Annotated in this window: 98 protein-coding genes and 2 pseudogenes; 60 read left to right on the top strand and 40 right to left on the bottom strand. The window is 55.0% G+C overall.

Annotation, left to right across the window (positions count from 1 at the left end):
• Positions 1 to 203 precede the first annotated feature (203 nt).
• Entirely contained in the window at positions 204 to 503 is a 300-nt protein-coding gene (locus ACR0LL_RS17885) for an MBL fold metallo-hydrolase (RefSeq protein ID WP_170417797.1), read from the bottom strand.
• Positions 504 to 587: 84 nt separating this feature from the next.
• On the opposite strand from ACR0LL_RS17885, the gene ACR0LL_RS17880 reads away from it, so the two are divergent.
• Complete coding sequence (locus tag ACR0LL_RS17880; protein WP_170417800.1) at positions 588 to 1,499, top strand: homocysteine S-methyltransferase family protein; 912 nt, start codon at positions 588 to 590, stop codon at positions 1,497 to 1,499.
• 464 nt (positions 1,500 to 1,963) lie between these two features.
• Here ACR0LL_RS17880 and ACR0LL_RS17875 read toward each other — a convergent pair whose 3' ends face one another.
• From ACR0LL_RS17875 to ACR0LL_RS17840, 8 genes are read right to left on the bottom strand one after another with little or no spacing between them, the layout of a single operon-like run.
• Entirely contained in the window at positions 1,964 to 2,791 is an 828-nt protein-coding gene (locus tag ACR0LL_RS17875; RefSeq protein WP_170417803.1) for a citryl-CoA lyase, read from the bottom strand.
• Positions 2,788 to 3,984: a CaiB/BaiF CoA transferase family protein gene (locus ACR0LL_RS17870; RefSeq protein ID WP_170417806.1), complete on the bottom strand. Its 1,197-nt coding sequence runs from the start codon at positions 3,982 to 3,984 to the stop codon at positions 2,788 to 2,790. Before ACR0LL_RS17870 ends, ACR0LL_RS17875 begins: the two co-directional genes overlap by 4 nt.
• Positions 3,984 to 5,429, bottom strand: coding sequence for an aldehyde dehydrogenase family protein (locus ACR0LL_RS17865; protein ID WP_170417809.1), 1,446 nt, complete (start codon positions 5,427 to 5,429; stop codon positions 3,984 to 3,986). Before ACR0LL_RS17865 ends, ACR0LL_RS17870 begins: the two co-directional genes overlap by 1 nt.
• Positions 5,426 to 6,121 (bottom strand): hypothetical protein, encoded by a 696-nt coding sequence (locus ACR0LL_RS17860; RefSeq protein ID WP_170417812.1) that lies wholly within the window; start codon positions 6,119 to 6,121, stop codon positions 5,426 to 5,428. Before ACR0LL_RS17860 ends, ACR0LL_RS17865 begins: the two co-directional genes overlap by 4 nt.
• Positions 6,118 to 7,128 carry an agmatinase family protein gene (locus ACR0LL_RS17855; RefSeq protein ID WP_170417815.1) on the bottom strand — a complete coding sequence of 337 codons (1,011 nt, stop codon included), beginning with the start codon at positions 7,126 to 7,128 and terminating at the stop codon, positions 6,118 to 6,120. The genes ACR0LL_RS17860 and ACR0LL_RS17855 overlap by 4 nt, the downstream gene beginning before the upstream one ends.
• Positions 7,125 to 8,000 (bottom strand): arginase family protein, encoded by an 876-nt coding sequence (locus ACR0LL_RS17850; RefSeq protein WP_170417818.1) that lies wholly within the window; start codon positions 7,998 to 8,000, stop codon positions 7,125 to 7,127. Before ACR0LL_RS17850 ends, ACR0LL_RS17855 begins: the two co-directional genes overlap by 4 nt.
• Positions 8,000 to 8,674, bottom strand: a complete 675-nt coding sequence (locus tag ACR0LL_RS17845; protein WP_170417821.1) for a hypothetical protein — start codon at positions 8,672 to 8,674, stop codon at positions 8,000 to 8,002. The genes ACR0LL_RS17850 and ACR0LL_RS17845 overlap by 1 nt, the downstream gene beginning before the upstream one ends.
• Positions 8,667 to 9,344, bottom strand: a complete 678-nt coding sequence (locus ACR0LL_RS17840; RefSeq protein WP_170474326.1) for an arginase family protein — start codon at positions 9,342 to 9,344, stop codon at positions 8,667 to 8,669. Before ACR0LL_RS17840 ends, ACR0LL_RS17845 begins: the two co-directional genes overlap by 8 nt.
• Before the next feature lie 178 nt (positions 9,345 to 9,522).
• Between ACR0LL_RS17840 and ACR0LL_RS17835 the strand changes: the two genes are divergently transcribed.
• Positions 9,523 to 10,230, top strand: a complete 708-nt coding sequence (locus tag ACR0LL_RS17835; protein WP_170417827.1) for an IclR family transcriptional regulator — start codon at positions 9,523 to 9,525, stop codon at positions 10,228 to 10,230.
• An 8-nt stretch (positions 10,231 to 10,238) separates the two neighbouring features.
• Here the strand turns inward: ACR0LL_RS17835 and ACR0LL_RS17830 are convergent, their stop codons facing one another.
• The 4 genes from ACR0LL_RS17830 to ACR0LL_RS17815 are packed head-to-tail and all read right to left on the bottom strand — an operon-like array spanning position 10,239 to position 14,159.
• Positions 10,239 to 11,042 (bottom strand): ABC transporter permease, encoded by an 804-nt coding sequence (locus tag ACR0LL_RS17830; RefSeq protein WP_170417829.1) that lies wholly within the window; start codon positions 11,040 to 11,042, stop codon positions 10,239 to 10,241.
• Positions 11,043 to 11,052: 10 nt separating this feature from the next.
• Positions 11,053 to 11,955 (bottom strand): ABC transporter permease, encoded by a 903-nt coding sequence (locus ACR0LL_RS17825; RefSeq protein ID WP_170417832.1) that lies wholly within the window; start codon positions 11,953 to 11,955, stop codon positions 11,053 to 11,055.
• Positions 11,952 to 13,040, bottom strand: a complete 1,089-nt coding sequence (locus ACR0LL_RS17820) for an ABC transporter ATP-binding protein (RefSeq protein ID WP_170417835.1) — start codon at positions 13,038 to 13,040, stop codon at positions 11,952 to 11,954. The genes ACR0LL_RS17825 and ACR0LL_RS17820 overlap by 4 nt, the downstream gene beginning before the upstream one ends.
• A gap of 60 nt (positions 13,041 to 13,100) precedes the next feature.
• Entirely contained in the window at positions 13,101 to 14,159 is a 1,059-nt protein-coding gene (locus ACR0LL_RS17815; RefSeq protein WP_170417838.1) for an ABC transporter substrate-binding protein, read from the bottom strand.
• Positions 14,160 to 14,679: 520 nt separating this feature from the next.
• Here ACR0LL_RS17815 and ACR0LL_RS17810 point away from each other — a divergent pair.
• Positions 14,680 to 15,312 (top strand): tyrosine-type recombinase/integrase, encoded by a 633-nt coding sequence (locus ACR0LL_RS17810; protein WP_093037018.1) that lies wholly within the window; start codon positions 14,680 to 14,682, stop codon positions 15,310 to 15,312.
• A gap of 122 nt (positions 15,313 to 15,434) precedes the next feature.
• Here the strand turns inward: ACR0LL_RS17810 and ACR0LL_RS17805 are convergent, their stop codons facing one another.
• From ACR0LL_RS17805 to repA, 5 genes are all read right to left on the bottom strand, one after another.
• Positions 15,435 to 17,096, bottom strand: coding sequence for a caspase family protein (locus ACR0LL_RS17805; RefSeq protein WP_170417841.1), 1,662 nt, complete (start codon positions 17,094 to 17,096; stop codon positions 15,435 to 15,437).
• Positions 17,097 to 17,425: 329 nt separating this feature from the next.
• Positions 17,426 to 18,535 (bottom strand): Fic family protein, encoded by a 1,110-nt coding sequence (locus tag ACR0LL_RS17800; protein ID WP_170417844.1) that lies wholly within the window; start codon positions 18,533 to 18,535, stop codon positions 17,426 to 17,428.
• Between the two features lie 154 nt (positions 18,536 to 18,689).
• Entirely contained in the window at positions 18,690 to 19,745 is a 1,056-nt protein-coding gene (locus ACR0LL_RS17795) for a helix-turn-helix domain-containing protein (RefSeq protein WP_170417847.1), read from the bottom strand.
• A gap of 177 nt (positions 19,746 to 19,922) precedes the next feature.
• The gene (gene repB / locus ACR0LL_RS17790; protein ID WP_170417850.1) at positions 19,923 to 20,891 is read right to left on the bottom strand and encodes a plasmid partitioning protein RepB; all 969 of its coding nucleotides are present in this window, start codon (positions 20,889 to 20,891) and stop codon (positions 19,923 to 19,925) included.
• The gene (gene repA / locus ACR0LL_RS17785) at positions 20,891 to 22,075 is read right to left on the bottom strand and encodes a plasmid partitioning protein RepA (RefSeq protein ID WP_170417853.1); all 1,185 of its coding nucleotides are present in this window, start codon (positions 22,073 to 22,075) and stop codon (positions 20,891 to 20,893) included. The genes repB and repA overlap by 1 nt, the downstream gene beginning before the upstream one ends.
• Positions 22,076 to 22,911: 836 nt before the next feature.
• Here repA and ACR0LL_RS17780 point away from each other — a divergent pair.
• Both ACR0LL_RS17780 and ACR0LL_RS17775 read left to right on the top strand, forming a co-directional pair.
• Positions 22,912 to 23,169 carry a type II toxin-antitoxin system ParD family antitoxin gene (locus tag ACR0LL_RS17780; protein WP_170417856.1) on the top strand — a complete coding sequence of 86 codons (258 nt, stop codon included), beginning with the start codon at positions 22,912 to 22,914 and terminating at the stop codon, positions 23,167 to 23,169.
• Positions 23,166 to 23,510 (top strand): type II toxin-antitoxin system RelE/ParE family toxin, encoded by a 345-nt coding sequence (locus tag ACR0LL_RS17775; protein WP_170417859.1) that lies wholly within the window; start codon positions 23,166 to 23,168, stop codon positions 23,508 to 23,510. The genes ACR0LL_RS17780 and ACR0LL_RS17775 overlap by 4 nt, the downstream gene beginning before the upstream one ends.
• Before the next feature lie 54 nt (positions 23,511 to 23,564).
• Here ACR0LL_RS17775 and ACR0LL_RS17770 read toward each other — a convergent pair whose 3' ends face one another.
• On the bottom strand, positions 23,565 to 24,620 hold the full coding sequence (locus ACR0LL_RS17770; protein WP_170417862.1) for a tyrosine-type recombinase/integrase: 1,056 nt from the start codon (positions 24,618 to 24,620) through the stop codon (positions 23,565 to 23,567).
• A 184-nt stretch (positions 24,621 to 24,804) separates the two neighbouring features.
• Complete coding sequence (locus tag ACR0LL_RS17765; RefSeq protein ID WP_170624856.1) at positions 24,805 to 26,139, bottom strand: tetratricopeptide repeat protein; 1,335 nt, start codon at positions 26,137 to 26,139, stop codon at positions 24,805 to 24,807.
• Between the two features lie 99 nt (positions 26,140 to 26,238).
• On the opposite strand from ACR0LL_RS17765, the gene ACR0LL_RS17760 reads away from it, so the two are divergent.
• From ACR0LL_RS17760 to ACR0LL_RS17750, 3 genes are read left to right on the top strand one after another with little or no spacing between them, the layout of a single operon-like run.
• Positions 26,239 to 26,457: a hypothetical protein gene (locus tag ACR0LL_RS17760; RefSeq protein WP_170624857.1), complete on the top strand. Its 219-nt coding sequence runs from the start codon at positions 26,239 to 26,241 to the stop codon at positions 26,455 to 26,457.
• Positions 26,458 to 26,482: 25 nt separating this feature from the next.
• Positions 26,483 to 27,949 (top strand): guanitoxin biosynthesis MBL fold metallo-hydrolase GntH, encoded by a 1,467-nt coding sequence (gene gntH, locus ACR0LL_RS17755; protein ID WP_480588556.1) that lies wholly within the window; start codon positions 26,483 to 26,485, stop codon positions 27,947 to 27,949.
• Positions 27,950 to 27,961: 12 nt separating this feature from the next.
• Complete coding sequence (locus tag ACR0LL_RS17750) at positions 27,962 to 28,942, top strand: CobW family GTP-binding protein (RefSeq protein WP_170624858.1); 981 nt, start codon at positions 27,962 to 27,964, stop codon at positions 28,940 to 28,942.
• Between the two features lie 347 nt (positions 28,943 to 29,289).
• On the opposite strand, the gene ACR0LL_RS17745 is transcribed toward ACR0LL_RS17750, so the two are convergent.
• Complete coding sequence (locus ACR0LL_RS17745; RefSeq protein ID WP_170624859.1) at positions 29,290 to 30,528, bottom strand: tetratricopeptide repeat protein; 1,239 nt, start codon at positions 30,526 to 30,528, stop codon at positions 29,290 to 29,292.
• Between the two features lie 224 nt (positions 30,529 to 30,752).
• Here ACR0LL_RS17745 and ACR0LL_RS17740 point away from each other — a divergent pair, with 224 nt between their 5' ends.
• The 4 genes from ACR0LL_RS17740 (at position 30,753) to ACR0LL_RS17725 (ending at position 34,329) form a co-directional block, all read left to right on the top strand.
• Positions 30,753 to 31,010 carry a hypothetical protein gene (locus ACR0LL_RS17740; RefSeq protein ID WP_480588554.1) on the top strand — a complete coding sequence of 86 codons (258 nt, stop codon included), beginning with the start codon at positions 30,753 to 30,755 and terminating at the stop codon, positions 31,008 to 31,010.
• Positions 31,011 to 31,043: 33 nt separating this feature from the next.
• Positions 31,044 to 32,672, top strand: coding sequence for a sulfatase-like hydrolase/transferase (locus tag ACR0LL_RS17735; protein ID WP_480588552.1), 1,629 nt, complete (start codon positions 31,044 to 31,046; stop codon positions 32,670 to 32,672).
• A gap of 67 nt (positions 32,673 to 32,739) precedes the next feature.
• Positions 32,740 to 33,486, top strand: coding sequence for a hypothetical protein (locus ACR0LL_RS17730; protein ID WP_170624862.1), 747 nt, complete (start codon positions 32,740 to 32,742; stop codon positions 33,484 to 33,486).
• A 198-nt stretch (positions 33,487 to 33,684) separates the two neighbouring features.
• The gene (locus ACR0LL_RS17725; RefSeq protein ID WP_170624863.1) at positions 33,685 to 34,329 is read left to right on the top strand and encodes a hypothetical protein; all 645 of its coding nucleotides are present in this window, start codon (positions 33,685 to 33,687) and stop codon (positions 34,327 to 34,329) included.
• A gap of 45 nt (positions 34,330 to 34,374) precedes the next feature.
• Here ACR0LL_RS17725 and ACR0LL_RS17720 read toward each other — a convergent pair whose 3' ends face one another.
• Positions 34,375 to 35,580: an adenylate/guanylate cyclase domain-containing protein gene (locus tag ACR0LL_RS17720; RefSeq protein WP_170624864.1), complete on the bottom strand. Its 1,206-nt coding sequence runs from the start codon at positions 35,578 to 35,580 to the stop codon at positions 34,375 to 34,377.
• Between the two features lie 81 nt (positions 35,581 to 35,661).
• Positions 35,662 to 36,690 (bottom strand): LacI family DNA-binding transcriptional regulator, encoded by a 1,029-nt coding sequence (locus ACR0LL_RS17715; RefSeq protein WP_170624865.1) that lies wholly within the window; start codon positions 36,688 to 36,690, stop codon positions 35,662 to 35,664.
• A gap of 112 nt (positions 36,691 to 36,802) precedes the next feature.
• On the opposite strand from ACR0LL_RS17715, the gene ACR0LL_RS17710 reads away from it, so the two are divergent.
• The 11 genes from ACR0LL_RS17710 to ACR0LL_RS17660 all read left to right on the top strand — a co-directional run bounded on the left by ACR0LL_RS17710 (position 36,803) and on the right by ACR0LL_RS17660 (position 49,921).
• Entirely contained in the window at positions 36,803 to 38,314 is a 1,512-nt protein-coding gene (locus ACR0LL_RS17710) for a tripartite tricarboxylate transporter permease (protein ID WP_170624866.1), read from the top strand.
• Positions 38,311 to 38,766, top strand: a complete 456-nt coding sequence (locus ACR0LL_RS17705; RefSeq protein WP_170624867.1) for a tripartite tricarboxylate transporter TctB family protein — start codon at positions 38,311 to 38,313, stop codon at positions 38,764 to 38,766. The genes ACR0LL_RS17710 and ACR0LL_RS17705 overlap by 4 nt, the downstream gene beginning before the upstream one ends.
• Positions 38,767 to 38,810: 44 nt before the next feature.
• Positions 38,811 to 39,770: a tripartite tricarboxylate transporter substrate binding protein gene (locus ACR0LL_RS17700; RefSeq protein WP_170624868.1), complete on the top strand. Its 960-nt coding sequence runs from the start codon at positions 38,811 to 38,813 to the stop codon at positions 39,768 to 39,770.
• Positions 39,771 to 39,825: 55 nt separating this feature from the next.
• Positions 39,826 to 41,247 carry an acylating sulfoacetaldehyde dehydrogenase gene (gene sauS, locus ACR0LL_RS17695; protein WP_170624869.1) on the top strand — a complete coding sequence of 474 codons (1,422 nt, stop codon included), beginning with the start codon at positions 39,826 to 39,828 and terminating at the stop codon, positions 41,245 to 41,247.
• Positions 41,244 to 42,755, top strand: coding sequence for an AMP-binding protein (locus ACR0LL_RS17690; protein ID WP_480588550.1), 1,512 nt, complete (start codon positions 41,244 to 41,246; stop codon positions 42,753 to 42,755). The genes sauS and ACR0LL_RS17690 overlap by 4 nt, the downstream gene beginning before the upstream one ends.
• Before the next feature lie 198 nt (positions 42,756 to 42,953).
• Positions 42,954 to 44,042, top strand: a complete 1,089-nt coding sequence (locus ACR0LL_RS17685; RefSeq protein ID WP_170624871.1) for a P-loop NTPase family protein — start codon at positions 42,954 to 42,956, stop codon at positions 44,040 to 44,042.
• Positions 44,039 to 45,637, top strand: coding sequence for an ABC transporter ATP-binding protein (locus tag ACR0LL_RS17680; protein ID WP_170624872.1), 1,599 nt, complete (start codon positions 44,039 to 44,041; stop codon positions 45,635 to 45,637). Before ACR0LL_RS17685 ends, ACR0LL_RS17680 begins: the two co-directional genes overlap by 4 nt.
• Positions 45,628 to 47,187, top strand: coding sequence for a sensor histidine kinase (locus ACR0LL_RS17675; protein ID WP_170624873.1), 1,560 nt, complete (start codon positions 45,628 to 45,630; stop codon positions 47,185 to 47,187). Before ACR0LL_RS17680 ends, ACR0LL_RS17675 begins: the two co-directional genes overlap by 10 nt.
• Positions 47,184 to 47,852, top strand: coding sequence for a response regulator transcription factor (locus ACR0LL_RS17670; protein WP_170624874.1), 669 nt, complete (start codon positions 47,184 to 47,186; stop codon positions 47,850 to 47,852). The genes ACR0LL_RS17675 and ACR0LL_RS17670 overlap by 4 nt, the downstream gene beginning before the upstream one ends.
• A gap of 312 nt (positions 47,853 to 48,164) precedes the next feature.
• On the top strand, positions 48,165 to 48,713 hold the full coding sequence (locus ACR0LL_RS17665) for a cupin domain-containing protein (RefSeq protein ID WP_170624875.1): 549 nt from the start codon (positions 48,165 to 48,167) through the stop codon (positions 48,711 to 48,713).
• Between the two features lie 23 nt (positions 48,714 to 48,736).
• Positions 48,737 to 49,921 carry a mandelate racemase/muconate lactonizing enzyme family protein gene (locus ACR0LL_RS17660; protein ID WP_170624876.1) on the top strand — a complete coding sequence of 395 codons (1,185 nt, stop codon included), beginning with the start codon at positions 48,737 to 48,739 and terminating at the stop codon, positions 49,919 to 49,921.
• 85 nt (positions 49,922 to 50,006) lie between these two features.
• Here the strand turns inward: ACR0LL_RS17660 and ACR0LL_RS17655 are convergent, their stop codons facing one another.
• On the bottom strand, positions 50,007 to 50,534 hold the full coding sequence (locus tag ACR0LL_RS17655) for a MarR family winged helix-turn-helix transcriptional regulator (RefSeq protein ID WP_480588548.1): 528 nt from the start codon (positions 50,532 to 50,534) through the stop codon (positions 50,007 to 50,009).
• A gap of 121 nt (positions 50,535 to 50,655) precedes the next feature.
• Between ACR0LL_RS17655 and ACR0LL_RS17650 the strand changes: the two genes are divergently transcribed.
• The 6 genes from ACR0LL_RS17650 (at position 50,656) to ACR0LL_RS17625 (ending at position 58,232) form a co-directional block, all read left to right on the top strand.
• Positions 50,656 to 51,915, top strand: a complete 1,260-nt coding sequence (locus tag ACR0LL_RS17650) for a ferric reductase-like transmembrane domain-containing protein (RefSeq protein WP_170624878.1) — start codon at positions 50,656 to 50,658, stop codon at positions 51,913 to 51,915.
• A 26-nt stretch (positions 51,916 to 51,941) separates the two neighbouring features.
• Positions 51,942 to 52,433, top strand: a complete 492-nt coding sequence (locus tag ACR0LL_RS17645) for an enoyl-CoA hydratase (RefSeq protein ID WP_170624879.1) — start codon at positions 51,942 to 51,944, stop codon at positions 52,431 to 52,433.
• 400 nt (positions 52,434 to 52,833) lie between these two features.
• Positions 52,834 to 53,820 carry an efflux RND transporter periplasmic adaptor subunit gene (locus ACR0LL_RS17640; protein ID WP_480588546.1) on the top strand — a complete coding sequence of 329 codons (987 nt, stop codon included), beginning with the start codon at positions 52,834 to 52,836 and terminating at the stop codon, positions 53,818 to 53,820.
• Positions 53,817 to 56,936, top strand: coding sequence for an efflux RND transporter permease subunit (locus tag ACR0LL_RS17635; RefSeq protein WP_170624881.1), 3,120 nt, complete (start codon positions 53,817 to 53,819; stop codon positions 56,934 to 56,936). The genes ACR0LL_RS17640 and ACR0LL_RS17635 overlap by 4 nt, the downstream gene beginning before the upstream one ends.
• A gap of 23 nt (positions 56,937 to 56,959) precedes the next feature.
• Positions 56,960 to 57,295, top strand: a complete 336-nt coding sequence (locus ACR0LL_RS17630) for a potassium channel family protein (RefSeq protein ID WP_170624882.1) — start codon at positions 56,960 to 56,962, stop codon at positions 57,293 to 57,295.
• Positions 57,296 to 57,428: 133 nt separating this feature from the next.
• On the top strand, positions 57,429 to 58,232 hold the full coding sequence (locus tag ACR0LL_RS17625) for a bestrophin-like domain (RefSeq protein ID WP_170624883.1): 804 nt from the start codon (positions 57,429 to 57,431) through the stop codon (positions 58,230 to 58,232).
• A 200-nt stretch (positions 58,233 to 58,432) separates the two neighbouring features.
• On the opposite strand, the gene ACR0LL_RS17620 is transcribed toward ACR0LL_RS17625, so the two are convergent.
• A complete protein-coding gene (locus ACR0LL_RS17620; RefSeq protein ID WP_480588544.1) occupies positions 58,433 to 59,767 on the bottom strand; it encodes a tetratricopeptide repeat protein in 1,335 nt (444 codons plus the stop codon).
• Between the two features lie 410 nt (positions 59,768 to 60,177).
• Here ACR0LL_RS17620 and ACR0LL_RS17615 point away from each other — a divergent pair, with 410 nt between their 5' ends.
• The 7 genes from ACR0LL_RS17615 (at position 60,178) to ACR0LL_RS17585 (ending at position 68,169) form a co-directional block, all read left to right on the top strand.
• Positions 60,178 to 61,845: a sulfatase-like hydrolase/transferase gene (locus ACR0LL_RS17615; RefSeq protein WP_170624885.1), complete on the top strand. Its 1,668-nt coding sequence runs from the start codon at positions 60,178 to 60,180 to the stop codon at positions 61,843 to 61,845.
• 68 nt (positions 61,846 to 61,913) lie between these two features.
• Positions 61,914 to 62,645, top strand: coding sequence for a hypothetical protein (locus tag ACR0LL_RS17610; protein ID WP_170624886.1), 732 nt, complete (start codon positions 61,914 to 61,916; stop codon positions 62,643 to 62,645).
• Between the two features lie 112 nt (positions 62,646 to 62,757).
• Positions 62,758 to 63,867 (top strand): HlyD family secretion protein, encoded by a 1,110-nt coding sequence (locus ACR0LL_RS17605; RefSeq protein ID WP_170624887.1) that lies wholly within the window; start codon positions 62,758 to 62,760, stop codon positions 63,865 to 63,867.
• 120 nt (positions 63,868 to 63,987) lie between these two features.
• Positions 63,988 to 64,836: a formylglycine-generating enzyme family protein gene (locus ACR0LL_RS17600; RefSeq protein WP_170624888.1), complete on the top strand. Its 849-nt coding sequence runs from the start codon at positions 63,988 to 63,990 to the stop codon at positions 64,834 to 64,836.
• A 110-nt stretch (positions 64,837 to 64,946) separates the two neighbouring features.
• On the top strand, positions 64,947 to 65,711 hold the full coding sequence (locus tag ACR0LL_RS17595; protein ID WP_480588542.1) for a lipid-binding SYLF domain-containing protein: 765 nt from the start codon (positions 64,947 to 64,949) through the stop codon (positions 65,709 to 65,711).
• A gap of 59 nt (positions 65,712 to 65,770) precedes the next feature.
• Positions 65,771 to 66,967 carry a DUF3300 domain-containing protein gene (locus ACR0LL_RS17590; RefSeq protein ID WP_170624890.1) on the top strand — a complete coding sequence of 399 codons (1,197 nt, stop codon included), beginning with the start codon at positions 65,771 to 65,773 and terminating at the stop codon, positions 66,965 to 66,967.
• Positions 66,968 to 67,017: 50 nt separating this feature from the next.
• The gene (locus ACR0LL_RS17585) at positions 67,018 to 68,169 is read left to right on the top strand and encodes a BamA/TamA family outer membrane protein (protein ID WP_170624891.1); all 1,152 of its coding nucleotides are present in this window, start codon (positions 67,018 to 67,020) and stop codon (positions 68,167 to 68,169) included.
• A 341-nt stretch (positions 68,170 to 68,510) separates the two neighbouring features.
• Here the strand turns inward: ACR0LL_RS17585 and ACR0LL_RS17580 are convergent, their stop codons facing one another.
• The 3 genes from ACR0LL_RS17580 to ACR0LL_RS17570 form a co-directional block, all read right to left on the bottom strand.
• Complete coding sequence (locus ACR0LL_RS17580) at positions 68,511 to 69,464, bottom strand: helix-turn-helix transcriptional regulator (protein ID WP_152460691.1); 954 nt, start codon at positions 69,462 to 69,464, stop codon at positions 68,511 to 68,513.
• Positions 69,465 to 69,651: 187 nt separating this feature from the next.
• On the bottom strand, positions 69,652 to 70,941 hold the full coding sequence (locus tag ACR0LL_RS17575; protein ID WP_152460690.1) for a helix-turn-helix domain-containing protein: 1,290 nt from the start codon (positions 70,939 to 70,941) through the stop codon (positions 69,652 to 69,654).
• Between the two features lie 367 nt (positions 70,942 to 71,308).
• Positions 71,309 to 72,031, bottom strand: coding sequence for a hypothetical protein (locus ACR0LL_RS17570; RefSeq protein WP_170602107.1), 723 nt, complete (start codon positions 72,029 to 72,031; stop codon positions 71,309 to 71,311).
• Between the two features lie 155 nt (positions 72,032 to 72,186).
• Here ACR0LL_RS17570 and ACR0LL_RS17565 point away from each other — a divergent pair, with 155 nt between their 5' ends.
• From ACR0LL_RS17565 to ACR0LL_RS17475, 19 genes are all read left to right on the top strand, one after another.
• The gene (locus ACR0LL_RS17565) at positions 72,187 to 72,543 is read left to right on the top strand and encodes a hypothetical protein (protein WP_142638830.1); all 357 of its coding nucleotides are present in this window, start codon (positions 72,187 to 72,189) and stop codon (positions 72,541 to 72,543) included.
• A 48-nt stretch (positions 72,544 to 72,591) separates the two neighbouring features.
• Complete coding sequence (locus ACR0LL_RS17560) at positions 72,592 to 73,005, top strand: thermonuclease family protein (RefSeq protein WP_170602109.1); 414 nt, start codon at positions 72,592 to 72,594, stop codon at positions 73,003 to 73,005.
• 474 nt (positions 73,006 to 73,479) lie between these two features.
• On the top strand, positions 73,480 to 74,103 hold the full coding sequence (locus tag ACR0LL_RS17555) for a hypothetical protein (protein ID WP_152460688.1): 624 nt from the start codon (positions 73,480 to 73,482) through the stop codon (positions 74,101 to 74,103).
• Positions 74,100 to 74,525 (top strand): TSCPD domain-containing protein, encoded by a 426-nt coding sequence (locus ACR0LL_RS17550; RefSeq protein WP_152460687.1) that lies wholly within the window; start codon positions 74,100 to 74,102, stop codon positions 74,523 to 74,525. Before ACR0LL_RS17555 ends, ACR0LL_RS17550 begins: the two co-directional genes overlap by 4 nt.
• A complete protein-coding gene (locus ACR0LL_RS17545; protein ID WP_152460686.1) occupies positions 74,522 to 75,166 on the top strand; it encodes a lytic transglycosylase domain-containing protein in 645 nt (214 codons plus the stop codon). The genes ACR0LL_RS17550 and ACR0LL_RS17545 overlap by 4 nt, the downstream gene beginning before the upstream one ends.
• Positions 75,163 to 75,444, top strand: coding sequence for an HAD family hydrolase (locus ACR0LL_RS17540; protein WP_152460685.1), 282 nt, complete (start codon positions 75,163 to 75,165; stop codon positions 75,442 to 75,444). The genes ACR0LL_RS17545 and ACR0LL_RS17540 overlap by 4 nt, the downstream gene beginning before the upstream one ends.
• A gap of 3 nt (positions 75,445 to 75,447) precedes the next feature.
• On the top strand, positions 75,448 to 75,726 hold the full coding sequence (locus tag ACR0LL_RS17535; protein WP_152460684.1) for a VirB3 family type IV secretion system protein: 279 nt from the start codon (positions 75,448 to 75,450) through the stop codon (positions 75,724 to 75,726).
• Positions 75,719 to 78,085 carry a VirB4 family type IV secretion/conjugal transfer ATPase gene (locus tag ACR0LL_RS17530; RefSeq protein ID WP_170634634.1) on the top strand — a complete coding sequence of 789 codons (2,367 nt, stop codon included), beginning with the start codon at positions 75,719 to 75,721 and terminating at the stop codon, positions 78,083 to 78,085. The genes ACR0LL_RS17535 and ACR0LL_RS17530 overlap by 8 nt, the downstream gene beginning before the upstream one ends.
• Positions 78,082 to 78,219: a hypothetical protein gene (locus ACR0LL_RS17525; protein WP_170425207.1), complete on the top strand. Its 138-nt coding sequence runs from the start codon at positions 78,082 to 78,084 to the stop codon at positions 78,217 to 78,219. Before ACR0LL_RS17530 ends, ACR0LL_RS17525 begins: the two co-directional genes overlap by 4 nt.
• Positions 78,219 to 78,965 carry a type IV secretion system protein gene (locus ACR0LL_RS17520; protein ID WP_152460682.1) on the top strand — a complete coding sequence of 249 codons (747 nt, stop codon included), beginning with the start codon at positions 78,219 to 78,221 and terminating at the stop codon, positions 78,963 to 78,965. Before ACR0LL_RS17525 ends, ACR0LL_RS17520 begins: the two co-directional genes overlap by 1 nt.
• The gene (locus ACR0LL_RS17515; protein WP_152460681.1) at positions 78,962 to 79,462 is read left to right on the top strand and encodes a hypothetical protein; all 501 of its coding nucleotides are present in this window, start codon (positions 78,962 to 78,964) and stop codon (positions 79,460 to 79,462) included. Before ACR0LL_RS17520 ends, ACR0LL_RS17515 begins: the two co-directional genes overlap by 4 nt.
• Entirely contained in the window at positions 79,459 to 80,514 is a 1,056-nt protein-coding gene (locus tag ACR0LL_RS17510) for a TrbL/VirB6 family protein (RefSeq protein ID WP_152460680.1), read from the top strand. Before ACR0LL_RS17515 ends, ACR0LL_RS17510 begins: the two co-directional genes overlap by 4 nt.
• A gap of 17 nt (positions 80,515 to 80,531) precedes the next feature.
• Positions 80,532 to 81,176, top strand: a complete 645-nt coding sequence (locus tag ACR0LL_RS17505) for a VirB8 family type IV secretion system protein (protein WP_152460679.1) — start codon at positions 80,532 to 80,534, stop codon at positions 81,174 to 81,176.
• On the top strand, positions 81,176 to 81,991 hold the full coding sequence (locus ACR0LL_RS17500; protein ID WP_152460678.1) for a TrbG/VirB9 family P-type conjugative transfer protein: 816 nt from the start codon (positions 81,176 to 81,178) through the stop codon (positions 81,989 to 81,991). The genes ACR0LL_RS17505 and ACR0LL_RS17500 overlap by 1 nt, the downstream gene beginning before the upstream one ends.
• Positions 81,991 to 82,671: a hypothetical protein gene (locus tag ACR0LL_RS17495; RefSeq protein ID WP_152460677.1), complete on the top strand. Its 681-nt coding sequence runs from the start codon at positions 81,991 to 81,993 to the stop codon at positions 82,669 to 82,671. The genes ACR0LL_RS17500 and ACR0LL_RS17495 overlap by 1 nt, the downstream gene beginning before the upstream one ends.
• Positions 82,672 to 82,682: 11 nt before the next feature.
• Positions 82,683 to 83,516, top strand: a complete 834-nt coding sequence (locus ACR0LL_RS17490; RefSeq protein WP_170575215.1) for a TraB/TrbI/VirB10 family type IV secretion system protein — start codon at positions 82,683 to 82,685, stop codon at positions 83,514 to 83,516.
• 205 nt (positions 83,517 to 83,721) lie between these two features.
• A complete protein-coding gene (locus ACR0LL_RS17485; RefSeq protein WP_152460675.1) occupies positions 83,722 to 84,735 on the top strand; it encodes an ATPase, T2SS/T4P/T4SS family in 1,014 nt (337 codons plus the stop codon).
• 12 nt (positions 84,736 to 84,747) lie between these two features.
• Entirely contained in the window at positions 84,748 to 84,906 is a 159-nt protein-coding gene (locus tag ACR0LL_RS17480) for a DUF4177 domain-containing protein (RefSeq protein ID WP_152460674.1), read from the top strand.
• Positions 84,899 to 86,791: a type IV secretory system conjugative DNA transfer family protein gene (locus ACR0LL_RS17475; RefSeq protein ID WP_170474331.1), complete on the top strand. Its 1,893-nt coding sequence runs from the start codon at positions 84,899 to 84,901 to the stop codon at positions 86,789 to 86,791. The genes ACR0LL_RS17480 and ACR0LL_RS17475 overlap by 8 nt, the downstream gene beginning before the upstream one ends.
• Before the next feature lie 124 nt (positions 86,792 to 86,915).
• Here the strand turns inward: ACR0LL_RS17475 and ACR0LL_RS17470 are convergent, their stop codons facing one another.
• Positions 86,916 to 87,716 carry a glutathione S-transferase family protein gene (locus ACR0LL_RS17470; protein WP_480588539.1) on the bottom strand — a complete coding sequence of 267 codons (801 nt, stop codon included), beginning with the start codon at positions 87,714 to 87,716 and terminating at the stop codon, positions 86,916 to 86,918.
• Positions 87,717 to 87,720: 4 nt separating this feature from the next.
• Positions 87,721 to 88,164 carry a cupin domain-containing protein gene (locus ACR0LL_RS17465; RefSeq protein WP_480588537.1) on the bottom strand — a complete coding sequence of 148 codons (444 nt, stop codon included), beginning with the start codon at positions 88,162 to 88,164 and terminating at the stop codon, positions 87,721 to 87,723.
• A gap of 112 nt (positions 88,165 to 88,276) precedes the next feature.
• On the opposite strand from ACR0LL_RS17465, the gene ACR0LL_RS17460 reads away from it, so the two are divergent.
• On the top strand, positions 88,277 to 89,209 hold the full coding sequence (locus ACR0LL_RS17460; protein ID WP_480588535.1) for a LysR family transcriptional regulator: 933 nt from the start codon (positions 88,277 to 88,279) through the stop codon (positions 89,207 to 89,209).
• A 286-nt stretch (positions 89,210 to 89,495) separates the two neighbouring features.
• Here ACR0LL_RS17460 and ACR0LL_RS17455 read toward each other — a convergent pair whose 3' ends face one another.
• The 10 genes from ACR0LL_RS17455 to ACR0LL_RS17410 all read right to left on the bottom strand — a co-directional run bounded on the left by ACR0LL_RS17455 (position 89,496) and on the right by ACR0LL_RS17410 (position 98,766).
• A complete protein-coding gene (locus ACR0LL_RS17455; protein ID WP_170417776.1) occupies positions 89,496 to 90,533 on the bottom strand; it encodes a hypothetical protein in 1,038 nt (345 codons plus the stop codon).
• An 87-nt stretch (positions 90,534 to 90,620) separates the two neighbouring features.
• Positions 90,621 to 92,456, bottom strand: a complete 1,836-nt coding sequence (locus ACR0LL_RS17450) for a relaxase/mobilization nuclease domain-containing protein (protein WP_480588533.1) — start codon at positions 92,454 to 92,456, stop codon at positions 90,621 to 90,623.
• On the bottom strand, positions 92,453 to 92,872 hold the full coding sequence (locus ACR0LL_RS17445) for a hypothetical protein (protein ID WP_170417782.1): 420 nt from the start codon (positions 92,870 to 92,872) through the stop codon (positions 92,453 to 92,455). The genes ACR0LL_RS17450 and ACR0LL_RS17445 overlap by 4 nt, the downstream gene beginning before the upstream one ends.
• A 472-nt stretch (positions 92,873 to 93,344) precedes the next feature.
• Positions 93,345 to 93,545, bottom strand: a complete 201-nt coding sequence (locus ACR0LL_RS17440) for a hypothetical protein (RefSeq protein ID WP_170417785.1) — start codon at positions 93,543 to 93,545, stop codon at positions 93,345 to 93,347.
• A 683-nt stretch (positions 93,546 to 94,228) separates the two neighbouring features.
• Positions 94,229 to 94,771, bottom strand: a complete 543-nt coding sequence (locus tag ACR0LL_RS17435; protein ID WP_170417788.1) for a hypothetical protein — start codon at positions 94,769 to 94,771, stop codon at positions 94,229 to 94,231.
• Between the two features lie 22 nt (positions 94,772 to 94,793).
• The gene (locus ACR0LL_RS17430; protein WP_152460667.1) at positions 94,794 to 95,084 is read right to left on the bottom strand and encodes an addiction module antidote protein; all 291 of its coding nucleotides are present in this window, start codon (positions 95,082 to 95,084) and stop codon (positions 94,794 to 94,796) included.
• Between the two features lie 5 nt (positions 95,085 to 95,089).
• Positions 95,090 to 95,383 carry a type II toxin-antitoxin system RelE/ParE family toxin gene (locus tag ACR0LL_RS17425; protein ID WP_170417791.1) on the bottom strand — a complete coding sequence of 98 codons (294 nt, stop codon included), beginning with the start codon at positions 95,381 to 95,383 and terminating at the stop codon, positions 95,090 to 95,092.
• Between the two features lie 115 nt (positions 95,384 to 95,498).
• Positions 95,499 to 97,364 (bottom strand): ParB/RepB/Spo0J family partition protein, encoded by a 1,866-nt coding sequence (locus ACR0LL_RS17420; protein WP_480588532.1) that lies wholly within the window; start codon positions 97,362 to 97,364, stop codon positions 95,499 to 95,501.
• Positions 97,365 to 97,582: 218 nt separating this feature from the next.
• A complete protein-coding gene (locus ACR0LL_RS17415) occupies positions 97,583 to 97,987 on the bottom strand; it encodes a DUF3768 domain-containing protein (protein ID WP_152460664.1) in 405 nt (134 codons plus the stop codon).
• Between the two features lie 527 nt (positions 97,988 to 98,514).
• Complete coding sequence (locus ACR0LL_RS17410; RefSeq protein WP_170418006.1) at positions 98,515 to 98,766, bottom strand: WGR domain-containing protein; 252 nt, start codon at positions 98,764 to 98,766, stop codon at positions 98,515 to 98,517.
• 251 nt (positions 98,767 to 99,017) lie between these two features.
• Here ACR0LL_RS17410 and ACR0LL_RS17405 point away from each other — a divergent pair, with 251 nt between their 5' ends.
• The 4 genes and pseudogenes from ACR0LL_RS17405 to ACR0LL_RS17390 all read left to right on the top strand — a co-directional run.
• Entirely contained in the window at positions 99,018 to 99,410 is a 393-nt protein-coding gene (locus ACR0LL_RS17405; protein WP_152460663.1) for a GFA family protein, read from the top strand.
• 102 nt (positions 99,411 to 99,512) lie between these two features.
• Positions 99,513 to 99,815, top strand: a complete 303-nt coding sequence (locus ACR0LL_RS17400) for an SH3 domain-containing protein (protein WP_152460662.1) — start codon at positions 99,513 to 99,515, stop codon at positions 99,813 to 99,815.
• A gap of 155 nt (positions 99,816 to 99,970) precedes the next feature.
• Positions 99,971 to 100,111, top strand: a pseudogene (locus ACR0LL_RS17395) (DUF6429 family protein); the annotation flags it as partial.
• A gap of 115 nt (positions 100,112 to 100,226) precedes the next feature.
• Positions 100,227 to 100,617: pseudogene (locus ACR0LL_RS17390) on the top strand (hypothetical protein); the annotation flags it as partial.

The raw sequence follows: 100,617 nt of genomic DNA, 5'->3' as shown, positions 1-100,617 counted from the left end.
CTGTCACTCATAACTGCTTCAGGCTTTCACAAAATGGTGAAGAGAGAAAGCTTGTGAAACAAGAATTCAAGGGAATGTGACATAGCCCAATGGGTTCGAGATTTAGTTTCGCCGATCATTGCCTGTAAGCTGCGCGGCGCGTCGAACTTTCACGTCAGCCGCCATCCCACAACAGACCCGCGCACATCAAAATACAACCTGGGCTAGTCCTCCCAGCGAAACGCGTCGTTGTCCGCCTTCACCCGACCAATAGACGGCAAAGCGAAGTGGTTTCCCAGCACAATACATCCCGTTTCCGAGGCGCTTTCCAACAGTTTCCGACGGGATGTCACGGCCATCTCAGCATCGGAATCAAACATAAAATGCCACTCGGGATGCCAGCACTGGGCGGTTGTATGGATTGCATCACCTGTAATCAGAGCGCGCCGGTCGCCACTGGTGATTTCGACCGAGACATGACCTGGTGTTTGGCCTGGCGTGGGGATCAGAGTGACGGAATACACCCTGTCGCAGTCCTAAGGTTCACAGGAGGCCCGAGACAAAGTAGGTTTCTTGTGCAGAGGTAACGGCAATAGGCGTGGATCAGAATGGCGCGACAGCTCCCACTCGAAGGTAACAAGCCCTTTCTGGTTTACGCCGGCACTGGCACCGACCTGATTTTCAATCATGGAATTGAGCTTCCCGGTTTCGCGTCGTTTCCATTGCTGGAAGAACCTGGCACCAGGGTGATACTGGCCGGTCAAATGCAGGCTCTTGTCGATCTGGCCCGTGAAATGAATGTCGGATGCATCCTTGATGCGCCCACATGGATGGCGAACGCCGACCGGGCAGCGCCCTTGGGGTACGATGCAGAGCGGCTCGCCGAAGTAAACAAAGATGCGGTCAGTCTAATGGAAGACGTGCGCCAAGCTGCCGCTCGCGATGATGTACTGGTGTCGGCCTGCATCGGCCCGCGCCATGATCCTTACGCCGACATCCCGCCGGTACCCGTCGAAGATGCACGTCAATACCACGCCGCTCAAATGCACAGCCTGAAAGACACAAGCCTCGATCTGGTCACCGCTTATACATTCAACCGCCCAAGCGAGGCAGCGGGATGCATCCTCGCCGCCCGGGACGCTGAACTGCCGATCATCATGTCTCTGGTTGTTGAGACAGACGGGTGCCTGGCAGACGGGACCAAACTTGTGGACGGAATTGACCAGATCGACGCAGCAACCGACTCGGCGGCGCTGTTTTTTATGGTCAACTGCGCTCACCCTACCCATTTCGCCGGAGCGCTTGGCAACCACCCCCGGCTGAGAGGCCTTGTGGCGAACGCTTCGAGTTGCTCGCATGCGGAACTTGACGAAGCAGATGAGCTGGACGAAGGCGATCCAGCTGAACTTGGTAAACAGATTGCCGCGATTGCGAGGCAGAATCCGTCGATCCAAGTATTTGGAGGATGCTGCGGTACCGACATGCGCCATCTGAAATCGATGATCAGCGAACTAGCATAGCCAACTTGGTTCAATCTGAGCGATAACGCTGAGATCTAAGGTGATCCCGTAATTTCTTTCCACAACTTGTTAGGAGATCGGCCCATTCCTGCCGTTGACCGAGGGCGCGCATCGCTGCGGTGCGGCCCACCAGACCGGACTTTAGCTGCGACTGCGAAATCCAGCGATCGACAAACTCACGCATCGCGGACCAAGTGTGAATTCGCCGCGCTTGTCGCGATGGCAGCTCGGTGCGCTTCGCTGACGTCAGAACAAGCGTGAAAATGTATCGATTCTCGCCTGGATTGAAATACCTTCAAAGACAACACCAAAGAAGTGAATCTTTGTTCAGACTAACATGTTGGGTCTGCTTCTAGGGGGGGATGCCCAATGACCGAGACCGGCAAAACAGTCCACACGCCAGTGGCGCTTCAATGCCAAGTTCGGTGTGAATTTAGGCGTTCGCACCATCAATGGTCATCGGGTTAGCGCTCCGATTTGACACCAATATATTCCGGCAGATAACGCGGCGGCATTGGCCCCTTGTTCCGCCCGCCCTGTTGAATCTGTTCCCAGCCATGAGACAAGACGCCAACCGAGCGGGAAAGACAGAACAATCCCCGGGAAAGCGGTGCCGGGAACCCCAATTCGCAAAAGATAACAGCCGTGGCCCCATCGATATTCATCGCGATATCGGCACCGCGCTTACGTCCGATTTCCGTCTGTATAGCTTCACCGATATCGGCAAATCGCCCTTCTACAGTGCCTGACATCGCGGCCTCGCGTACCAACGCCATCAATCGCGGTGCGCGGGGATCGACGGGCTTGTGGAAACGGTGGCCAAAACCCGAGACGATCTTGCCATTTTCCTCACACCAGGCGGCGATACCGTCGCGGACGGCAACTTCCTGTTCAGCGCCGTCATCCATCCGTTTGGCGACGTCGAAATAAAGCTCGGCGCATTGTTCACCGGCGCCGCCATGCACGTCACCCAACATGTTGACCCCGGTGGCCATGACGTTGTTGAGCCCCAGCCCACAGGTCGCGGCCATACGCGCTGCGGCTATCGATGGCGCCTGCGGACCATGATCCACGCCCGCCACCAGCGCGCATTCAAAAAGCGCCGCCTGTTCTGGCGTGGGCAAATTGCCGCGCACCATGAGCCAGATCATCTGAGCAAAGCTGACGTTTCCGATCAGGTCCTGGATCGGGTGGCCGCGAAAGGCGATCCGCCCCGGAGCCATGTCGATAATTTCGGTGCGCCACCAGTGGCAAATGGCATCGGCGTCATTGCGTCCTGCGGGGTCCGTCATATCGCGCCATCCTTTGCCAGTTTTTCAATGTCTTCCGGTGAAAGACCTAACTCGCTCCAGATTTGAGAGTTGTGCTGCCCCAATGTGGGCGGTGGTGCATCGACGGTGGGCGCGCTGCCGTCCAATTTGATCCCGGTCGTGGCAACCTGAATGTCGCGTCCGACGCCGGGGACGTTTTCAAACTGGTCGAGGAAACCGCGGTCTGCAACCTGCGGCATTTCCAATACTTCCGGCACTGTCAAAACCGCTCCTGATGGCACACCAATGCTATTGAGTTCCTTGGCCCAGTCGCGCGGTGACCGGGTCTTCAACACGGTCTCCAGCTCAGTTTTCAGAGCCAGCCTATTGCGTTTGCGATCCTCGCGCGTGGCATATTCAGGCCGCTCGCGCAGCGCGGCCAATCCCAGGTGGTCCGTCAGTAGCTCCCATTGCTGGTCTTTGTTTGCGGCAATGTTGATCAACCCGCCCTTCGCTTCAAACGCACCGGAAGGCGCCGAAGTGGGGTTTTCATTGCCATTGGCAGTCGGATTGACGCCGGCGATCAGATAGTTCGACACCACCCAGCCCATTGTCGCCAGCACCGATTCCAGCATCGACACATCAATAAAGGTGCCGCGCGGATTGGCGTTCAGAGCAGATGAAATCGCAAAGGCTGCGGTGATGCCCCCCACAGTGTCTGCCACCGGATATCCAACGCGCAGCGGCGCGCTGTCGCTATCCCCGGTGATCGACATCACACCCGAGGTTCCCTGTATGATCTGGTCATAAGCCGGGCGGCGTATCCACGGGCCCTCTTGGCCAAAGCCGGAGATAGCACAATAGATGAGGGTCGGATTGGCCTCTTTCAGGGTCTGGTAGCCCACGCCGAGGCGCGTCATGACGCCGGGCCGGAAGTTTTCAACCACGACATCTGCAGTTTCGACCAGTTTCAGAAAAATCTCTCGACCCCGTGGGTTCTTGAGGTTGACCGTGACCGATTTCTTGCCCGCGTTCTGGGCGAGAAAGGACACGCCCATGTTGACTTTGTTCAGCTCTGGGTCGGCCCCCAGTTGGCGGGCGAGATCGCCCCGACCGACGGCTTCGACCTTGATAACCTCGCCGCCCAGATGCGCCAGATGATGACAACAGAACGGACCGGCAAGGACATTGGTCAGATCAAGAACACGAATGCCCTTCAAAGGTGTCTGCGACATTATCCGCGCCCCGCGTGTACAACCTTGGCCGCCGTGAAAAACTCGCGGCAATAGCTGCCTTTTTCCGGTGCACCATAAGAGGATCCCTTTCGGCCCGTAAAGGGTGCGTGGAAATCCATGCCGGCGGTGGGCAGATTGACTTGTATCATGCCTGCTTCGGCGTTCTGCGAGAAGTGATCGATTTTGGCGGGATCCCGCGTGACAATTCCTGCGGACAATCCAAATTCGCAGTCGTTGGACGTGGCCAGGGCGGCGTCGTAATCCGGCACGCGTAACACGGCGGCGATGGGCCCAAAGATTTCGTCTCGTGCCACGGCTGCGTCGGGTGACACATCCGTAAACAACGCAGGCGCAAAGTAATGGCCGGTTGTTTTGGATTTGACCTCGCCACCACCTGCGGCAAGCGTTGCACCGTCATCCACAGCCTGAGACACGTATCGTTTGTCGATGGCGAGCTGCGCTTCACTGGCGACCGGACCAATCTGGGTTTCCGGAGCGCGCGCATCACCGATCCGAAGGTCTTTCATTGCCGCGCAAAGACGGTCAACAAATGCGTCGTGAATGCCCTCGGTCACAATCAGGCGGGAAGACGCTGTGCAGCGTTGTCCGGTTGAGAAAAAGCTGCCCTGAACGGCGCAGTGCACCGCCAGATCCAGATCGGCGTCATCCAGCACGATCAAGGGGTTCTTCCCCCCCATCTCCAGCTGCATTTTCGCTCCTCGCGCAAACAGCGCCGCCCCCATATGGCGACCGACGGGTGTGGAACCGGTGAATGTGACCCCGGACACCTTGGGGTGCGTAACGATTGCCTCCCCAACCTCACGGCCTTTTCCCATCACAAGGTTGAACACCCCCTCAGGCACGCCCGCACGGGCAATAATATCGGACAACATCCATGCCGATCCGGGCACCAGTTCGGCAGGTTTGAACACAACCGTATTGCCATAGGCCAGAGCGGGTGCGATTTTCCATGCGGGGATCGCCAGTGGGAAATTCCAGGGCGTGATTACGCCCACAACGCCGATTGGCTCGCGTACAACATTTAGCGACACACCTTCGCGCAGAGATTGGTAGGTGTCGCCGGTCGCACGATACGCCTCAGCCGCGAAATATTTGAACAAATGCCCGGCGCGATGCGCTTCGGCCTTGGCTTCGGGCAAGGTTTTGCCCTCTTCGCGGGCCAGCATATCGCCCAGCTCGTCTACACGGGCGAGGATTTCCGACCCGATCCGGTCGAGCGCTTCGAACCGGACCAGAGGCGATGTCTTGCGCCAATTCGGCAGGGCCGCGGCCGCGGCCTCGATTGCGTCAACCGTTTGATCGGCGCTTGCCCGGGCATACTCGCCGATCGTGTCGTTCAGGTCGGACGGGTTGACATTGGGGGCCGCGTCGCTGCTAGCAACCCATGATCCGGCGATAAAGTTGGCAAAGGGGTTTGCAGTCATAGCGCTTCCTCAAGAACTGGTCGCCACCCGATATCTTCATGCCGGTGGTCCACAGTATTCACGTAAAAATAGGTCGGGCCATGATAGCCCCTGCACACCCGCCCATCGGCCCGTCTGGCAACCGGTTCGGCGGTCCAGCTGACCGCGCCGAACCAGTTCCACAAACGGTTATGAGGCGAGGTCAGATGATCCGGGCAAAGCGGTGCTGTACTATTGGCCGGGTCCGGTTGCGGAGCGTTCAACGCCCCGCTGCCCCCCACCAGCGCATCCCATTCATTGGGGCGCGTCGCCCCCTGAAAAGGGTCACTACAGGGCGTATCCCCCCCCGTAAGCAACCGGCAGCGAAACAGGCGTCCATCAATCGACAGCTCTGTGCCATGGACATACCCCGCATCATCCAGATCCTGCCAGCTGACGCGGCTCATAAGCATCCGGTCGGCGACCATCAATCTTCTTCCACCGTCCTCAAATAGATGCCAGTTCAGGCGCAGGTTCGGGTCTTTGGGACTGTCGGTGAGCGCCCAGTTGTCCCAATTCGGGTCGCGTTCAAATTCCGGTAGGTTCCCGGGTTGCAGGCCCTCGTAAGGGCAAAGCGCTGACAGGTCTGTGATCCAGGGCCGTGTCGCGGGCGCAAGTGTTTTTCCTGCATGGGAAAACCCACCCAGCTGCTCTGTTCCTTTGTAGTCCATCATTGCTCTGTCACCGCCCCGGTCACAGGTTGTGTGCGGAAGCGACGCAGGATCCGGAACAACATTTCTGCAGCCAGAAATTCGGTACGCTCCGACGGATCAAGAGGAGGGGACACCTCAACAATATCCAGTCCACCCAACGGGGCCTCGGCCAGCCCATCCAGCAGATCGTAATACTGACGCGGTGTAATACCGCTATGAACGATTGAGCCGGTGCCGGGGAGGTAGCCAGCGTCCATCGCATCGATGTCGATTGACAGATACAGTTCGTCACATCCCTTCATGGCATGCTCCAACGCCTGACGAATTGCCTCTGCCGTCCCCAATTTATGTACGTCGCCAGCCGAAAACACCCGACCGCCCTGCTCTTCGATCAAGGCGAGTTCACCGCTGTCGACCCAACCGGTGATCCCGACCCAAACCATATTGGACACGTCGACATTGGGCAGTTCGGAAATCCGACGGGCATTGGTTGCGTGGTTATGGCTGCCCCACGCGCCAAGCCGGTCAGAGAAATCCAGATGACCGTCGATCTGGATATACCCAAAACGTGCATTTGGTGCGCGTTTGGCCAACCCACGGGAATAGCCAAGGCAGGCCGGGAAGCTATTATAGTGATCACCGCCCAGTGCCAGAGGGATCGCCCCTCCAACGCTCAGCGCCTCGGTCATTGCGGCAATGGCCTCGGTGGTTGCGTCTACATCCTCAGGGGTGATCACTGCATCCCCGCAATCCACGAGCCAGTCGCTGGCCGTTGCGCTTCTTTGGCCCGTATCTGGATCAAAACTGACCCCCTGCGGTCGCATGGATTGCAATACCGTCGTTGCCTTACGCAGCGCCTCGGGACCAAACCTGGTTCCGAGCCGGCTTGAATGTGTCCAATCGCTGGGCATACCCACCACACCGATTTGGCCCGGACGGACGTCGGCGGCATCGAGCAGAGGCCCATCAAACAGCCGATACCCCGGTTGTGCCAGAGGCGGGAGAAATGTCGTTATCGCTGCAGTCATGTCAGTACTTTTTCCTTGGAAGTTTGGCGGCGCGGAAAATCAATCCCAAAGCCGAGGCGCGCATAGATAAACGCCAGAAGAGCCGTGACCATCAGGCGTTGGCCAACCTTCACGACACCCATTCCGGGACGGTTCGGATTCAGACCGGTCAACATAATGGCGCTGACCTCGTGCCGTCCCAAAAGCTCAAGCCATTGCACCACCGTCGCAAGATCGCAGCCCCCCAAACGGGGCCGATCACAAAGCGCACTGAGCGATGTTTCAAACACCGAGAGATCAAACCGAACAAACAACGGCTTTGATGGATCCCGCCACTCTGAAAACGCGGCACGCTGCGCGGCAGTATCTCTATTTACCGGCGTGGTCGTTCCGTTCGGCAAGGGCGCAATATGAAAATCGCGCGCATCGGCTGGTGTACCGCCAAGCTGCACTGTCTGACAATGAGGGAGCGCGCTCCGCGCCGTCTCGGACATGCGATCTGATCCGCCCAAAAAGATTGCACAGGCGCCATTGTCGCTGATCTGACGCATGGCCGCCTTCAAGGCCGCGTGGATCGCATCTTCGGACCCCGGTGCAATATCTCCGAGATCACAAAGCCGCTCGTGCAGGCCATCGGTACTGATATCCTGACGCGCATCGATATCTACGGGGTGACTGAATTGTGGATTTGCGTGCCAACCGAAATAGACCGAGGTTTCGCGTAATGCACGCGGCGCCAGAGATTGCCCTGCATGAGGTGCGTTTGTATCTTCAAACGGGATGCCCAGTACGGCCAGATCTCCAGACCGGACGTCGCCGATTGCTTTGGTCTGAGAGCGCATGAACGACAGATGCCCTGCCATGCGCGGCAACGGGGCCGAACGTAGAGGCATCAGCCTGCTCCTTTCTCAAGACGAGCTGTGACCGCTTGCAGGATCGCCAGTGCAGCGCGGGTTTCAGCCTTGCCACGGTTGTCCAGTTCCGGGGCAAGCCCAAAAACCGCAGCCGCGATGGTATCGCCCGGGGTGGCGTCAATTTGCGCGATCATTTGTGCTGGTGACATTCCCGTCAGGCGATGCGGGTGCGATACCCATTTGCCCGCAAGCTCTTGTAAATCCACAGACAGGATGACCGGTTGGGTGCGGGGCAAATGGCTCACTGCGCCGCCATTGACCCCAATGATGGGAACATCCGCACCTGTGACCTGTCTTGCGGCGACGTCAAGCGCTTCCAAACCGCTGGAATCGCCGCCTACCAACACCATGCGGGCACCGGTTTCAAGAACCGATTCACATTGCGAGGCAACTGCGAGAAAATGCTTGTCAGGTTCTAGCGGAAAGACGTTCACGTCCCCAAGGTCAATTGCATTCGCGGGTGTTACTGTGGGGCAGGACGCATACCGAAGCTGGCGCGCGAGATAGCGTTGCCCTGCCGATGGCCGGGCGAGATTGTCACAAAAATAGCCTGCAATCGCGACCTGACCGGGCACGAGATCTTCCAGATCGCCAATGGATGCGCCCAGAAAACTGGGGATCGCGTCAAACTGTATTTGCGCCGCTTCACTCATTGTGCAACGCCGCGTTCAGGGTTTCGATCGCCGCCAGTTCCGACATTCCCCTGGTGTCGCGCGCAGGCGCAAGGCCGGTGATCACAATCGCCTGCCATTTACAGGACATGGCACCAATGACGGAAACCAGCGTTTCAGGTTTCATCCCGCCGGGATTTAGGCCGACGCTGCCAGCTGCATGCCCCAGATCAATGACCGATATGTCGATCCACAAGACAGCGCGCTCGGGCGTGTCAGAATAGTCGCCGTGCCCTTCATCCAACTGCCGCGCGGTGCGCCAATCCATCTTGCGCTGGCTGATCAGATCCCAGACACCAGCAGGTTGATCGCCGTTCAATCCCACCCAGATCGTGTTGGCTGTTCGCGTCGCGATATCACGCCGGGCCAACGGCATGGCCGCGACAACTGGCAGATCAGGCAAGGCCCCCAGCACACCCGAGGCGACATCAGACGCGCCACCCAAGACAACGGGTACAACACCGTGATCCACCATTTGCGTCACAAGTTGTTCCAACGCGGCAGGCCAATCCCCTGACAGGTCCAGATTGCCAAGATCCCGACCATCTACAGGCAGTCCGATCCCAAGTTGGGCAGTCATTTTGCGCAGCGCATCGGGTGCCAGAGAGGTGCCGGATCGGGGCCCGGTGTTAACTTCGCTCGGAACGCCCATAACCCCAACACAATCAGCCTTACATTGCGAATGAATGCCAAAAGGAAGGTCCGCATAACCAGCTGTTATCATTTGTTTCCGCGCGCTATTCATTGCCAGACGCCTTCGTTATTTGCGATTTCCAATTGCGCTCAAACCGGCTATAAAAAGCGACGGATTTGCGTCGAAAGGTCTGCCTATGCCCGACAAGCCCCGATCCCCTGACGCCAATGGTGGTGTCGAAGCGGTAGAGCGCGCATTGCGTGTGCTGGACATCTTTGAGCCGGGCGATGCAGGCCTCTCTTTGAAGGAGGTTGCGGACCGCAGCGGGGTCAACAAGGCGACAATTCTGCGTCTGAGCGTGTCGCTTGAAAAGTTTGGTCATATTACGCGAGACGCCGAGGGTCTGTTTCACCTCGGGCCGTCTTTGTGGCGTCTTGGATCCGTGTTTCGCCAAAACCTGCGGATGGGGCCAATTGTGCGACCGGTGCTTGCGAATTTGGTGAATGCGACCGGCGAAAGTGCGTCGTTTTATGTGCAACGCGGCAACTCTGGCGTGTGCCTCTACCGGGTCAATTCGCCAAGGCTTGCGCGGGATCACGTTCAGGAGGGCGAGATCATTCCGCTGAGCATGGGCTCTTCGGGTCAGGTGCTGGATGCTTATTCCATCCGGCAGGGAAAACAGGCGGCCAGCATCCGAAAGGCCGGGTATTATCTCAGCCTTGGTGAACGCGATCCTGACGTCGCCGGACTGTCGGTTCCTGTTCTTGGGTTCGAAGATGAATTGCTGGGCGCGATCAGCTTGTCCGGCCTGCGCGTCCGCTTCAATGACACAGCCGTCGAAAAGTATCGCGCGGCGGTCCTTGATGCCGCCCGCCAGATTCGGGTGGAGTTTGGCGAAAAATAAGACCCGCATCATTGTGCCTTGTCTTTCCGACGCCCGATCATCTGCACACCGATAAGCGCCGTGATGGACACGACAATCAGACAGGTCGAGATCGCCGCGATTGTCGGATCAAGCTGATCACGCAGTGAATTGAACATGCGCCGGGTGATTGTGGCGTTTTCCCCGCCCGAGACCAGCATCGAGATCACAACCTCGTCCAGCGACGTGATAAATGCCAGAAAAGCCCCTGTCTGGATCGAGAATTTCACCTGCGGTACGGTGATTGTCCACAATGCGTATGCACGGGACGCCCCTAAGCTGCGCGCTGCAAGCTCCTGATCGAAATCATAATTCTGCAATCCCGACATCACCGTCACGATCACGAATGGCAGCGCCAGCGCAGTATGGGCGATCACGATCCCGGTCAGTGTGTAATTGAGCCCCAGCTTGGCATAGAGGCTGAACACTCCAACAGCGATCAGGATCACTGGCACGACAATCGGCATGATCACAAGGATTTGAGCCGCGCTCCTGATACGAGGCGCAGAGCAATGCAGACCATAGGCACAAAGTGAGCCCAGGGGCGTCGCGATTGCCGTGGTCAGCGCCGCCGCGATCAGCGAGGTCTTTGTTGCGCTCATCCATTCCGGCGACGTGACATAGGCCACGTACCAGCGAAACGAGAGCGATGTCGGCGGGAATTCCAGATAGGATGCCCCCGAAAACGACATCGGGATAACGATCAGCGTGGGCAGGATGAGAAAGAACAGCACAGCAATGCCGACCACTGTCAGCCACAGGCCGTCGATTTTACGTTGTCCGACTTGTTCCATTTTCAGATCCTCAGCGCATAAACAGTTTGTCGAGCCCGAAGACACGGTTCATCAGCCAGATCATCGCCAGCGCCAGCAACAGCAGGACCACGCCCAGGGCTGATGCGGCCCCCCAGTTCGAATAGACTGTGATGGTGCTTTCGATACGCTGCGCCAGCATCTGAACCCGGCCACCGCCCAGCAAAGCCGGTGTGACAAAGAACCCAAGCGACAGGATGAAAACCAGCACGATGCCGGCAAAAAGGCCCGGCAGGGACATTGGGAAAAATACCCGCCAAAAGGCCCCGCGCGGGCTGGAACCAAGGCCCACGGCGGCTCGGACCAGGTCGCCGTCAATATTGCGCATAGTGGCGTAGAGCGGCAGAACCAAAAAAGGCAGCATGATATGCACCATGCCAATGATGGAGCCGGTCAGATTGTGCGCCAGTTGCAGCGGTTCTTCGATAATGCCAAGTGACATCAGCGACGAATTGATGATCCCATTGCGCTGCAAAAGCACCAGCCACGCATAGGTCCGCACCAGAACCGAGGTCCAGAAGGGGACCAGCACAAACACCATCAGAATGGCCGCTGTTTTGTTCGGCATCTTTGTCAGCCAGTAGCACAGCGGGTAGCCGAGAAGGACGCAAATCACCGTCACGGCAATGCTGATCTGAAACGTGACGACAAAGGTTCGCCGATAGAGAGCACTACTAAAGATGCGCGTGTAATTTTCCGTGCTCAGTTCGCCTGCCGCATTGAAAAACGACAGCGAAGACAGCCAGAAAATCGGCAGGAAGACGACGATCAAGATCGTCAAAACCGCAGGCATCGAAAGCCCAAGAAACGTCAGTTTTTCGCGGCGTTCTTCGGATTTGAGCGTGCTGGCATTCTGAAGAGTCCCAGCACCTTCATACGTCTCGGCGATACTCATGCCACATGTTCCGGTACGATGATCGTATCTTCGGGATGCAGGGCAAGGCCGATTTGCTCTCCCTTCGACGGCAACCCGGTTTGGCCCGCGCGATTGGCAGGCACACGCACATTGATCTGACCAGCGCTGTCGTGCTGAACGATCACTAGAACGCTGTCGCCCTGATAAATGATGTCATGCACTTGGCCGGACAGGTCATTGGCGGCGTCTGGCACCGCGCCTGCTGTGACTTCCAGCAACTCGGGCCGGATGATCAGACGATGGCCTCCGCTGCCCAGCGCAATAGGCGTATTGGATTTCAGAACGCGCTCGCCAAGCTGCGCCGTGTCATTCGCTACACTAACCGGCAGGGAAATGGATTCCCCGATAAAATCCGCCACAAAGAAACTATGCGGCTGGCGATAGAGCCGCTCAGGCGTCGCGATCTGTTCGATCCGCCCATGATTGACCACTGCAATCCGGTCCGACATCGTCAGGGCTTCGCGCTGGTCATGGGTCACGTAAACGACAGTTGCATCCAGCTTTTCATGCAGCGCCTTCAATTCGATTTGCATATGTTCGCGCAACTTCTTGTCGAGCGCTGACAACGGCTCATCCATCAGAATGATCTGCGGCTCAAAAACCATGGCGCGGGCAAGGGCCACGCGCTGTCTTTGTCCCCCGGATAATTGCGTGATGCGCCGGTCGCCATAACCGCCCAGCTGCACGGTCTCCAGCGCGCGCTCGGCGCGGGCCTTCTGATCGCTTTTGGACACCCCGCGAATTTTCAACGGATAAGCCACGTTTTCTGCGACCGTCATGAACGGAAACAACGCATAGCTTTGGAACACCATGCCAAGGCCGCGCTTGTGGGGCGGCGTTGCAATCATTTCCTGTTCGCCAAACCGGATCGACCCGCCATCAGGACGCACAAATCCGGCCAGCGCCATCAAAAGCGTCGTCTTGCCGGAGCCTGATGGCCCCAGCAATGTCAGGAACTCGCCCGCGGCGATGTTCAAAGACACGTCATTCAGCGCTTTGACCGATCCGTAGGCCTTGCACAGGTTGGATATATCGATGGGAAGGGAGTGGGCTGCAGGTGACATGGGGGCTCCTAACCTGACAAAAATGGGCGCAGCACAAGATGTGCCGCGCCCAGATATTTTTTACTGTTGGATCAGCGTGTCAAACTCTTCGGTCAACTCGCCCAGCTGGCCGATGTAAAAGTTCGGATCGACCAGAAGCTGCTTGCCATAGTTGTCGGGATGTGTGTTGACCTTCACTGCCATCTCATCCGAGATTATCCCGGTGCCGAAGGCACCCGAATTCACCGGACCCAACGGCATGGTCACCGCCAGCCTCGCCTGTGCTTCGGCGCTCAGCAATTCGTTGATAAGGCGCATCGCGTTGTCTTTATTCGGAGCCCCCTTGGGAACCAACAAGCAGTCCACGTCCATCGTGCCGCCATCAAAGGCATAGGCCACATCAATGCCCGACGCGATCACGCTTTCTACGCGGTTATGGCCCATATGGATCACGTCCACTTCGCCGTCACGCAGCAACTGCGCCGATTGCGACCCGCCGCGATACCAAACGGTAACTTCGGGGGCAATCTCACCCAGCTTGTCCCATGCGCGCGCCTTGCCCTCATTCGTGGCCAACGTGTCATAGATCTCGGCCATCGGCACACCATCCGCCATGAGCGCGGCTTCGAGGTTATAGTTCACCTTGCCGTGCATACCGCGCTTGCCGGGGAAGTTTTCCAGATCCCAGAACTCTGCCCAATTGGACGGGCCATTGTCGCCAAATGCATCCTTGCGATAGGCAATCACCTTGGTGAAGTTGATGAAGCCGATGTAATTGTCATGGATCAGCTCTTTCGGAATGCCTGTGGTGTCAACAATCGAATAGTCGATCGGCTCAAGGCTGCCTTCCCGGCTCAGGGTTTCACACGAAGGCAAATCCTGTTCTGTAACGTCCCATGCAACGGCACCCGCCGTGATCTGCGCGCGCACGTCCTGAATGCCGTTTGTCGTATCTTCCTTGACAGTGATATTCAGCGCACCAGCGGCAGGTTCCAGCATGGCTGAGCGCAAGGCATCCTGAAACGAGCCTCCCCAGGACGCAAACACGACCTCTCCCTCGGCAAAGGCAGGCGAAGCAATGGCCAGGCCACCTGCCACTAGCGCCGTGGTGAGCTTCAGTTTTTGGTTATCTTTCATCATGTCAGGCTCCTCCCGAACTGTTGGTTGGTTTGTGGCTTCGCGACATGCGCGGCTCCACATAATCATTCGCAATCGTTTCATCTAGCAAAACGTCATTTCAGTTTTACTAGAGCTGATGTTGGAATTGGTCAAGGATTCTTTTGCCCCGTAGGATTCACACTCCCGTTTCCTGAGCATCAGAGCCTGGAAAATCTCGCAATTCGCGCATTGGTGCAGCATTCATCTGGGTTCGATCTTGCACATATGGCGTCTGAAGCGATCTTCGTCTGACCCGAAGTTAACTGCCACCGATTGAAGCATTTGGTGGAACGTGCGGACCGCAAACTCTCACTCGCTTTGCGTTGATCCGCGAATTTGAGTGGCAGCTTCTTGACAGTATGCGCCAATTGATCCTGACGACAGAATTGGTCAATTTGGGCTCAGCCCCGACCTCGGATGCGACGCAGCATCCCGTGATATGGAGGCATCGTCAACGTCAGGTTGTCGTTGTGGGAGGGCATGGCGGATCGGAGGATCAGTCATGGAAACACCAAACTTACCGGCCATTCGTGCGCTTCGCCCGGCTTGGAACAAAGGGCGCATCGTTGGGCAAAAACGGCCACTGAAACCAAAACACGTCTGGGCAATCCGTGTTCGACTTGAACTCGCCGAGAACCATCGGGACCTGGCGCTGTTCAATATGGCAATCGACAGCAAACTGCGTGGCTGCGATCTCGTGAAGATGAAAGTCGTCGACGTGATGGCGTCCGGCCAGATCAAGGAACGAGCTTCGGTGTTGCAAAGCAAAACGCAGAAGCCGGTTCGTTTTGAAATCTCCGAAGGCACACGCGCCTCGGTTGAAAAGTGGATGGAAGATGAGCTCATGGTCGGCTCGGAGTACCTATGGCCGGGTCGTTTCCATGAACGCTTGCACATCTCGACACGCCAGTACGCCCGGATCGTCCGGGATTGGGTCACGTCGATCGGTCTGGAGGCCAGTGCATACGGAACGCATTCGATGCGGAGGACAAAAGTCACACAGATCTACAAGAAGACCGGCAACCTGCGGGCGGTCCAGCTGCTACTTGGGCACACCAAGATGGACAGCACCGTCCGGTATCTCGGTGTTGAGCTGGAAGATGCGCTTGCGATCGCAGAGGCCATTGAAATCTAACAACTTGGGCCGTCTTCGCGGACGGCCCAAACAAGACCTTGGCGAAATCTGCGGCGAACAGCGACGAGGAGCCCAGAGCGACGGTCTTCTTGCGGAGCAGGCAAGGACATCGCTTTAAAGTTTCAACTGACACGGCGTATTAGAAAATTCAGAAAAAACTGCCCGTCAATCCTGCGCGGCTCGTAGACAAGCCTTCTTCCTGGCGAAAGTCCTTCGGGCAGTTTGACGCTTATATTGACCTTATAGGGTGTCGCCTGCCCGAAATGCGAACTCAATGTGAAGCGCAATTTCAACTGACCGGAGTCATCGAATTTGCCAGTGAAGTCCCTAAACCAAGGCCCTTCGGCCGCAAAGCCTTGGGCAGATAGCAAGGTCAGCTTGTCTCCATTGCGATTGATGCGCAAGGCTGCAAGTGGCTCGATTTTTCCGGGGAAATAGGCCTTGTCGGGCCGACTGGTTGTTTGCCAATAATCATCGTCCCATCTGCGTCTGATTAAGACAATGTAGTCACCATCAAAAGTCGCGAAAGACGGCGCGACCAACTGATTACAGACTCTTCCTTGCTCTCCTCGAAGTGCGGCAAGAGTTTCACTGGTCTCGAGGCTCTCAGGCGTCAGTCCAAGATTCTCTCTAGCGCTGATATACCGAGAGAAAGCAGATCTCGTGCGTGGGCCCGCAACACCGTCCGCTGTGCCAGCGCTGCAGCCAACGCGATTTAGCTCAGTTTGTATATCACGGATCAGGCTGCGCGTCTCTGTATCATCCTTCGCGCTTTGAGGCGATGTCGGCACAAGAGCTGCTACTTTGTCTCGCGCAGTACTACTGTTGCCCGGCACTTCGTCCTTCTGGTGCTCAGCAAGCAAGTCGTCCCGCAACGAAAGGGCGAGCGCGACTGCAAAATGATCCCTTTCGCCTTCGTATCGCTCCAGAAACATCTCGATCGCATCAAGCCTTCCGAGCGAACGCGCAAGTTCAAAGTCCGCATAAATCTGGTCTTCGACACGCTCAATTTCTTCCTCTGGCGTCGAGCCTGCAGCCGCATCTGGAACAAGAAAAATGTCTCTGGCGGGAAGCGAGCCATAAGTAAATGGCTCCTGATAGCCTTCTGTCAGAGTGTAAACCCTGTCGCGGACTCGCCGAAACAACTTGCCAATCTCAAGTCCGGGTTCCTCGATGTGGTTGAGCAGAGCCTGAGCATAGGGGCTGTTGCGGCCATCGCCGTCAAGCGCCAGCGTTCCGCTCCTTGCAGCATATCCAACCAACACACCTCCCGGATCGATACGTGCAAGTCCGCGTCCAATTGAGCGGGTGCTGTTTGTGCGCTCCATAGTCGCGAGGAATGGATTGTTGCGGCAGGCGTCAACCAACACGATCTTCAAGCCGGGTGCGCCCGCGATGGAGCTAATCAATGTGTTGAGGCGGATTGCCTCGAGTTCGATGTCACGGTCGCTCCGCAGTTCCGCACTGACAGGGATCAGGAAGTTCGTGTTGTCCAACTCGATGCCGTGGCCGGCGAAGTATACGATGACCGACTCGGCGTTTTTTGCCTTTTCTCCAAAGTCACGTATGGCAAGGCGCATGTCGCGGTAATCCAGATCAAGACCTGTTGTGACCTCAAACCCGATCCTGCGCAATGCCTCTGCAATGTCGATCGCATCATTCGACGGGTTTTTGAGATTGCTGACATGTTGGTAGTTCGCATTGCCAATTACCAAGGCAACTTTGTCCGCCAGCACCATCGCAGGCAGAAAACAAAACACAACTGAGAACAGGATACGCTTCATGTGAAATATCGCCGTTAACGCGTCTACCATATGAACGTTTCCACACTTTCGGAATTCAATCAATATGACCGGCGTGGACAAGCTCTAGCTCGGCTTAGGCCGCATAGCGGAGTTCGGGATTGACACGACGAAGGTTCGTTTCCCGCCCATTGCGCCAGTTTCGGCATGGACCATTCATATGAAGTACGAACTCGGAGCCGCCTTGCGGCGGGACAGAAAGATGCTCGCTTGGGAAGCTATCTAAACGTCAGCTTCCGCATTTCCTGCGAGCATGCGTAGCGACTGCAGCGAACTTCCACTTCCCGCGCTTCGTGCCGTACTTCAGCCCCCTACCCGTCCCGATCTAGCTTTAACCAATATCGCGTGTACCGGAGTTCACCCGTTCGGATCAAAGCGCCCTTCTCTACCAGGTTCTGGAGATCCCGCGTTGCTGTGGCGCGCGATGTTCCCGTGATCGAGATATAGTTCTCAGCGCTCAATCCCCCTGTGAACCCATCCGGCCCAGCCTTGAACAAACGGGCGATTACCTTGCTTTGGCGAGTGTTGAACTGATCACGGTACCGATCATAGAAGTGCGTCTTGGAAATAAAGAAACCAACCCGCTCAAGCGTCACCTGCTGTGCTGTAAGGACAGTTTCGGCAAACCAGACGAGCCACGGTGTGACTTCCAGCGTCTTTTGATGGCGTTCGAGTTGGTCGTAGTAAGCCTTCCGCTCTCGCTCGATCGTGAAAGCAAGGGCAATCAGACTTGGCTGACCGATATTCTGGGCCAAGGACTTTTCAGCCAGCGCCCTACCCAACCGGCCATTGCCGTCCTCAAAGGGATGAATGCTCTCGAAATACAGATGGCTCAAACCGGCCCGGATCAGTGCGCGCAATGGTTCGGGACCATCCGGTGCGGTCCGGTTGAACCAGGCTACGAACTGGTCCATTTCAGCCGGAACCTGATGTGAAGGTGGAGCTTCGAAATGCACCGTTGGGCGGTCGAGCCTGCCTGAGACGATTTGCATCGCATCCTCATGGCTCCGGTATGATCCAATCGTTTCCAGATGCCTGTCATGGGACAGAAGCATGTCATGCCACCGAAACAGGGTGTCGTGTGACAGTGGTTCCGAATAGTTGGAATAAACATCCACCATCATTTCAGAAACGCCCTGCTCGCGCGGTTTGGATGGATAGCTGTCGGGAGCCAGTCCAAGATGTCGGCGCAAGGAAGATTGCACGCTGAGACGATCCAGCATCTCACCTTCGATCGCGCTGGTCTTCATTGCTTCTTCGCTTAGCAGGTCGATACGCAATTGATCTCGATCCGATGTGTTCACATGATGAACCGCTCCAAGAACTTCCCCTGAGGACAACAGGAACTGTTGCTCGTATGGTTCGAGTCTTGCGGCGTCGTAACGAAAGGTAGGCCAGTCAGGGTTCTGCCAGTTCCACATCGTGAGGTATAAGCTTCCTTTCTATAACTCACTATTTATGGTTGCGTGATTTATAGAGGTCAATCCTATAGCTCACCTTTTTCAGACCCTTCGATCCAGTCATCACTTGGAGGTGTAATCTGAAAACGGTAAATTTCATCCTGTTTCCCCAAATTTACGTAGCATTGGATGTCCGCGAGAGCATTGCCTTTGGAGACAATTCGCCCTTTTCGATCTTGGCCAGCAACGAAATCAGGTAAGCCCCTGGAGATTGTATGTTCTCAGCACGTTGAAAGATGTATCCGAGAACAATGAAGCGAATAGCTGGGCCAAAAGTTGATTTCATTGCATACCAGGTTTGGCCAAGCCGTAGATACTCGGCGATATCATCCATAAGCCGATCACAGTGGTGCTGATCTTTTGCAAAGCGTAGTTCTGAGCATAGCCGTGGAAAACTGCGCTCCATTTGGTCTGGAGAAACCTGAATCTGAGAAAGCTTTTCTTTCTTAACTTCCGGATTCAAAGAGTCCTCTTTGTGCCCCTCAATTTCACTGTCACTGGCCCTCAAATTTTCTGTATCAGTCTGTGTTATCTCGGAGATTTCCACAGAGATTTCTGCCAACAGCTCGCTGAGTACATTCGCATCTGGTTTGCGACGCAGAGCATTGCGTACGGTGGTCACCAAATCAGAGATCGCGGTGTCATTTGCTACGAGTTCCTTAAGGCGCGCCAGAGCGGCGGAAACTTTGTCACGGAGTACAGTGAACTCGAGAACGCGATCAGCATGCCTCTGGGCTTCCTGAATGAACTCAGCGTGCCGTTCAGACAAAGGCATCAAGGAGAGCCCAGTTGCGGTGACCACCCTGCCCTGGCGATCCCGGCGCGCCCATCGCTTACCGTTTGCGCTCATGACGCGGCGGATAAGTCCAAGGTCCACCAGCGTCGAGATATGACGCTCAACTGTCTGCACGCTGACATGAGTTCGTTTGGCTATCGCCGCGTTGGACGCGAAACAGATGTGATGATCATCCTGGTCCGCAGCAATCTGATCACCGCCCATAAAGGAAACCATCGCTCTCAGGACATTGAGAGTTGTGGATTTTAACCCAAGAGGTTCTCTGGCCTCTTCAACGGCGCGAAGAAGTATCCATTTTTTGGGCGTACTGTTCCCCTGCCCTGCCGTTCCCGACAAGGTCGCTCCAATTGGAGCCAATGCTGTTAGTGTTTTCATGATTATCTATCGGCAGACAAAAATTACCCGTTCGCTCAAGAGCGTTTTTTCTTGTGTGGCGATTCGGGTGCTGCTAGATTCTAGGTGTCTAATCTAAGAATTGCGCTTTGCGCAGCAGCCCTCGAAGCTCCGGTTTCGGGGGTTTTGTTTGTTTGCCTTCCTCCTTTCTGCTCGTCCTCAGTTCTTTTTCTTGGCGTTTACAGCTGTAAACTCAGCGTGTGAGCGCTTAATGATTTCAGCCATGTTTTCGTCCAACCAGCTAGCGAAGCCAGCGTTAGCTCCGGTCCTTTTGACCGAAACAGTTAGTGATCCGTTGGTAGATTTGATTGTAACGCCTTCGATTGGGTTGAGTTCGGCTGCACCTTCTCTTTGTCTTGCACCGCGTTTGGCAGCTGCTTTTAGGAGCATTTCCAGCCGATCATCTGACGACATCGATGGCTCAATGGTTGCAAGAAGATTTGCAGCTTCATCTTCCGCTAGCTTGCCTGCAACGAAGTGCTCTGCAAGCACGGTCCATTTTGGGCGGCCTGATTTTGGGGCTGCGCCGATCATGTCACCAATCTTTGCAGGAACATGTTGCGTAATTTTTGTCAGGTGAGACAGCCCTGATTTCGAAACGTTCAATACTTGCCGCACCGTTGCCGTGTCATGCCCGGAAGTCAGGATCGCCTCGGCGAAACGTGCTTTCTCGTAGAAGGAAAGATTGCGCCTCGCAGCATTCTCAAGCCCTTTGGCGAGAAGCGCTGAAGCATCGTCGATATCCTGAACATTGGCGCGGACTTTAATACCAAGTTCACGACAGGCTTTGAGCCTCCTCCGTCCATAAATTGCCTCGTATCGACCGTCGGATTTCGATCTTCTGACAAGAATGGGAACTTGTTGGCCACCGTCTTGTATACTCGACATCAAGCTTTCAAAACTATCGTCTTCTTCGTCAATGTTTACAGCTGTAAACTCACCGAGCCTATCGGCAGGCCCCCAGTCGTCGATCAGAGCAGGGTCAATTTCCCTGATTGCGGCAAGAGAGCCCTGAAGCGCACCAAGAGCAGGGGCATTGGGTTTTGGAGTTTTATCGATGGCCTTGGGGCCAGAGCGCGCGATGGTGTTTGCGATCCCCGACATCTCCTGAAGCGACTTTCTAGCCATTAGCTGCGTCCCCATGCTTGATGGATCATTTGCTCTACCTCAGAGCCGATCGCATCCATTGAGTTCTTTGCCCGATCATAAGTTGCGCGTGTCATTTCTGACCGCACGACTTCGTAAATTGATTGTTTGAGCATTGTGGCGTCACTGACCGCGGTGCTTTTGAGGGCTGTGGCTGACATAACGCGATCCTGAAACAGTGCCCGCATGAACGAAGCCAGTTGTTGAGACGGTACGTCTGTTGGCTCGTCACGCGTTATCAGGAATTTGAAGTTGTCGTATTCGAGCGTAGCGCCGGCATCTTCAATGACTGCCATGTAAGCACCAGCGAGTTCGAGAAATTGAGCCGTCGAAGACACGTCCAGCATCGAAGGTGTAAGTGGCACAAGCAATGAACTGGCGGCCGCCATCCCAGCAATTGTCAAGAATCCTAGCTGAGGTGGGCTATCAATCAGAACAAGGTCAAAATCTCCTTCCACCTGGGCCAGGGCATTCCGTATTCTTGTAAAGAACGGATGGTCTGGGTTGGAGTGAACGGCAGATTCTGTCTCAAATTCGGAAAGAACAAGCCGTGACGGAGCCACAGAGAGACCGGGGAAGTACGTCGGAAGCACGACGTCCGCCATATCTACCGGATCTTCATATCGAATAGCATCGTAAATCGTCAGCCCGTCAAACTCTATTTCGGGGCTTATGCCGCACATGGATGTAAGAGAGCCTTGAGGATCCAGATCAACAGCCAGCACACGGTAACCGCGAAGCGCAAAATAGTGAGCCAAGTGAATTGTTGTGGTGCTCTTACTGCTGCCGCCTTTGAAGTTCATCAACTGCCAGACTTGGAGCTTTTCTCCTTCAGTCCGGCGAGGGACATAGCGCCCTTTTTTGCGTGAGGTTTTCTCAAGCGTTTCGCGAGCCTCCCAAAGTTCTTGGGCAGTATAGTAACGCCTACCGCTGCGTACGTCATTCGGTTCAGGAATCGTTCCCTCTGCGTGGACTTTGCGCATGAATTGACCTGAGACTCCTAAGAGTTCAGCAGCTTCTGGCGCTGCAAAATTTCGCAGTGATTTGGTGTTGTCGGGGGCAAATGCAGCAAGTAGATGTTCCCGGATAGCCGAGTTTAATCTCTCAGATATTTCCGTGGCGAGTGCCGATGGTCTTTCTGCCGCAAGTGGTGTCACGGGAATCATGTAGTTGCCTCAAATTAAAGAATGTGGTCATTTTTGCGCCACTTGAGATAAACAGCCGTGATTCATAGCACTAAGTCAAGGATTTTCGCCTATATTGTAGGTTTTCCAACGCGGAGGACTACATACGCTTTGCATCAGAGCAGGGTGGTTTACAGTTGTAAACTCGGTTGAGCGGGATCATGGGTTCTTTCAGTCGATGAAGTTCTAACGTAGGCATGCGAAGGCATTCCTGTAAAACTCCTCCCTATGCTCCGCTTTGAGTAGAACGCCTCTAGCATGGAGTTGGAGTGAAGGCCGAACGGCTTTTGGCGCAAATTGCGCAATTGGGAAGGGCAGGGAGCTAGTTGAGCTGATTGGTCAAATTCTCTCACCAACAATTTCGTTATCGAGTTTTCTGCGATACCAACTTCGTAACAATACTTCTGCGCCAGTACGGGAGTACGATGCGGTGAGAATGGCATGGCGATCTGGGTCAGATACACCGAGCTCAGCCCGTGCGCAGAGGAAAACACGCGAACATTCCGGCTAGAGTCAGCCGCTCGCCAATTGCCCAAGAAATGGCATACCGTGAGGGCGGGGTTTCGGGAATTGTGCGCCTGTAAGTTGCGACGGAACACGGAACTGTCCTCGATCCAGTGCAGCTGTGCTTGCGCGGCGCGGCTTTTGACGCAAGTCTCTACCGTCATTGGATTCATATGGGATCACAGACATGATCCGTGTGTTCACGTCCCATTAGCGTCCATAAAACCAGCTTGCTCGAATTAGTGATTTTGGGCTCCTCAATCGTTGAACAGACGGTCTCGTTGGCATATATTGCCAAAAAGGAGGCTTACGCCATGGTAACCCGCAATGTTGTACTTACAGAATCGCAGGATCAACTGGTGCAGAATCTGGTTGCGTCCGGTCGATATCAGAACGCCAGTGAAGCGTTGCGCGCCGGCCTTCGGCTTTTGGAGCGGGAAGAAGCGGGGCTGGAGTCTCTCAAACAAGGCTTGCAGGAGGGTGTAGCGCAGGCTCAGGCCGGAGATTTGGCAGAAGGCAGGGGTTCGGATGCGATCCGTCGTGCCTTTGCAAGGGCACGAGCCAAGGCGTGACCAGACCCTTTCGACTGACACGCCGCGCTGAATCCAGCCTGGTGGAAATTGCCCGATGGACCATCGACAAGTTTGGATCGCATCAAGCCGATCTTTATGAACAAGAACTAATAGCGCGCTGTCAGGCCATCACAGAGGGCAGGGTGGCCAGCCGAAGTTGTTCTATATTGGTCGAAGAGGCGGCGGATCTCAGATATGTGCGCGCAGGAGAGCATTTCCTGGTTTATCTGGATCAGCCGGACGCGGTGATCATTGTTGATATCCTGCATTCCCGTTGCGATCTGCCGCGACATGTTTCCGCGCTGGCCACGTTAACAGATGCGACAGGAAACAAGACATAGGCACAGCAGCCGGAGTTTCCCTCAAGCGGGGATTATTAAATAGTCAGTAACTACTCACCCCAGTAGATCAGTCGCCGGGTTATCCGCGATGTCCACATCGTCGTAGTATTTCTGCGCCTGGGCCATGGAGCGATGCAGGGAGAGGCGCATCGCGGCCTGGATCGGGGCGCCGTCCAGCGCGGCCTGGGTCAGGAAGCCCGAGCGCAGCCCATGGGGGGAAGCGAACCCGTCCGGCAGGCCCGCCAGTTTCGCCCGACGCTTGACGATCTGCGCGATGGCATCCGGGCTGAGGCGGCGGGTTAACACCCGATCGGCTTTTGAAACAGGCCGGAACAAGGGGCCGTCCTGAATCTCACCCACCTCGATCCAATGGGCCAGCGCTTGGGCTGCGCGGCCTTTCAACACCAGCCGCGGCGTTTCACCTTTGGTTGTCGTCTTGGTCTCCAGCAGTGAAATCCAAACCAGGCTTTTCTCGTCGAACTCCTTCAGCGAGACGTCTTCAAACATCAACCCGGTGATCTCCGAGCGCCGTCTACCACCCGAAGCCCAACCCAGCATCAAGATGGCGCGGTCGCGGCAATCCCGCCGGGACCCCCGACAAGTGGACAGCAACTGCTCGAGCACATCGCGGGTAATCGGTTGCTGCGATTTTGGGGCAGGGGGCCGGGCGGCGGCGCGGCGCGCCTTGGCACGGGCCTGCTTCACCTGCGGCGCATCAAAAGGGCTGGTCAGGTTCTTCATTCGATGAAAGGCCAGCCAGGAGGCGATGCGCCGGTCCAGCGTAGAAGGGGCCGGGCAGGCGAGGGACTTGCGTAGCCCTTGCGCGATCAACATCTCGGCACTCTGACGCGCGACATCCTCGGGCGCGGCATCTCCCAGATCGCGGGCGTGATCGAGAATGAAGGCCAGCGCTGTGGCCTCGCTCTCGGGCCAGTCCAACGGCACTCCGAACCGTGCTGCCTTCCAGGCCGTTACATAGAGCAAATCGCGCTCATAGGCCCTGAGCGTGTTGGCGGGTGTGCCGCGGACATAGAGATCGGTCAGGGCGTCCTGGTCAGACTGCGACAGGGCAGGGGAGGGGGCGGGGAGATAGGGCTCAGGGGTGCTCATACGGCCCACTCTGCGCCCATTTTCCCGCAAAATCAATTATACTTGATAAGGGATACTTATCGTGTTTATTTGATGAAAGCTGAAACTGGAAATGTTGTGAGCAAAAAGATATGGAATTGCACATTAAGCGGATGGAGCCGTGCAAAGCATCATTTTTTCGATGAGTTGCGCGCGGCTGGATTTGTCAGTACTTTTTCAATGTTTCGAAAACTGCATTGCGAGTTGCGTCGTCGTTTTGAAAAATCCTGTCGGCGAGAAACTCAGACGGAAACTCGGGCCAAGTTTTGCGCATCTCGTTTACGAGGCGTTGTGCCTCTCCCGAATTTCCCAACTGATCCTGTGCAACAGCTTGGAATAATAGGGAAGGAGCGCTGACAGGATCACCAGCGGCTGGTGCGCCCTGAAAGGCATCGACAACATTTTCGTAGTTCCCGAGCATAAGTTGCGACACGCCCCAAATGTTTCTTGCGCCAAAGCGGCCAGATCCTGATCTGGGTCTTTCTGGATTGCTAACTTCGGCGGCGAGTGCAGGGGCATTGGCCATGATAGCAGTGATGCCTGTAAGGTCGAGAATATGGCCATCCTTTGGCGCCAGTTCGACTGACATTCTTGCGTATTTCAATGCCTCGTTTGGCTGGTCTTTGACAGCCAGCACCCAACCATTTACGCTGTTTGCCCACGCGTCGGTTGGAGATAACTCAAGTGCTTTTCCAGACATTTCTGAGGCTTGATTGAAGAGATAATCCCTTTGTGCTTCATCCGGTGACAACACCGCCAGGATCGCAAGGACCTGCGCTGATCCAGCATAGCCGTCGGACAGAGCCGGGTCGAGTTCCATCGCGTGCTGGAACATTCCCAGCGCTATTTGCTGACGCTTGACATCAAAAACGGGGAAAAGCATGCCGCGGGCTTGATCCGCAAGATTGGCTGCCTGGAGTCTTGTCAACGATTGTTCGCCAAGCGCCACACGTTCTGCTTGTTCGATGGATCGAGTTGTTGGCACAACCTCCCTGTTATCCTGGCTCATCCAGATTCCAAGCACAGCGACTAATGCAAGAACACCCAGTCCGGCTGGCAGCAGTTTCAGCGAACGCCGCCACCCATCAGGCTCATCGCTGTCACAAGTACCTGACGCGCGGTTTTCGATTGTAGGTTCGTATGAAAACCGAGGCTTGTATCCGCCGGGGTCGACAAAAATGCGAACACCTTCACCGTCCCAGTGATCTTCGTAAAACGCGTGTAGCAGTCGACGCAGCCGCCTGGCTTCGACGCGAACGAGGTTTTGACTGCCAGTGCCATCAATGCGACGCTCATAGACCTCCACAGCGATAGCTTTACCTCGGATCTGATCGCTTCGACCCGATAAAGATTCCTCTACTATATAGGTTAGAAATTGCTTCAGGCGGGGCGAGGCTTGAAACCCTTCACTTGATACAATTTGATTCAGAGCTTCCCGGATGAGCTCCGGAGAAGGCTGTCCAACATGTTGATTTATTGGCAATTCGTTGGATTTGTTCAATGTCAACTCACCCCCAACTCACGGTGACTCACTTGGCCTTTGCGGTCAACCGCACTCATCTTGATTTGAGAATAGATAGTGGGTGTCGGGATTTTTCCAGTGACGGTGGACCTGATTGAAGAAATTCCAGAACTTTCCGATGTGCTGTCGAGGCACATTGAAACGGACGCGCTTCTCGGCGAGGTCATCGAAGACCTGAAGAAAGCATCTGCGTTTTCGAAAGACGCATCGATCACGGCCTCAGAGCGCGCCGAATGGGCCCACATCAAATCTGAACTCATCAACGAGCTTCGCCGGATATTGAAGCGCAAACTGTGAGATACTTTTAACTGAGGACCGATCCATGACCAAGGAAGACAATAGAAAAGACCAGGACGACAAACAGGCTCAGGCGTCAGACCAAATTGAAGACCCGTCGCGGCGGAGTGTTCTAAAGGGCTTGGCTACTGGAGCGGCTGCGACAGGGGCAGCTGGGTTTGCGGCAGGAAGCGCCGAGGCCCACGAAGGAGACGGCCCTCTAGGAGAAACACTCAAAAACCCATATGGTGGTCGACCCGCAGGCGGCATATCTTTGCCGGAGTACTTCCGTCCTACGAAGTACATGACTGGTTCAAACGCGAACTATTTTCCACTGAGTGAGGAGTTGGGGCCAGATGAGATGCGCATCTCATTCTGTGGTTCAACACCCTATCCGCCGCGCGAAGATCAGGCGGGCACCTGTATTATGGTCGAGCTGGGTAACGGAAAAAGGTTCTTCTTCGATTTTGGATCCGGTTGTGTGCGCAATATCATTGCCATGCAAGTGCCGGGGCAGCTGATCAACGACATCTTCATCTCTCACCTTCATGTCGACCACTACGCCGATATTCCCTATATATACCCATTCCGTGCCTGGTCGGGTGGTTACACGCCACTACGCATCCATGGTCCCTCTGGTCGGACACCCGAACTTGGCACAGCTGGAATGGTTAAAGGCATGCAACAGATGCTCAAATGGCATTTGGAGGCCTTTGATGTTTTCCCGATTGGGGACGGCTACGAGATCGAAGTCAATGAATTCGATTTCCGCCAGGAAGGTGGCATCGTTTATGACGAAGACGGCGTGACTGTTCGGTCTTGGCCGCGCAGTCATGCAAAGGACGGCGCAGTTGGGTATCGGCTCGATTGGAACGGTCTGAGCTTTGTATGGACCGGCGATGGTCGCCCGGATGAGCTTTCACGGAAATACGGCGAAGGTGTGGATGTTTTTGTAACCGAAATGTCGGGACAGGATATTGGTCAGTTGATGACCTACAAATACGGCATTCCACAGGATCTGTTCAACTACACCATCGATACACATCACACCTCCCACTATGCTGTGGGCAAGCTCTTTGCTGATACAAGGCCGCGTCTGGGAATGGTGACACACTACACTCAGGACGAGGATATCGACGCTGAAATGCTGGCGGGCATTCGCGCTCACTACGACGGACTATTCCAATGGGGGCTTGATGTGGCTGTCGTCAACGTTACCAAAGATGCGATCTGGTACCGGAAGGCGGCGTTGCCCGGAAAATCTGGAACTGTTCCGCCATTCCGCGAACTGGCCGCGGCAGCAGAGGCCGGGCGCATTGAGCTTCCAGACGAAGTTACCTTGCCGAACCCAAGGCTCACCCGCGCAGATCAACAAGATCAGAAGTACCGGGATATGGAGATCGATCCGCGCGAATACTACCCGTCAGATGTCTTTCGTGCGCCTGGTGGGGAATGGCCCCAAAACTTCACGATCAAGGTGTCCGATGTAATCGGTCCGCGAGACGAGGACTAGGAGGTGAGTGCCATGATTGAGTTTGGCTCGACCGCTGCTGTCCCAGTCACCATTCTTACCGGCTTTCTAGGAGCCGGTAAGACAACACTTCTAAACCGCATCCTGACCGGCAACCATGGATTGCGCGTGGCCGTTCTTGTGAATGATTTTGGATCAATAAACGTGGACGCCGACCTCGTGGTAGGTGTTGAAGATGACGTAATGAGTCTGGCGAATGGCTGCGTATGCTGCTCGATCCGAGATGACCTGATCGAAACGGTGGAGGCCGTTCTCGCGCGCCCGGAAAAACCGGAATACATCGTGCTTGAAGCAAGTGGAGTGTCGGACCCTTCGTCGATTGCGATGACTTTCACTGACCAACGGTTCCGGGACATGATCCGTTTGGACAGCATCATGTGCCTTGTGGATGCTGAACAAGTATTTGCTGCGCCCGAGCAGATGGAGCTGAAACTACGCCAGATCGCCTTCTCTGACATGGTTATCCTCAACAAGATTGATTTGGTTGACCGTACTACTGTTCAGAAGGTTCACGACTGGCTTGGATCAAGATTCCGTCGCTACCGACTTGTGGAGGCCGTTAACGCTGAAGTACCGCTCGACATCCTTCTGTCGGTGGGGCGTTTTGCCGCCAAGCAGCTAGATACCGAAGTACCAGATCATCACGAACATGGTCCCGGTTGTGGTTGTCCGAACCATGACCATTCTGCCCAGTTCACGACGACCTTCTTGCAATCCGAACGACCCGTCCCCTTGTCCGGACTGCGTGACGCGATCAAGCGTTTGCCTGGCGAGGTCTACCGGGTGAAAGGGTTTGTGCTATCCGAAGAGGATCCGGACCATCGGGTAGTAGTGCAAGTCGTCGGCAAACGCGTCGACATTGCAAGAGAGGAGCCGTGGGGTAACCGCAAGCCCGAAACCCGTCTGGTTGCAATCGGAGCACCTGGAGCGGTTTCAGAGAGTATGCTGGAGGACGTGTTTCTCGAGCCAGTCTGATTGCGTGTCGGATTCATGCAAGTCGATCTGGTGTGTGCTCGAAGCCCTAGTCGTCAGAATTCTCCTGTTGTGAAAAAGCGGTTCGCGCATGGGTCACGCTCACGCGCGGGCTGACCCGTAACCAACTGGTTGACCTTTGTGTCTTCGAACACCTAGCCCTCAAGGCACGGGCACCTTTGCTAAGAGCAACCATGACGTCCAGAGGGTTAACTTGACCGTTGGAAGGTACATAGAAAGCCGATTTCACATCGTCTGTTTCGCATGAATCAGGCATTGCGCAGTTGCTGAGCATTCGGTTTCGATGACATTGAGAGCAAATCTAGCGGCCAAAGTTTGGATTTACGCTCCTAGCCTGGTGGCTTCCAACTGGCCTGTCTCATTGCATTACCAAGGTCTTCCCCGTGTTTCGGATTTGCAAAAAGCTTCTCGAATAGCGCATCCACGCGACTGTCAGGCCAATCGCGTGAGAGTTGTTCCGATAGAGTCCGAGCTTCAGCCTGATTGCCCATCATCTGATGTGACGCAATTAGGTAAGCAACGGATACAGGTCCGACAGGGCCTCCTTTTTCCGTTGCTCGTTCAAAGGCTGACACGGCGCCTTCATAGTCCTTCATATGAAACTTTGCTGACCCCATCGCGTTCTGAAACACGTAACCCCGCTCTAGCTCGATTTTTGAGAGTGCGTCCTCGCTAATTTCTACGACTTGTTCAAATGAACCGGAAAAGAGCAGGACCAGCGACACGAACTCCAACACATGTACGTCGTGTGGTGCCAAACGCTGTGCTCTTTGTGCAAATTCTATGGCCTCAGGCCAGTTTCCCATTGCAAACTTGACCCAAGCCATTGCGGACTGGCTCCAACCCGTTTCCGGGGCCAACTCGATGGCCCTGTTGGCCCGAGCGTCGGCGTAGTTCAACATTTCCTTGGCTAGGTCGGCATCGGATGTCAGCACAGCAATTGTCGCAGCGACCTGCGCAGCGCCTGCATGGCCGCCGAAATAGCTGTCGTCGTTTTCAATTGCCCCCTTGAATATGGTTAAGGCCGCGTCAATACGCGCAGGTTCCAAGGCCGGGAAGATTAGATCACGACCAGTATTGGCTAGATTTACAGCCTGAAGACGCATAGGGGATGCATCAAAAATGGCGCTGCGCTCGTCACGACTCAGGCCATCGACTGGCGAAACGACTGGATCGGCTAGTTTTTTCGATAGCAACACAACAACAACTACAAAACAGGCTAGAACGAAGAGGCCGGCAACTCCAACGAAAGGGCGACGCCAAGTGTTTACTCTGATTTCCAGCCCAAACGGAGGAGGTTGAAGCGTCTCGGGCGACCTGACCAGAATCTCAGGAGCGTAGCCGCCCTTTGGCAGGTCGAATATCATGCCCTCTTCGAGACCATCTCCGGCATAGAATTCGGCAAGCTTGCGACGCAAGCGACCGGCGTCGACCCGAACGACGTTTTCACGGCGCGACATCTCTGACAGGGTCCCACCATAAACATCCATGGCGATGGTCTTGGCACGAATATCGTCAGCTCGACCGTTGAGCGATTCTTCGACCACATACACCAGAAAGTCCTGCAATCGCTGTGAACCCGCGAAAGTCGAAGACCTGACAAGCCGCTGAAGTGCCGCCCGCACATCTTTGGGAGCAGGTGACCCGCTCTCATTCAATTGAGTAGATGTGTTTTTGGATAATCCCATATTTTCAGAAAGTTACGCAATTGGTTACACCGTATTATGCCCCGATAAACCTTTTGTGAGAAGTGAATTCGGGGAAAACTCAGCGAAGTTTGTTGATCCATCGAATGAGCCATCGCAATTGGTACGGTTACGCTTTTGATACCCTGTTTCCCGATCACCAATCCGCAATTGCGGATTTACGGCTCGTGGATACGGAATTCGATGAGATCTGCCGCGACTATCAGCTTCTTTGTGACGAGTTTCTGTCAATGAATATCGAGCCGGGAAGCCACTTGTATCAATTCGCCTGCGATATCCGCGATACCCTGGATGGTCTTCGGGATGAAATCACCCAATCGTTGCGGCGCGCAGGAAAGATGTAATCCATAGGGGAAGGGATACCGATGAGATCAATATTGAAACATGCCACAGCCATGGTGCTGATGGCTGGCGCGGGTTTTGCCCAGGATGCGCCTATCATCCATGATGGCGAGTTTGAGTTCCTACGCGCACAGTTTGGCGAGCAATGGGATGCGCAGGACTCCGAGATTGAGGCGAAACTTGCCGAGATCCGCGACGCCAATGGCGGCCAGCCGCCCAATATCCTGTATATCCTGATCGACGATGTCAGCTTCGGTCAAATGGGTAACCGGACGATGAACTACGTCACAGGTTTCGACACGCCCAACATCAACGACTTTGCCAACGAAGGCATGTCCTTGATGAGAATGTATACTGAGCCATCCTGCACACCGACACGAACTGCGATGTTGACCGGTCGTCATCCGGTGCGCGCCGGCGTTGAAGAGGTCAAAGTTGCGCTGGTTGGCGAAGGTCTTGCAGCTGAAGAAGTCACGATTGCCGAGATCCTGAAGGAAGAAGGATACAACACTGCTCATGTCGGGAAATGGCATCAGGGCGATATTGAGCAGGCTTACCCGCACAATCAGGGTTTTGACTGGGCCGCATTCCCTTTGCATCAGCAGGTTCAACTCAGCCTGATGACACGGGATGCGATGGTTGCCAACAATATGCTTGGCTTCCATCCGTCCGGACAGTCCAACCAATTCCAGCTGGATGAGCGATTCAAGCCCTATGGTCTGGTAACCGGCGTTGAAGGGGAAGCAGGTGGCCTTGCTCGCGAAGTCGACATGGCGCCGGGCGAAGAATGGACACAGGCTAAATACGAAGAAATGAACCTGCGCTATCAGCGTCAGGCACTGGAACAGCTTGACCGCCTCGCCTCGCAGGACGACCCATTCTTTATGCAATACTGGCCACTCTATCCGCTGAATTTTGCTTATCCGGATCAGGCCGTTTCCCGCAATGGTGGCTTCCATGCCGACAAGTTGCAGGTTCTGGACGGCTGGATCGGTGAAGTTCTGGCTAAGCTGGATGAAACTGGCAAGGCGGACAACACCATCGTTATGATTATGGCTGACAATGGCCTGATGTATCACTACGAAGGAACGTCCGGTCTGAACCAGTTGATTTATCGCGGCGGAAAGACGCAGCACCTTGAAGGCGGAGTGCGAACTGACGCGTTCATCCGCTGGCCTGGCGCTATCGAGCCAGGCAGTGCAGCAGGTGACATCGTACATGTCTCGGATTTGTTCACGACCTTCGCGCGGATCGCAGGCGCAACTGACCGCATCCCGCGCGACCGCGTGATCGACGGCATTGACCAGACGGCGCTGTTACTTGAAGGCGAAGGCAACTCGCGTCGCGACTACGTCTATGTGTACGAAGGGCCCGTATTGCGCTCAGTCGTGAAGCAAGAGTTCAAGATGCATTTGCCGGCCCCCGGTCAGCCCGGCGCTGCGGCCCCCGTGTTCAATGTCTATCGCGACCCGCGTGAAGAGCATCCGCTTGTCGGGTATTCACTATGGTCCGGTGCATCTTTCCAAGACATGGTGAAGCGCCATCAGAAAACCATTGCAAAGCACCCGCATCTGCCGCTGGGCAAGGGTGTGCCGTATGAAGGTATTGAGAATCTTCGTCCCGAAAGCGAGTTGACCCGAGAAGTCTTCTCCAGCTGGCAATGATGAAGGTAGACGGCGGCGAGAACCTGTCGCCGTCTAACTTGACCATCCAACTTCTCTTAGGTGTCTGATGTCACGCATCTTCCATTGTCTTGTTCCTCTGATCTATGTACTGCTCGTGGTAGGCTCTGCATCAGAAGCTGAGGAAAACGCGTCAAATCCTTTGGCTGCGGTTAACAATACCGACATTCGATATCAGTATTTTGATCTGGGAGGGGGTGCAGACCGTCAGGATGCCTTTGTCGACGGTGCATACATGTTACGCCCCGATCTAAAACTAAAATACGAGCTCCACTACAATTCAACGAATGCGACTGGTGAAAGGTTCGACGGGTTCGAAAAGACCAGCTTCAAGCTGATCTACTTTCCCTCACAGAAACCCTTGAATGACACCTGGAGCGTGAAGTCTGCACTTGGTTTGGAGTGGATCCTCGATTTTGGTGACCCCGACGAAGGCATCGGCACCGGGTCGGATCAGATAGCCCCATTTGGTGGGTTCGCTTTTGCAAACACTAATACTGGGCTGACTCTGATCCCTCTGGTCCAACACTTTGCTTCATATAACGGTTCGACCGATGTCAGCCAGACTGCGATGCGCCTTATTGCGCTTCAGCCATTTGGTGACGGGTATTGGGCCAAAGCAGATATCAAGGCGCCATACGATTGGGAAAATGACGCGTGGCCCGCGACCGCCGAATTCCAGATCGGTAAGAACCTCAGCCCTGGAATTGCACTCTACGCAGATGTGTTGGTCGGTATTGGTACTGACAGACCCTACGACCAAGGTGCCGGGATAGGTCTGAGGTTCAACTACTAAGCGCCGCCAATATGCAAGGAAAATCCGATGCTCCATCGCAGATCAATTAGCGCCCTCGTATTTCTGACCGGCGTATTATCTATGCCCGGGCTTTCCCGTGCTCAGTCTCTACCTGCGCCAGGTCAAAACGAAACAGGCTGGCGGCATGGAGCCTCATTCTATCTGTTCACACCCCTACGAACCACGGGTACGTCAACCGTGGCTGGACAATCCGCGGATTTGGATCTGGACCTTGGTGACGTCCTGGATGTGCTCGATTTCGCAGCAGCCGGCCGGTACGAGGCATGGAACGGGGATTTTGGCATCATCGTGGATGCAAATTATGTGGGGATCGAACAGGATTCCAATCTGCCTGGCCCTCTGGGTGCCGGGGTAAACGTGGACGTTCGTCAAAAATGGTTTGGTGTGCTTGGGGCTTACCGTATTTCAGATGGCGAATACGGCAGCAGCGGCCAGAGGTATGCAATCGATCTCCAAGGTGGTCTGAGGTACAACTCCATCCGTCAGGAAATCGACCTAACTACCCCAGGACCGGGGAACCCACCTACGTTGGGTGGAGATCAGGGTTGGATAGAACCAGTCGTCGGCATACGCGGGATGTGGCGGCTAAACCAGAAATGGACTGGGATTGGGTCCTTGGAACTTGGCGGTTTTGGTGCCGGTGGAAATGACCTCCAGATTGGTGCAAATGTTGGTTTCGACTATCAACCTTGGGAGAAGACCGCGTTCACGTTCGGGTATCGTTACTTTAGCGTCGACTATAGCGACACACTGAGTTCCGGTGAATTTGCCTATGACGTCGACCAGCATGGTCCATACATTGGTATCAAGTACTTTTTCTAACGAACGGGCGTGAAACAAATTCCATGAGAAACAATCGAATGGCGGTTAACACGACAATGCGCCGTGAACGGGCTGCGGTTCGCAAATGCCCGGCAGCTCAAAGAGGCCAACCAAAGGCAACGTTTCGCTGACACGAGCAGCGAACTCAGATGACACCACAATGCGGTAGTTCGTACGGCGGGTGATCGCTTCTAATCGCGCCGCGTAGTTCACGGCAGACCCAATCACGGTGAAGTCAAGTCTATTTACCGCGCCCACATTCCCATAAAGCACTTCACCAATGTGCAAACCAATCCCAAATGAAATCGGCGGATCTCCTACATTACTGCGGTCGGAGTTTAGTCGATCTACGTTTTCGCAAGCTTCACGCGCGGCATTTAACACCGACGAGCACACTTTCGAAGGATCATCGACGTCTGCCGGCAAAGCAAAAAACGCTAGAATGCCGTCTCCCAAAAACTTTAAAATTGTACCTTGGTATTTTTCAACCGGTTTGGCCATAGCGTCGAAAAACTGATTTAGCATTCCAATCAAATCGCTACTGGATAGTGCTTCGCTCATTGACGTAAATCCGGCAAGGTCGCAAAACCATATGATCCCGCTTTGAGTTTTACCGGACCCACGCGTGATTTCACCATTCAGAATGCGGGTACCGGCATCATGCCCCACGTAAGCATCCAAAAGATGAACAGCCGTTCTGCGAGCTGTGAGCAGTTCAACAACACATCCGAGTGCTGGCAAAAGTGATGCGATTTTCATGACGTGTTTTGGAGTGAAACCCGAGGGCTGATCTGTTGCGCAGCACAGAACCTGTGGACGATTTTGACTGAAGCGCAAACTCATAAAGACGGCATCTGTGGCGCCGTCTGACTTGAGGGATTGCCCAAAAGCATACTCAATACTCAAGTCATGCAGCCGTATCATCGGGACACCAGAAAGTATTTTTGGAATAGGACTATTTTTATAGCTATCCAATAGCTGTGCTCCATGAGGGCGGGCAAGGATTTGCGTACCCTTCTTTGCATCCCAGACATAGGTTTCAGCAAATAGTTCGGGGTGGAGTTGCTCCACCCCGACAAACATTTTGACAAGTGGGATATCGAGTGCGGTCAGACGGACATTCAGGGACTCTAACAGCTCACAAACGTTTGCCTTGTCACGACCAGCGCTCAATAGCCACTGGTTTACGGGCGACATCGCTTCGCTTGTTTCAGGAGAGATTTCCGGTAATTTTGCTTCTTGTTGCTGCATGCAGGTCAAGCCCCACGTTTTGACTTCACTATGGTTTGGCATTCGCATTAGGTTGACCAGAATTTTGTTCTGACGTTGAACCTATACTACCGCTGGACCAGTTGTTCCTCTGACGACGCACTCTAATTCGCAGCAGATACTGAAGTGATCTGGATCGTCTGACATAATATAATTGGTGAATCTTTCGCCTGCGAGTTTTCCAATGGTTGTTGCTGGAATGCGAATAGTGGTGAGCCCTGGCTCAACATCCGCGGACCCCTTGAAATCTCCAATACCGATGATTGACAGGTCATTAGGAACCTTCAAGCCAAGGTTTTGGGCCGCAAACAAAGCGCCCTGTGCGATGACGTCGTTTCCGCAAAGTAAAGCGGTAGGGCGAGTACGTTCAGTTAGAAGAGATGTGGCCGCCTGCTTAGCCTGAGATATGCTGTATGGGGCTTCAGAATCTCGTTCATTCGGAATGGAAATACCCTTTTCATAAAGCGCGTCACGTACGGCAGAAAGACGATTTTGCGCCCGGTCATTGTCTGTAGTTTTGGGAAAGATCAGCCCAATGTCACGGTGCTCCAATGCAAGCAGGTGTTCTGCCGCAAGGCGCCCGGCCAAGCGGTTGTCGGCTCCGACACACGGAAGCGGGCAGTCATTTGAGTAGTTCCATATAGCGAGCGCCGGTGTTCTCTGCTGCTTGATCAACTGAACAGTGGCTTTAGAATGCTCCAGCCCTACCAGCGCCACCCCGTCTATCCGATGCTCCAGCAGCTTGCGGACCATCGCGTATTCTCGGTCGAGATTATAACCGTGTGATGCCAGCAAAAGGGTAAACCCGGCACTGTCGATGGAATCTGAAAATGCCTGAATGACTTCGGCGAAAATTGCGTGGTTGATGGTAGGGACGACTAGACCGATTGTGCCTGACCTTTTGCCGTGCATCGTCTGCGCTGCTCGGTTTCGGATGTATCCCAACCTTTGCACTGCTCGGTTGATCTTCTTCCGAGTCGCAGGGTTGACCAGATTGGGGTGATTAAAGGTGCGGGACACCGTTGACGGTGACACTTTTGCGGCCTTTGCAACCGCTACAATATCCACCTTACCCTTTTGATAATTAGCCATAATATTCTTCCATTCGGTCGAATTTATGAAAACATTTGCAATACTATTTTCATCGCCTACCCTGATTTGTCAACAAAGTAAAAGTGTGGACCGATGGGTTGGGAGGCCCTGAATGGAATTCATTTATTACTTCGGAGACGTCTTCACACCGTTGTCGTTTTTGTTGCTGTTGGGCGGCACGATTGGCGGCCTGATCCTGGGGGCAACGCCGGGCCTGTCGCCGACAATGGCTGTCGCACTTCTGATCCCGTTTACTTTCCAGCTTGAGGCGGCGCAGGGTCTGATCCTGCTGGGGGCAGCCTATACGTCAACCGTTGCCGGAGGTGCCGTAAGTGCCATACTTCTGAAGATCCCCGGCGCGCCTGCAAATATCGCCACAACGTTGGACGGCCATACCATGGCAAAACAGGGGGAGGGTGCGCGGGCTTTGCAACTGTCTTTTCTGGCCTCGGCGGTTGGCGGTATTTTTGGCGTATTGCTGCTGATCTTCCTGACCCCGGTGCTGGCGAAATGGGCGCTGGCTTTTGGCCCGTCACACCTTTTCTGGCTGGCCATTCTCGGCGTGACCGTGATTGGCACGCTTGACTCCGCCTCGGTGGTCAAAGGCCTACTGTCGGGATGTATCGGGTTGTGGCTGGCCACAATCGGGTTCGACGACATCATGGGCGCGCAGAGATTCATTTTTCACCCAGCACTGGGTGGCGGCATCAACATAATCGCCGCGTTGATTGGCCTGTTTGCGATACCTCAGGTGCTGACGATGTTTGCTAAGGGTCGCAACAACACGGGCGCCGAGGTCATCGAAGTACAGCGTCACTCAGTCCTCGCAGCCTTCCGCGAACTTTTCAGTCGCACACGTGCGCTGAGCATCGGCACGCTGACCGGTTCGATCATCGGTCTTATCCCCGGCGTCGGGGGACAGATCGCGGGACTCGTGGCCTATGATCAGACCAAGAAATTCTCGGCCGAGAAAGACAAGTTCGGCACTGGGCACTCCGAGGGTGTGATTGCTGCGGAATCTGCCAACAACGCTATGGTCGGACCGTCGTTGGTTCCGCTATTGACCCTTTCGATCCCCGGCAGCCCGACCGCTGCCGTGCTGTTGGGTGGCTTGCTGATCCACGGGATCTTCCCGGGCTCGGATTTGTTCGACAATCATCCTGACGTCGCCTGGACCTTCATCAACTCGATGCTGATCGGCCAAGTGCTGATGTGCATCTTTGGCCTTTACGTTGCAGGGCTTGCGGCGCGAGTCGCACAGGTTCCGCAATCCGTCATGGCAGCTATCGTTCTGTCACTGTCGGTCTTTGGGGCCTATTCCGTTCAGGGCTCGATGGGTGACGTCTATGTCATGGCCTGTCTGGGCATCGGCATGTTCTTTCTGGAACGCTTTGGCTTCTCGGCCGCGCCGCTGGTGCTGGGACTGATCCTAGGACCCATCGCCGAAGCCAACTTTATCCAAGGGGGAATGATCGCTGACGCGACCGTCGGTAAGGCGTCGTACTTCCTGACCGGTGGGTTGAACCTGTTCCTGATCGCAGTGGTTCTTGCCTCGATCGCCTACTCAGCCTGGATGGAACTGCGAAGCCGCCGCTACACCACCAAAGAGGAGGCACAGGCATGAACCGCTCGCAGCACATATTCGGGTCGGGTATGGTATTTGCAGTCGGCCTTTGGGTGACCTGGGTCAGCTATACCCAGCAACCGGCCGAGGCATTCCTGTTCCCGCGTCTGATCGCAACTGTCTTTGTGGTGCTGGCCGGGTGGACATTTGGCAAGGCGGTCATGGGTTTGTCCAAGATCGGCAACGGCGTGACGCGGACAATGTTTGTGAACATGCTGCCCGGTCTTATCGTCACACCGATCTACGTGTTCTGGGCCGCAAAAACGCTGGGGTTCTACACCGCAACAACCATCGCTTTTTTCATCCTGCTGTCGATCTATGACCCCGCACCGCATTCCGAGGGCAAAACCTGGATCAAGCGCGGGATCATCACAGCAGTCTTTGTAACAGTGATGTACGGGCTCTTTGCGATGCTTTTGAACGTCTACACACCAAGAGAAATTCTGTTCTGATCCCGCAGGCGCGTGGTCGAACCAAATCAGGGAGGAAAGGGAAAATGAAAAGATTGATTGCAGGGGCAGCAATGGCTCTGGCGTGCCTGACGGGCGCGGCAACGGCAGAGGACTATCCCGAACGACCGCTGATGATGATGGTCAGCTACGGGGCTGGTGGGGCCACCGATTTCCAGGCACGGATTGTAACCATGACCGCCGGGAACGAGGATGCACTGGGAATGCCCATCGCCATCATCAACAAGCCCGGTGCGGGCGGGCGTGTCGGATGGAACTGGTTCGCAACGCAAGCTGATCCGGACGGCTACACTTTGGCGGCCTATAACGTGCCCCACTTCATCGCCCAGTCGATCAAGGGTGGTGTCGAGTATTCGGCGGACAGCTTTGAGCCTATTGCTAACTGGGGTGCAGACCCGGCGGTGTTCGTGGTTGGTGCGGATAGCGAGTTCAACTCGATGGAAGACGTCGTGGCCTACGCCAAGGAAAACCCGGGCAAGCTGACCGTATCCGGCGCGGGTCTTTTTGTGGGTCACCACATCGCGGCGCTGCAGATCGACAAGGCCGCCGGAACCAAGATGGCCTACATCCCGACCAAAGGCGGCGGAGCTGCGGCGATGAAAGCAGTGATAGCCGGCGAAGTCATGGGCGGCATCAACAATCTGTCCGATGCCTTCCGCGCGCAAGAGGCAGGTAACGTCAAAATCCTTGGCGTCGCCGATCTGGAGCGCAATGCGTTCCTGCCCGACGTTCCGACGATGATGGAACAGGGGCTGGACGTCGACAATTCCTCGGTCAACTTCCGCGGTGTAATGGTGCCCAAAGGGACGCCGCCAGAGGTGATTGAAAAACTGGCCGCCACCGTGCCCGAGATGTTCGCCAACTCGCGCGTCACCAAGAAGATGGAAGCGGGCGGCTCGCCCATGCACATCATGACACGTGACGAAGTGATCGAGATGTGGGCGCAGCGCCAACAGACGCTGAACGAACTGCTGGCTGGCCTCTGAACGACCCCCACCGGGGCGGGTCTGGTCCGCCCCGGAAAACACATCGAGGATGAACATGAACGCTCAGAACGAGATAGCCCCCGAGATCGCCGAAGTTGACCGGATCATGGCGCAGGCGCGCAAGGCGCAGATCGCCTATGAAGCCGCAGGCAGCCAGACACTTTATGACAAGGCGGCGCTGGCAGCGGGTTGGGCGATCATGGAACCCGCGCGCAATCGGGCGTTGGCAGAGCTGGCCGTGGAAACCACAGGGCTGGGCAATGTCCCTGACAAGATCACCAAGAACCATCGCAAGACCCTCGGCCTGCTGCGCGATATTGCCGAGGCAAAGACTTACGGCGTCATCAGTGACGATCCTGAAACAGGCATCACCGAAATCGCCCGCCCGATTGGCGTAATCGGCGCGGTCGTCCCGTCGACCAATCCCGCTGCAACTCCGGCCAACAACATTATCAATGCCCTGAAGGGCGGCAACGCGATCGTCGTCGCGCCCTCGCCCAAAGGTGTCGCATCCTGTGAGCTGCTGCTGAGTTTCATTCACGCCGAGTTTGAAAAGCTGGGGCTGGACGCGGATCTGGTTCAAATGCTCCCCGCGCCGGGATCGAAGGCCAAAACCCAACGGCTGATGGAAGGCTCGGATCGGGTTATTTGCACCGGCAGCCAGAATAACGTGCACCGGGCGCAGTCCTGCGGGACACCCGCCGTCGCGGTTGGTGCGGGCAACGTCACGGTGATAGTCGATGAAACCGCCGACTTAGCGGCCGCCGCAGCCAAGATCACGGCCTCGAAGTGTTTCGACAACGCGACCTCCTGCTCGTCCGAAAATGCCGTCGTTGTTGTAGAAGCGGTCTATGACGACTTTGTCGCCGCAATGGCAGCTGAGGGAGGCGCGCTGATTCCGTCCTCTGACGAAGCAGGGATCGTTTCCCGCCTTTGGCCGGACGGACACCTGAATCGGTCAGCCATCGCTCAGGACGCTGACAAGATGCTTGAGGCGCTGGGAATGGCCGGGAAAGTCCCCGAAGGCACCAAGTTTCTGGCGGTCGAAACCGACGGCATCGGCCCCAATCACCCCCTGTCCGGTGAGAAACTAAGCCGCGTTCTGGCCCTGTATCGGGCCTCAGACTATGCCGCCGCGAAAGCCACCGCAGCGCGCATTTTAGCCCATCAGGGGGCCGGACACTCGGTCGGCATTCACACCAGCGACGACACGCGCGCGGTTGAGCTTGGTCGCGACCTGCCGACCTGCCGGGTCATCGTCAATCAAGCGCATACATTTGCCACTGGTGGCAGCTTTAACAATGGCATGCCCTTTTCGCTTTCTATGGGATGCGGCAGTTGGGGTGGGAACTCAATCGATACCAACCTGCATTGGCGGCACTTCGTCCAAACGACCAAAGTCGTGCGTGAAATAGCCCCGCGCGAACCCGCGCTAGAGGATGTTTTCGGCGCGTATTGGCAGGAGACCGGGCAATGATGGAACCGCCAAAAGGCACAGTCCGCGACTGGCTGGACCGTAGGGCCGATCAGGGCGGAACCGGGTTTGTGTTCCCCGATGGCGCACCGGATCTGAGCTGGGCGGAGCTGAGCAGCTCGTCCCGAAACGTTGCAAGCATGTTGACCCGCTTGGGCGTGCAAAAAGGCGAGAGTGTCGCCCTTGTTTACCCTAACTGCCGCGAGGCGCTGATTGCCTTATTCGGCGTTCTGTGTGGTGGGTTCCGGGCAACCATGATCAATCTTGTTGCGGGCGACAGTGCCGTAGCCTACGCGCTTGAACACAGCGGCGCACGCTTTGCCTTTGTGCACCCAGATCAAACCGAGTTGTTTGACCGAACTGCCGATCCTGCAGTGACCACGGCCTTGCAGGTCACCGACGCCGGTAACGCCACTGCCGAGCTTTACGATTTGGCGCCCGATGATCACGCCCTGCTCATGTACACTTCGGGCACAACCGGCCGTCCCAAAGGTGTCGTTCACACCCATTCCAGCCTGTTGGCTGGAGGCTGGACCACTGCTATCGCGCATGAGCTGTCAGACACGGACCGTGGCTTCTGTGTTTTGCCGATCTACCATATCAACGGGCTTTGCGTGACGGTGATGGGAACGCTCGTCTCGGGTGGATCGCTGGTCATGTGCGAACGGTTTTCGGCAAGCCGGTTCTGGGACAACGTCGGGAAAACGCAAGCTACTTGGTTTTCGGTGGTCCCGACAATAATCTCTCATCTGCTGCATTCCGACAACAACCCGGATGCCCAGACACGACAGCAGTTGCGGTTCGGGCGGTCCGCGTCATCCGCGCTGGCCCCGGATGTGCAACGCGCATTTGAAGAGCGGTTCGAGGTTCCCATCATCGAAACTATGGGGCTTACAGAAACTGCGGCGCAGATCCTGTCAAACCCCCTTCCGCCAGGCGTGCGCAAGATCGGCTCACCAGGTGTTGCGTACGGAAATAACGCCGCGATTCTGGACCTAAATCAGCAACGGGTTCCACATGGGACTGAAGGTGAGCTGGTTATAAGCGGACCGAACGTCATGCTTGAATATCTCAAGAACCCGGATGCGACTGCAGGTACTTTTACAGCCGATGGCTGGCTGCGTACGGGTGATCTGGCGCGTATGGATGAGGATGGGTACGTCTATGTCACCGGCCGCCTGAAAGAACTGATCATCAAAGGCGGTGAAAATATCGCCCCGCGTGAGATCGACGAAGCGCTGTACTCCCATCCCGACGTTGTTGAAGCCGCAGCTTTTGCGCGCCCCTGTCGCAGCTATGGTGAAACCGTTGAGGCCGCCGTGAAAATCCGGGACGGATCCGAACTGACGTCGCTGACCCTATTGCAGATTTGCGAAACCAAGCTGGGTCGATTCAAATCCCCCGATCAAGTCCATGTCTTGCCGGAATTGCCAAAAGGGCCATCAGGGAAAATACAAAGAAACAGAATACTCGAGATTCTCAACGACAAGATCGGTGGTTCGACGATGTAACCCGCAGCAGTTTTTTTATTAACAAAACACTGCTGACCTTTTTTTCATTGTTGCAGATCTGAGGAATTTCAACGGCCGTTGCTCGTTCATATCTCGTTAATATTTGCTTAACGCGTGCGTCACTCATGCGTCAGGCTTTGCAACCGCGTTCCGGACAAAGTGTGATTGTCAATACAATCCACGGCTCAGGAGGAACACATGGAAACCCACGCGACACTCAATTTTGCTTCCGTGCGGCACAAAATCAAATGGGCGTTCACGACACGCCGTGCGTTGCGTTCGGACATCGCAGGGCTTGCCCCACTCACACCAGCCACCCTGCGTGCTGGCGACCTCATATTGTGTGAGGTCGCCAGTATTGGGCAGCACAAGAAGATTCAGCAGGAAAATCAGCGCTTGTCAGTTATGTATCCTGGCGATCTCGTGGTGGTCTGTCTCGGAGACCGCTACGCTCCGGATCAGTTCCTAGGAGCCGCAAAGCTAAGTGGCGACATGCTCGATTTGTTGGCTGGTGGCGGCTTGGCGGGCACAGTTGAAGCTGCTCATCACGCGATGTCAAAACCAACACAGCTGCGCCCCATAGGTGCGCTGGCGGATCGTCACGGCATTGTAGTCAATATAGACCGGTATGCGATCGATGCCGCAACCGTGCCGGAAAACATGACGGTGTTTGGTGTTTTTGGCGCATCGATGAATGCGGGCAAAACCACCGCTGCTGTCTGTCTGGCACATGGATTGATGCGCGCGGGCTATGAGGTGGCTGGAATCAAAGCTACAGGTACTGGAGCCTTCGGGGACTTCAATGCCTTTGAGGATGCTGGCATCCCGGCGAGTGATTTCACTGATACTGGCTATGCTTCCACCTTCCGGGTGCCCTTGGCAGATATCGAACAGTCCTTTGATACGCTGGTTGGGCAAGCGGCCCGAGGTGGTGCTACGGTGGCCGTGGTGGAGATTGCCGACGGAGTATTCCAGAAAGAAACCCGCGAAATCCTGCAAGACTCTTCAATCATCCGCCGCATGGATGGCCTGCTTTTCGCAGCTCCAGATGCACTTGGCGCTGTCGGCGGCACGCAGTTGCTCTCGACCTGCGGCCTGTCACCCTTTGCTATCTCAGGCAAGGTCAGCCTGTCGGCACTTGGTGCGCGGGAAGCAGGCCATGTCACCGGAGTGCCGATCTTGACACGGGAAGAACTGTGTACCCCTGGCGTCGTTACCGATTTGACCGCTCACCTGATGCGGAATGAACGAGTTGAGACACATTCGGATGGAGCGGTTGCCGCATGAGTGATTTGAGGCTTCCTAACCCTCTTGCCCGGCCACGAGGTCGGGCAATTTTCGCCATGGTGATGCTCGGTGTACTGCAGGCGGCATGTCTGTTTCTGGCGGCACTTTCCACACGAGGCCTGTTCGAAGCACTGCACGGAAGCGCTGATGTTCCATTTATGCTGGTGGGGCTCTTGTGTTTTTCGGCGGCTGCCACGGCAACTTGCAATGCGCTTGCGCGAACAAAGGCTGAAGCCATTGGACATTCTTTCGCTATTGAACTGCGCGAAGTCGTCTTTTCGGCGATTGCGCGGCTTCCACAGAAAGTTCGAAATCGCAGAAGCGTCGGCGGGCTCTCTTTGCGCTTTGTTGGGGATATGACCGCAGCCCGGGGCTGGGTTGGATTGGGAGTACATCGGCTGATTGTCGGGGCCTTGGTTGCGCCTGCAGCATTTACTTGCTTGTGGTGGCTTGATCCGCGCCTGGCTGCTGCGGGTGCGCTCCCACTGCTGGCTGCGGTTCTGCTTATGGTAGGACTCGGTACAATTCTTCGCCGACGCCACAGGCGATTGAGAAAAAGCAGAGCCAAATTGGCAATCTTTGCGATGGAACGGATCATGATGTCGGACGCTCTGACCCGGCTTGGGCGATTGCGCCGCGAATTGAAGAGCTTGAAGAAAGAGGGCAGGGCGGTCGCAGATAATTCGGTTAGTCGCATACGTCGCGTCTCATTGTTACGAGCCTTGCCTGATGCAGGTCTTGGTTTCGGTGGAGCGGCCATCCTTTGGACTGCTCTTAATTTTGAGGTTGCGCCGGGCACAACGGCTGGAGCGTTAGCAGTTTTGGGGATAGCTGCACTGCCAATCAAAGAAATGATCGGTGTTTGGGACCGATATGTAGCTTGGAGCGTGGCGCGAGCGCGCTGCGAGGCGCTTTTGGCCTCGACCGAAGAGGAACCATCACGTTCGTCTGTTGACGCTCCGATGAGCTTGTGGCTCAAGAAGGATGGTGATCTACGATTTTACTGCCCAGCTGGCCAGGTCACTGGTCTTTCGATCCTTGAGATTGACGACGCGGTAGACGCTATGCATTGCATCGTATCTGGTTCTGAGACCAGCGGCTGGGCCGCGGAATTCGATGGTGAATCTGGGTCCACACTGCAGGTTGGTTTTGTCAATGATGATCCTTCGTTATTGAAGGGATCTCTTCGTCGCAATCTCTCGCTTGGCTGTAAGCGTCGTCCGTCTGATCATGAGATAGAAGACTGCGCGCGCGCGAATGGTCTGGGTTCACTGATGGACCGACTTGGTGGTCTTGATGGGACGGTAACCGAGCGTGGTACCAATCTTACCGCGACTGAAAAACTGAGGATTTCCGTAGTTCAAGTGATACTGGCAGAGCCAGTTTGCATTGTGATTCAGAGCTATGTCTGGTCGCATTTGGCTGACCGCGATAGGCTTCTGCCGAACCTTGGAAATAACGGTGCGACCATCGTGCACACCTTGGGAGCAAAGGAGGCGCCGGGTACGGAGGTTTGGCTCTCGGACGGGTGCAGCGATCTGAAGCGGGCTGCCAGTCATGGCATAGTAGAGGGAGACAACAGAAAATGCGCCTGACCAGTGTAGTAACTGGATATACGTTTGGAGTGTTTCTACTTGCGCTACTGAGCGGTGGTCTGGCCTTTTGGGCTATTGACCGGACCAGCAATCATATTGAGCGTATGGCTCTGGCGCAGGCCTCTTATGAGGCACATCTTCGTCTGTCCACAAACGGTTTTCAGCTATTCAAGCACTACGGCAATACGCTTTTGACGCCCGACGTTGATGATGAAACAGAAACACGCGCGCTCGCTGACCAAATTCGGTCAGATATCGCGGAGATCCGAGGTATCATCGCAACTGAGATTGAGATGGTTGGCGAGGAAGAAATTGAAGAACTGGAACTTCTAGAACGCCTGGAAACAAAGCTCGAGGTATTGATCCGGCACTTTGAACGCCGGACGAAGATACAAACACTTAACGAAGCCAGTACCCGCTGGATGGCGTTTGTCGGTCTGCTCGGCAACGATACCGAGGCTGGGTTTCGTGCCTTGATGACAATGGCGTTAGACGAGGAGCAGGAAGAAGTTGCGGAAACACGGGAAGAGCTTCGCCAAGAGGTACTTTTGGTCACAACCATGGGTGGTGCGTTTATTGTAGTTGCTGGAGGACTGGCATTTGCGGCAATTCGGTTTTTCCATCGCAACGTGACCAAACCGCTTCAAGGACTGCTGAGCGGCGTGGAAGGCATGGAGCGCGGAGAGTTAGATAAGCGCATTGCTGTTTCAGGAAGCCAAGAGATAGATCAAGTCTCAGCTCTGTTGAATTCCATGGCCACAAAGGTGAGTGAGCGCCACCAGATATTGGAAGATAAAAACACCGATCTTGAAACCATCGTGAAACAGCGGACGAGTGAACTGGAGCGGCTCTTAGAGGAGGCTCGTGTCCAGTCTGGCGGGCGGCAACGCCTTCTGGCTGATGTCAGCCATGAATTGAAGACGCCGCTTACAATCATCCGCGGCGAAGCAGACATTGCCCTGCGCAACAGGCAGCCCGAGGTTAGTGAACTCCAGGAGGCATTGCGCCGTTCTAAAGTCGCTGCGGAGCATACATCGGCCATTGTCGACGACCTGCTTTTGATATCCAGGCAAGAAAGTGGCGAACTGAAGCTCAAGAAAGAGGCGAGCAACTTATCAAGGATCGTCCAGGATGCGGTTGCACTCTCACCAATTGTTTCTGAAATTTCTGAACCGGATGGGTCTATTCCAGTCAGTGTGGACCGCCTTCGTCTACGCCAGGCACTTCTGGCTGTGCTTCAAAATGCCAATAACCATGGGGCAACAACCACTATCATAACACTTAGTGAAAACGGGGATACATGTGAGATTTCTGTTGCAGACAATGGTCCAGGTATGAGTGATGCAGAGAAGCAAAACGCATTTGCTCGTTTTTACCGGGGATCCAATGCAGGAGGGAACCGCGATGCAGGCTACGGGCTTGGTTTGCCAATTGTAAAATCCATAGTTGAAGCTCACGGCGGATTGGTCAAACTGTCAGATAGTGAGTTCGGCGGATTGCAGGTTCTGATATCCTTGCCACTGCGCGCTCCATTGAGATCTGTTTCATGAATATTTTGATAGTTGAAGACGAAGATGGGATTGCCGATTTTCTGGTGCGCGGATTGAGAGCCGAGGGCATGATTCCAACTCATGCACAAGATGGCGAAACGGCGTTGGAGCTATTAGGAGAAAACGAGTTCGACGTGGTCGTATTGGATGTCATGTTGCCTGGTATCTCGGGCCATGAAGTTTGCACCAAGATGCGATTTCGCAAGGACTACACGCCGGTCCTGATGCTGACAGCCCTTGAATCGACACATGAAAAGATCGCAGGTCTAGAAAAGGGTGCGGATGATTATCTGGCCAAACCTTTCGATTTTGACGAGTTATTGGCCCGGATTGCGGCTCTTAGGCGGCGCTGCAAGACCTGGGTGATGTGTTGTGAGCCGGAAGAAAACGTAGGCCCAATAATCCTGGATAAAGACGCACAATGCGTCCGTGTTGATGGTGCACGTCAAGACCTATCCGTCAAAGAAATGGCCATACTTACGATGCTGATGACAAATAAAGGCAAAGTGATGAGTAGGGAGCGTATCCTTAACTCAGTCTGGGGTGCGACTGCGGACCCGTTGACGAACACAGTGGACGTGCATGTGGCAAGGCTTCGCAAGAAGATTGCGCCGCATGGTGATCTGATCGCCACCGTGCATGGAACCGGTTATCGTTTCGGATGAGGCCGGGGCGAAAAGGAGATGAGTGCGAAACCTACGGAATTTCAGGTCTCAGTGCGGTGTGGATGTAGTGTGAAGATTTGTGACCTGATGGGGCCGCGCTTTGCGGCTGCGGTCGGCGCAAACGGCAGCTGCAACTCATCTGACATGGCGGGAAGCGACTGAAAAATCAAAACATTTCGAACCGATCCAGCCAACACGTTGTTATTGCGAAAGCTGTGGAAATGCCACAACTGGCGCAGAATGAAGCTAAGGCGTGATTGAACCAATTTGTCAGAAAGACAGGAGGCTATGACACGCGAAAGGAGACAGACCATGATCCCAACAATCCTAGATGATCTTGTCGGCCAAATCCGCCAAGCTGCCGCATCAGAGGATCGCTCCACAGCTATTCGGGCTTTTCTGGAGGGAAGTCTGTCGCAGATGGATGACCTGGCAGACGCCATCGCGGCAACGGAAGAGGACGAGGTTATGCTGTTCGAGGATGAAAGCTGCTCGATCTGGACCTGTCGCTATGGCGCGGAAGTCGTTTTTGCACCGCACGAACATTGCATGTCGGTACATATCGCTGTCTATCGCGGTGCCGAGGTCGAAGTTCTTTACAAGAAAGAACCCGGGAAACTGCGCCACGGCGGCAACCGTATTGTTAAGGCAGGCGAGGTTGTACGCCTTGGGCCCGAAGCCATCCACGCGATCACGGCGGATGGCAAAGAACAAAGCTGCGCTATCCACGTCTATGAAGGTCCGTTGACACAGGTAGAAAGGGCACTCTTTGACTGGACCACCGGCGATGAAATCGAGTTCACAATGGAGAACTTCCATTCAATGGCGCGTCGCAAGGCGGATATGGCAGAGTTTGACTAACCTCGGAAAGCAAGATTGACCCCATGAAGATAACATCTGTGGACGTCTATTTCCTCGATGCCGGAGATCAGAGGGGTATGCGCAATCCGATCGTTTGTCGCATCCACACCGACGAAGGCATCTATGGTGATGGTGAATGCGGCATCGGCTATGGTGTCGGCTCGACCGCGGGGTTCGGCATGGTGGCCGATCTAGCCGAGATGATAATCGGCATGGACCCGATGGAGAACGAAGTCATCTGGGACCATATGTTCAAGGAAAGCATCTGGGGCCAAGGCGGTGGCGGCGTGGTGTTTTCGGGCATCAGTGCCATCGACATCGCGCTGATGGACATCAAGGGCAAGATGCTGGACCTGCCCTGCTATCAGCTGTTGGGCGGCAAGTTTCGCGAAGATCAGCGCGTCTATGCCAGCCAGCTGCAATTTGGTTGGGACGATAGGATTGGCCCGTTCGGCAAGGCGTCTGACTACGCCATGATCACCGAGTACGCTATGGCGCAGGGCTATGACGCGGTGAAGATCGACTTCACGATGTACGATCGTGAAGCAAATCTTATCCCGAAATCCGCTTTTGAGGGGATCGTGCCGAATGCGCTGCTGGCGCTGGTTGATGAACGATTGGCCGCGATCCGCTCTGCCTGTGGTGATGAGGTGGATATAATCGTCGAGAACCACGGTCGGACGGATGCTCCTGGCGCCATCGCCATCGGCGCGCTTTGCGATAAATATCGGTGTTTCGCCTATGAGGAGCCCACCACCCTAATAAACCCAGAGACGCACAGGTTGGTGCGGGAAAAGGTGAACACTCCGATTGCCTCGGGCGAGCGGATCTACTCCCGCTGGGGATTCATGAATTATTTCCGCGAGCACGCGATCCAGCTGATCCAGCCGGATATTTGCTGCGTCGGCGGGATGACCGAGGCCAAGAAGATTTGCGACATGGCGCAAGTGTTTGACGCCACAGTGCAAGCACATGTCGCCGGCTCGCCAATTTCGACCGCAGCAGCGCTGCATTTGCAGGCGGCAATCCCGAATTTCTGCATCCATGAACATCACTTCCGCTCTACACATCCCGACGTGGTTGCCCTGTGCAAACACGACTACCAACCGGAGAATGGCCGTTATCGCGTACCGGAAAGGCCTGGTCTGGGGCAGGAAATCTCAAACCAAGCAATCAGGGGAGCGTTCATGCACAAACGTGTCGCTTGAACTAGCTGAATTGGAGATCTTCAATCTAACCAAAGGGCCTGCGAAACAGATGGCTAGATGCAAGAATCAATTTCTCAGGATAGTATTAGTCAATTGTTGAATCTGAGATTCTGGCAATCTTTTTCAAAAGGCTGACGACTTGCTTGCGTTCATCCATTGAAAGCATCTCAAGAGTTTGGTCGTTTACTTGCCGAACGATTTTCGGAAGTTGCATCGCTTTTTCGCGTCCAGCATCCGTCAAAAAAATTAGAAACGAACGACGACTGTCCGGGTCGGGCCTTCGTTCAGCGTAGCCAGCTTCGACCAGCGCATCGATGTTTCGGCTCGTGAAATAGTCCGGGAAATTGAGTTTTTCACCCAAAGCCCTCTGGTTGATCCCATCTTCGTCAGCCAGCAGCATCAAGTTGGCGAACACTTTTACGTCGACGTCCACTTCTTTCAGCGCGTGCTTCATCCGAGCGTCGATTTCGCGGGCTAAGGTCTGGATCAGAAACCCGAAACTGTTTTCTCGAATGTGCTTTGTGCTTTTCATTTGGGTCATCAGGAATGCGCTCCTGATCATGGCCTTAATCCCTAATCTTGCATCCTGCAAGTGTTGCAGTGATTTTTGCATTTACAATGATTGTAAGTGCAAGTATTGCGATTACAAGTCAAGCAGCAGGTTGAGTCGGTGTTTATCAGTCGAAATAGCTGAGGTGCCGCGCTCATAGCCAATATCATGAGGAGTGCGGGCGATGCTCAAGCGGCAGGGTGTTTTGTTGATCTTAGGCCTGATCGCAGTTTTCGGGCTTCTGCATGTCGTGTTTGCGCCAACGGATCATGACTCGAGAACTACCGCTACGACCCTGCTAGGTGGGGCTGCGTTTCTCCTGATGACCTGCTCGGTAGTGTTGTCCACGCGCGCTCCGGTTCTAGAAGACTGGTTTGGTGGGTTGGATCGAATGTATCAGACCCATAGAGTTGTCGGAGTGCTTGCCGCTCTGCTCGCGCTTGTTCATTTTTTTGGCGTACCAAAGGAGCTTCCGGCGGGCGTTGATCCTCTGCAAAACCCGCTGGTTCCTTCTGCCCCACTTGGGATGTTAGGACTTATCTTTCTCGTAATCGGTCTGTTCATCGCTTTGAACAGAAAAATCCGATATTCCTTCTGGCGACCCACACACAAGATCATGGCGCTTGTATATGTGCTTGTGATCGGACATTTCTTCACAGCACCTCAGATCTTCTTTGTGCAGTTTAGCCCCTCCGGTTTGCTGCTGCTGGCCGCCGCAACATGCGGTGTGGTCTGCCTGATCTATTCAATATTCGGGATGAACAAGAGAACTGCGGCACCCTACACAATCGAGGCTGTTAATGCGCTTGAACGGGCCACCGAGATCGTCCTTAAACCCACAGGACCGCACCTTGACTTCAAGCCCGGTCAATTTGCCTTTGTTGAGATTGCAGGCAAAGGGTGGAGCGAGCCTCATCCTTTTACAATCTCAAGCGCTCCCAGTGATGGGCACTTGAAATTTACTATCAAGGTTCTGGGTGACTGGACGCGCAAGGTGCGCGAAGAACTGCAGCCTGGTGGTCACGTCAATGTTCGTGGGCCATACGGGCGATTTGACGCGACGAAGGCTGGAGATAAGCAAATCTGGCTGGCCGGTGGCATTGGATTAACTCCGTTTCTGTCAAAAATCCGAGCTATGGAGTCTGGGGATTCCCGACAAATTCATCTGGTTTATGCAGCTCGCGAAGCGCAGGATGCGATTTTTCTGGATGAACTTCGTGATCACGCTGCCCGATTGGGGAACGTCACGTTGGTGCCCTTGTTCTCAGACGAGGGGAACTTTGCTCGCGTAGACATGATGAAACAGAAACTGCCCGATCCCTTGGATAGCTATGAGTATTTCATGTGTGGTCCAAAGCCGATGGTGGACGGTTTGATGAAAGACCTCAAATCCGAAGGCGTTCCACGCAGCAAGATTCACACCGAGGCATTTGAGTTCCGTTAATCACCAATTCATCAGGCTGTATTTCCATGAAAAAGCTTCTCTCATTCATCGCTGAGATTGGAACCATCATGTATGTGGGCGGCATTCTATCCCACATTGTAATCGGTGCCATCAACGCACATCCATCTCCCGAAACAGCTGCTGTCATTTACCACTACAAGCTGCAGAGCGCTTACATTCTCATTCTGCCCGGTCTTGGTCTGAAAATCCTGGTCGATCTGATCCTATTCTTTGGCTTTGCAGAACGCGCCTGGTGGATGCGGATCAAACTTGCGATGACGGCCTTTCTGACAGTCAATGCGTTCGTTTTTCTGGTCCCGATGATGCCGGAACTGCTGGAGATGGCTAAAGCCTCAATCCCAGACGGCGAACTGAGCAAGGCTTTTCTCGACCGTGAAAACACTGAGAAGCTGGTTGGGATGTCGAACGTGATCCCCTTGGTTACAGAGATGATCATGGGGGCGTTCCGACCTAGGATTTCAAAGGCTGAACGGATGCAGTTGGTCGAACGGGCCTGACCACAACCTCTCAACCCCCAAGACGCCGAGGAATAGTCACATGAACTTCCGACCCCTGTTGTTTCTCCCCCCTCTGGCAATTGGCGTGGGCGGGTTCATGTGGCTAACCAGTGAAGACGCGGCGGAAGTAACACCTCCGGCTGAAACAGTAACGGTCGTGCGCACGATGGCGCTGACCCCAACTTCCGCAGTACCGAACGCATCCGGGTATGGTCGCGTCACTGCCGTGGACAGCTGGCAAGCAATTTCGCAGGTCGATGGGCGCGCAACCTTCGTGTCTCCTGAACTCGAGGTGGGGACAGTTATTTCAAAAAACACGGAAATTTTGCGGGTTGATCCCCGGGACTACGAAATCTCACTAGCGAGGGCGACTGCATCCCGAGACAGCGCCCAAGCTGCATTGGATGAACTGGAAGCGACCGAGCAAAACACGAAGGCTTCGATTGAACTGGAAACCCGCCTTTTGGATGTACGCAGGGCAGAGTTGGCGCGGCAAGAAACTCTGTTGGAACGCGGAAGTGCATCCCAGTCTGTTGTTGATACGGCTATCGGTAATTTGCTCGCGCAAGAAAAGATGGTTTTGAATCTTGAAAATGCGCTGCGGTTACTCCCCGCGCAGCGCGCCTCGCTGCAGGCTACGATCGACACCCGTGCTGTCGAAATCGAAGAAGCCGAGCGAGCATTGGCAAACACGACCATTACCACTCCACTCACTGGGCGTGTTGTAGCCAAATCGGTGTCACCGGGACAGTTCATTCGTTTCGGTGACACCGTAGCCACAATAGAAAGTACCGCCGCATCGGAAGTCACGGCAGAATTCCAAACTCGTGTTCTTGGCAATTTGTTCACAACGCTAAGAGGTATTGAACCCATCGATGCGCTGCGAGGTATGGATGTATCTGATGCTTTTGATGTGTTGCAGAGCTTTGACCTTCAAGCAGAAGTGCGCATGTCTGTCGCAGGCGAGGTCTACGCATGGCCAGCTGAGCTCGTTCGGTTTGATGGCAGCGCAGACCCGACAACGGGAACGGTTGGTCTGGTTGTCCGAATAGAAAGCCCAAGCGTACCAAACCCCGACAGACGCGGGCCACCGCTTTCAAATGGCACCTTTGTTGAAGTCCAAATATCTGCGCCGTCCGCGCTAGAGGCACTGCGTGTCCCACGCGCAGCTTTGCATACCGATGGACCAACCCGCTTTGTCTATGTTCTGGACGATGAATCCCGGCTCGAGCGGCGGGAGGTGGAAACTGGTTCGGTTCAGAACGACGAGGTCATTGTCCACAAAGGTCTCGCAATCGGCGATCAGCTCGTCTTGTCCGACCCCCGACCCGCAGTCATTGGTATGTTGTTGGAGCCTGTTGAGGAATCTACAGGCCAAGAGTCATGATCGCATACTTCACACGGCATCCCGTCGCAGCAAACCTCGCCCTGATCGCTGTCTGTTTAATCGGCCTATCCACACTGCTGGACATGGAGCGTGAAAGCTTCCCGGAATTCACTGCGTCCGAAGTTTCGGTCTCGGTCGAATTCCCGGGCGCGTCGGCCAGCGATGTGGACGAGCAAATCTGCCTTATTCTCGATGAGGCGTTGGGAGCAGTTAACAATCTAGAAGAGATTGAGTGCCTGTCTGTTGAAAACCTGGCGACGGCCACCCTCACTATGGCGGAGAACGGAGATATCGGGCAATTTTACAACGATATCTCATCAGAAGTCTCCAGTATTAATGATCTACCGTCAGAGGCCGAACTTCCGTCGGTCAGCATTCTTGGTCAAACGGAAGTGATCGCATCTGTAGCGGTTTCGGGCATTGAAACACATGATGGCCTGATTCAATACGCTGACGCGTTTGCGGAAGAATTAGCCAATTTGCCAATGATCGCGACCGCCGAGGTCACGGGTATATCGGAAGCCGAATACCGTATTTCGTTTGATCAACTGGCATTGCGACGGTTTGGGCTTAGTCCGAAGGACGTCGCTGACGCTGTTGAGGCGCGCAGTTTGCGCGCGCCCTTAGGTACAGTCGCAACGACGGGGCGCGAGATCACCCTGCGCTACTTCGATGCGCGCCGTTCAGCAACCGACCTGGAAAACTTGGTTCTGGTGGAGACGCCGGAAGGCGGGATCGTGCGTCTGGTAGATGTGGCTGAGGTCACATTGTTTGAAGCCGCACCAGAGCAGCAGTCTTTTATTGACGGGGATCGGGCCGCAATCATTCAGGTCAGCAAACGCAAAACCGATGACGCCATTAAGGCCTTTGCACAGGTGTCTGACAAAATTGCGCAAGAAGAAATGCGGTATCCTGCGCCGTTTCGAATTACGGTCGTCAACAATTTGACCGAAACCGTTGAGACCCAGATCAATCTGGTTCTAGGCAATGCTGTCCAGAGTTTGCTGCTCGTGGTTTTGGTCATGTGCCTGTTTTTTTCCGTGTCCGAAGCAATTTGGATTTCATTCTCGCTGCCGTTTTCGTTCCTCGGTGGTATTTTCCTCATGGGTCTGGTCGGGGTGACGATCAACACGATCTCTTTGATCGGATTGCTGATGGCAATCGGTCTGATCATGGATGACAGCATCGTCATAGCGGACAATATCGCGAAATGGCGCCAGAAGCTGGGGCCTAAAGAAGCTGCAATCAAGGGCGCTACGGAAGTTATGCCAGGTGTACTGTCATCCTTTCTGACCACTGCGTGCGTGTTTGGCCCGTTGATGTTTCTTTCAGGTGAAACCGGAAAAGTGCTTCAGGTGATCCCGATCGTGTTACTGCTGACGATGATCACCAGCCTGATTGAGGCATTTCTGATCCTTCCTCATCATATGGCTCATACACGTGCCGATGCGGTTAAAAATGCCCGGCGTTTTGTACCACGCTTGTTGGATCGCTCGCGCGATGGGTTCTTCATTCCAGTCGCTTCGGCTCTGCTACGATGGCGGTACGCGACGTTGGGATCGGTCTTTGCGATCCTAATCCTGAGCATCGGAATGCTGGCATCCGGGCTAGTTAAAGTTGTCGGCTTTCCAGAGACCGAAGGTGACACAATTGAGGCGCGTATCGCCTTGGCTTCTGGCTTACCCATCGAGCGCACTCAGAATGCTGTGGCGCAACTGATTTCGGGTCTGCAGCGAGTAGACACGGAGCTGACGCCTGGAACCGAAGAGGCTCAGCCTCTAGTCGAGCGTATTCTGGTTCAGTATTCGGTCAATCAGGACGTCAAAGACAATGGTGCCTATACGGCTACTGTTACCGCAGATCTGCTTGAAAGCGATTTGCGCAACGTCGCTGCAAATGACGTACTGGCCCTTTGGAAACAAGCTACGGGACCTCTGCCGGATCTGGTTCAAAGCAATTTCACGCAGATCGCGGCTGGCCCCGGTGGAGACGATCTGGACGTGGAACTCGCCTCACACGATCTTGAGAATTTGGAGGCTGCGACCAATGAGCTACTTAAAAGGCTGATCGCTCGAGATGACGTGACCGAAGCCTATCAGGATTTTTCGAAGGGCCGATCTGAGATTCGACTTTCGCTGACGGAGTTCGGCTATGTCACCGGATTGACCCCACAGGGCGTAAGTGCGCAACTACGGGCTGCGTTTTCGGGAACTGAGACAGATAGCTTCCGCCAACAGTTTTCAGATGTCGCAATCCGCGTTGAGCTTGGCGACTCAGTACCAACACTTGCCGATCTAGAGCAGTTTCCAATTACAATCCCAACCGGTGAGCAAGTGGCACTGTCGGGCGTTGCCAACATTGAACTTACTCAAGCCTACGCGCAGATCACCAGAAAGAACGGGCAAGCCATTTCCCGAATTATTGGAAAGATCGACCGCCGAGCGACTACTTCAACCGCTGTCTCGGCCCTCGTCACAGACCAAATCGGGCCTGATTTGCAACAATCGTACCCCGAAGTCTCGATAGGTATCGGGGGTGCCACGGAGGAGCAGCAGAAGACGCAGGCCTCGATTTCTACTGCGCTGCTGACGGGCCTTGTCGGAGTCTATCTGATCCTCGCCTTTCAGTTCCACAGCTACACCCTGCCGTTCATGATTATGCTCAGCATTCCTTTTGCGTTAATCGGGACCATTTTTGGGCATTTTGCTCTCGGTATCGACATTTCAATGCCGAGCTTCATCGGCTTTGCTTCGTTAGCGGGTATCGTAGTGAATAATGCTATCTTGTTCCTGACGTTTTTTGAATCAGAGATCGAGGATGGCGATTATCTGAACGCAGCAATTGACGCGGTTCGCCATAGGTTCCGTCCCGTGGTTTTGTCCTTTGCAACAACCTTCGCCGGTTTAATGCCTATGCTCTTTGAAACCAGCCCACAGGCTCAGGTCCTTGTCCCATTGGTGGCGGCGGTAGCTTTTGGTCTGCTGGCCTCAACACTGCTCGTGATCTTCGTCTTCCCAACTGTGATTGGGATCTATTTCGACTTTGTCGATGTCAGAAAGTGGCGTGCAAATCGGCAGGGCCACAAGAATAACAGTTCAACACTGGAGCCTGCCTAACGTTTCAATGGCCGAGAACCGGAATGCTGAGTAACTTTCTATTCAATTATATTGGCCTGTTTCGAGCCTTGGCTATGGCGTTAACAGATGGACGGTCGCTGCACTTGCTCGCAATGTCCGCGTCACTGGTCTTTGTCAGTACTTGCTTTTACGTACTCGTCGAGGGTTGGAGCATTTTGAATGCGATGTATTTTTCAGTCATCACCATGTCGACTGTCGGCTACGGTGATATTGCGCCCATCACCGCAGCGGGAAAGGTCTTTACGATGATCTTCACCGTTGCTGGCATTGGAATTTTCGTAGCTACGATCACAACCATCGCCACCATCTTTGTTGCGAATTTCAAGGTGCGAAAGTGACTAGTGACAGGCTGAACCCCAAAGCAGCCGTTCATGCTTTCCGCAGCATTCAAAGGAACGAGATATACGGGCGCGCCATGCAACCGTTACCTAGCCTTGTTGATATTCAAAGCTATTCCAGAGGCCACTGACGATGGGTCCAATCGAGTATTTTTCAGCCTTTGCCTTCATTGGTTCAATTATTGTCTTAGCGCTTGTCAGCTATTTCTTGGCGCGTTTGGCTTTTCGCAACAGGATTGTGAAGGAGGAAACACGTGAGTTGGCAGTCTCTGTCCTGTTTCGGATTGGAGCCTTGCATGGATTGGTTCTGGCGCTTGTATTTGCGCAGGACCTGGCGGGAGTACGCAATGTTACGCAAGCTGCGGCGCGAGAAGCTTCACTGGTTAGCGACATCTACCATGACGCCGAACGTTACGGGCATGTCGAAACACATGCGTTGCGGCAGAGCTTTGCTCGATATGCCTTGATCGTCACGGAAGAAGAATGGCCACAACTCGCCAGTAAAAAAGAGCTTTCAGAACTGGCATGGCAACATTGGGAGGCAGGATATGCCCTGTTGCTGCGGATGACCCCTGAAACTTCCGAACAAAGCCGTTTACACCAATTCATGCTTGAAGATGTGCGAGAGATATCTGAATTGCGGGAACGGCGCGAGAACGCAGCGCGTGGTGCATCAAGGGCGTTGTTCAGTATGGCTGCTCTTGTGGGTATTGTTCTGATATCAGCGGCCTTTTTTACATGGCCCGCGACGGCATTGAATTTAACACTGGTCTCCATGTTTGCAGCTTATTCTGGGCTGATCCTGTTCATGACCGTTTCTTTTTCCAATCCGTTTGAAGCGCCGGGGAGGGCTCCAACATCTGGTTTTGAGCGGTTCTTGACTATTGAAGTACGAGAGATGGCAGCGACCGATTTTGATCAGGCAAACAGCGATTAGTGTCGCGGTTTGAGAGCATCTGGGCTGGAAATCGGAGAATTCAGCCGGAACCAAAAAAGGCCAATGCCTTAGACGAATACCTTGAATTTCACTTGTGCAGGCAAAGGAATCTTCTTGGCTAGGATTGCAATGATTGCCACGATCCTGGACAGAAATTTCAAACTTCAAGGGTAGGGCTTTCACTATGCTGGCCGGAATGATTAGGGCACCCATCCAGCCTGTCGCATCTGAGCAATCAGCTTCTCTGCATCTTGCGGATTTTGAAACAGGCGGAGCATGAGTTCTTCGATCCGGCTATCTGGCCAAGCTTCATTGTATTCCTTAACTAGTTTTTGCGCCTCTCGTGTTCTACCCGTCGCCTGTAGAGCAGCGATCAGATGCGCGGTATTGATCTCACTGACCGGACCACCCGATGCGGCAGCTTCCATCAGGTGTTTTGCGGCCTCGTTGTAGTTTCCAGTGTAGAAACTCGCATTGCCAAGTACGTTTCGCCAAGGAAAACGCGATCCTCGCCGGTTCAGGTGCAAACCCGGGTCTGAGTTGGCGATAGCCCTTTCAAAGTCACCTGAAAAAAAAGCGATGATCGCGTCGATTTCAAGTGTGATCAGGTCATCCGGGTCCAATGAAACTGCGCGCTTGGACAAGCGGTTTGCGTCATCGAAATCCCTCTCGAACATCAAAAGGAATGCCATGGCAGATTGGCTCCAGCCTTCTGCGGGAGCTAATCGCGATGCTTCCTCGGCGTATTGTCGCGCCTGCTCGAACATCTGATCGCGGTCTGGCCCATCTGGGGCTAGTCCACCAAACATAGCTGCGGCTTGCGCAGCTCCGGCATATCCACCGAAATAATCGGGGTTTAACTCGATGGCTTTTTCAAAAAGCGTTAGCGCAGCAAGCAGGCGCGTCGGCTGCGTTGCCGGAAATAACAAGCCGCGCGCTTCCTCGGCGAGATTGCGCGCTTGAAGTGCAGTGGGAGACTCCTCAAACAGGGCCGCTCGTTCTGCGTTTTGACGAGAGTCAGACTGGGAGTTCTTCGGCACCTTGTTTGGGTCATTCACCGAAATCCACAAAGTGATCGCAGCAATAGCCAACAATCCAAACGCACCGGCACCAATAAAGTACAGTCTAACATAGCTCTTTTTTGGTTTAGTCTCGTTTTCTTGGCTCTGTGCAACTTCAAACTGAGGCGTATAGCCACCCTTGGCGACTTGAATTCGTAGCGGATCTTTTGCCCCTTCGTCTGAATAGTACACTTCCAGTCTCCGTCGCAGACGACCCGCGTCGACTCGCACTACATTTGCAGTAGAAATGTCCTTCTGAGACTTCCGGCCATAAACGTCCTGAGCAATGTTTTTTCCACGTATTTTGTCGCCGCGCCCCGCAATACTTTCCTGAACAATGTACCTCAGAAACTCTTTGAGGCGGTCAGCTCCGGCGAAGGCTTTACTCGACACGACACGGTCCAAGGCACCCACGACTGCGTCGCTGTCCAAAACGATCTTACTTTGACCTTGCATTCCGAATCCCAAAGCCATGAATAACAACATAATATCATGAAGTTACGGGTTCAGTGTAACCGTAACATACCATATAAAACTATACCTAATTTTCTCATTCAAATATTCAATCCTTGTCCGCTAGTTCCCGGAGGCCTGCTGTGGAAATCGAAGAATTGTGGAGTGCTGGGTTAGAAGAGTGCTTCGAGAATGGGTTTGAACACGTTTGCGCGCTCTATCAGCGGGATGAAGTTTTTGCTGAGATGTGCCGCGACTTTGTCGAAATTCACAAACTGAGCAATCTAGACCACACCACAGATGTACATGTGCTTGAGTGCTTGATTGGGCTCAGACAAGAAATCCAATCCCACTTCCAGAGCGTACAATCATCGATCACTCCAAACCATCCGTAGAGAACTGGCAAAGTCAATCAGAGGAAATGTAAGAGTATGAAACTAACCTGGTTAGCAATTGCTCCTATTGCCTTGGCAGCGCAGCCGCTGCTGGCACAGGAAGCGCCGATCAATCATGACGCTGAGTATTATATCCTGCAATCGCAGCGCAGCACTCAGTGGGCTGAGGATGACGCTGCCGTTGATGATGCGCTGGCAGGCTTTCGCGAAGCGAACGGCGGCAAAGCGCCAAATATCATCAGTGTTCTGATTGATGACTTGGGTTTCGGCGATATGGGCATCCCGGAATTGAACGCGCTGCGCGGATATGAAACGCCAAACATAAACGATTTCTCGGACGAGGCTATGCGCCTGGTGCGCATGTACACCGAGCCATCTTGCACGCCAACCCGTGTTGCACAAATGACTGGCCGTTTGCCGGTCCGTATGGGAATGGGCGACACTGCGGTTGATATCGCGGGCTTTGGCCTACCGGGTGATGAAGTCATCCTGCCGGAAGTTCTGAAACAGGCCGGGTATGCAACCAGTCACGTTGGCAAGTGGCACATGGGTGACATTGCTGAGAGCTGGGCCATGAACCAGGGCTTTGACTATGCCCAGATGGCGGTACACCAGCAGGGTCAGCTCACGATTTTCAATGACGACGCCATCAAAGAGGGCGTGTCGGTCGCGAATAATGACTACTTGCCCACTTACACCTTGGACGCATTCTTTCGACCTGACGCATCGCACATGATGACCGTTATCGAAGGCGAAGCTGGAGGCCCGATCCGTGAGATTCGGATGGAAGAAGGCGAGCGATGGAATGCCGCGAAATATGGTGAAATGAACCAGGCGTTTCAGGACAAAATGATGGAAGAGCTGTCCCGCCTTGCTGGAGGAGAAGAGCCGTTCTTCCTGCAATACTGGCCGATGCTGCCGCTCGACAACACGCGAACTGGTCGGGAGGGGCCGCAGTCGCCGAATGGGGGCCTTTATGCGGACAAGATGCAGTTGGTCGACCGTTGGCTGGGCGACATGTTTGATGAAATGGAGAAGCTGGGCATCGCTGACAACACCATCGTTGTGGTGATGGGCGACAACGGTCATTTCACCAAGTATTCGCCGCAATCCGGCTATACCCCGATGATTTTCCGTGGCGGCAAATCGGATACGACCGAAGGGGGTGTGCGTACAGATGCCTTTATCCGCTGGCCTGGAATGATCGAGGCGGACAGCATGCTGAACAGCATCATCCATGTGTCTGACATCTATACGACGCTGGCACGCTTCGCCGGGGCTGATGAGTATATCCCGCGTGACCGGCTTGTAGATGGTGTGGACCAGACAGCGTCAATCCTGTTCGACGATGAGCAAAAGGGACGCCGTGACCATGTCATCATCTATTCCGATGATAAGCCAAAGGCCATTGTAAAGGATCAGCTGAAGCTGAAGCTGCCGCCTCCAGGCGAGAACCCGATCGTGGCGAAATTCTACAACCTGTACCACGATACACGCGAGGAATACTCGGTTTCGACAGAAGTCGGCGCATGGGGTGGCCAGGAATTCGTGCGTATTCTAGCTCGGCACAAAGCGCGCAAAGAGAACTATCCGGACACACCACCCGCTTTTGGAATGCCCTACGAAGGTATAGAGAACATTCGGCCAGAAACACAGGCCGCAGTTGATGCCTTTATCGTCCGCAAGGACTCTCCCAATCAATGACAGAACTCCGGCGGCCCTGATCTTGGGCCGCCGGGCATCTAGTTGCCACACGAAGATGGAGAAGTTGTTTGAAACAGCTCATTAGCACTACCGCGTTGACCGCGATCATGACTTGTGTCGCAGGGCCATCCTTTGCTGATCAAAATAATTGGGACTTCCGCGCGTTTATCTATCTCTGGGCGCCTGAATTGGGTGGTACCACGGTCACCGGCGAAAGCATGACCGTGAGTTTCTCAGACTTACTTGATAACCTTGATTTCGGTTTGATGGGCGCACTGGAAGCAAACAACGGGCCGATTTCAGTATTAGGCGATTTTCAGTACCTCGATGTAAGCGCAGATCAAGACAGTGCTGTAGGACCGGGCATCCCGGCCAGCGCAGATGCGGACGTTACAGGTTTCGTATTCACCGGCTCCGTCGGGTATGACTTCAGACATACGCAGGATGGTCAGTTGGTCGGTTTTGGTGGCTTCCGCTACCTCGACATGGACACGACGGCGAACCTGGCTGTTGGTAACGGTTCACAGCGCGTTTCCGGGTCAATCTCCAACACTGATGCCATCGTAGGCGTGCGAGGCGTCTTCCCAATAGCAGATCGTTGGGCCTTTTCATTTATTACCGACGTTGGCGGGGGTGATAGCGATCTGACCTGGCAGGCAGGTATCACGTTTGACTACCAGATCAACAATTGGAACCTGAGTTTTGGGTACCGCCATCTCGACTGGAATATCGGGAACTCAGACGTTGTGAGTGATCTCTCATTCTCCGGGCCCATAGTCGGCGCGAAGCTCTCGTTCTAATGCCGCGAAAGAAGCAACGACAACCGACTCCCAACTAAGGAAACCCGTGTGAATGGCCTTCCTATTGCCGACGGAGTTGATTGGATGATGAATACCTGATGAGGCACATTAAATGCTGATTGTTTTGGCACTGTATTTCGGGCTCGCCTGGCTCGTGTTCTCAAAACTCCGCCTGTTACCGTGGAACGCTGTCTCTAAGACTGTCATCTATGGTGGCAGTATTCTCATCGCGTTGGTTGTCATCGGGGCATTGAATCATACGACACCCACAGGAACGGCATCCGTTCAAGGCGCGGTGATCAATATAGCGCCCAACGTTTCTGGCCCGGTGACGGAAGTGGCTGTGAAGCCCAATCAACCGGTGGCAAAGGGCGATGTGCTTTTTCGGATCGACAACACCGAATACTCCGCAGAAGTGGCTCGGCTTGAAGCCGCTCTTTCTTCTGCGCAGGCTGAAGCGGACCAGTTGGGCCATGACCTGACAGCCGCCGAAGCTGATATTGCATCACTTGAAGCCCAGCTAACCTTTGGCATTGCGCGGCGCGATGACATCATCCGTCTCGCAGACCGGGGCGCATCGTCAGAGTTCCAGCTGCAGGAGGCCGTTTCCACAATTGAGCAACTTGAGACGAACCTGCGTGCGGCGGCGGCCCGAAAAGCGGGCCTTGAGAGGCGTCTCGCAGCGCAGGTGGACGGCGTCGATGTGGGTGTCGTCGAAGTGGAGAACATGCTGGCTCAGGCACAATGGGTGCTTGAACAGACGGTAATTCGCGCGCCTGCCGATGGTTTGGTGACGGGGCTCTCGCTCAGGCCCGGAAACCGGGTTACGACACTGCAGGGCGCGGTCAATTTTGTGGTTCCGGGAGATCGCGTCCTGATTGCGACCTTGCCGCTGAGCAGCCTTGAGAACGTCTCCGCGGGTGACAAGATCAGGATCGCGATGCGCAGTGCTCCAGGCCAAGAGTTTGAAACAACCATCCGAGACATACCTCCTGCAACAAGTGAAGGAGCACTTGATACAAGGAGCGGCCTCCCCTCGCTCCGTGAATTGGCCGGATCATCGGAATACATCGTGATCGCAGACATTCCGAACGACCTGAGTGACAAGACGACAAAGCTTGGTGCGTCCGGCACCGCCCTAGTGATTACCGAAGAGGCCGGAGCGATCTCCGCGCTGGCAGAAATCCTTTACTGGATCACAAAGAAGCTGAATTACCTATGAACAAAGCGATGCAACAGGTGCATGTCTATGTCGGTATCGAATAGGTCTTGCTGTGCCCCGAGTCCTCAAAAAAATGCGAACGCAGGAATATTCGCGCTGAGAGCCGGTGCCGCAGCACCGATGCTGGACGGGACACTCGAAATCCCTGGCGGCAGCCCAATCGTCGGCACTTCGCATCCGTTGATACCTGACGATGGTGAAGAGACGCGGCGGTCCAAGCCGCTCAAGCCGTTTCGCATTGGTGCGACCACAGTCACCAATGAGCAGTTCAAAAGATTTGTCGATGAAACAGGATACGTCACGGATGCCCAAAGAATTGGATGGTCCTTCGTTTTTTGGCTCGATGTGCCGGATGATACCCCCAACCCTCTTGGTGTCGCAGGTACGGAATGGTGGCGTCGCGTTGAAGGCGCCAACTGGATTGACGTTAACGGTCCCGGCACGTTTGGGACCGCCTGGTTTCCGGATCACCCTGTCGTACAGGTCTCCTGGAACGATGCCCGGGCATACGCAACTTGGGCAGGTGGCCGATTGCCGACCGAGGCGGAGTGGGAACATGCGGCGCGCGGCGGGCTGGGGGATGTGAGATATCCTTGGGGTGAAGAAGACCCGAATGATCGCGATTTCTTTCCCTGCAACATCTGGCAAGGCACTTTCCCGCATCGGAACATTGAGCTGGATGGCTACGCAGCAACTGCACCTGCTTCGTCATTCAAGCCAAACGGCTATGGTCTCTATAATGTCGTTGGGAATGTTTGGGAGTGGACTGCTGATCCATACCGAATTCCCTCTTTGAAGAAAAGCGTCCGCAAGAAGCTCGATCGGATGAAAGGTTTTCGACTGCTGAAGGGCGGATCGTACCTTTGCCACGCGACCTATTGCTGGCGGTATCGAATTGCGGCCCGGTCGGGAAACACGCGGGATAGCACCACCACACATCAGGGCTTCCGCATGGTGTTTGATGTTTGAATGTTCGTCATTTTCCAATCGCGCGACCGGTGCAGTTTTGCCGTGCTGGAGTTCAAGGAAATGACATGCGGACGACGTCTGAATTGGGGGGGTTTCTGTTTGAGGACCCAATGGCAGAAACGGCGTACGTAGCGACCAAGCACGGCTGTCAACGTACCTGGCAAGAAGTTTTTTACGCGGCGCAAGTGATGCACCGGCAAGTCAAGTGGGAGGAAGAAATGCAACTTACAAAAGCAATCACAGCAATCGCGATAGCTGGGTTTGTACATCTGTTACTGGGGCAACCCGTGAATGCTCAGAAGCTGCTGGACAAAGTCACAGAAGGCGTTTCTGGCGTCGCCAAGAAAGTTGGAGATACCGCAGAGGGAGCAAGCGAAGCTGTTGTGGATGCGACCGAAAGCATGACAGCGGCTCAAATTGACAATGGCGTCAATGAGGTTCTTACGCAGCTCTACGCAAGCTCACCTGAGACCAAAGAGCTGTCTGAGAAGGCTGTTGCAGTCTTGGTGTTTCCCAAGATTACCAAGGGTGGGCTGATGGTTGGTGGGCAATATGGCGAGGGAGCTTTGCGGGAAAACGGCAATACGACCGGATACTACAATATTGCGGGCGCATCGTATGGGTTTCAGGCGGGCGTTCAGCAATTCTCTTACGCCATGTTTTTTCTAAATGACACGGCTCTCGAATACCTTAGCAGCAACAATGGTTGGGAAGCAGGTACTGGTCCAACGCTGGTTGGTGGCGACCAAGGTTGGTCGGCATCGATGGGCACAAGTGACCTGAATGGAGACATCGTTCCCATAGTCTTCGGCCAGGAAGGTCTGATGGCAGGCACGAGCCTTCAGGGAACGAAAATCAGCAAGATCGAAAAGTGATCCACTCTGTAGCTACGCAGAGTGCAATACCGTTGTGAACGAGGGGGTCGGACAGGGCCATGTCGATAAAATTTAATCTTCTTTGTGTTGCTTGTCTGGCTGCGTTTGCGACAACCACCCATGCGCAGGACGCTGTTCCCGACCAAGACGGCGGCGTCGAAACCACATCTGAAACAAATGACGCAGCAGTAGACGCGGACTTGCTTACGCAGGCGGAACTGGAAGCGCTTGTCGCACCCGTTGCCCTTTTTCCCGATACCGTCCTGACCCAGTTGTTCATCGCGGCAACGCAGCCCCTCGAAGTGGTGAAAGCGGAACGCCTTCTGGCCGAAAATGAGGGTGCCACCGCAGATGAGCTGACCCCGCTGATCGAGGCGGAAGGATTTGACGAAAGTGTGGAGGTGTTGGCCATTGGCTTTCCCGAGGTCATATCAGGTATGGCCGCCAATATCGATTGGACTGAAACCATGGGGCTGGCGATGCTGGCGCAGACAGAGGACGTCTTGGGCGCAGTACAAACCATGCGTCAGACTGCGATCAATGCCGGCACGCTTGTTTCCGGTGATGAAATGACGGTGACGCAAGATGCAACGGATGCTGTCGTTGTTCAGCCCACTGATCCGGAGGTTGTCTATGTCCCGCAATATGACACCGAAACAGTTTACGTGGAGCAGGAAGACACGACCGGCGACGCACTGCGCAACATCTTATTTGCGGCAGGCACAGTCTATCTCATAAGCGAGATTTTCGATGATGATGATGACCGATATTACTACTGGGGGTGCCGCAACTGCGGAGGATGGAACGGACGCCCGATCATCGGCAACCCGAACACACGTCCGAACATCGACGGGGATGTTAATATCGATATCGACATCGAAAACTCCCGAAACACCGTCTGGCGTCCCGATGATGACCGCAAAAGGGAAGCCCGTCGCGAGATCAACGACACCCGGCGCCTAGCGGATGGCAATCCCTCCACGCTGCCCGCAAAGAACAAGCCGTCCCGTACAGATGAGCTAAGGCGCGACCTGAAGGCCCGCCAGCAGGGCGAAGGTGTTCTGAGCAACGGGCCCGCGCCAAACCCACAACCGCAATTCAGCCAACCCCCTGCCAGCCCACCTGCAAGCGGTAGTTCGCGCCCCGCCCTAGGAGACGCAGGTGGTGGCACTCGTCCCGCTCTGGGAGGCGGAAGCGGAGGCCGTCCCAAACCCGGCAACCGCGCCGGTGGAGGCGACAGGTCTATCAGGCGCTAGTCCAGTAAGATTTGGCAACCAAATCGGATCGGTCAGAGTAGTCTAAATCAATGGCGCATTTGTACCCAACTGAGTTTAAGAGCGCGATCAAGAGGTGTCTGCGTGGCACGGTTCCGAGCATACTATTACTTCAAGGTGTTCTCTCGTTTGCTGCGGGCGCAAATGAAACCGCTATCGAAGAAAGCTTCGGACCGACCCTCGAACAGGATACCAATAAGGCGTACGGGCTACGAAATGGTTCATTTCTCGCCGTCCCGGTTCCGTTCTCAAACCCGCTTTTGGATTCTGGTCTTGCACTTGGTGCCGGATATCTTTTCCAAACGTCTGAAGACTCAGATACATCCTATTTTGGTCTCGGTGCTATGAGATCTTCCAATGGAAGCGAAGCTTATGGCTTCTCCGGAGATTTGTCTTTCAGAAGCGGGTGGAATTTCGACGCAACGCTAGCCACCGCGAATCTAAACTATGACGTTTTCTTTGGCGGCACCCGCTTCCCATTGGAACAGGAAGGCCAATTCGTGGAAGTCGGTTTTGATCGTGATCTAGGTCGTAACTTTTCGGTAGGTGCAGGCGTTCGGTATCTGGAAAGCACGATCAAACTCGCGGCGGAAGATGATCGCATCCCTGATGAATTACTTCCAGATCTTACTGGCGAGTATCTGGCCCTTAGCCTGCGTGCTGACCGAGATACACGGGACGACAGTGATTATCCGACAACAGGAACAAACCTAAGTTTTGAGCTAAATCTTGCAGACGTTATTGAAGGGGTAGAACGAAGCTACACTTACGCGTTTGCAAATTTTGATACTTTCCATTCGTTGAGCCAAAGTTCGGTGTTGGCAACCCGCCTGTCTGCGTGTCAGGCTTCAGATGAAACTCCGTTTTTTGACAAGTGCTCCATCGGCTTCACAGATGGGTTCCGCGGTTTCACCCCGACTGAGTTCTTCGATACTAACTTAGTCTCGACGCAGATTGAGTATCGGCAGAGGCTGAGCGGTCGGTTCGGTTTTGTCGTATTTGGAGGCATCGGATGGACCGGATCGAGTTTCTCCTCATTAACAGACGATGGAAATCGGGTAGCAGGTGGTCTGGGACTGCGGTATCGGGTTTCCAATGACTTCCCGATAGACTTTTCTGTCGACGTAACGAGAAATAACCAAGGTGATGGTTTTGTCTACGTCTATGTCGGACAAAGCTTCTAAGGACTGGTATCCATAATCACCGTAACTAAGCAAGTGGTGCGAATAGCAATAATTCGCGTATGCACCGAATGCGGCATTGAAGAGCTTCGCTGGACGTCTCTTCTTGAGCCGCACGCTCGACTTTGCAAAGTCCTGGAAATCGGTGACATTCGGACCGTCGGGCACAATTCGGTCTTAAGCTGCGTCTAGTTCGAATGGCAGTTCCCCAAGCAAAGGTGTCCCAGTAAATTTGTAATTAACATAAGATTGACTACGGCCAGAAGGACGGCCTGTAAGCGAAATTATGTGAAACTTGCCCCTGCTCACAATTTTGCAAATCAAGCGGTGCACGTGGGCCGAACTCAGAGATGCCTGATCCACACGCATTGATCCCGGTTGGGCCCAAGTTCTTCGAGGATCCTTTCAGCATCCAGATTGAAGTCTTTGGCAATTTCCTGGACCTGAACCGCCTGAAAGCTATCCAAGTTCCGCACCGTTCGACCATCTTCAAAGGTGATCAACTCGTGTGATCTTCCAGACCAACGCACGATCCCGCCGCAAAGGGTCTGTCCTTCAACATCCGCAAGTTCGGCGACCGGGTCGGCAAAGAAATCGGTCCATTTAAGAATACCTGTGCTGACAGCTCTCGCCACTGCTTGTTCCGTTGTCCGGCACTTGAGTTTTGTGACGATCGAAGACGTCAAAGCATGCACCATTCTGGAGGAGAGCCCCGTCTGGCCAGCAACTACGGATGGGATCAATCCTGATGCGAGCATCTTCAGAACATCCATCTCCTGATCGGACAACGCATCCGTAGGAAAGTTGAAAACCGTATCAATCACATCGAGCGCGAGTAGATGCAGGACCTGCGCTTCGTGGCGAAGGGCAGGGAGCATACTCCCGACCAAGGCGTCCCAGTCGGAACGGCGCAGGTTGGAGGTAACCGTAAAGACGCCACGCTCCCCAAACGGATTGATAACCGGAATGGATAGTCCGTGCTGACCCACACCAAATTTTCTCGCTGCATCGAATAGCGGTGCGTGTTCACGCTGATCATCAAACACAGCCCAATCAATCGGGGCAATCATTGCGGCGCCAAATCGAATAAGGGGATCAATCAGAACCAGGTCGTTGTCGACGTAATGCCTGACCCATTCGGCCGGGAACGTGGTGCAACCGTGGACAACGTTGTGATGCTTGTCGATATGGGCGTAGGACGCATTCTCCAGCTCAAACCTGGAACAAATTTCCTGAAGGCGCGCCTCCCCGGTCTGTCTGAAATCCAGTTCAGAATTGCCAATGTCCGCGATTTTCATAGACCGTCTTCCTGTTCCGCGTTGCCGTCGAGGCCGATTAGCAACCTAAAGCTGAACAAACCACTCGGGATTTCCCGTAGCCAATCACAGATTTGAATACGCTTCTGTTCTGGAGGCGGAAACAGAGCAAAAACCTGCCGATGAGACACATGAATTGGAGAAGCTGGCAGCGCGCAACCCGACACGGTTAAATCCGCTTCTTGGGGTCTTGCGGAAACCCGTCTTCCTCCTCCCGGGCTCTTCGTGCCAACAAACCCATGAAACTGGAAATCAGGTTCAACTCCCCGCGCTCATCTGCGCGCACCATACCGCGAAGGTATCCGCCCGGATTAACCACGGGCGGCAGGCGCGGATCACTCAGCCTCGCGTCTATGATCAACCCGGCCAGGATTGCACCCATCACGGTCAAACGGTCAATCGCCGTATGCCATGCGGAGGCATTGGCGCCGATCTCCGACAATCGCGCCGAAACGCCGGTCTCAATCGCGTAGAGCGACGGGCTGGAATTCTGATCTCCGCCACCGGCGATATCGATATGCATACGCAGCTCGGGTGAGGCCAGTTCATATAGGATGCGGTTATTCACCTGCGGTAGTTTTTGGGCCTTGCTTGATGCCGTATCTGTCGGATGATTGCTTTCTAAGCAATGCGGAGGGCCGTAAGGCCCGGAGCCAGAACAATCTGGTTCCGAGGCTTCAGCCGAGGGCATTGTAACTTCGCCATCGGCGTTACAAGACAGAATTTCTTCTTCAATTTGGTCTTGTATATGGCACCCGAAACAGGCTTCGGGTTCACCCGAAAATTCACCGGGTTTTTTAACATATATTTCGATCCGCTTCCAAAGATCGTGAGCTGCCTGAACATGTGATCTGAGCCCATCCAGCGACATGTATTTCAGCTTGTCGGCACGCGGCCAGGATCGAAGTTCCCCCATCATGTCTTCCAGGCCTTCAGGACTGCAGGGGAGCGAGGCAAACACTGCCAAGCTGTGTTTCACATGTCGGTAAAGCCGTGATCGATCCCCGCGCAGCTCGTCATGTTCTTTCTTCTCGGCTTTGCTTTGCTCGTCTGCGTCGCGCATCTCTGAAATGAGGTTTAGGGCAGGGGTCAGAAAGAGGCCGAGCCCCTTGCGCTTACAACGCGCCCCATTTGCACCAAGCCTGCGTTCGAGCAGGCCAATCATTTCCAGTTCTCGTTCGTGATTGTGGATTGTCCGATCTGTCACGCCTCGACCGGCAATGAGGGTTTCCTGGCGCGCGTAGCAAAAGGGTTCCTGAGACGGGTCTCGAAAAGCACATGGCGTAATCATATCGATGATGATCTCTAAGGTGCGAATACAATGGGCTGATGCGCCTCTGATCTGCGCATATCCCACGCAGAGCTGCCGAAACCTGTCTCGATTCCAACCCTCGGGAAGGCCGTTGTGGAAGCGTATATTTTCGTGGTGATGGACGGATGCGATCTGCCGAAAGCTCATCGTATTGGCTTCCCTTGGCAAAGGTCAGTATTGGCATCGCAGCTTAGCGGGGCAGGGTGTTCGGTATGGTTAAGGGGTCTCATAGTCTGCTTCTCTTTGGGGAAGCAAGGCAGGTTGAACCTCAGCAAATAAACACAGAAAAACCGTTCGCACAGATGCGTTTGTCCTTGTCAGTAATTTTGGAGTTTCCTATAAATCAGGTGATCAAACGTGACTTAAGAAGATCCCCGCTGAGGCCCCGCCTTGCGGGGGTTTTTGTTTCTGGGATTAAGTTTTTCCTCCGGGCCAATCGGCCTGGTTTAAAAATGCAGCTGGCGATTTTTGGTGGCATAGCCAGGAGCAACGCGTTGTACCGCAGGTCAGCACCTCAATATCGGATGAGTTCGTAGTCGCTGAACCCGAATGTGTCGGTCCACTCGACGCCAACGCCGCGGAAGTAGCTGGGAGGTTCACAGCGATTGCCCAGTGGCAGCCAGTAAGGGATTGGGGCAGGAGCGCGCTCGGACCAGCGAAAATTCGTATTATCGTCGTAGGTGCCAACCACAAGATCAAGCGAACGCTCGCAATCTCCCTCCCTTGAACGACGGCGATAGCTGTAGTGGCGCACATCCCAAACCCTGATGGATCTCACAACGTCGAAATCGGAAGAAGAAAGATCGACGCTGATCGGGGTGGCTTGGAAACCGTCACCGTATTGGCCGTGATGTGCATCGATCCTTCCTATCGAGATCGCTGCGTCTACCAGTATTGGCTTAGCGGTGTCATCCGATGGAAGCTCTGGAACTGGGCTAGCACTGGTGCGCTTGATGGCTTCCAACCGTTCCATAGGACCCAAGTCCGAGGGGCTGTGTGACGTATTCATCGGACAGCGCCAGAGTTGAAGCGGCGGTTCGACCGGGTAGGGTGTGATGCGCCGAATGAACTCCGCCTTGGCTGCGACGCAATCAGCCGAACTTGGCCAACCCCCGGCGAGGCAAAGGAATATGGCACAGTCAATTGGATAGGCACGAGCCTGCGTGGCTGGCAGTGCAGCGAGTGCAACTGCAAGGGCCTTCGCGCGAGTTCGATTTCCGGATTTTGAGTGTTTCAAGATGGTCTCTCCTGCTTGCGAATCGCCTAAGCAATATCCGGCCAATATATTTCTGACAATCCAATATCGTATATTGGCGGGTTTTCTTATATTGACGTAGATTGTGTTTTAGTCCACAACTTTTGGATGTAGAAGACGGCCCATAGGGGGTCGTCATGGCGGACAACAAGAGACAATACACTGTGGTAACCATCGAGATGGTCCGGGGCCTGAAAGAGGATCAGGTTCCCTTTACATGCCGCTACGAATTTATCGGACTCGCTTCCCTTGGACGACCTAAGTACCACTGCATTTACAGCTCGCCGAACTATGTCGGGGCCTTGTGCAAGTCGAAGATCTCTCGAGCGGGCGCTGAGCCCAGAGAGTTCGATCTTTGGCCGGGCCTCTTCAAGCATCATCAGGAATTTGGTGATGGGCGCATTCTCTGCGTCAAATCAGACTATACGATCGAGTCGATTACCCCAGAGGGTCTCGAAGCAGCTCAGGCCCTGGACGCGAAATCCAAAACCTGATCGGTCACGTTCGAGAACCCGGCTCATCAAAATGCTGGGGCAGGGCGCATGAAACGGCTCTTGTTTCTCAGCGCTACACTCGCGTCTTTGTTTTTTGTTGCGGTCTGGATTGAACCATCAAAACAAACAATAACCCTGAGCGCATCCGAGGTGATTGCCGTTGATGGTGACACCATCGACCACGGTGATGACCGCTACCGCCTCATCGGTTTCGACACTCCTGAGACCTTCCGCGCACAATGTGAGGCCGAGAGAGCTTTGGGTCTGAAAGCCAAAGACCGCCTGACGGAGATCATTCAGACCAGTGGGCAGATAGAATTGGTTATCCAACCAGACCTGGACGTGCATGACCGTTTCCTCGCGGTCGGACGTTCAGGTGGTCAGGAGATAGGGAAAACTCTGATATCCGAAGGTCTCGCGCGACCCTATTCGGGCGGCAAACGCGGGTCCTGGTGCGGCTAGACGAAAGGACTGAGCGACGACTTGCAGAAAATGGAACAAAACCACCGAGCAGTGAGCGGTCCTGTCGATTGCGCCAACAACCGACAGGACAAGAAACGCCCCAAATCCATCCGGGCATTCCTCAAACATCAAGAGAGAACTGTACTATGGTAAAAACAGTAACCCTAGATGCCGATCTTAGATCGGACAGCACCGCGCCAGAGTCAATGGGTGCGACCCTGGACAACGTGCCTGCACCTCCGACCGCTTAGCGCTGTCTGACGATTTGGGCGAGCGGGACATCCGAACGTTTCAGCTAGGCCATCCGACTAAGAGATCCGAACCAGACATTGGTTTTTTGCGGCGCCTCTGAAGGTTCCGTGTTGTGTCCCGGCACCCTTTTCCCACGGCCCAGATGACCTGATGTCGAACCCCATAATAGTAATTATGTAAAAACTACTGACCTATTTTTTGAAAGGCGGAAAGGTGATCACAGTGGCCTTCGACACTATCGAAAGCAAGATTGATCGGCGCTGGGTGCCTGCCGCCCAGAGCTTCGAGCAAGCCCGTAAGGACATTCTCACCGTAATCCGCCACCTTGCCGGAGAACGGTCAACCATCAAGCGCGGAATGCGCGAATACTGGCTGGAAAGCGATGCCCGCGCCACGGCTTTCGGAATCGCGCTCGAAATGTTCCATGTCCTCAATGATCTTGAGTATGTCCGTGCAAATCGGCTCTACAAAGCCTTGAAGTTGCACGCAGACGTTAACAAGGCGTTGGGTCCGAAAGAGCTGTTCCGCTTTGCTTCACCGGAAAAGGCCGCTGCGCTCATCCAAAGCAGCAGCCGAGCAAACTATGCCAACTCATACGCAACCCTGAAATTCGGTTGCGACCTGTCAGGCACAATCGACGCCGACACCGCGCGCGACGTTCTGAACCGGCATGAAGCCCTTTGGTTCGTTTACCCAAACGCCACCTATCACGTTCACCTGATCCGTGAGGGTGTCTGGCTGGACATCGTTATGCCGCTTGAAGTGGTCGTTGAGCTGCGCCTTGAAGTGGATTTCGCAATGCAAATCCGACAAGCGGAACTTGATGCGCAGGGAGCTTTGTCATGAACAAGCCTGCGCGCAAAGTTCTTCCTGATCGTCGGCTGGCTGAAACACGCCGCGTTGAAACTCCGCAAGGGCACACTGCCTTTGTCACCATCGGGTATGATCCGGCGTCGCCAATCAAACCCCGTGAAGTGTTCTATAGCGGCGGTTTTCGCTCTGGCAGCGACCTCGAATACCATCTGCATGATCTGTGCGTTCTGATTTCGCTGTTGCTGCAGCACGGCGTAGCAGCTTCGTTTCTGTCGCGCTCTATCGCTCGCAAGACTTCGGCCCTTGGTGGCGAAGAATACGCAAGTCTCGCAGGCTGGTTGGTGGATGCTGTCAGCATTCCGCCGTCCTGGACTGATGAGTACGTGGCCGCGACCGGCGACGAACAGAACCCCTCCAATTCCTCGCCAACTCAAGCAAAGGAGAAATCCGAATGATCGCAGCAATGCGGCCCCTTCTGCTCGTCTCCACGGCATTTGTGGCGACCGGCGCAAGCGCCCAGGTCATCGAATACGAGCCGGATGGCAGCGTGTTTCTGAACGGTGCGCGGGCAGAAATCGTCAATGGCGTCGTTCGGCCAATCCGGATGCGTGAGTACACGCTTGACGAAAAACCGGAAGCGCCGAAGGCCAAGCCACAGGAAAAGATCGAGATTGCGGGCAAGGCACCGCGGCCTCGCAGATCCTCGGGCGGCTGGTCGCAGGAGCGGATCGTCAAAGAAATCCACGCAGCGGCGGAACGCCATGACATTCCGGCCGAGTTGTTCATGGCGCTGGTCTGGCAGGAAAGCCGGTATCGGGCTGACGCTCTGTCACCCAAGGGTGCCTATGGCTTCGCACAGCTCATGCCCGGAACGGCGAAAGACCTGGGCGTGAACCCAAAGAACCCTGCAGAAAATCTCGACGGTGGTGCCCGCTATTTGGCGGCGCAGTACCGCGAGTTCGGAACCTGGAAGCTGGCGCTTGCCGCCTACAACGCCGGGCCTCACCGCGTCGTCGAATACGGCGGCGTCCCCCCCTTCACCGAAACCCGCAATTACGTGCGGATCATCCTAAGCAAAGTGAGCACTTCCTCATGAAAAGAACCCACTTCTACCAGCAGATGGCGTTTTTCGCGATCACTGCGTTCATCATCACAGCAGCGCCCGCCTCCGCTGGCTGGCTGCAAGATGCCATTGGCGATTTCATCAACGAAACGCTGGCCGACTCGAAGGTCGTTGGCGTCAGCCTTGCCGCTGTCGGCTTCATCTGGGGCTGTCTCGCCTACGTGTTCGGCTGGGGTTCGCTGAAAGGCCCGGTAATCGCTATCGTCGTCGGCGCTGTTATCGGCCTCGCTGATACATTCATCGGAGGCTGATTGATGCCGCGCCGCAATACGGTCTTTCGCGGCCTGAGCCGCCCCGCAGAATGGGGCGGCTTACCCGTGATCTATCTGCTGGTGATCCTCGGGATGACCATGCTTTCGTTCTTCATGTTCGGGATAGCGCCAGCAATCATTGCGGGTTTTGTTTTCTACACCGGGCTTCGCCTCTTTTACGAATGGGAACCGGCTTTCTTCCGCGTCCTGTCCGTAACCCTTTCCAAAACTCCGCGCACCAAAAACCGCCAGCATCATGGGGGAGATTACTATAGTGCCTAAGCCTGCTGCACAGGATTTGTGGACCCTTGCCCGCTCGTTGATCGAGCCGAGCTGGCGCAAGGATGAAATGAGCCTCTTTCAGATGTTGCCGTATGGCTATGTCGTGGACGATGAGGTCATTTCTACACGCAACGGTGGCCTCATCGCCGCTGCAGAAATCACCGGAATCAACGCAAACACGCTGGACGAAAACGAGTTCGAGTTCCTGGCCGAACGGTTTGAGCGTGTATTGCGCACGACACCCAATGAGGTGGCCTTTTATGTTCATCGACTGACCGTCCCAGCTGAGACTGGTCATGTCATCACAGATCCAACCGGCTTTGCCGGTGCAGTGGCGCAGGCCATGCGCTCAGCGTCCGTCGATGCAGAGCTGAAAGAACGCAAGATCATCATCAGCGCCATTCTGCAAAAGCGGCAGGATGAGCGGGCAAAACAGATGTTCGGCATGTCGTCTGGAACGATAGACGAGGAACGCCGCGAAATGATGGAACAGCTCGACGGTGTGTTCACAACACTGGCGGGCACGCTGGGCGAGGCCCGTATGCGCCGGCTGAAGCTCAGCGAGGGGCGTTGGCTCGGCTATTATGGAATGCTGTTGAACGGTCGGTATCAGCCGATCATTCACACGAACATTGCAGAACCCATCGCCTTCAACATGCCGCAAGAGGATGTGCTGTTTCAGGGCAAGCGCGGCAAACTGGTCACGGGCGACGATCAGGAACGCTCCATCCGTGTCTATTCCCTGAAGAATTACCCGATGGCTTCGTTCCCCGGCATTTTCGACGGGCTAGACCTGCCGGTTGATGTCGTGATTTCGCAATCCTTCCTGCCGATCAGCCGCGCCCAGGCGCAGGAAATGGAACGCCGCAAGTCGGGACAAATGCGCTCGGCAGGCGACAAGGCAAAGTCGCTTGAAGAGGATTTGTCCATTCTGGCGGACGGCATTGCCTCCGGCACCATGTCACTCGGCAAGCACCACCTGTCGATCTGCGTGTTTGGGAACGAGGAAGATCTGAAAACCGCCGAAAAACACATCATCGGTGAAATCCAGATTTCGGGTGGCACGGTGAAGCGCGAAGCGATGTCGGCCCGTGCCGTGTACTTCGCACAGCACCCCGGCAATTTCGCGTTCCGCGCCCGTGAAGAACTGATCACGGACCAGAACTTTGCGGATATGGTTGCGTTCCACATGCGCCCCAAAGGGTTGGATGCGGAAAAGCTACCTTGGCCGGGGCCATTGGCGACTTTCCCGACGACACACGGGGACAGCTACGATGTTTCGCTGCACCTTCCCAAGACCAGCAAAGACGCTGAAAACCTGCCCTCCGGCCACACAATCATTCTGGGGCCGAACGGATCGGGTAAAACTGTGATCGCGATGCTGCTGGCGACAATGGCGGTGGCACAGGGCGCGCGGATCATCGCTTTTGACAAAGACCGGGCAATGGAGGCTCCAATGCGGGCGCTCGGCGCACAGTACACCCGCGTCCGAGTTGGTGAACCAACAGGCATGAACCCATTTCAAACCGAGACGGATGAGGCTGGGCAAAGCTGGCTCGCCAATTGGGTCATTGCCCTATTGAGCTATGACGAACCACTGACCACCGATCAGAAGGATGAAATCACAAGGGCTTGCCAAGCCAATGCCACTTTGCCGCCTGCGCTTCAGAACTTCGATTCACTGGTGGAACGGTTCAGAGCCTTTGACGATGACAAGAACCTGTACAAGCGTGCAAGTGAATGGGCGGGCGAAGGCCGCTTGTCCTGGATGTTTGGCGAGGGTGGCTCAGATCCGTTTGCTGCTGGCGACCGTCATCTTGTGTTCGATATTTCTGAGGTTCTGGATGACGAATTGGTGCGGCTGGCATGGATCAGCTACGTCATGCGCCAGATTGAACGCCGCTGCGCCACCAAGATACCCACTGTCTTTGTGATTGATGAAGCATGGGTAATTGCTGGCAACCCTTATGGCGCTGGCATCCTCATAAATGCCTACACCACGTATCGGAAGCTGAACGTCATGATGATGATGATGACGCAGATCCCCGATCACCTCCTGTCGTCAGCGGCAAGTAAGTCGATCCTGGAAAACACCAGCACGCAACTCTTGTTCCCCTCTCGATCCGGCAATGAAGCAGACTACCGGGCAATCGGCTTGAACGATTCAGAGCTGGGCGCGCTGAGGGCGCATTTTGGCGACCGCGTAATGCTCATGAAGAAAGGTGATGAGAGTGTTTGGCTCGATGTCGATGTCGGCGCGCTCGGCCCGCTTCTTCGTGTTCTGAGCGGATCAGACGGAAAATCGTTCCCTGATCCTGACTGGCGAAAAAACCCCAACTTCTGGAAGGAAATCACATGAAAGCCCGCCTTGTCATCACCCTTGTAGTTCTGGCCGCTGTCTCGGCCTGCACCAGCACCTATTCGGGCTATCGCAGCAAATGCGCCTGTGACTTTGAGCGCATGACCTCCCCTGAAAACTTGGAGTTTGTCTGATGGATATTTCAAAGAAATTCCGCACAACCATTGCTGTTTCGGTTCTGGCCGCCCTGCCAGTTATGACGGCAGCCCAAGGTGTTCCGACCATCGACGCCACGGCCATTGCACAGGACGCAGCCAATTCGGCCCGCGAAGTCGCGGAAATGGTCCGCCAATACGAACAGCTGATGCAACAATATGAGAAGCTCGAGCAGCAGAGGGCACTGCTCGAAAACTCCCTCAAAACCATCAGTGGTCTGACGGATCTGGACCAGTTCAACAGCCGCAGCTTTCTGAAACTGGCAACGGCAGCTGACACGCTTGGATACGCCTTGAACGCGACCGAAGATACGATTGGCGATCTTCCAGGCGTCGCCGGACTCGCGATGGAACGCCGATCAATCAGCCTGGGGCTGAACAATGGAATCCTTAAAGAATTCAGTACGTCAGACGTGCCAGCCCGGCGCATTCTCTCGGAGCGAGGTGGCGCTGGCTTGATGGCATCGGCCTTGGGTGAGAATGGCTATGACATGGCCGGTCAGCTCTCCGAAGATGCAGAAAAGCTGCGCGGTGAAATCGGTCAGCAAGAAGATCTGAAGGATGCAATCGACTACAACACGGCGGTTCTCCTTAAACTCCTTCAGGTTGAAATTGAAATCTTACGCGCAACCTCGGCTAATGCTCTGGCGTCGGGCACGGATCTGGCTGCAACCGCTGCCGATCTTTCGACACTCAGCAACTATGTACGAGGAACCTCACAATGAAACTCCGCTCAACTCTCATCCTGACCATTGCAGCCGCCGCCGTTATGTCGGGGGCTGCATCGGCACAGGTGAAGCTGCGCCCATCACCCAAGGTCGATATGCCGTTCGGTGAATATCGTAAGTGCCTTGGGTACTCGGGTGCGCGTGAGTACGGTCGTCAATTCGTCAAAAACGATCAAGCGCGCATGGCCGAAGCGGGCCAATCCGCAGACAAGCAGCCTCTTGTGACCAACTGGTCGGTGGTGATCCTGAATGAACAGGTCATCGCTGCGCACGAGGCCACCATCGAGCAATGCATTCTGCGCAAATCTGGCGAGACCTTCAGCACCGAATGTCCGCTGGGCGGTTTAAGCCGTGAGGACGCCGCCCAAAAGGTCGGAGCTGACCAAGACGAGTTTTGGACCCAACCGTCCGACAATCTTGCCGCGCTGAAAAAAGAGCAACGGACCCGTCTGGAAGCTCTGCGCCCTGCAATTGAGGAGGCTTGTGGGCCGTGATCCAAGATTTCGTCAGCTCGATTGAGGCTGCGCTAAATAACTTCTCGCAGCAAGCATACAACAGCCTGGCGGCGGATCTAGCATCCGCCCTCTGGGCAATAGCCGCGCTGATCTTCGTGGCAATGCTGATCAACGGTGTGCTTCAAATCCGAGAAATCGGGTTTGGTGGCTATGTCGGCTGGATCATTCGGGCGACGATCATCATTGGTATGGCTTCTAGCTGGAGCTTCTTTCAACCCATTTATCAGGGCATTTCGAGCCTCCCAGACACGATTGCCGGAGAACTGACCGGCACAACAAATGTCTGGGAAGCACTCGATGACATTGCGCTTCAGTGTTTCTTGATGGGCCAGCAGGCTATTGAAAACGCAACCTGGGGTCTGAGCATCACCGGGGCTATTCTCTGGGTTGTTGGGGCTGTCATCGTTGCTTTTGGCACCGGCATGGCGCTGATCGCAAAAGGCGGTCTAGCGGTCCTGCTGGGTCTAGCGCCTGTTTTCATCGCAACGCTGCTCAGCTCGGCAACAGCCAATATCTTCGCAGCCTGGGCGAAAACGACTGTTGGCCTGATCATGGTCATCGTCGTTCTGACAGGCATCGTTTCTCTTATTCAGGCCCTTTTCAGCTCCGAACTGACCGCTGTTGAGGATGTGAACAATATGGAGGCCAGTGGCCGGTTTTTGGCGATCTGCATTGTTTCAATCGTGATGCTCACGCAGATCCCGTCGCTCGCGGGCGGGATGTCGGGTGCAATCGTTTCGGCATCCTCGGGTCTTGCCGTGGCAACTGGTGCTGCAGCAGCCGCAAGAAGTGCATTGGGCACTGCAAGCGACGGCGCAAGGGGTGCAGTAGCCGGTGGGAAAACTGCCGCTGCTATGGCTTCCGCAGCACGTGACGGGACTGGCGTTCGTGACAGCGCGTCTCGCGCAATGCAAGCGCGTCGGGACATAGCGCACAGAGCCCGAAATCAGGATGGGGCAGCTCGTCAGAGCTACGCCGCTGACCGTTACCGGCAGAGCATTCGACAAGCTCGCGCCAATAAATCTTCATAAATCGAGGTACAGAGCAAATGTCACACGTGACAGATCACGAAAAAGAACTCTTTCTGGGCGCACGCCGCGATGCCTTCAAATGGCAGGTATTCGGCATGGTCGGCATGGCAATGGGCGTGGCCTCTATGATTGGCTGGGCGATGCTCCTTCCCCTGAAGGAAATCCGCGCGGTGCCATTCTCCATTGATCCGGACACGAAACTGCCGGTCCTGCTGACTGAAAAAGTCGAAGAACTGGAACCTTCTGAGGCGATGGCCTTCCGTGAAGTCGCAAATTATGTGCGCGACCGGGAAACCTATGATGTCCAGGACAACAACGAGCGCCTGAAATCGGTGCTGCGTCGTTCTGATGAGCTGGCCGAAACGTCCTACCGCGAACTGTGGGACGGTTCGAACGACAACCATCCTGACGAAATCTATACGCCCAAGACAAAGGTGCAGACCGAAATTCTGGGCGTCTCGCCGGTCAACGATGAGACGGTGCAGGTCGAGATCCGCAAGTCCCTGATCGTGCCAAACCAAGCAACGGCCTCAGCCCGCTACGTGGTCACTGTGACCTACGGGTTTGAGGAAAAAATCGTGACGTCGATGGATGAGCTTCTGGAAAATCCGTTCGGCTTCGTCGTCACCAACTACCGCGTAGACGCCATAGGGAAGGTCTGATGCAGCGTTCTTTCAAAACACTCACCGCCACCGCCGCAGCAGTTTTGGCATTCTCTACGCCTCTGCTCGCTGAAATCACACCGACGCCAGACGGAAAGAATGCGGATCATCGCATCACGCATTTCCATTACGTCGAGAACCAGGTGTACCGCATCACTGTAGGTGAACGCCTGATTACCTATGTTCACTTTCCGCAGGGCGAGACCGTCCGCAGCATTGGCGCGGGCGACACTGAGAGTTTTCAGATCACCCGCCTGCAGGAAGGTCGCGTTATTGCGTTCAAGCCAGAAATCCTGAACTCGGATTCAAACCTGACCGTCCTGACCAATCGCGGGACATACAACTTCTATCTGGTTCCGGCCGAGAGCGCCGCCGAACGCAAACGTGTTCCATTTCGGGTCACGTTCTACAACAAAAACAACAGCGGCGGGACCACAACGCGTCGCGGCACAGTCGCTCGGAGCGAGCCGAAGCCAACTGGCCGGTTTGTGAACCAGAACTATTCGCGCTCGGGCAAAGCGGACTTTGCGCCCACCGCCGTGTGGGATGATGGCGTTCACACCTATATGCAAATCCCGCAGGATGCGGAGTTGCCGGGGATTTTCCGTGTCCTGCCTGATGGCCGCGAGCTGATGGTGAACACCACAGTCAAAGAGCGCGGCATTATCCAGGTGCAGGGCCTTTCCGACCTTTGGACACTGCGCATCGAAGACACTTCGATCTGTGTACGAAACGATGGCGACGCGTTTCAGCAGGCGAGTGCAACGGGCAGGCCCGTTACTTCACAGACAGTTAAACCGGGGGGCAGCAAGTAATGGATCGCAATCAGACAATTGCGGCACGGGCGGCGGCTGAACAGCCGTCGCAACGTGTCCGGAAGAAGTTCGACCCAAAGAAGCTGATAACCGTTGCGATCGCAGGAGCGGTGTTCCTGGGCTTTGTATGGTTTGTCATGGGCCATGAAAACAAAAGCACGAACACGGGTGTCCGCGTTGACGCTTTGCAACAAGGTGGTGGCGAGCGATACGGGCTTTTGACCGCACGGGGACCAGAGGCCGATGAGCCGGAACCAGAGGCTTTGCCCGAGGAAATTGAGGTGGCAACACCGGCAACAGTGCCGCAGGTCGATTCCGAAGGGCTGAAACAAGCCTTGAAAACTATCGAGCAACAGAACGGTCGGATTTCCGATCTGCAAGACGAGCTGACGGACGCCAAAGTTTCGCTGTCCGAAAAAGACGGTGAAATCGCAACGCTGAACCTGACCAATGAACGCCTTCAGGTCAGATATGATGAGCGAGAGAAGAAGTTCCAGACGGAACTTGCCCAGGCCATCGCAGATGCGGAGGCCCGGGCACTTGCCAGCGTAAGCCACCTTCAGGCGCAAGGTCTGACCGATGACGAGCGGCGCAGACTCGAAGAACTGAAGAAGATGCGCCAGCGGCAGAACCAGTCGGACGGCATTGTGTTCGATGAAAACCCATACGGCAGAAACTGATGGAGCTGACGATGAACAGAACAGCACTCACCCTCGCCCTGGTCACGTTGGCCTCAAGCGCGATGGCACAGGACGCACCCGGTCAAAACTACCAGCCGATCAATGGTGGATCGCAGCCGGTCATTTTCCAACCCTTCCCTGCAGCGCCGCAGCCGGTTCAAGTCCAGCCAGACGACACCCGCCTGCCTGAAGATCAACGCGGCTATCAGGAAAACCAAAACACGACATGGCAAAACAATCTGGTCGAAGAATATCCCCCCATCGTCGGGGCCTCGATCATTGACGATCCGTCGCGCACCCTGACGCAAGGCACGGTTTTGTCGGCTGTGTTCGGTGGCGCGGTCAGCTCGGAGTTGCCCGGCAGTGTCGTGGCGACGATTACACGTGGCGTCTACTCGATGGACGGCACGCGTTTGCTTCTGCCGCGCGGATCGAAGCTCTTTGGCGAGTATCGAGCGGACACGACATTGGCGCAAACGCGCATCATGATCGTTTGGAGCCGTGTCATCACGCCTGACGGCCTGTCAACTCAGGTCGGATCGGCTGGTACGGACGGTCAAGGCCGGACTGGTGCGACCGGCAGGGTGAACACACACTTTGGGAAACGGTTCGGAACTGCAGCGCTGTTGTCCATCATCGGCATTGCGCCGGTGGCACTGGTCTCTGACAACGATAGCAACAACTCGGTTCGCACTGATCTGGCAACGCAAGTGGGGTCTAACCTGCAGAACGCTACGGCAGCGGCGCTTGATGAATACCTGCGCATTACTCCGACAGTCTTTGTCGATCAGGGCAGTCGCATCAACGCCATCCTGCAGCGCGACGTTGTGTTCGATAGCTTCTGAGCGCGAGCCAATGAGCCGACCGCCTCAGCAGTCTTTCCGGCCGCTGCCAGCATGATCGAGTGCGGTAGCGGCCTTTTTTGAAGCAAATTCAGCACTTTTTGGAAGCAATGAATCTTATGTGGATGCCTTCGTGTTCGAGGCAAAGCCGAGATGCAGCGAAGGCAACCTCCAGTGTTCAAAAAAGTGCTCTACCAAGGACAAGAACATGAGCGGGCGGAACGGCAATAGCCTTCTGGAATACTATACAGGCAAGATCGAGCATCTGTTGCACGATGAAAGCCTGAGCGAAATTTCTGTGAATCCTGACGGATCGGTCTGGGTCGAAGAAATGGGCACAACACACATGACCAGGACAGACATTACTCTGAACAGAGATGATGTGGAAAACATCGGGCGCTGCGTGGCCGGATTCAGCGATGTGACATTCGGAGAAAAGAAGCCGATTGCGACGGCCAACGTGCCGACACAGCAGGGTAAAGCGCGGGTGCAGGTTGTGATTCCGCCAGCAACAACCGGCGTGGGGTCCGTGGCGATCCGCCTGCTCCGCGTGAAAACCGTCGATCTGGGCGCGTTCAGCTTCGCCAGCAAAGAGGCGGCGTTGGCAGAAAACAATGATCACAGCGCGCTTGAAAAGGCTCGGGCTGCTCTCGCTGCCGGAACAATGAACTTTGACGAGCTGGCCGACCTTGCGATGCTAAGCAAATGGAACGTGATCATTGCCGGGGGCACCTCGTCTGGCAAAACCACTGTTCTCAATGCAATGCTGAAGCGCGTCGATCCTGGCGAACGGATCGTGACGATTGAAGAAGTGGCCGAGCTGGACATCGAGCAACCCAATTCTGTCGATCTACTTGCTGACCGTTCCGAAGAAGATGGCCCTCGATCACCAACAAAGCTGCTGGAATCGGCGCTGAGGTTACGGCCTGACCGCCTCGTCTGCGGTGAAATTCGGGGCGACGACGCAAATATGTTCCTGGAACTGGTGAACACCGGCCACGATGGTTCTGTTTGTACCATGCACGCCAACTCACCAGTAGATGCCATTGGACGTATGAGCAAGATGGTGCGTCGCGGATCTCCGACCGTTCAAAAGTCAGAAGTGGTCGATGACATCCGGGCCACCATTCACATGATCGTTCACATGAAGAAAATCGGTGACGAACGGAAGGTCAACGGAGTGATCTTCCCACCCCTGATGACCGCTGATCAACTTATCTGAAGGAGAAATAGAATGAAAAAATTTGAGTATCGTAATGTCTTGATGCGGGTAGAGGAAAATGCAGGCGAGAAGTTTGCGAAGCTCGGGCAAGACGGTTGGGAAATGGTCGGCGTCGTACCTGCCGAGTTTGGCATCGTGTGCTTCTTCAAACGCGAGCTGACCGATGGCTGAGTTTCAGGATCTACCCAAAGGCAAGAAGGTCGCGATAGCCGGTACTATGGGCTTTATCGCTACCTCGGCTTGCGCGGTGTTGGTGGTCGGGCTGGCTCTCGAATACATCAACACCAGAGGCTTTCGCGGGCTGGACATCTGGGCGATCCCAGAGAAGTTCATGGCACAGCCTGCAGAGACGCAGCAGATCATGGGTCTGGTGGCGGTGGTCGCAGTGGGTGTTTTGACCTTTGCATTTGTGGCGGCTGCGCTGCGTGGTCCCTCAACGAAATACGGTGATGCGACCTTTGCAAAGGCCCCTCAGCTCGTCCAGGAAGGCTATGCGTCGGTTCTGAAGCTCAAAGACAAATTGGATAGTGAAATCGTGTTTGCCAAATTTGGTGAGCCAAAGGACAAAAACGCGATCTACTATAAGCCCGGCCCCGGTGTCCAAAAGCCGCACGCGATGTTCATTGCCCCGTCTGGTTCGGGCAAAACCAGCGGCTTTGTGATCCCGAATGTCCTGCGTTTCAATGGGTCTTGCGTCGTCCTGGACATCAAGGGCGAGATTTTCCAGACAACCGGCGCGCGTCGGGCAGCAATGGGCGATGAGGTTTTTATGTTCGACCCCGAGAACCCCGACAAAAGCCACAGCTACAACCCTCTGCGCCGCGCAGCACGTGCCGACAATCTGGACCGGCGATGGGAAGAAGTGATTCAGGTTGCAACTCAGATGTTCGACACGCCCAGCTCGTCCGCGCAGGGCTTTATGGGTGGTGTTGAAGGCATGTTCTGCGCAATGGCGATGCTGGCGATCAAAAGAAAGCGGCCATACATTTCCGAAGTCCTGCGCCTGGTCAAAACGACCAAGCAAAAGGACTATGAGAAAATGGCTGAAGAAGTTGGATATGCGCGAGCTGCAGATGAGTTTCTGAATCTTGCAGCCGAAGAATCCAAAATCCTGCGGTCAACGATTTCGGTTATGTTGAACTCCGGCCTGCAGCTCTGGCGCAACCCGTCGGTAGCAAGAGCCACGCAGGGCAATGACATCAACTTTGAAGATCTGCGTCGGCGCCCCAGCTCGATCTACTTTTCCGTGCCAGGGAAAAAGGTCAAAGAGTTCCGGACGCTCATTCGCCTGTTCTTCCTCGATCTGGTGAACACCATCGAAACTGTTGAGCCGGGCGAAGATGAGCCGTTCAAGGTTTTGATGCTGCTCGATGAGTTCCAACGCCTCGGCCATCTTGAGCGCGTTGTTGAAGCCTATGACACCATGCGATCGTTCGGGGGCAGGCTCGTGGTGATTTCGCAAACACTGTCGCGCCTACAGGACATTTATGGGCACGAGGGTGTGCGGGCGATGCTGGCAAACGCTGGAACCCAGATGTTTGCCGCCTCAGAGGATTCCGAAGTACGCGAACATGTGTCCAGGTCCATCGGGGACAAAACGGTCATAAGCAAGTCGAAGTCTCGAGCACTCGGCAAGATGGAAATGGGCAGCATATCAGAGCGTGAAGAAGGCATTCGGCTGCTCCGGCCAGAGCACGTTGGTCGTCTGCCGGAAAACGAGGTTGTGCTGATCCGCGAAGGCAAGATGCCGGTGATTGCAAACAAGATCCGATACTTCGAAGATCCGTATTTCATGCAGTTCTTGGGTGGCGAAAGTCCGAAGATCAAAGGCACACACCTCGATCTGGCTGTAGAGCAAGCCAGGGACACGGCAAAGGCAGTGGCTGATGCGAAACCGGCCCCTGCCCCGGACAGAGAGGTTTCTGAAAAAGACCAGGAACTTCAGGCGGCATTTGATGCGCAGCGCACGGTCGCAAAGCGGAAAAGTCGGTCAGCGAAAGATATGGCGATGGAGAAAATGAAAGCCAAACGGGCTGAAAGTAGCGCCTTCACTTGACGGGGGTAACAGGACGCGGCCGAACCGGACCTTACTTCAATATGCAGAGAACGGCAGGAGAGAGCCCATTTTGTCCGATGCCGCGCGGCGCATGAATGTCCGGTACTGAGTATTTAATCGATGGTCAGGCGACAAGTCCCAGCTCTTTGTCGGTGGCTGTCGCTGCATATTTTTCCCTTGGGGGCATGGGTCTCGATTGCCAAGGCGGTTCGAAGGTGAAACTTGAAACGCTGCGACCGTCAGGTAGGGCGCCGTTTCCGGCACCGAGCGCGTAGTCGTAGTAGAGTTTGACGATTTCTTCTTCAGTCACCTGCGATGTCTCTGGATGAGCCATGCATGCATCGCGCCACGCTCGTACCCGGTCATAGTCTTTCCCAACGGGTAGTTTGAACCCTTCGTAGTAGTCAAGAAACCAAAATCGCTTGAACATCGGGGTAAAAACAGCCTCTGCCAAACCGAAGTCATCGAACAGGAATGGGCCAGTCGGGTTGTAATGACTTAGGAAATCATCAAGGTCTCGATAGAGCGCGAGAAGCTTATTCAGATGCTCATCTCGGCGCACCTGATCCTGATTCATGACAAAGAGATAGCCCGCCATTGTGAACGGTCCTTCGCGGGCGATCAGCATCGACTCAATGGCATGTTCGGTAGGATCACTGCGGCGCAGCGGTGCCCCCGGCAGAGCCTCATCAAGATAGCGCAGGATCACGAGGCTTTCCTTCAATATACGGCCGTCGCTGGTTTCCAGCACGGGCAAGGCTGTCGTACCTCGGGTCTTGGCTAGCAATTCAGGGTCGCGCGGCTTGGTGATGTCTACTACACGAAATTCCACGGCATCCGTCAGTCCGCGCAGCGCCAGTAGGATTTCCAGTCGCTGCGAGAAGGGACAGACGGGGATATGATAGACGATGTGTTTCCCAGTCATGGTATCAATCCAAAGGTGGGCCAGTGAAGGCCATGTTGTGCCGCTTGGCGCTCTCTTCGATAGCAGGCATGTCCTCGGGAATACGGCACTGACTGGCTGCCATGTCGGCAAAGAAGCCTTCGAATCCGCCGGGCGTCAGGATCACGAGATGGCGGCAAGGTTCGTCGTCTGTCACCTTGAAGGTATGTTCCTTGCCTCGTGGGATGAATACGCTTTCGCCGGCCCTTGCGGTGAACTCCTCGCCTTCCAACCAGAACCTACATGTGCCGGTCAGGATTACGAAGGTTTCGTCTTCGTTTTGATGCACATGGCGCGGAGGGCCGCTACCCGCAGGGGACCAGCTGTCCACGATGGACATTGCGCCGCCTGTCTGTTCTGGGCCGAGGATGGTTTTGTATTTTACGCCGAGCCATTCGATGGCTCCGTCGATTTGGGCCAGGTCCTTCATCGTTTCTCTCCATTAGCATCGGATTGAAACGAAAGCGCTTCCGTTGACAGAAACTTATCCGAAGGCCAACCTATCAGGCAAACCGCAATATCTAATATAGGATATCGGCCAGGTGAATTTCGCTACACTGGACCTCAATCTTTTGCGCGTGTTGGACGCCCTCTTCAGTGAAGGCTCAACCGTAAAGGCGGCCGACAAGCTCGCCATGTCGCAATCCGCAGTCTCCGGTGCATTGTCGCGTCTTCGTCATGCCTTGGAAGACCCCCTTTTTGTCCGGCAGGGAAACCGTTTGGTCGCTACCGATTACGCGTCCAGGATTGAATCCGGTTTGCGCGAAGAACTCGAACGTCTGGAAGCTTTGCTAGCGCCGCCAGCTACCTTTGATCCGCGAACCGCTGAAGGCATTTTCCGGATCGCTGCCAGCGATTTTTTCGCGGAACTCCTGATGCCACCCTTGGGTGATCTCCTGCAAAAGTCGGCGCCCAATCTACGAGCGCAGCTGGTTGATCTGGTTCCGAATGACTATGTGGCCAGCCTTGATCGACGCAACGCTGACATTGCACTGATCCCGGATTTGGCGCTTCCGGACTGGGTCAATCGAGAGCCGCTCTTCCGTTCGCCGTTCCACGTTATCGCGCGCAAGGGAAATCCAAGGATTGCGGGGCTAAAGGAAGGGACGCAGATGCACATGGATACGTTCTGCGTTCTCCACCATGTCTTGTTCTCCCCTGAAGGGAATCTAGCAGCGATGGGCGATGCTGCCCTTAATCGCGTCGGAAAACAGCGACAGGTTGCTATGACAGTGCCTGTCTTTAGTGGCGTTTGCCGTGCGGTTAGCGAAAGCGACCTTATCGCGCTTGTACCCGCGCAGCTTGCAAAGAAAGTGGCCAAGTCATTCGGGTTACACGTGTTCGAGCCCCCGATGACTATTGAACCGGCTTTGATCGTCGGCATCTGGCACAAGCGTTCCGACAACGCCCCGATGGCGGCATGGATGCGCAGCCAGGTCTTCGAATTGATGAAGGCTTTGGACTTAGACAGTTAGTCAAACTGTCCTACGCTGCGCCTTTCGGGCAGATACAAGTTGAAGCTTCGAATAACAGAATCGAAATAGGTTCAATCAGCCAATGCAGACATTTGCGCAGCCGCAGCGAACAACCGCTTTGTCCGCTTCTTGCCTATTCAAACGTGGTGCAGCGAATGCCCGGAATGTCCAAGGACAAGAGTCCGTCCCAATCGGAACAGACCCCACATTACTCCAACCCGGTGGTCTCGCTGTTCCCGGCAACACATTCACCGGCGCGAACAATCATCTATCATGTCCTCCGTGGTTAAAGACTGTGTCCATCATACTCATGGACGTGGGTAGCCTGTTCGCGGGTATGGGCAATCTCTTGCACCACGGCGGCAATCTTGCTGGATGAAACTTGGTGCAGCTCACCAACAACGGCCTCCGCGCGCTCGTAGCTGTCCGGAACGCCTTGGCTGTTGAAATGGGCGGCAGCGGTGGAAATGTCCGCGTCTTTCCAAGTCGCCGTTGTGCCGATTGAAACGCTGTCATGATCGTTGTAGCGGGCCAGGAACTTGCTTCCGTCGAGACCGAAGCTGTGCGCGGTCGCCACAATGTCATCACGCACAGCCAGCCATTTTTCGGCTTCCGTGGGGTCCAGGTTGTCCAACTCGGCCGCATTCATGGATGTGGTGTAGCTGTCATCAGCCAAAGTGTATGCCTGCAGGTCGGTGTCATATGGGCGCAGTTCGGCAACATCGCCTTTCAACTCCCCGATCTGAACGTCCATTGCGGCACGCAAGTGTGGATCTTCGACCTCTCGTGCAAGAGCCTCCATGTTCTCGATGGAGTTCACGATGTCCTTGGTCTGCTGCTCGTAGTTCTCAAAGATGGCCTCCCCCAAAGCGGATTGCATATACTGAACATAGCGATCACCGGGCGACTGGTAGTCGTCGGACTCCTGAAAATCCTTGTCACCACTCAGATCCGCAAGGGACGAATAGTAAGGGTGATACAGATCGTATTCCTGAGCATCACTCATGTGCTGAGAAACCAAAGCCTGCATATCGTTCAGATCAACCGGCTCCCCTGACCGCTCCGCAGCTTCAAATTCGATTTTGAATTCTTCGACCAGATCTTGTTGCGCAGTATGTTCGTCAACACGGCGGTTGGCCTGGTCCTCGATGTCGAAGCTGTTTGAGGCGATGGCTGCACGATCAAAGCCCATCGCCTGCTGTTCTTTCCTGATGATGTCGATCTGCTCTGAAACGCGATCTTCACGCGGGGCGGATTGATCAAATCTGGAATAGGGTGCGAAGTGTTCGACTTCGTTCAAAAGATAGTCTGTACGCGAAACCATAGTTTTTCCTTTGCGAGTTGATGGAAAACTCTGTGATGGGTCTGCCTGGGGCGTTGGCGCGCGCATCAGGCAGACCGGTTAAAGTCCTTACAAGCTGTGCCCGTCATCGTCACCGCGCCCCTGCAAGAGCGGGTGCGTTGCGTGGGCGTGAACGTCTGAAAGTTCTTCTGAGATTGCGATGATCCTGGAAGACGCAAGCTGGTGCAGCTCGTCAACAACGGCCTCAGCGCGGTCGTGGCTGTCGGGTAATCCTTGCGCCTGGAAGTGGGCCGCGGCGGTCGAAATGTCGTCGCTGCGCCATCCCATTGTTGTACCCAGGGTGACGTTCTGATGATCGCCAAAGCGGGCAACGAACGCCTCGCCATCGAGGCCGTAGCTGCTGGCCGTGTCGGTGACTTCTTTGCGGATCGCTGCCCACTTGCCGGCCTCTGAATAATCCAAGACATCCATTTCGGCAGTGCCCATTCCCATCATCGTTGAATAGCGGCGGTCCTCGATGATGAAGGCTTGAAGGTCCGGATCGTTGGTGCGCAGGTCCGCAACGTCGCCCTTCAACTCGCCAATTTGAATATCCATAGCGACACGCAGATGAGGGTCGTCAACCTCACGGGCCAGCCCTTCCATCTTGTCGATGGATTGCAGCAATTCTTTGGTCTGAGTCTGGAAGTCCTCATAGGCCCCCTTGCCCAAGGTGTCCTGTATATAGACCTCGTACCGGCGTGCTGCCGGGGCATAATCAGCGGACGACTGGAACGCCTTGTCATCGACAATATCAGCAAGGGCAGACAGATACGGATGGCTCTGTTCGTTGTCCCGAACGTCGCTGATATGGGCAACAACCTGAGCCTTCAGCTCGGGTGCGATTGTTTCCTCAGAACCGCCTAATTCGATGTGTCGCCGCAAGTTGCTCATGACTTCGGGCGACACATAAGACGGGTCTCCTGGCTCGCCGTAATCATCAAAATGATGGGCTTGATCCAGCAGATGTTCCATTCTCGATACCATAGGTTCCTCACTTTCAACGAGTTGGATGGCAAACTCTTCGATCCGGTCTTTGACAGCGTTGGCGCGCTCATCAAACAGATCCGACATTCTTGCGATGGAGAGTGTCATCACATCACCGGCCATGTCGCGGGCCGTAACTTCAACCTCCGGAGTGCTTTCAACAACAGACAGTCCGGCCTGAACCTTCCACGTGTCGGTCTCAACTTCCTGCCGCAAACCGCGCTCAAGGCGGGTCGTTGCGGTCAGCTCAATTCCGTATCCTTCGGCAACCTCAACCTGGATAGAGCGCTGAACGTCGATGTTCATGTCGCTGCTCATACCCATAGCCAACCACTGCCCATGTTCCACGCCTCGGTTATTCACAACGATGTGGACATGGGGGTTGTCAGTGTCGTTGTGGAACACGGTCAGATAGTCCCAGGTATCGCCAAAATCACCGCTCCCAAACAGGCGATCCGCGAAGTCCAAACCGGCCTCATGCGCGGCATCCGGATAGGTGCCTTCGGGAAAAGAAACGATCATGTGACGGGTATAACCATAGTTGGTTTTCCCGTTGAAATCCTCGGCCCAGGTCTCGATCAGATCACTCACCTGATCGGCATCGAGCGGGGTCACACCATTGTCGCGGATGTCCAACACGCCCTCTGCCCTGACGGTCAGGTAATTGATCTGGCGGCGCAGCTCATGCGCTTTTTTCACCCCACCTTTGCGGACGTGTTTCACAACCGCCTCGGGCTTTCCAACCACAGCACCAAGCCGCGCCTTGATGGATGAGGCCCGCGAGATCATGAACTTCATGCGATTGGCGGTTTGCAGCTGCTGGCTGATCTGCTTGGACCGATCGATACCCTTCTGCGCTTCCCGGAAGGCTAGCTCCAGAAAGTCCCCTGCCGTCAAATTGTGAGCCGCGACGTTCATGCTTCAGATGTCCTCTCATCGTCGCGCAAGATTCGGCGAATGGCGGAGTCTGGCTCTCGGTTTCGGCGGGCCGCGGTGATCAGCGCCTTCAGGTCTTGCCGGTGCTGGATGATCGCACGATGGAGGTTTTCGACATCGCGCCGGTCGTCATCGGTCCAGATCACCGAACCGCGTTTGGCCGATTTTGCGAGCTGATTGAGGTTGGTGTATCCACCCTGAACCTGCCGCAAGTGCGTCTGCCAGAGATCGACAACGGCCGGGTCAGGATCGAGATACCCGATCAGACGATAGATCAGTCGTTGGATGATCTGGTTGCGGCTCTTGGCCCCAAGCGACTGCACGGCCTCCTCCAAACGCACCAACGCATCTGACGGCAATCGAACGGAAAAGACAGTGGTGTCGCCGGGCTTGCTCAATGTATACCTCTGGTTGTTTTTATGACTTGTAACACAACTACCTTATCCTGTCATACTCTCCAAGAGGAAACCGGGGGTGATTTTAGAAATCCGTATTTTCTCAAATTGCCCCCGGAACAGTTTTGCTCTTGGAGGCAATCTCCACGCCGGGAAAAGGGTCCTGCCCCTTTTCCAGCCAGCAGGCGTGGGTGCCGGTGGACCGGCGCAGGGCAATCACGCAAAGCGGGAGCTGCCCGAACAGCGCCCGTCACATACCGGCACGTTCAAGGTCAGTATGGCATTTTCCGCGCGCCTCAGCGCGCTCAATGTCCCGCCGCTTTCGCGGCGGGTGTGGCAGGGTTGTCTGCTGCCGCATTGGGGCAGGTCGGCACCCCTGCCCGGTCTTAGGACCGCGCGCCACCTGTGGCGCATATGTGGTCCGGCCTGCGGCCGGAGCAGAAGAAAGGGCGGCTTGCGCCGCCCTGCCCTCCCGTCATTCGGTGACGGGATCGTCATCGGTGCGCTTCGGGAAGGCCACCATCTCAACGCCAGGGAACATGCTGTGCTTGACCTGGATCGAGGTGATGGTGCCGGTCTCATCGGTATTGACGAAGAGCACCCCGCATCGATCCCAGAATGTCTTGCCTTCTTTTTCACCGGTCTTGACGCTCAGTTTCAGAGTTTGAGTTGCCATTGTTTGATCCTCGCTATGGCGTGTTTCGATGAACAAGGGAAAAGCGGGCATCAAGGGGATGTCAGCAGGGAATTTGATCCGCGCGGAATGCGCCGCAGGCGCAGGGGACATTCCTTGTTGAAGCGCGGCGCCCGGCCCGGGCGCCGCGCGTCTTCCCCGACTGCCCGCTTATGTTCATCCCTTCAGAAACACCGCAGCCGAGGATCTTCTCCGGCAACGTACTTGAAACTGTCAGACCTGGTGAAAGGCAAGGCTTTCTGGGATCGCTGCGCGCGGAACATCTGAACAAAACGATGTCTTTGATGGCGGCAACATCACCTCGATCCGACACAGGCGCGGCGCTCAGTTCTAAGTTGGGGGTTGCCCTTCTGGGTCGGTATGACCGTCGTCGCAAAGGATGAAGAATGACGGACGGTGCAAACCGCCCTATCCAACTGGCGGAGGCCAAAGACCGGACGGTCCGGCCCTGGTCCGTGCTTGTGCGGATCAGGTAAACAGCCGGACTCAATTTGGATTGGCGGGTTCGGTAGGACGCCCCGGTAATCCGCAAGAACTCTCTCAAGCGCTGTCGCGGGGCGAGACCGGCGCACGGGCAGATACAGTGATGAGTACGCCAAGAAAAAGGCCCACCGAAGCGGGCCACGAGTTTAACCAAAGGAAAATCTGGAGGTATTCTTTACAGGCTAACGCTTGCGCGCGCGATCGACAACACCGTCAGCTGTGATCGTGGCAATGCGATCCTCTGTGCGGCGGGTCATTTCCACCCCGTCACCCGTCATATGCGCCTCGGCAAATTCCGTGAACTTGAAGATGCTGCCATCTGCTTCAACATGGGTTTCGTCCTCTGCCGAGCGCCGCTTCACCGATCCGTCATGGCGGATTTCGATGATCGTGTTGTCGGCCATTCGGACCGTCACGGTATGCTCATCTACAGCGACACCCTGCCACCAGGCATCTGCATCGCGGCGCACAACAATGCGGTTTGGGTGCAGCTTGATCTGCACGTCCTGTACCTCGTCCGGATCAGCGGCTTTGACGACCACGATGGCCTCCTGCGCGCTGGGATCACCATGGATCGACGCGCTCCCGTTTTTTGGCGGCCAGAGCTTCGGCTGTGTGCGCGGCTTGCCCTTCTGGTCTGTATGAAACCCGACGAACATCTGCGCGGATTTCCAGACGCGGCGGGCGGCTTTTTCAACCGTAGACGGAGCTGCATCGGTGGACATGGTGGATAGCCTTTAAAGTGGGTTAATTCACGTGCATTTTCGGGGTGAGCGTCACACCCACAGCGCTCAGCACTTTCAGCACCGTGCCAAACTCGGGATTGCCATTTTCGCTAAGTGCGCGGTAGAGGCTTTCCCGAGACAGACCAGATTTGTCGGCCACACTCGACATACCTTTGGCCTTGGCAACATCGCCAAGTGCCGACGCGATCAGCGCCGTGTCGCTGGTTTCAAAAGCCGCTTCAAGATAGGCTTGAATGGCTTCCGGGCTGTCCAGATAGTCAGCCGCTTCAAACTTCGTTGTTTTGACACCCATGTTTTTCACTCCAACTCTCTTGCCATCGCCTTGGCGGTTTTGATGTCGGCTTGCTGGGATGACTTGTCTCCCCCGCACAGCAAAACGATCAAAACGTCACCGCGCGACACATAGTAAACGCGATACCCCTTCCCTTCGGAGATACGCAGTTCACTCACACCTTCACCAACCGGTTTCACATCACCGGGATTGCCCAGGCTCAACCGCGTGATGCGAACCAAGATCCTGGCTCTCGCCCTTTGGTCCTTCAGGCCCTTGAGCCACTTGTCGAACAGGTCCGTCTTACGAATTTCTATCATACCTATATGTAGCCTACAGGCTACAACCTTTCAAGTCAAAACAACCTATACCATTGAACTAAAATCAAAAATCATTGCTGAAAAGCAGGGCGCGTTGCGCCCTGCCCTGCCAGTTTCAGAAGCAATCCGGCACCCATGCATCGATCCGGGCTTTCTGTGCCTCGGTCACGCCCAGTGCCTTTTGATGCTCTGGATCATTGAAGAGCTTGTGCAGCGCCTCGTTCTTGGCACCCTTTTTGGATTTCGCGAAGGCTTTGAACATGTCGGCGTCGATGTGCAGGTCCAGCAGGTCTTTGTAGAGATCATCCAGCTGCCAGCCTTTCAGACGCTTGAAGCAGTTTTCAGCCGAAGGGGTCCAGATCGCGCGCATGTCAGCCTCGATCTCAGCCTCGATCTCCGCCATGAACTCCGGGCGTTGGGTCAGAAACCGCCGGGCCAGAAAACCCGTGATCTCACCATTGCGGGTCTTCTTGCCCAGATCGCGAAACGCTTTGAACGCTTCCACGCTGCCTTGTGCGGCAATCTCGTGGAACTGGTCATAGGCTGCCTGTGCCGCTTCATCCCGTTCTCCGCCAAGACGCGGGTCGAGGATGAACTGGTCATCGATCTCGGGTGTGTTCCGCTCGGCACCACCATAGCCAAACCCAAACAGATTGCTGCTCAGACCGGAGGCCGGGGTGGCAAAGAAAGCAAACAGGCTCAACACATAATCAGGCTTGTCCAGCAGGGCCGTTTGAACCGCTGCCAGCCGGATCGCCACCATGTCGTCGATGAATTTCTGCGAAAAGGCCGGTTTTGGTTCTTCCTTGATCTCCGGTTCTTTGACCGGGGCCAGAACACCAGCCTCAATGGCAGCCTGAACATGTTCCGCCGCGACATAGGCCGGGGATGTTTTGATCTCGCCATTGTTGGTGACATAGACAAACACGCCGGACAGCTTGCGCTGCGCGTCAGAATAGAACGGCGCCGTATAGTCCTCAAGCGCGGCCAGCTCCTTTTCACCATCCGCGTCCAGAGCCTCACCCTCATAGAGTTCGGCAAGTTCGTCATACCGTTCGGCCTGTCCTTCGGTGAAGTCCCGGCTCACCATGTCCAAACGGTGCATGTCTTTCGTACCCGAGAACCCATAGGGAATGTAGCTTTCCTCATGGGTGTCCACCCAGTCCCAGCCTTCCGCGTCGCGCAGTTTTTCCGCTTCTACCGCCAGTTTCTCGGCAAACAGACGATCCAGTAACGCGCCTTCATTGAATAGGGTTTCATCGGCAAACAGATCAGCGGTGACGGTGCCGCCCGCCTCAACATAAGCCTTCTGCCCGACAAATACGGCCTTGCGGCTAGTGCTGCTAACAGCCTCCGACGTCAGTGCCTGTTTGACATCATGCTCACTGAACCACCGACATTCTTTGGCCCGTTCCAGAACCTCCAGAATTTTCTCTTCTTCGGTGCTGACGGTCATGGCCTTGGCCAGCCCCATGCTGATCTCACCGGCTTTGAGCGCATCCAGAACGGCGGCGGGCAGACTGGCAAGCGCGAGGCGGCGGCGCACATGGGATTCGGTCACGCCAAACGCATTGCTGATCTTGGCAATAGACAGAGATTTCTCGGCCATTTTGCCATAAGCACGGACCTCGTCCACAGGGTCCAGTTCTTCACGGGCGGTGTTCTCCGCATTGGCCCATTGCTCAGCCACGAAGGGATTGTCCGTGACCTTAACGGGAACCTGTGCCAGATCAGCGCGCTCAGTCACGGCGATGTTCAGAGCCCGTAGGCGGCGACCACCGGCAACGATTGCGACTTTGCCATCGGTATCGCGCAACCCGCTGAGGTTCTGGATCAAGCCACACATAACCAAACTGTCGGCCAGAAGTGCAATACCTTCCTCACCAACCTCCTGTCGTGGGTTGATGTCAGACAGGTAGAGATCGGACAGGGATACGGTTTCGATGGTTTCCGGTGCGGTGAATGTTTCGACTTTGCTCATGGGGCAAATCCTTGTTTGAGTGTTTGAGATCGTGTTAAGGGTGCCCTACCCCTTCCGGGGTAGAGCGGAGCCGTTTAGATGGCTGCGTGTTGGATCAGGAAGCGGCGCGCGATGTGGAAATTGTCGCCCTTCCTGATTAGCGCCCACGCTTCTGCGATACGTTGCTGCAAGATTTCATTGCTCATGGTGTTCACCTCCTTTCCGGTTTGGGATTGAGATCAGTATTCGCTGGGGCACATGATGGTCAGAACGCGGCGCGTCACTGACGTGTCAAACGGCCGGTCGGACCCATACGTGTAGTCCGTGTCGTAAAGATCGATCTTCCAGAACAGCTTCTGGTCACGGACTGTCACCGCCCCAAAGGTGTGATCGCCATAGGGGTCATTGCCCTCGTCAAACTGGTCATCCGACGCCACCGCTGCCAAAGCTGCAGTCTGGAACTCCATCCCTTCACCTGACACGCCGGGCGTGACAAATACCTGACCCTGAATTCCCTTAGAATGCATCTCGATTGCCGCAGTCGGATCGATCAGCGCTTTCCGAAATAGGTCATTCTGGGTCGCAATCTCTGCCGCCTGCAGGCTGGTGTCAGTGTCGATGTCTTTTGTCTTTTCAATGTCCAAAACCGTCTCTCCTTTTGTGGTGCGACCTCTGGGGTTGATCCCCTTTGGTGCTGGTTTTGAGCCGAGCCCTGAAAGGGCGTCGTCTCTAAAACCTGCCCCGTGGCGAACGCGGAGAGGGGCGAGACAGGACCAATCGACAAGAGTGGTGCGGCCCGCAGCGCAGGCGCGCGAGGACACGGTATTGTCTATTTGTCTTGTCCGAGGGGGGAGGCCGCGCCTTCCCCCTTACGGAAGGTAGCGTTTGGCTTGTCCAAATCCCGCCTGACCCACAAGGAAAGGACAAAGGATCTCTGATCCTGCGTGAGCGCAAAAGGGACCGTCACCCGAATGGGCAGATCACCACGGCATGGACCGACCATGACCCAAAGCCCCTGCCCCGGCTCGCAAGAGACGGGTCAGGGGCTACTGGGACAGGGAGATCATTCTGGGGTGTTCTGGGTGGAAGCCGATACGTCGGCTGAAACCTAGAGCCTGCTCACGAGCCGAAAGGCTCGGGATTTGCCACAGAAACAGACTGCAGCCCGAAGTCACTCACCGACCGGAACATACCCTCGACGGAGCTTTTGCTTTTCGAGATTGTGGAGCGCTTCACTAGCCAGGGCTTCGTCATCATACGTCACCATCATGGCTTGCCCGTTCGTGCCAATACGCCCCCAGGTACGAAGCACTGAAACCTCCCCAAACAACGTCGGCTGCAACTCGATGCCATAGAACCGCGCCATGTTGATCTCAGGGTCCACATGGATCAGGTGCACAGGTGTGGTGTCTGTCAGCTCCATGACGCGATTGTCGATCAATAAAGCTCGTCTGTCCAATGACTTTGCTGGAACAGTCAATTGGCAAGGATTCAGAACCGTGATGAAAACATTCGACAACTCAATCTGTCTGATGCTTGCCTCGTACCCATCCAGGTACAGGAGCTCATATTGGCACCATTCCACATTCCGCTGCTGGAACCGTTGTGACCACTGGCCAGAGTAGGTACGGTTTTCTCATATCTTGCAAAACGAAATAGAAGGATGAAGGCAACGTGGCTGAAATCTTGGAAGGCGGATGTTTTTGCGGTGAGGTTCGATACCAGGTCACTGGCAGCGCAGTAATGCAACTCATGTGTTTTTGCAGTGATTGCCTATCGATGACCGGAACGGACGGTTATGCCGGGTACATGATAAAGTCGGAAGACCTGCAGCTGCTGAAAGGCAAACCACGGACCTTTGAGAAGACCTCAAAGGAAGGTCGACCTGTCATCAAGCATTTTTGTGGCACCTGCGGATCAGGCCTGTGGGGCGTGACAGCCTTCGGATTGACGAGCATTGCGGCTGGGACATTGGATGAGCCAAACAACTTCAAGCCAACGAGCAAGGTTTTTGTGAAAGATGCCCCCAACTGGGCCAGGGTTCCCCACCATTTGGAAGAAATGTAGCGTTTGAAGCTTTGGTATCACCTACATTTCTGTCTTGGAGTTGTTCCTCTTGGTGACCCGAGTTGCTACGATTGTCGTTGAGGCAATAAGCAGGACATCGCGATGCGCAATGCAATCTTTTTACCCCTAATGGCTTTGTTCCTGGGGGTCGTCATGGACGTTAAACCGGCGGCGGCCGCGTCACTCGGAACATATGAGGTTTTTGGCGTCGAAGACGGTGACATGCTAAAAATGCGCAGTGGGCCTGGAACAGGGTTCAATGTGATCGTTGGTCTTCCAAATGGAACCGCACTACGAGTTCACGGCTGTGAGCAGACCGGTGGCACCCGTTGGTGCCGCGTCTCTTTGGAGCGCGCGCGCAAGCTTAAGGGATACGTCTCTTGGGCATATTTGCGGAAAATCTAATACGACAGCGATCAGCACCACCATCTTTTAGCAATCATAGAATACCGGCGGAAACGCCCTGACGAATCCACTAGTTGGGCTCACACCCGTCGTCGAAGCGGCTCGCAACATCCCCGAATTCGCTGGGTTCAGGACGGCCCTAAGGCTTTGACTGGGGAGCGCTTGATCGCCTGCACCGTAACGGATTGATCCTGGACCCGGTTGGAAAGGCAAAATCGGTGGTACTGACCGATGAAGGCCTGCGCCGCTCCGAAAAGCTTTTCACAGAGCTTTTTGGGCGGGAGCCAAAGACATAGCATTCGCCATGACAAGTCCCTCCATGTAACGCAGGTCTGCATACGCGTGTGGGCTGGCTGGCGGTTGCAATCTGCGCTAAATCGCCCCTGTCCGGCAAACAGGGAGAAGCTGAAGATGACAACGGGGAACGATCTTGGTGGGCTCATCGGGTTTATCACCCGTGACGAGATTTGGCATGAGCGGCTCGCTGATGTGTTGGACGAGCATTTTCTGCCAGCGCTCGAGGCCTTCGATCTTGAGTTCGAGGATCTGGGCGACTTGCTGGGCGAGGATTGGCCGATGGTCCTGTGGGGTGGTGGCCTGGAAGATTTGCTGGGCAGGACATTCGGAGCGGACGCCGAAAACGCTGCGGATGCTTATCTGAAAGGGAGCGGTTCCAAGGAGAGTGCGCAGACCCGCGCCTATATCAAAGGATTGCGGGACGCGTCGGTCAGCCTTTATGAGGTGAGCGAGGTAGACCCCGGCAGATCCATGGTCTTGCGCAACATGCTTTCGGACGCAGAGC

This window comes from Ruegeria sp. AI2, from assembly GCF_056541275.1.
This window is presented reverse-complemented; position numbering and strand designations above follow the sequence as displayed.

What these genes read in the sequence shown, in the direction of transcription:
- gntH (WP_480588556.1), top strand. Translation starts at nt 26,483, where the DNA reads ATGACCAAGGAAGACAATAGAAAAGACCAGGACGACAAACAGGCTCAG.
- ACR0LL_RS17540 (WP_152460685.1), top strand. Translation starts at nt 75,163, where the DNA reads ATGAAAAGAACCCACTTCTACCAGCAGATGGCGTTTTTCGCGATCACT.
- ACR0LL_RS17565 (WP_142638830.1), top strand. Translation starts at nt 72,187, where the DNA reads ATGGCGGACAACAAGAGACAATACACTGTGGTAACCATCGAGATGGTC.
- ACR0LL_RS17635 (WP_170624881.1), top strand. Translation starts at nt 53,817, where the DNA reads ATGATCGCATACTTCACACGGCATCCCGTCGCAGCAAACCTCGCCCTG.
- ACR0LL_RS17505 (WP_152460679.1), top strand. Translation starts at nt 80,532, where the DNA reads ATGTCACACGTGACAGATCACGAAAAAGAACTCTTTCTGGGCGCACGC.
- ACR0LL_RS17430 (WP_152460667.1), bottom strand. Translation starts at nt 95,084, where the DNA reads ATGGGTGTCAAAACAACGAAGTTTGAAGCGGCTGACTATCTGGACAGC.
- ACR0LL_RS17595 (WP_480588542.1), top strand. Translation starts at nt 64,947, where the DNA reads ATGGCAGAAACGGCGTACGTAGCGACCAAGCACGGCTGTCAACGTACC.
- ACR0LL_RS17535 (WP_152460684.1), top strand. Translation starts at nt 75,448, where the DNA reads ATGCCGCGCCGCAATACGGTCTTTCGCGGCCTGAGCCGCCCCGCAGAA.
- ACR0LL_RS17470 (WP_480588539.1), bottom strand. Translation starts at nt 87,716, where the DNA reads ATGACTGGGAAACACATCGTCTATCATATCCCCGTCTGTCCCTTCTCG.
- ACR0LL_RS17770 (WP_170417862.1), bottom strand. Translation starts at nt 24,620, where the DNA reads ATGAGCACCCCTGAGCCCTATCTCCCCGCCCCCTCCCCTGCCCTGTCG.
- ACR0LL_RS17750 (WP_170624858.1), top strand. Translation starts at nt 27,962, where the DNA reads ATGATTGAGTTTGGCTCGACCGCTGCTGTCCCAGTCACCATTCTTACC.
- ACR0LL_RS17660 (WP_170624876.1), top strand. Translation starts at nt 48,737, where the DNA reads ATGAAGATAACATCTGTGGACGTCTATTTCCTCGATGCCGGAGATCAG.
- ACR0LL_RS17690 (WP_480588550.1), top strand. Translation starts at nt 41,244, where the DNA reads ATGATGGAACCGCCAAAAGGCACAGTCCGCGACTGGCTGGACCGTAGG.
- ACR0LL_RS17870 (WP_170417806.1), bottom strand. Translation starts at nt 3,984, where the DNA reads ATGTCGCAGACACCTTTGAAGGGCATTCGTGTTCTTGATCTGACCAAT.
- ACR0LL_RS17805 (WP_170417841.1), bottom strand. Translation starts at nt 17,096, where the DNA reads ATGAAGCGTATCCTGTTCTCAGTTGTGTTTTGTTTTCTGCCTGCGATG.
- ACR0LL_RS17645 (WP_170624879.1), top strand. Translation starts at nt 51,942, where the DNA reads ATGAAAAAGCTTCTCTCATTCATCGCTGAGATTGGAACCATCATGTAT.
- ACR0LL_RS17490 (WP_170575215.1), top strand. Translation starts at nt 82,683, where the DNA reads ATGAACAGAACAGCACTCACCCTCGCCCTGGTCACGTTGGCCTCAAGC.
- ACR0LL_RS17650 (WP_170624878.1), top strand. Translation starts at nt 50,656, where the DNA reads ATGCTCAAGCGGCAGGGTGTTTTGTTGATCTTAGGCCTGATCGCAGTT.
- ACR0LL_RS17830 (WP_170417829.1), bottom strand. Translation starts at nt 11,042, where the DNA reads ATGGAACAAGTCGGACAACGTAAAATCGACGGCCTGTGGCTGACAGTG.
- ACR0LL_RS17500 (WP_152460678.1), top strand. Translation starts at nt 81,176, where the DNA reads ATGCAGCGTTCTTTCAAAACACTCACCGCCACCGCCGCAGCAGTTTTG.
- ACR0LL_RS17720 (WP_170624864.1), bottom strand. Translation starts at nt 35,580, where the DNA reads ATGCAGCAACAAGAAGCAAAATTACCGGAAATCTCTCCTGAAACAAGC.
- ACR0LL_RS17795 (WP_170417847.1), bottom strand. Translation starts at nt 19,745, where the DNA reads ATGAAAACACTAACAGCATTGGCTCCAATTGGAGCGACCTTGTCGGGA.
- ACR0LL_RS17455 (WP_170417776.1), bottom strand. Translation starts at nt 90,533, where the DNA reads ATGGTTTCGCGTACAGACTATCTTTTGAACGAAGTCGAACACTTCGCA.
- ACR0LL_RS17810 (WP_093037018.1), top strand. Translation starts at nt 14,680, where the DNA reads ATGGAAACACCAAACTTACCGGCCATTCGTGCGCTTCGCCCGGCTTGG.
- ACR0LL_RS17860 (WP_170417812.1), bottom strand. Translation starts at nt 6,121, where the DNA reads ATGATGGACTACAAAGGAACAGAGCAGCTGGGTGGGTTTTCCCATGCA.
- ACR0LL_RS17420 (WP_480588532.1), bottom strand. Translation starts at nt 97,364, where the DNA reads ATGAGCAAAGTCGAAACATTCACCGCACCGGAAACCATCGAAACCGTA.
- ACR0LL_RS17740 (WP_480588554.1), top strand. Translation starts at nt 30,753, where the DNA reads ATGAGCCATCGCAATTGGTACGGTTACGCTTTTGATACCCTGTTTCCC.
- ACR0LL_RS17840 (WP_170474326.1), bottom strand. Translation starts at nt 9,344, where the DNA reads ATGGGCGTTCCGAGCGAAGTTAACACCGGGCCCCGATCCGGCACCTCT.
- ACR0LL_RS17515 (WP_152460681.1), top strand. Translation starts at nt 78,962, where the DNA reads ATGAAACTCCGCTCAACTCTCATCCTGACCATTGCAGCCGCCGCCGTT.
- ACR0LL_RS17825 (WP_170417832.1), bottom strand. Translation starts at nt 11,955, where the DNA reads ATGAGTATCGCCGAGACGTATGAAGGTGCTGGGACTCTTCAGAATGCC.
- ACR0LL_RS17865 (WP_170417809.1), bottom strand. Translation starts at nt 5,429, where the DNA reads ATGACTGCAAACCCCTTTGCCAACTTTATCGCCGGATCATGGGTTGCT.
- ACR0LL_RS17450 (WP_480588533.1), bottom strand. Translation starts at nt 92,456, where the DNA reads ATGAACGTCGCGGCTCACAATTTGACGGCAGGGGACTTTCTGGAGCTA.
- repA (WP_170417853.1), bottom strand. Translation starts at nt 22,075, where the DNA reads ATGATTCCCGTGACACCACTTGCGGCAGAAAGACCATCGGCACTCGCC.
- ACR0LL_RS17730 (WP_170624862.1), top strand. Translation starts at nt 32,740, where the DNA reads ATGTCACGCATCTTCCATTGTCTTGTTCCTCTGATCTATGTACTGCTC.
- ACR0LL_RS17520 (WP_152460682.1), top strand. Translation starts at nt 78,219, where the DNA reads ATGGATATTTCAAAGAAATTCCGCACAACCATTGCTGTTTCGGTTCTG.
- ACR0LL_RS17525 (WP_170425207.1), top strand. Translation starts at nt 78,082, where the DNA reads ATGAAAGCCCGCCTTGTCATCACCCTTGTAGTTCTGGCCGCTGTCTCG.
- ACR0LL_RS17585 (WP_170624891.1), top strand. Translation starts at nt 67,018, where the DNA reads ATGGCGCATTTGTACCCAACTGAGTTTAAGAGCGCGATCAAGAGGTGT.
- ACR0LL_RS17620 (WP_480588544.1), bottom strand. Translation starts at nt 59,767, where the DNA reads ATGGCTTTGGGATTCGGAATGCAAGGTCAAAGTAAGATCGTTTTGGAC.
- ACR0LL_RS17550 (WP_152460687.1), top strand. Translation starts at nt 74,100, where the DNA reads ATGAACAAGCCTGCGCGCAAAGTTCTTCCTGATCGTCGGCTGGCTGAA.
- ACR0LL_RS17670 (WP_170624874.1), top strand. Translation starts at nt 47,184, where the DNA reads ATGAATATTTTGATAGTTGAAGACGAAGATGGGATTGCCGATTTTCTG.
- ACR0LL_RS17680 (WP_170624872.1), top strand. Translation starts at nt 44,039, where the DNA reads ATGAGTGATTTGAGGCTTCCTAACCCTCTTGCCCGGCCACGAGGTCGG.
- ACR0LL_RS17485 (WP_152460675.1), top strand. Translation starts at nt 83,722, where the DNA reads ATGAGCGGGCGGAACGGCAATAGCCTTCTGGAATACTATACAGGCAAG.
- ACR0LL_RS17480 (WP_152460674.1), top strand. Translation starts at nt 84,748, where the DNA reads ATGAAAAAATTTGAGTATCGTAATGTCTTGATGCGGGTAGAGGAAAAT.
- ACR0LL_RS17600 (WP_170624888.1), top strand. Translation starts at nt 63,988, where the DNA reads ATGCTGGACGGGACACTCGAAATCCCTGGCGGCAGCCCAATCGTCGGC.
- ACR0LL_RS17580 (WP_152460691.1), bottom strand. Translation starts at nt 69,464, where the DNA reads ATGAAAATCGCGGACATTGGCAATTCTGAACTGGATTTCAGACAGACC.
- ACR0LL_RS17400 (WP_152460662.1), top strand. Translation starts at nt 99,513, where the DNA reads ATGCGCAATGCAATCTTTTTACCCCTAATGGCTTTGTTCCTGGGGGTC.
- ACR0LL_RS17845 (WP_170417821.1), bottom strand. Translation starts at nt 8,674, where the DNA reads ATGAGTGAAGCGGCGCAAATACAGTTTGACGCGATCCCCAGTTTTCTG.
- ACR0LL_RS17435 (WP_170417788.1), bottom strand. Translation starts at nt 94,771, where the DNA reads ATGTCCACCGATGCAGCTCCGTCTACGGTTGAAAAAGCCGCCCGCCGC.
- ACR0LL_RS17615 (WP_170624885.1), top strand. Translation starts at nt 60,178, where the DNA reads ATGAAACTAACCTGGTTAGCAATTGCTCCTATTGCCTTGGCAGCGCAG.
- ACR0LL_RS17625 (WP_170624883.1), top strand. Translation starts at nt 57,429, where the DNA reads ATGGGTCCAATCGAGTATTTTTCAGCCTTTGCCTTCATTGGTTCAATT.
- ACR0LL_RS17665 (WP_170624875.1), top strand. Translation starts at nt 48,165, where the DNA reads ATGATCCCAACAATCCTAGATGATCTTGTCGGCCAAATCCGCCAAGCT.
- ACR0LL_RS17800 (WP_170417844.1), bottom strand. Translation starts at nt 18,535, where the DNA reads ATGTGGAACTGGCAGAACCCTGACTGGCCTACCTTTCGTTACGACGCC.
- ACR0LL_RS17560 (WP_170602109.1), top strand. Translation starts at nt 72,592, where the DNA reads ATGAAACGGCTCTTGTTTCTCAGCGCTACACTCGCGTCTTTGTTTTTT.
- ACR0LL_RS17700 (WP_170624868.1), top strand. Translation starts at nt 38,811, where the DNA reads ATGAAAAGATTGATTGCAGGGGCAGCAATGGCTCTGGCGTGCCTGACG.
- ACR0LL_RS17715 (WP_170624865.1), bottom strand. Translation starts at nt 36,690, where the DNA reads ATGGCTAATTATCAAAAGGGTAAGGTGGATATTGTAGCGGTTGCAAAG.
- ACR0LL_RS17575 (WP_152460690.1), bottom strand. Translation starts at nt 70,941, where the DNA reads ATGAGCTTTCGGCAGATCGCATCCGTCCATCACCACGAAAATATACGC.
- ACR0LL_RS17465 (WP_480588537.1), bottom strand. Translation starts at nt 88,164, where the DNA reads ATGAAGGACCTGGCCCAAATCGACGGAGCCATCGAATGGCTCGGCGTA.
- ACR0LL_RS17605 (WP_170624887.1), top strand. Translation starts at nt 62,758, where the DNA reads ATGCTGATTGTTTTGGCACTGTATTTCGGGCTCGCCTGGCTCGTGTTC.
- ACR0LL_RS17850 (WP_170417818.1), bottom strand. Translation starts at nt 8,000, where the DNA reads ATGCCTCTACGTTCGGCCCCGTTGCCGCGCATGGCAGGGCATCTGTCG.
- sauS (WP_170624869.1), top strand. Translation starts at nt 39,826, where the DNA reads ATGAACGCTCAGAACGAGATAGCCCCCGAGATCGCCGAAGTTGACCGG.
- ACR0LL_RS17655 (WP_480588548.1), bottom strand. Translation starts at nt 50,534, where the DNA reads ATGCAAAAATCACTGCAACACTTGCAGGATGCAAGATTAGGGATTAAG.
- ACR0LL_RS17630 (WP_170624882.1), top strand. Translation starts at nt 56,960, where the DNA reads ATGCTGAGTAACTTTCTATTCAATTATATTGGCCTGTTTCGAGCCTTG.
- ACR0LL_RS17880 (WP_170417800.1), top strand. Translation starts at nt 588, where the DNA reads ATGGCGCGACAGCTCCCACTCGAAGGTAACAAGCCCTTTCTGGTTTAC.
- ACR0LL_RS17545 (WP_152460686.1), top strand. Translation starts at nt 74,522, where the DNA reads ATGATCGCAGCAATGCGGCCCCTTCTGCTCGTCTCCACGGCATTTGTG.
- ACR0LL_RS17815 (WP_170417838.1), bottom strand. Translation starts at nt 14,159, where the DNA reads ATGATGAAAGATAACCAAAAACTGAAGCTCACCACGGCGCTAGTGGCA.
- ACR0LL_RS17475 (WP_170474331.1), top strand. Translation starts at nt 84,899, where the DNA reads ATGGCTGAGTTTCAGGATCTACCCAAAGGCAAGAAGGTCGCGATAGCC.
- ACR0LL_RS17855 (WP_170417815.1), bottom strand. Translation starts at nt 7,128, where the DNA reads ATGACTGCAGCGATAACGACATTTCTCCCGCCTCTGGCACAACCGGGG.
- ACR0LL_RS17835 (WP_170417827.1), top strand. Translation starts at nt 9,523, where the DNA reads ATGCCCGACAAGCCCCGATCCCCTGACGCCAATGGTGGTGTCGAAGCG.
- ACR0LL_RS17410 (WP_170418006.1), bottom strand. Translation starts at nt 98,766, where the DNA reads ATGGAGCTGACAGACACCACACCTGTGCACCTGATCCATGTGGACCCT.
- ACR0LL_RS17780 (WP_170417856.1), top strand. Translation starts at nt 22,912, where the DNA reads ATGGTAACCCGCAATGTTGTACTTACAGAATCGCAGGATCAACTGGTG.
- ACR0LL_RS17875 (WP_170417803.1), bottom strand. Translation starts at nt 2,791, where the DNA reads ATGACGGACCCCGCAGGACGCAATGACGCCGATGCCATTTGCCACTGG.
- ACR0LL_RS17590 (WP_170624890.1), top strand. Translation starts at nt 65,771, where the DNA reads ATGTCGATAAAATTTAATCTTCTTTGTGTTGCTTGTCTGGCTGCGTTT.
- ACR0LL_RS17675 (WP_170624873.1), top strand. Translation starts at nt 45,628, where the DNA reads ATGCGCCTGACCAGTGTAGTAACTGGATATACGTTTGGAGTGTTTCTA.
- ACR0LL_RS17820 (WP_170417835.1), bottom strand. Translation starts at nt 13,040, where the DNA reads ATGTCACCTGCAGCCCACTCCCTTCCCATCGATATATCCAACCTGTGC.
- repB (WP_170417850.1), bottom strand. Translation starts at nt 20,891, where the DNA reads ATGGCTAGAAAGTCGCTTCAGGAGATGTCGGGGATCGCAAACACCATC.
- ACR0LL_RS17685 (WP_170624871.1), top strand. Translation starts at nt 42,954, where the DNA reads ATGGAAACCCACGCGACACTCAATTTTGCTTCCGTGCGGCACAAAATC.
- ACR0LL_RS17710 (WP_170624866.1), top strand. Translation starts at nt 36,803, where the DNA reads ATGGAATTCATTTATTACTTCGGAGACGTCTTCACACCGTTGTCGTTT.
- ACR0LL_RS17705 (WP_170624867.1), top strand. Translation starts at nt 38,311, where the DNA reads ATGAACCGCTCGCAGCACATATTCGGGTCGGGTATGGTATTTGCAGTC.
- ACR0LL_RS17440 (WP_170417785.1), bottom strand. Translation starts at nt 93,545, where the DNA reads ATGGCAACTCAAACTCTGAAACTGAGCGTCAAGACCGGTGAAAAAGAA.
- ACR0LL_RS17495 (WP_152460677.1), top strand. Translation starts at nt 81,991, where the DNA reads ATGGATCGCAATCAGACAATTGCGGCACGGGCGGCGGCTGAACAGCCG.
- ACR0LL_RS17425 (WP_170417791.1), bottom strand. Translation starts at nt 95,383, where the DNA reads ATGATAGAAATTCGTAAGACGGACCTGTTCGACAAGTGGCTCAAGGGC.